Origin of the sequence: Alteromonas sp. KUL17, assembly GCF_006538305.1 — a bacterium.
In the GTDB taxonomy this organism is placed as follows: Bacteria; Pseudomonadota; Gammaproteobacteria; order Enterobacterales; family Alteromonadaceae; genus Alteromonas; species Alteromonas macleodii.
In genome coordinates this window covers 1-115,343 of sequence record NZ_BJKJ01000003.1, presented here as the reverse complement: position 1 = coordinate 115,343, position 115,343 = coordinate 1, and the positions used below count along the sequence as shown (strand labels likewise).

At 44.0% G+C, this 115,343-nt stretch carries 108 protein-coding genes, 6 tRNA genes and 1 pseudogene (1 of these 115 running past the window's edge); 56 read left to right on the top strand and 59 right to left on the bottom strand.

Features of this window, described 5'->3' with window-relative positions; all coding sequences use genetic code 11:
• A protein-coding gene (locus KUL49_RS03855) for an FMN-binding glutamate synthase family protein (protein WP_075177956.1) crosses the window boundary here: on the bottom strand, positions 1 to 60 show its 5' portion. It extends 1,572 nt beyond the left edge of the window; only the first 60 of its 1,632 coding nucleotides appear in the window; it begins with the start codon at positions 58 to 60; the stop codon falls past the left edge of the window.
• Positions 61 to 399: 339 nt separating this feature from the next.
• Between KUL49_RS03855 and KUL49_RS03850 the strand changes: the two genes are divergently transcribed.
• From KUL49_RS03850 to bfr (KUL49_RS03840), 3 genes are all read left to right on the top strand, one after another.
• Complete coding sequence (locus KUL49_RS03850; protein ID WP_039227670.1) at positions 400 to 1,971, top strand: cation:proton antiporter family protein; 1,572 nt, start codon at positions 400 to 402, stop codon at positions 1,969 to 1,971.
• 134 nt (positions 1,972 to 2,105) lie between these two features.
• Positions 2,106 to 2,582: a bacterioferritin gene (gene bfr / locus KUL49_RS03845; protein WP_014949586.1), complete on the top strand. Its 477-nt coding sequence runs from the start codon at positions 2,106 to 2,108 to the stop codon at positions 2,580 to 2,582.
• Positions 2,582 to 3,049: a bacterioferritin gene (bfr, locus tag KUL49_RS03840; RefSeq protein WP_014949587.1), complete on the top strand. Its 468-nt coding sequence runs from the start codon at positions 2,582 to 2,584 to the stop codon at positions 3,047 to 3,049. Before bfr (KUL49_RS03845) ends, bfr (KUL49_RS03840) begins: the two co-directional genes overlap by 1 nt.
• A gap of 120 nt (positions 3,050 to 3,169) precedes the next feature.
• Here the strand turns inward: bfr (KUL49_RS03840) and KUL49_RS03835 are convergent, their stop codons facing one another.
• Complete coding sequence (locus KUL49_RS03835) at positions 3,170 to 3,649, bottom strand: hypothetical protein (RefSeq protein ID WP_039227669.1); 480 nt, start codon at positions 3,647 to 3,649, stop codon at positions 3,170 to 3,172.
• A gap of 229 nt (positions 3,650 to 3,878) precedes the next feature.
• Between KUL49_RS03835 and ccoN the strand changes: the two genes are divergently transcribed.
• The 11 genes from ccoN to KUL49_RS03780 all read left to right on the top strand — a co-directional run bounded on the left by ccoN (position 3,879) and on the right by KUL49_RS03780 (position 15,183).
• Positions 3,879 to 5,312, top strand: coding sequence for a cytochrome-c oxidase, cbb3-type subunit I (ccoN, locus tag KUL49_RS03830; RefSeq protein WP_014949589.1), 1,434 nt, complete (start codon positions 3,879 to 3,881; stop codon positions 5,310 to 5,312).
• A gap of 15 nt (positions 5,313 to 5,327) precedes the next feature.
• The gene (ccoO, locus tag KUL49_RS03825; protein ID WP_014949590.1) at positions 5,328 to 5,933 is read left to right on the top strand and encodes a cytochrome-c oxidase, cbb3-type subunit II; all 606 of its coding nucleotides are present in this window, start codon (positions 5,328 to 5,330) and stop codon (positions 5,931 to 5,933) included.
• A 1-nt stretch (position 5,934) separates the two neighbouring features.
• The gene (ccoP, locus tag KUL49_RS03820) at positions 5,935 to 7,065 is read left to right on the top strand and encodes a cytochrome-c oxidase, cbb3-type subunit III (RefSeq protein WP_131136355.1); all 1,131 of its coding nucleotides are present in this window, start codon (positions 5,935 to 5,937) and stop codon (positions 7,063 to 7,065) included.
• A 216-nt stretch (positions 7,066 to 7,281) separates the two neighbouring features.
• On the top strand, positions 7,282 to 7,761 hold the full coding sequence (locus tag KUL49_RS03815; protein WP_131136354.1) for a FixH family protein: 480 nt from the start codon (positions 7,282 to 7,284) through the stop codon (positions 7,759 to 7,761).
• Positions 7,761 to 10,229 carry a heavy metal translocating P-type ATPase gene (locus KUL49_RS03810; protein ID WP_131136353.1) on the top strand — a complete coding sequence of 823 codons (2,469 nt, stop codon included), beginning with the start codon at positions 7,761 to 7,763 and terminating at the stop codon, positions 10,227 to 10,229. The genes KUL49_RS03815 and KUL49_RS03810 overlap by 1 nt, the downstream gene beginning before the upstream one ends.
• 1 nt (position 10,230) lies before the next feature.
• Positions 10,231 to 10,461, top strand: a complete 231-nt coding sequence (gene ccoS, locus KUL49_RS03805; protein WP_014949594.1) for a cbb3-type cytochrome oxidase assembly protein CcoS — start codon at positions 10,231 to 10,233, stop codon at positions 10,459 to 10,461.
• The gene (locus KUL49_RS03800; RefSeq protein WP_014976623.1) at positions 10,448 to 11,107 is read left to right on the top strand and encodes a sulfite exporter TauE/SafE family protein; all 660 of its coding nucleotides are present in this window, start codon (positions 10,448 to 10,450) and stop codon (positions 11,105 to 11,107) included. Before ccoS ends, KUL49_RS03800 begins: the two co-directional genes overlap by 14 nt.
• 45 nt (positions 11,108 to 11,152) lie before the next feature.
• On the top strand, positions 11,153 to 11,890 hold the full coding sequence (fnr, locus tag KUL49_RS03795; RefSeq protein WP_014949596.1) for a fumarate/nitrate reduction transcriptional regulator Fnr: 738 nt from the start codon (positions 11,153 to 11,155) through the stop codon (positions 11,888 to 11,890).
• Positions 11,891 to 12,134: 244 nt separating this feature from the next.
• Positions 12,135 to 13,058: a universal stress protein UspE gene (gene uspE / locus KUL49_RS03790; RefSeq protein ID WP_014949597.1), complete on the top strand. Its 924-nt coding sequence runs from the start codon at positions 12,135 to 12,137 to the stop codon at positions 13,056 to 13,058.
• A gap of 148 nt (positions 13,059 to 13,206) precedes the next feature.
• Positions 13,207 to 14,160, top strand: a complete 954-nt coding sequence (gene ttcA / locus KUL49_RS03785; RefSeq protein ID WP_014949598.1) for a tRNA 2-thiocytidine(32) synthetase TtcA — start codon at positions 13,207 to 13,209, stop codon at positions 14,158 to 14,160.
• Complete coding sequence (locus KUL49_RS03780; RefSeq protein WP_131136352.1) at positions 14,161 to 15,183, top strand: patatin-like phospholipase family protein; 1,023 nt, start codon at positions 14,161 to 14,163, stop codon at positions 15,181 to 15,183. It abuts the gene before it with no gap.
• A 14-nt stretch (positions 15,184 to 15,197) separates the two neighbouring features.
• Here KUL49_RS03780 and KUL49_RS03775 read toward each other — a convergent pair whose 3' ends face one another.
• From KUL49_RS03775 to ovoA, 17 genes are all read right to left on the bottom strand, one after another.
• Positions 15,198 to 15,845 (bottom strand): DUF2987 domain-containing protein, encoded by a 648-nt coding sequence (locus KUL49_RS03775; RefSeq protein WP_014976627.1) that lies wholly within the window; start codon positions 15,843 to 15,845, stop codon positions 15,198 to 15,200.
• Positions 15,842 to 16,633 carry a glucosaminidase domain-containing protein gene (locus KUL49_RS03770; protein WP_014949601.1) on the bottom strand — a complete coding sequence of 264 codons (792 nt, stop codon included), beginning with the start codon at positions 16,631 to 16,633 and terminating at the stop codon, positions 15,842 to 15,844. The genes KUL49_RS03775 and KUL49_RS03770 overlap by 4 nt, the downstream gene beginning before the upstream one ends.
• Positions 16,626 to 17,357: a stress protein gene (locus tag KUL49_RS03765; RefSeq protein WP_014949602.1), complete on the bottom strand. Its 732-nt coding sequence runs from the start codon at positions 17,355 to 17,357 to the stop codon at positions 16,626 to 16,628. Before KUL49_RS03765 ends, KUL49_RS03770 begins: the two co-directional genes overlap by 8 nt.
• A gap of 82 nt (positions 17,358 to 17,439) precedes the next feature.
• The gene (locus KUL49_RS03760) at positions 17,440 to 18,066 is read right to left on the bottom strand and encodes a LysE family translocator (protein WP_131136351.1); all 627 of its coding nucleotides are present in this window, start codon (positions 18,064 to 18,066) and stop codon (positions 17,440 to 17,442) included.
• 12 nt (positions 18,067 to 18,078) lie between these two features.
• Entirely contained in the window at positions 18,079 to 18,804 is a 726-nt protein-coding gene (cobB, locus tag KUL49_RS03755; protein WP_131136350.1) for a Sir2 family NAD+-dependent deacetylase, read from the bottom strand.
• 82 nt (positions 18,805 to 18,886) lie between these two features.
• A complete protein-coding gene (locus KUL49_RS03750) occupies positions 18,887 to 19,717 on the bottom strand; it encodes a sulfurtransferase (protein ID WP_075177962.1) in 831 nt (276 codons plus the stop codon).
• A gap of 122 nt (positions 19,718 to 19,839) precedes the next feature.
• A complete protein-coding gene (gene tpx / locus KUL49_RS03745) occupies positions 19,840 to 20,337 on the bottom strand; it encodes a thiol peroxidase (RefSeq protein ID WP_039233109.1) in 498 nt (165 codons plus the stop codon).
• A 74-nt stretch (positions 20,338 to 20,411) separates the two neighbouring features.
• Positions 20,412 to 21,104 carry a tRNA-uridine aminocarboxypropyltransferase gene (locus KUL49_RS03740; RefSeq protein WP_131136349.1) on the bottom strand — a complete coding sequence of 231 codons (693 nt, stop codon included), beginning with the start codon at positions 21,102 to 21,104 and terminating at the stop codon, positions 20,412 to 20,414.
• A 128-nt stretch (positions 21,105 to 21,232) separates the two neighbouring features.
• Positions 21,233 to 21,319 (bottom strand) — tRNA-Leu (locus tag KUL49_RS03735).
• Positions 21,320 to 21,378: 59 nt separating this feature from the next.
• Positions 21,379 to 21,452: transfer RNA gene (locus KUL49_RS03730), tRNA-Cys, on the bottom strand.
• 41 nt (positions 21,453 to 21,493) lie between these two features.
• Positions 21,494 to 21,569: transfer RNA gene (locus tag KUL49_RS03725), tRNA-Gly, on the bottom strand.
• 169 nt (positions 21,570 to 21,738) lie between these two features.
• A complete protein-coding gene (gene pgsA / locus KUL49_RS03720) occupies positions 21,739 to 22,311 on the bottom strand; it encodes a CDP-diacylglycerol--glycerol-3-phosphate 3-phosphatidyltransferase (protein ID WP_014949608.1) in 573 nt (190 codons plus the stop codon).
• Positions 22,312 to 22,434: 123 nt separating this feature from the next.
• The gene (gene uvrC / locus KUL49_RS03715; protein ID WP_101564710.1) at positions 22,435 to 24,252 is read right to left on the bottom strand and encodes an excinuclease ABC subunit UvrC; all 1,818 of its coding nucleotides are present in this window, start codon (positions 24,250 to 24,252) and stop codon (positions 22,435 to 22,437) included.
• Positions 24,253 to 24,283: 31 nt separating this feature from the next.
• Complete coding sequence (uvrY, locus tag KUL49_RS03710) at positions 24,284 to 24,928, bottom strand: UvrY/SirA/GacA family response regulator transcription factor (protein ID WP_014949610.1); 645 nt, start codon at positions 24,926 to 24,928, stop codon at positions 24,284 to 24,286.
• A 180-nt stretch (positions 24,929 to 25,108) separates the two neighbouring features.
• The gene (locus KUL49_RS03705; RefSeq protein ID WP_049588228.1) at positions 25,109 to 25,837 is read right to left on the bottom strand and encodes a pirin family protein; all 729 of its coding nucleotides are present in this window, start codon (positions 25,835 to 25,837) and stop codon (positions 25,109 to 25,111) included.
• Between the two features lie 207 nt (positions 25,838 to 26,044).
• Positions 26,045 to 27,508 (bottom strand): aminotransferase class I/II-fold pyridoxal phosphate-dependent enzyme, encoded by a 1,464-nt coding sequence (locus KUL49_RS03700; protein ID WP_131136348.1) that lies wholly within the window; start codon positions 27,506 to 27,508, stop codon positions 26,045 to 26,047.
• 137 nt (positions 27,509 to 27,645) lie between these two features.
• Entirely contained in the window at positions 27,646 to 29,757 is a 2,112-nt protein-coding gene (gene ovoA / locus KUL49_RS03695) for a 5-histidylcysteine sulfoxide synthase (RefSeq protein WP_131136347.1), read from the bottom strand.
• Positions 29,758 to 30,185: 428 nt separating this feature from the next.
• Between ovoA and KUL49_RS03690 the strand changes: the two genes are divergently transcribed.
• Positions 30,186 to 30,587: a hypothetical protein gene (locus KUL49_RS03690; protein WP_014949614.1), complete on the top strand. Its 402-nt coding sequence runs from the start codon at positions 30,186 to 30,188 to the stop codon at positions 30,585 to 30,587.
• 70 nt (positions 30,588 to 30,657) lie between these two features.
• On the opposite strand, the gene KUL49_RS03685 is transcribed toward KUL49_RS03690, so the two are convergent.
• The 4 genes from KUL49_RS03685 to KUL49_RS03670 form a co-directional block, all read right to left on the bottom strand.
• Positions 30,658 to 30,749, bottom strand: a tRNA-Ser gene (locus KUL49_RS03685).
• A 401-nt stretch (positions 30,750 to 31,150) separates the two neighbouring features.
• Positions 31,151 to 31,242, bottom strand: a tRNA-Ser gene (locus KUL49_RS03680).
• Between the two features lie 169 nt (positions 31,243 to 31,411).
• Complete coding sequence (locus KUL49_RS03675; RefSeq protein WP_131136346.1) at positions 31,412 to 32,302, bottom strand: class III extradiol ring-cleavage dioxygenase; 891 nt, start codon at positions 32,300 to 32,302, stop codon at positions 31,412 to 31,414.
• Positions 32,303 to 32,478: 176 nt separating this feature from the next.
• Positions 32,479 to 32,928 carry a DoxX family protein gene (locus tag KUL49_RS03670; RefSeq protein WP_014949616.1) on the bottom strand — a complete coding sequence of 150 codons (450 nt, stop codon included), beginning with the start codon at positions 32,926 to 32,928 and terminating at the stop codon, positions 32,479 to 32,481.
• Positions 32,929 to 33,121: 193 nt separating this feature from the next.
• Between KUL49_RS03670 and KUL49_RS03665 the strand changes: the two genes are divergently transcribed.
• Positions 33,122 to 34,027 (top strand): LysR family transcriptional regulator, encoded by a 906-nt coding sequence (locus KUL49_RS03665; RefSeq protein WP_131136345.1) that lies wholly within the window; start codon positions 33,122 to 33,124, stop codon positions 34,025 to 34,027.
• Positions 34,028 to 34,209: 182 nt separating this feature from the next.
• Here KUL49_RS03665 and KUL49_RS03660 read toward each other — a convergent pair whose 3' ends face one another.
• Both KUL49_RS03660 and KUL49_RS03655 read right to left on the bottom strand, forming a co-directional pair.
• Entirely contained in the window at positions 34,210 to 35,676 is a 1,467-nt protein-coding gene (locus KUL49_RS03660; RefSeq protein WP_014949618.1) for a DUF3360 family protein, read from the bottom strand.
• 142 nt (positions 35,677 to 35,818) lie between these two features.
• A tRNA-Ser gene (locus tag KUL49_RS03655) sits at positions 35,819 to 35,910 on the bottom strand.
• Positions 35,911 to 36,149: 239 nt separating this feature from the next.
• On the opposite strand from KUL49_RS03655, the gene KUL49_RS03650 reads away from it, so the two are divergent.
• The 6 genes from KUL49_RS03650 (at position 36,150) to KUL49_RS03625 (ending at position 39,025) form a co-directional block, all read left to right on the top strand.
• Positions 36,150 to 36,815, top strand: a complete 666-nt coding sequence (locus KUL49_RS03650) for a Bax inhibitor-1/YccA family protein (protein ID WP_014949619.1) — start codon at positions 36,150 to 36,152, stop codon at positions 36,813 to 36,815.
• Positions 36,816 to 36,870: 55 nt separating this feature from the next.
• Positions 36,871 to 37,260, top strand: coding sequence for a sulfurtransferase complex subunit TusD (tusD, locus tag KUL49_RS03645; RefSeq protein WP_014976653.1), 390 nt, complete (start codon positions 36,871 to 36,873; stop codon positions 37,258 to 37,260).
• Positions 37,260 to 37,628, top strand: a complete 369-nt coding sequence (locus tag KUL49_RS03640; protein ID WP_061485928.1) for a DsrE family protein — start codon at positions 37,260 to 37,262, stop codon at positions 37,626 to 37,628. Before tusD ends, KUL49_RS03640 begins: the two co-directional genes overlap by 1 nt.
• A complete protein-coding gene (locus KUL49_RS03635; protein WP_131136344.1) occupies positions 37,628 to 37,972 on the top strand; it encodes a hypothetical protein in 345 nt (114 codons plus the stop codon). Before KUL49_RS03640 ends, KUL49_RS03635 begins: the two co-directional genes overlap by 1 nt.
• On the top strand, positions 37,969 to 38,316 hold the full coding sequence (locus tag KUL49_RS03630; RefSeq protein WP_131136343.1) for a TusE/DsrC/DsvC family sulfur relay protein: 348 nt from the start codon (positions 37,969 to 37,971) through the stop codon (positions 38,314 to 38,316). The genes KUL49_RS03635 and KUL49_RS03630 overlap by 4 nt, the downstream gene beginning before the upstream one ends.
• Before the next feature lie 271 nt (positions 38,317 to 38,587).
• Positions 38,588 to 39,025, top strand: coding sequence for a host attachment protein (locus KUL49_RS03625; RefSeq protein ID WP_131136342.1), 438 nt, complete (start codon positions 38,588 to 38,590; stop codon positions 39,023 to 39,025).
• Between the two features lie 76 nt (positions 39,026 to 39,101).
• Here the strand turns inward: KUL49_RS03625 and KUL49_RS03620 are convergent, their stop codons facing one another.
• The 7 genes and pseudogenes from KUL49_RS03620 to lrp all read right to left on the bottom strand — a co-directional run bounded on the left by KUL49_RS03620 (position 39,102) and on the right by lrp (position 47,551).
• On the bottom strand, positions 39,102 to 39,815 hold the full coding sequence (locus KUL49_RS03620; RefSeq protein WP_131136341.1) for an SOS response-associated peptidase family protein: 714 nt from the start codon (positions 39,813 to 39,815) through the stop codon (positions 39,102 to 39,104).
• Positions 39,816 to 40,089: 274 nt separating this feature from the next.
• Positions 40,090 to 41,384: pseudogene (serS, locus tag KUL49_RS03615) on the bottom strand (serine--tRNA ligase).
• A gap of 10 nt (positions 41,385 to 41,394) precedes the next feature.
• Positions 41,395 to 41,778 (bottom strand): fluoride efflux transporter CrcB, encoded by a 384-nt coding sequence (gene crcB, locus KUL49_RS03610; RefSeq protein WP_014949631.1) that lies wholly within the window; start codon positions 41,776 to 41,778, stop codon positions 41,395 to 41,397.
• Positions 41,779 to 41,850: 72 nt separating this feature from the next.
• Positions 41,851 to 43,158 carry a replication-associated recombination protein A gene (locus KUL49_RS03605; RefSeq protein WP_039234654.1) on the bottom strand — a complete coding sequence of 436 codons (1,308 nt, stop codon included), beginning with the start codon at positions 43,156 to 43,158 and terminating at the stop codon, positions 41,851 to 41,853.
• Positions 43,145 to 43,969 (bottom strand): outer membrane lipoprotein chaperone LolA, encoded by an 825-nt coding sequence (gene lolA / locus KUL49_RS03600; protein WP_131136340.1) that lies wholly within the window; start codon positions 43,967 to 43,969, stop codon positions 43,145 to 43,147. The genes KUL49_RS03605 and lolA overlap by 14 nt, the downstream gene beginning before the upstream one ends.
• A gap of 16 nt (positions 43,970 to 43,985) precedes the next feature.
• A complete protein-coding gene (locus KUL49_RS03595; RefSeq protein WP_131136339.1) occupies positions 43,986 to 46,781 on the bottom strand; it encodes a DNA translocase FtsK in 2,796 nt (931 codons plus the stop codon).
• Between the two features lie 284 nt (positions 46,782 to 47,065).
• On the bottom strand, positions 47,066 to 47,551 hold the full coding sequence (gene lrp, locus KUL49_RS03590) for a leucine-responsive transcriptional regulator Lrp (protein ID WP_014949635.1): 486 nt from the start codon (positions 47,549 to 47,551) through the stop codon (positions 47,066 to 47,068).
• A 185-nt stretch (positions 47,552 to 47,736) separates the two neighbouring features.
• Here lrp and ald point away from each other — a divergent pair, with 185 nt between their 5' ends.
• A complete protein-coding gene (ald, locus tag KUL49_RS03585) occupies positions 47,737 to 48,870 on the top strand; it encodes an alanine dehydrogenase (RefSeq protein ID WP_131136338.1) in 1,134 nt (377 codons plus the stop codon).
• Positions 48,871 to 48,985: 115 nt separating this feature from the next.
• On the opposite strand, the gene pyrF is transcribed toward ald, so the two are convergent.
• From pyrF to gyrA, 10 genes are all read right to left on the bottom strand, one after another.
• The gene (gene pyrF / locus KUL49_RS03580; protein ID WP_131136337.1) at positions 48,986 to 49,684 is read right to left on the bottom strand and encodes an orotidine-5'-phosphate decarboxylase; all 699 of its coding nucleotides are present in this window, start codon (positions 49,682 to 49,684) and stop codon (positions 48,986 to 48,988) included.
• A 6-nt stretch (positions 49,685 to 49,690) separates the two neighbouring features.
• The gene (gene lapB, locus KUL49_RS03575) at positions 49,691 to 50,860 is read right to left on the bottom strand and encodes a lipopolysaccharide assembly protein LapB (RefSeq protein WP_014949638.1); all 1,170 of its coding nucleotides are present in this window, start codon (positions 50,858 to 50,860) and stop codon (positions 49,691 to 49,693) included.
• On the bottom strand, positions 50,860 to 51,117 hold the full coding sequence (locus KUL49_RS03570) for a LapA family protein (RefSeq protein ID WP_014949639.1): 258 nt from the start codon (positions 51,115 to 51,117) through the stop codon (positions 50,860 to 50,862). The genes lapB and KUL49_RS03570 overlap by 1 nt, the downstream gene beginning before the upstream one ends.
• Positions 51,118 to 51,246: 129 nt before the next feature.
• Entirely contained in the window at positions 51,247 to 53,589 is a 2,343-nt protein-coding gene (locus KUL49_RS03565) for a PilZ domain-containing protein (protein ID WP_131136336.1), read from the bottom strand.
• Between the two features lie 205 nt (positions 53,590 to 53,794).
• Positions 53,795 to 54,082 (bottom strand): integration host factor subunit beta, encoded by a 288-nt coding sequence (gene ihfB / locus KUL49_RS03560; protein ID WP_014949641.1) that lies wholly within the window; start codon positions 54,080 to 54,082, stop codon positions 53,795 to 53,797.
• 76 nt (positions 54,083 to 54,158) lie between these two features.
• On the bottom strand, positions 54,159 to 55,829 hold the full coding sequence (rpsA, locus tag KUL49_RS03555) for a 30S ribosomal protein S1 (RefSeq protein ID WP_014949642.1): 1,671 nt from the start codon (positions 55,827 to 55,829) through the stop codon (positions 54,159 to 54,161).
• A 118-nt stretch (positions 55,830 to 55,947) separates the two neighbouring features.
• Positions 55,948 to 56,619 carry a (d)CMP kinase gene (gene cmk / locus KUL49_RS03550; protein ID WP_131136335.1) on the bottom strand — a complete coding sequence of 224 codons (672 nt, stop codon included), beginning with the start codon at positions 56,617 to 56,619 and terminating at the stop codon, positions 55,948 to 55,950.
• A 180-nt stretch (positions 56,620 to 56,799) separates the two neighbouring features.
• Positions 56,800 to 58,083 carry a 3-phosphoshikimate 1-carboxyvinyltransferase gene (aroA, locus tag KUL49_RS03545; protein ID WP_131136334.1) on the bottom strand — a complete coding sequence of 428 codons (1,284 nt, stop codon included), beginning with the start codon at positions 58,081 to 58,083 and terminating at the stop codon, positions 56,800 to 56,802.
• Position 58,084: 1 nt separating this feature from the next.
• Positions 58,085 to 59,170, bottom strand: coding sequence for a 3-phosphoserine/phosphohydroxythreonine transaminase (gene serC, locus KUL49_RS03540; protein ID WP_071814891.1), 1,086 nt, complete (start codon positions 59,168 to 59,170; stop codon positions 58,085 to 58,087).
• Positions 59,171 to 59,315: 145 nt separating this feature from the next.
• The gene (gene gyrA / locus KUL49_RS03535; RefSeq protein ID WP_014949646.1) at positions 59,316 to 62,030 is read right to left on the bottom strand and encodes a DNA topoisomerase (ATP-hydrolyzing) subunit A; all 2,715 of its coding nucleotides are present in this window, start codon (positions 62,028 to 62,030) and stop codon (positions 59,316 to 59,318) included.
• A gap of 302 nt (positions 62,031 to 62,332) precedes the next feature.
• Here gyrA and ubiG point away from each other — a divergent pair, with 302 nt between their 5' ends.
• The 4 genes from ubiG to yfaE all read left to right on the top strand — a co-directional run bounded on the left by ubiG (position 62,333) and on the right by yfaE (position 67,446).
• On the top strand, positions 62,333 to 63,037 hold the full coding sequence (gene ubiG, locus KUL49_RS03530) for a bifunctional 2-polyprenyl-6-hydroxyphenol methylase/3-demethylubiquinol 3-O-methyltransferase UbiG (RefSeq protein WP_014979406.1): 705 nt from the start codon (positions 62,333 to 62,335) through the stop codon (positions 63,035 to 63,037).
• Positions 63,038 to 63,586: 549 nt separating this feature from the next.
• A complete protein-coding gene (gene nrdA, locus KUL49_RS03525; RefSeq protein ID WP_131136333.1) occupies positions 63,587 to 65,908 on the top strand; it encodes a class 1a ribonucleoside-diphosphate reductase subunit alpha in 2,322 nt (773 codons plus the stop codon).
• Positions 65,909 to 66,030: 122 nt separating this feature from the next.
• The gene (nrdB, locus tag KUL49_RS03520; protein ID WP_014949649.1) at positions 66,031 to 67,161 is read left to right on the top strand and encodes a class Ia ribonucleoside-diphosphate reductase subunit beta; all 1,131 of its coding nucleotides are present in this window, start codon (positions 66,031 to 66,033) and stop codon (positions 67,159 to 67,161) included.
• 12 nt (positions 67,162 to 67,173) lie between these two features.
• A complete protein-coding gene (gene yfaE, locus KUL49_RS03515; RefSeq protein WP_131136332.1) occupies positions 67,174 to 67,446 on the top strand; it encodes a class I ribonucleotide reductase maintenance protein YfaE in 273 nt (90 codons plus the stop codon).
• A gap of 77 nt (positions 67,447 to 67,523) precedes the next feature.
• Here yfaE and KUL49_RS03510 read toward each other — a convergent pair whose 3' ends face one another.
• Positions 67,524 to 67,760 (bottom strand): DUF2164 domain-containing protein, encoded by a 237-nt coding sequence (locus tag KUL49_RS03510; RefSeq protein WP_131136331.1) that lies wholly within the window; start codon positions 67,758 to 67,760, stop codon positions 67,524 to 67,526.
• Positions 67,761 to 67,857: 97 nt separating this feature from the next.
• On the opposite strand from KUL49_RS03510, the gene KUL49_RS03505 reads away from it, so the two are divergent.
• On the top strand, positions 67,858 to 68,595 hold the full coding sequence (locus KUL49_RS03505; protein ID WP_131136330.1) for an SDR family oxidoreductase: 738 nt from the start codon (positions 67,858 to 67,860) through the stop codon (positions 68,593 to 68,595).
• 109 nt (positions 68,596 to 68,704) lie between these two features.
• On the opposite strand, the gene KUL49_RS03500 is transcribed toward KUL49_RS03505, so the two are convergent.
• Positions 68,705 to 69,706, bottom strand: coding sequence for an AraC family transcriptional regulator (locus tag KUL49_RS03500; protein ID WP_131136329.1), 1,002 nt, complete (start codon positions 69,704 to 69,706; stop codon positions 68,705 to 68,707).
• Between the two features lie 168 nt (positions 69,707 to 69,874).
• Here KUL49_RS03500 and KUL49_RS03495 point away from each other — a divergent pair, with 168 nt between their 5' ends.
• Positions 69,875 to 70,981, top strand: coding sequence for an alkane 1-monooxygenase (locus KUL49_RS03495; protein WP_242633714.1), 1,107 nt, complete (start codon positions 69,875 to 69,877; stop codon positions 70,979 to 70,981).
• 125 nt (positions 70,982 to 71,106) lie between these two features.
• On the top strand, positions 71,107 to 72,204 hold the full coding sequence (locus KUL49_RS03490; RefSeq protein WP_131136328.1) for an NADH:flavin oxidoreductase: 1,098 nt from the start codon (positions 71,107 to 71,109) through the stop codon (positions 72,202 to 72,204).
• A gap of 37 nt (positions 72,205 to 72,241) precedes the next feature.
• Here the strand turns inward: KUL49_RS03490 and KUL49_RS03485 are convergent, their stop codons facing one another.
• From KUL49_RS03485 to dapA, 6 genes are all read right to left on the bottom strand, one after another.
• Positions 72,242 to 74,575 carry an EAL domain-containing protein gene (locus KUL49_RS03485; RefSeq protein WP_131136327.1) on the bottom strand — a complete coding sequence of 778 codons (2,334 nt, stop codon included), beginning with the start codon at positions 74,573 to 74,575 and terminating at the stop codon, positions 72,242 to 72,244.
• A 65-nt stretch (positions 74,576 to 74,640) separates the two neighbouring features.
• A complete protein-coding gene (locus KUL49_RS03480; RefSeq protein WP_131136326.1) occupies positions 74,641 to 75,825 on the bottom strand; it encodes a diguanylate cyclase in 1,185 nt (394 codons plus the stop codon).
• Between the two features lie 170 nt (positions 75,826 to 75,995).
• Complete coding sequence (locus KUL49_RS03475) at positions 75,996 to 76,871, bottom strand: DMT family transporter (RefSeq protein ID WP_039227637.1); 876 nt, start codon at positions 76,869 to 76,871, stop codon at positions 75,996 to 75,998.
• Positions 76,872 to 77,059: 188 nt separating this feature from the next.
• Positions 77,060 to 77,773, bottom strand: coding sequence for a phosphoribosylaminoimidazolesuccinocarboxamide synthase (gene purC, locus KUL49_RS03470; RefSeq protein ID WP_131136325.1), 714 nt, complete (start codon positions 77,771 to 77,773; stop codon positions 77,060 to 77,062).
• A gap of 12 nt (positions 77,774 to 77,785) precedes the next feature.
• Positions 77,786 to 78,889, bottom strand: a complete 1,104-nt coding sequence (bamC, locus tag KUL49_RS03465) for an outer membrane protein assembly factor BamC (protein ID WP_131136324.1) — start codon at positions 78,887 to 78,889, stop codon at positions 77,786 to 77,788.
• A 12-nt stretch (positions 78,890 to 78,901) separates the two neighbouring features.
• A complete protein-coding gene (gene dapA, locus KUL49_RS03460) occupies positions 78,902 to 79,786 on the bottom strand; it encodes a 4-hydroxy-tetrahydrodipicolinate synthase (protein WP_014949660.1) in 885 nt (294 codons plus the stop codon).
• Positions 79,787 to 79,964: 178 nt separating this feature from the next.
• Here dapA and KUL49_RS03455 point away from each other — a divergent pair, with 178 nt between their 5' ends.
• Both KUL49_RS03455 and bcp read left to right on the top strand, forming a co-directional pair.
• Complete coding sequence (locus tag KUL49_RS03455; RefSeq protein ID WP_014976680.1) at positions 79,965 to 80,528, top strand: glycine cleavage system protein R; 564 nt, start codon at positions 79,965 to 79,967, stop codon at positions 80,526 to 80,528.
• Entirely contained in the window at positions 80,506 to 80,970 is a 465-nt protein-coding gene (gene bcp / locus KUL49_RS03450; RefSeq protein ID WP_014949662.1) for a thioredoxin-dependent thiol peroxidase, read from the top strand. The genes KUL49_RS03455 and bcp overlap by 23 nt, the downstream gene beginning before the upstream one ends.
• A 160-nt stretch (positions 80,971 to 81,130) precedes the next feature.
• On the opposite strand, the gene KUL49_RS03445 is transcribed toward bcp, so the two are convergent.
• Positions 81,131 to 82,204, bottom strand: coding sequence for an AI-2E family transporter (locus tag KUL49_RS03445; RefSeq protein WP_014949663.1), 1,074 nt, complete (start codon positions 82,202 to 82,204; stop codon positions 81,131 to 81,133).
• 343 nt (positions 82,205 to 82,547) lie between these two features.
• Between KUL49_RS03445 and KUL49_RS03440 the strand changes: the two genes are divergently transcribed.
• Entirely contained in the window at positions 82,548 to 84,011 is a 1,464-nt protein-coding gene (locus tag KUL49_RS03440) for a M48 family metalloprotease (RefSeq protein ID WP_014949664.1), read from the top strand.
• A gap of 17 nt (positions 84,012 to 84,028) precedes the next feature.
• Here the strand turns inward: KUL49_RS03440 and KUL49_RS03435 are convergent, their stop codons facing one another.
• Positions 84,029 to 84,541 (bottom strand): TlpA disulfide reductase family protein, encoded by a 513-nt coding sequence (locus KUL49_RS03435; RefSeq protein ID WP_131136323.1) that lies wholly within the window; start codon positions 84,539 to 84,541, stop codon positions 84,029 to 84,031.
• A gap of 218 nt (positions 84,542 to 84,759) precedes the next feature.
• Here KUL49_RS03435 and arsC point away from each other — a divergent pair, with 218 nt between their 5' ends.
• The 4 genes from arsC (at position 84,760) to KUL49_RS03415 (ending at position 88,213) form a co-directional block, all read left to right on the top strand.
• Positions 84,760 to 85,113: an arsenate reductase (glutaredoxin) gene (gene arsC, locus KUL49_RS03430; protein ID WP_131136322.1), complete on the top strand. Its 354-nt coding sequence runs from the start codon at positions 84,760 to 84,762 to the stop codon at positions 85,111 to 85,113.
• A complete protein-coding gene (gene wrbA, locus KUL49_RS03425) occupies positions 85,113 to 85,703 on the top strand; it encodes an NAD(P)H:quinone oxidoreductase (protein WP_131136321.1) in 591 nt (196 codons plus the stop codon). The genes arsC and wrbA overlap by 1 nt, the downstream gene beginning before the upstream one ends.
• A 76-nt stretch (positions 85,704 to 85,779) precedes the next feature.
• Positions 85,780 to 86,202, top strand: a complete 423-nt coding sequence (locus KUL49_RS03420; protein ID WP_039220793.1) for a DUF2069 domain-containing protein — start codon at positions 85,780 to 85,782, stop codon at positions 86,200 to 86,202.
• A 43-nt stretch (positions 86,203 to 86,245) separates the two neighbouring features.
• Complete coding sequence (locus tag KUL49_RS03415) at positions 86,246 to 88,213, top strand: hypothetical protein (protein ID WP_131136320.1); 1,968 nt, start codon at positions 86,246 to 86,248, stop codon at positions 88,211 to 88,213.
• Between the two features lie 50 nt (positions 88,214 to 88,263).
• Here KUL49_RS03415 and hda read toward each other — a convergent pair whose 3' ends face one another.
• Together hda and KUL49_RS03405 are read right to left on the bottom strand one after the other, a co-directional pair.
• On the bottom strand, positions 88,264 to 89,001 hold the full coding sequence (hda, locus tag KUL49_RS03410; RefSeq protein WP_014949670.1) for a DnaA regulatory inactivator Hda: 738 nt from the start codon (positions 88,999 to 89,001) through the stop codon (positions 88,264 to 88,266).
• Between the two features lie 6 nt (positions 89,002 to 89,007).
• Entirely contained in the window at positions 89,008 to 90,459 is a 1,452-nt protein-coding gene (locus tag KUL49_RS03405; protein ID WP_131136319.1) for a DUF2066 domain-containing protein, read from the bottom strand.
• A 304-nt stretch (positions 90,460 to 90,763) separates the two neighbouring features.
• Between KUL49_RS03405 and purM the strand changes: the two genes are divergently transcribed.
• The 5 genes from purM (at position 90,764) to KUL49_RS03380 (ending at position 96,718) form a co-directional block, all read left to right on the top strand.
• Positions 90,764 to 91,804 (top strand): phosphoribosylformylglycinamidine cyclo-ligase, encoded by a 1,041-nt coding sequence (gene purM / locus KUL49_RS03400; protein WP_014976688.1) that lies wholly within the window; start codon positions 90,764 to 90,766, stop codon positions 91,802 to 91,804.
• Positions 91,801 to 92,451, top strand: coding sequence for a phosphoribosylglycinamide formyltransferase (gene purN, locus KUL49_RS03395; protein ID WP_014979424.1), 651 nt, complete (start codon positions 91,801 to 91,803; stop codon positions 92,449 to 92,451). The genes purM and purN overlap by 4 nt, the downstream gene beginning before the upstream one ends.
• The gene (locus KUL49_RS03390; protein WP_242633713.1) at positions 92,411 to 93,172 is read left to right on the top strand and encodes a DUF3108 domain-containing protein; all 762 of its coding nucleotides are present in this window, start codon (positions 92,411 to 92,413) and stop codon (positions 93,170 to 93,172) included. The genes purN and KUL49_RS03390 overlap by 41 nt, the downstream gene beginning before the upstream one ends.
• A 386-nt stretch (positions 93,173 to 93,558) precedes the next feature.
• Positions 93,559 to 96,021 carry an acyl-CoA dehydrogenase FadE gene (gene fadE, locus KUL49_RS03385; protein ID WP_014976690.1) on the top strand — a complete coding sequence of 821 codons (2,463 nt, stop codon included), beginning with the start codon at positions 93,559 to 93,561 and terminating at the stop codon, positions 96,019 to 96,021.
• On the top strand, positions 96,005 to 96,718 hold the full coding sequence (locus tag KUL49_RS03380) for a CAP domain-containing protein (protein ID WP_131136318.1): 714 nt from the start codon (positions 96,005 to 96,007) through the stop codon (positions 96,716 to 96,718). Before fadE ends, KUL49_RS03380 begins: the two co-directional genes overlap by 17 nt.
• Positions 96,719 to 96,753: 35 nt before the next feature.
• On the opposite strand, the gene KUL49_RS03375 is transcribed toward KUL49_RS03380, so the two are convergent.
• Positions 96,754 to 97,389: a response regulator transcription factor gene (locus KUL49_RS03375; protein ID WP_131136317.1), complete on the bottom strand. Its 636-nt coding sequence runs from the start codon at positions 97,387 to 97,389 to the stop codon at positions 96,754 to 96,756.
• Between the two features lie 173 nt (positions 97,390 to 97,562).
• Here KUL49_RS03375 and cmoA point away from each other — a divergent pair, with 173 nt between their 5' ends.
• From cmoA to KUL49_RS03330, 9 genes are all read left to right on the top strand, one after another.
• Complete coding sequence (gene cmoA / locus KUL49_RS03370; RefSeq protein ID WP_039227627.1) at positions 97,563 to 98,294, top strand: carboxy-S-adenosyl-L-methionine synthase CmoA; 732 nt, start codon at positions 97,563 to 97,565, stop codon at positions 98,292 to 98,294.
• Positions 98,295 to 98,347: 53 nt separating this feature from the next.
• Complete coding sequence (cmoB, locus tag KUL49_RS03365; RefSeq protein WP_039234580.1) at positions 98,348 to 99,346, top strand: tRNA 5-methoxyuridine(34)/uridine 5-oxyacetic acid(34) synthase CmoB; 999 nt, start codon at positions 98,348 to 98,350, stop codon at positions 99,344 to 99,346.
• Positions 99,347 to 99,440: 94 nt separating this feature from the next.
• Positions 99,441 to 100,313 carry a kinase gene (locus tag KUL49_RS03360; protein ID WP_014976694.1) on the top strand — a complete coding sequence of 291 codons (873 nt, stop codon included), beginning with the start codon at positions 99,441 to 99,443 and terminating at the stop codon, positions 100,311 to 100,313.
• The gene (locus KUL49_RS03355) at positions 100,310 to 101,119 is read left to right on the top strand and encodes a mannosyl-3-phosphoglycerate phosphatase (protein ID WP_014949681.1); all 810 of its coding nucleotides are present in this window, start codon (positions 100,310 to 100,312) and stop codon (positions 101,117 to 101,119) included. The genes KUL49_RS03360 and KUL49_RS03355 overlap by 4 nt, the downstream gene beginning before the upstream one ends.
• Before the next feature lie 12 nt (positions 101,120 to 101,131).
• The gene (locus tag KUL49_RS03350) at positions 101,132 to 102,355 is read left to right on the top strand and encodes a glycosyl transferase (protein WP_014949682.1); all 1,224 of its coding nucleotides are present in this window, start codon (positions 101,132 to 101,134) and stop codon (positions 102,353 to 102,355) included.
• A gap of 5 nt (positions 102,356 to 102,360) precedes the next feature.
• Positions 102,361 to 104,115, top strand: a complete 1,755-nt coding sequence (locus tag KUL49_RS03345) for a sugar phosphorylase (RefSeq protein WP_131136316.1) — start codon at positions 102,361 to 102,363, stop codon at positions 104,113 to 104,115.
• A gap of 57 nt (positions 104,116 to 104,172) precedes the next feature.
• On the top strand, positions 104,173 to 104,886 hold the full coding sequence (locus KUL49_RS03340) for a phosphoglycolate phosphatase (protein WP_131136315.1): 714 nt from the start codon (positions 104,173 to 104,175) through the stop codon (positions 104,884 to 104,886).
• A gap of 138 nt (positions 104,887 to 105,024) precedes the next feature.
• Positions 105,025 to 106,239: a gephyrin-like molybdotransferase Glp gene (gene glp / locus KUL49_RS03335; RefSeq protein ID WP_131136314.1), complete on the top strand. Its 1,215-nt coding sequence runs from the start codon at positions 105,025 to 105,027 to the stop codon at positions 106,237 to 106,239.
• Positions 106,240 to 106,339: 100 nt separating this feature from the next.
• Entirely contained in the window at positions 106,340 to 107,713 is a 1,374-nt protein-coding gene (locus KUL49_RS03330) for an MATE family efflux transporter (protein WP_131136313.1), read from the top strand.
• A gap of 22 nt (positions 107,714 to 107,735) precedes the next feature.
• On the opposite strand, the gene KUL49_RS03325 is transcribed toward KUL49_RS03330, so the two are convergent.
• From KUL49_RS03325 to KUL49_RS03315, 3 genes are read right to left on the bottom strand one after another with little or no spacing between them, the layout of a single operon-like run.
• Complete coding sequence (locus KUL49_RS03325) at positions 107,736 to 108,455, bottom strand: NTP transferase domain-containing protein (RefSeq protein ID WP_131136312.1); 720 nt, start codon at positions 108,453 to 108,455, stop codon at positions 107,736 to 107,738.
• A 48-nt stretch (positions 108,456 to 108,503) separates the two neighbouring features.
• On the bottom strand, positions 108,504 to 109,685 hold the full coding sequence (locus KUL49_RS03320; RefSeq protein ID WP_131136311.1) for a VWA domain-containing protein: 1,182 nt from the start codon (positions 109,683 to 109,685) through the stop codon (positions 108,504 to 108,506).
• A complete protein-coding gene (locus KUL49_RS03315; protein WP_039220753.1) occupies positions 109,685 to 110,521 on the bottom strand; it encodes a MoxR family ATPase in 837 nt (278 codons plus the stop codon). The genes KUL49_RS03320 and KUL49_RS03315 overlap by 1 nt, the downstream gene beginning before the upstream one ends.
• A 271-nt stretch (positions 110,522 to 110,792) precedes the next feature.
• Here KUL49_RS03315 and cysK point away from each other — a divergent pair, with 271 nt between their 5' ends.
• From cysK to KUL49_RS03285, 5 genes are all read left to right on the top strand, one after another.
• Positions 110,793 to 111,758, top strand: coding sequence for a cysteine synthase A (gene cysK, locus KUL49_RS03310; RefSeq protein WP_014949690.1), 966 nt, complete (start codon positions 110,793 to 110,795; stop codon positions 111,756 to 111,758).
• 244 nt (positions 111,759 to 112,002) lie between these two features.
• Positions 112,003 to 112,461 carry a hypothetical protein gene (locus tag KUL49_RS03300; RefSeq protein WP_014949692.1) on the top strand — a complete coding sequence of 153 codons (459 nt, stop codon included), beginning with the start codon at positions 112,003 to 112,005 and terminating at the stop codon, positions 112,459 to 112,461.
• A gap of 231 nt (positions 112,462 to 112,692) precedes the next feature.
• Positions 112,693 to 113,130: a hypothetical protein gene (locus tag KUL49_RS03295; protein ID WP_131136310.1), complete on the top strand. Its 438-nt coding sequence runs from the start codon at positions 112,693 to 112,695 to the stop codon at positions 113,128 to 113,130.
• Between the two features lie 115 nt (positions 113,131 to 113,245).
• A complete protein-coding gene (locus KUL49_RS03290; RefSeq protein ID WP_131136309.1) occupies positions 113,246 to 113,701 on the top strand; it encodes a hypothetical protein in 456 nt (151 codons plus the stop codon).
• A 124-nt stretch (positions 113,702 to 113,825) separates the two neighbouring features.
• Positions 113,826 to 114,239, top strand: a complete 414-nt coding sequence (locus KUL49_RS03285; RefSeq protein WP_131136308.1) for a hypothetical protein — start codon at positions 113,826 to 113,828, stop codon at positions 114,237 to 114,239.
• A gap of 868 nt (positions 114,240 to 115,107) precedes the next feature.
• On the opposite strand, the gene KUL49_RS20905 is transcribed toward KUL49_RS03285, so the two are convergent.
• Positions 115,108 to 115,343 (bottom strand): hypothetical protein (locus KUL49_RS20905; RefSeq protein ID WP_207308449.1); only part of this gene is annotated, 236 nt, incomplete at its 5' end.

The window sequence follows — 115,343 nt, the reverse complement described above, 5'->3', positions numbered from 1 at the left end:
GCCAATCACCACATTGAAAGCGACCAGCAGGGTTAGCACAGTTAGAATTGTTAAACGCATTCAAAATCCTTCTTTATTTTTGGTCATATCTAAACAAAATAATATGCCTACAACCCTGTTCAATACACCTGAAATCGGGAACTAGATTTACTTTAGCGGTAAATGACTGATTTAGGAGTTAAATATACTGAGCCGGCTTTTAGCTCAATTGGGTTACGCGTTACCAAAGTATGCAATTACAATGCTTTTTTAGCTGCGAAAATAAGTCATTGCATGCTAGTCTAAAACCTTTCAATTAGCGAGTTGAGAGAGCGATTTGTAGCTATCACTGGTTAATAGATGATGTGACCTATACAAAGGTAACGGATTTTACGTTCAACATTTTCTGAAAGGTAATTCATGGAGTATGCATTTCTTCTTTTCGCATTTGTTTGCGGCTTAACGGTTAAACTTATTGGCATTCCTCCTTTAGTTGGCTACTTGGTAGCTGGCTTTTTATTAAATTTTGCAGGCTACACGCTCACTGAAGATTTAACCCAAATAGCCAACTTGGGCATCACCATTATGCTCTTCACCATCGGTCTGAAACTCAACATCCGCGATTTGAGTCGACGAGAAGTTTGGGCGGGAAGCGTTTCACATACCTTAGTATGGGTGGGCGTTATTACCTGTTGCGTCTATGCGATTGGTGCGGCTGCTGCAAATTTCGTTGATGGGCTTACATGGAAAAGCGCTGCGCTTATCGCTTTTGCCCTTAGTTTCAGTAGCACAGTGTGCGTGGTTAAAGTATTAGAAGAAAGTGGCGAAAGTAAAACCCGCCACGGCCGCCTTGCCATTGGCATTTTGGTCATGCAAGACGTTTTTGCTGTTATCTTCCTTGTTGCAGCAACTGGAAAGCTCCCCTCTGTGTGGGCGCTTGCGTTGTTGGCCTTATTCCCAGCAATGCCAATCATAAACAAAATGATTAATAAGTCGGGCCACGGTGAACTGCTTCCGCTTACTGGCTTTATCCTCGCCTTAGGTGGCTATCACCTGTTTGAGCTGGTTAATATTAAAGGCGATCTTGGGGCACTCATCTTTGGAATCATGTTAGCCCAACATGAAAAGGCTTCGGAGCTAGCGAAGTCGCTGCTCAGTTTTAAGGATCTCTTCTTAATCGGCTTCTTCCTTACTATCGGCCTTACCGCCCTTCCCGATCTTAGTATGATTGTCCTCGCCATTGTATTCTGCTTATTTATACCGTTAAAAGCTGCGCTGTTTTTCGGTTTGTTTACCTCACTTCGTCTTAGAGGACGTACTGCGTATTTAAGCAGCCTGGTGCTATCAAATTACAGTGAGTTTGGGCTTATTGTTGGGGCGCTTGCAGTTTCATTAGGTTTATTGGCAAACTCTTGGTTAGTGGTGATTGCTTTAGCCGTATCTATTTCATTCGTTATCACCAGCGTGCTCTATCGCAATTCTCATTCTCAATATCACAATCATAAACACACCATTAAACGTTTTGAGAAAAACGAGCGCTTAAAAGAAGACATTTATCCTACTCTCCACAACGCGGAGTTTTTAGTGTTGGGGATGGGACGAGTTGGTCGCGGTGCCTTCAATGCGTTATCTAAATTAAGTGATGTGAGCGTATGGGGAATGGACGCCGACCGAGTAAAAGTAAAAGAGTTATCAGACGAAGGCTTAAACGTAATATGCGGCGACGGTGAAGACGTCGATTTGTGGGATAATTTAGATATCAAACAGATTCAGCTTGTTTTGCTTGCTCTGCCTTCTATTCAGGACTCAATAAACATCACACGTCAGCTTAAAAACGCGGGCTATGTTGGAAAAGTCGCAGCCATTGCACGCTATGAGGATGAAGTGTCACATCTATTAGAAAATGGTGTAGATAAAGTCTTCAACTTCTTTACCGAAGCAGGGCTTGGTTTTGCTGAAGAAAGTCTTGCTTATGCGCATGCACAACAGTAATGCTGTTCTAAATGCGAACAATGGATGAATTGAGAAACGTTATCGTTTGTAAACAACTGTTTTACAAAGACTTTTTTGACATGCGGTCAAATTTAGACTAAACTTCACGCAAATACGTTAATAGGGTTTACACAATGCAAGGTGATAAACAAGTTGTTGCAAAATTGAACGAAGTACTGACAAGTGAACTTACTTCGATAAATCAATACTTTCTGCACGCTCGTATGTTCAAAAACTGGGGTTTTTCTGAACTTAACGAAAAGAATTATAAAAAGTCTATCAAGGACATGAAGCAAGCGGACGATCTTATCGAGCGCATTTTATTCCTTGAGGGCCTTCCTAATCTTCAAGCGTTAGGCAAACTTTATATCGGTGAAGATACCGTTGAAATGCTGTCATGTGATGCGCGTTTTCAAAAAGAACAGCTTCCACTACTTCGTGAAGCAATCGCGCTATGTGAAGAAAAGCAGGATTATGTTTCTCGTGACTTGCTTGAAGACCTTCTTGAATATGAAGAAGAGCACCTAGACTGGATTGAAACGCAAGAATACCAAATTGATGCTATGGGTATAGAGAACTACCTGCAAGCGCAAGTAATGGGAGATGACTAATGAAAGGTAACCAAGCAATCATCAATGGCTTAAACGAACTACTCTCTTATGAGTTAGCCGCCATGGATCAGTATTTCATTCACTCTCAGATGTATCTTGATTGGGGTTTGAATAAGCTTTACGAACGCATCGACCATGAATTTGATGACGAGCGTGGACATGCAACTAAGCTAATAGAACGCATGCTGTTTTTAGAAGGTACGCCTGACATGACGAAGCGCACAGGCTTCAAAGTGGGTAAAGATGTACCTGAGATGCTAGAAAGCGATTTACGTGTTGAATATGAAGTTGATGCAAAGTTACGTGAAGTTATTGCGCTTTGTGAAACCGAGAAAGACTATGTTACTCGTGACATGCTTATTGTACTACTAGACGATACAGAGATGGATCACGCACACTGGCTAGAGCAGCAGCTTGGCCTTATTAAGCGACTAGGTATTCAAAACTACCTTCAGTCTCAAATGTAAGAATTAGCGTTCACGCTACAATTTACAGGTAATTAATAAGGTCGCTCTTAAATAAAGAGCGGCCTTTTTTGCTTGTTTACTCCCCTTTCTTTAGGGAGAGTCTTATTGCTTTTAATACAGTTACTGCTGTGTAACAAAATATAAATAGCTGGGGCTTTCTTTATCTTTAATATTTAGACGTAGCTGCCATTTCATCACTGGCTCACTACAGCTACCTAACATAAACCAACCTGACCACTTTCCTTGACCATCGTTATCTAACAGCACGGGAATTTTGCCCATATACATGTTTACCCCTTCAATCCATGCGCTCTCTATTTCCTCTCCCTCAGGAACTAGGAGCTTAACCGTTACTGACTCTTCGGCTTCAGGCATGGCTGAGAAAGTGGCAATTGCTAACCTGTCATCAATTAAGAATTCGCAAGTTTCATTGACAAAGTTGCAGCTGTTTCCTATTCCATTAACTACGCTCGTGTCTTTTAACACCGATGACTGGAATTTATGTGCAAGGTATACACACACGGCTACAACAATAATAGCCACTAATGGAAGCTGGGAATGTAAAATTTTTGATCGTTTATTGTTATCGTTATTTAGCATTTCTTAAATTTTGTGTATTTCTTCATTGACGGAGATCAAGCTTAGGTAGTTTATGGTATCTTTTTGTAATTAAAAACCTTATCATCCGCGTACCAACTGGCTTGGAGACAATAATTATTACTCTTTCCGAGCTCGGTGTGAAGCGTTATTCCTTAGCTGATACACGTCTCGACCGTACTATTCCGGCAGTTGGAGACCATAGTTCATTTGAAGTGGAAGATTCATTAAAATGAGTGAAATAAGCCAAGCACAACCTGACTACAATTATAAAGTAGTTAGGCAATTTACCATCATGACCATAGTCTGGGGTATCATTGGTATGGGCCTAGGGGTATTTATTGCCGCGCAGTTATTTGCACCTATGCTTAACTTTGACACACCATGGCTAACATTCTCACGTTTGCGTCCGTTGCACACTAACGCCGTTATTTTTGCCTTCGGCGGCTGTGCGCTATTTGCAACGTCGTACTACATCGTTCAGCGTACCTGCCAGGTAAGACTGTTCAGTGACAAACTTGCCGCATTTACCTTTTGGGGTTGGCAAGCCGTTATCGTTTTAGCTGTTATCACCCTGCCTATGGGTTTAACCAGCTCAAAAGAATACGCTGAACTAGAATGGCCAATTGATATCCTTTTGGCACTGGTTTGGGTCGCTTATATCATTAACTTCTTCGGAACCCTAGTAATCCGTAAAGTTTCGCACATTTATGTTGCAAACTGGTTCTTAGGCGCGTTCATGTTAACTGTTGCAATTCTTCATATTGGTAACAGCATGGCTATTCCGGTATCTTTCACTAAATCGTATTCACTGTATGCAGGCGCAGTAGACGCTATGATGCAGTGGTGGTACGGCCATAACGCGGTAGGCTTTTTCCTAACTGCGGGCTTCCTTGGTATGATGTACTACTTCGTACCTAAGCAAGCTGGTCGCCCGGTTTATTCATACAGACTTTCAATTGTTCACTTCTGGGCACTTATCTCTCTGTATATCTGGGCTGGTCCTCACCACCTTCACTACACTGCCCTACCAGACTGGACTCAGTCACTAGGTATGGTGATGTCTATTATCCTATTCGTTCCATCTTGGGGTGGTATGATTAACGGTATTATGACGCTATCTGGCGCGTGGCATAAACTTCGCACCGACCCAGTATTGCGTTTCCTTATTGTTTCATTGTCTTTCTACGGTATGTCTACCTTCGAAGGCCCAATGATGGCAATCAAGACCGTTAATGCACTGTCTCACTACACTGACTGGACAATTGGTCACGTACACTCGGGTGCTCTAGGTTGGGTTGCAATGGTTTCAATTGGTTCAATTTACCACTTAATTCCAGTGCTATTCGGTCAGCGCGCTATGTATAGCACCAAGCTAGTTAACGTACACTTCTGGTTCGCAACTATCGGTGTTGTTCTATACATCGTAGCAATGTGGATGTCTGGTGTACTACAGGGTCTAATGTGGCGTGCAGTAAATGCTGACGGTACGTTAACCTATAGCTTTGTTGAGTCATTAGAAGCGTCTAAGCCTTTCTATGTGGTTCGTTTCATTGGTGGTTGTTTCGTGGTAGCAGGTATGCTTGTTATGGCATACAACACATGGAAAACCGTTCGTGCACCTAAAGGCAGTATCGCTGCAGACCCAGCGACTCAGCCGGCGTAGTAAAGGAGACGAATAATGAAAAACGCACATGAGTTAATTGAAAAGAACGTCGGTCTGTTAACGGTATTAATCCTTATCGCTATCAGCTTCGGTGCCATGGTTCAAATTACGCCGTTGATGTTTCAACAGCAAACCATGGAACCGGTAACAGGCTTACGTCCATATACCGCGCTTGAGCTTGAAGGCCGTGATATCTACATCCGTGAAGGTTGTGTAGGTTGTCACAGCCAGATGATCCGTCCATTCCGCGCTGAAACAGAGCGTTATGGTCACTACAGCGTTGCTGGCGAATCAGTATGGGAGCACCCTTTCCTTTGGGGTTCTAAGCGTACTGGTCCTGACCTAGCACGTGTTGGTGGTCGTTACAGCGACGAATGGCACCGAGTTCACCTGCTTAATCCTCGTAACGTGGTACCAGAGTCGAATATGCCAGGTTTCCCTTGGCTTGCGGAAAACACGCTTAATGGCGAGTTAACAGCTGAAAAAATGGAAGTATTCCGTGGATTTGGCGTTCCGTATACCGACGAAGATATCGCGGGTGCGAAAGCGGCAGTACAGGGCAAAACGGAAATGCAGGCCCTTATTGCTTATCTACAATCTCTTGGCACACATTTGAAATAATATGGACCAGGGAATTGTAGGCAGCATTTTTACTGTCATCGTCTTTGTAAGCTTCATCGGTGTTGTATGGTGGGCGTTCAGCAGCCGCAACAAGAAAAAATTCGATGAAGCTGCGAACCTAGTGTTTGCAGATGAAGAAAAGAAAAATCAAAAGAAGATTAGCAGGAGTCTCGAACTCATGAGTATGTTTTGGACAATTTGGATTTCAGTGATAACCCTAGGGTTAATCATTGGTTGCTACTTCCTTCTTCGCTGGTGCCTTTCTAACAAGACTGGCGTAGCTGAAGGTGAGTCAATGGGCCACGAATTTGATGGTATTGAGGAGTTGAACAACCAACTTCCTCGCTGGTGGACAATTATGTTCTACATGACCATCGTTTGGGGCTTTTTATACCTAGCGCTTTATCCTGGCCTAGGTGCGTATGAAGGTATTTTGGGTTGGAAGAGCTCTAACCAAAATATTCAATCGCTAGAAGAGTCAGCTCAGGCGCGTATTGATGCTAAAGAGCAAGGCTACCTAGTAGAATATGATCGTGAACTAGATTTCGCTGCCGAGAAGTTCGATCCGATCTTCGAAGCATATGCACAAGTTCCTGTTGAAGAACTGGCTAAAGACCCAGAAGCAAATAAAGTAGGTCAGCGTTTGTTCCTACAAAATTGCTCTCAGTGTCACGGTTCTGATGCACGTGGTCAAAATGGCGGCTTCCCTAACCTAACGGACAACGACTGGTTGTACGGTGGTTCAGGTGCGAAAATCGTTGAAACTCTTACGCTTGGTCGTAAAGCAGCTATGCCAGCATGGCTAGATGCTATGGGTGAAGACGGTATCGAAGAAGTGGTTAACTACGTACTTAGTTTAAGCGGTCGCGATGTGGACCCTCAGCTTGCAGAAGCAGGTAAAGCTCGTTTCGCAGCGTGTGCGGCTTGTCACGGTATGGACGGTAAAGGTAACCAAGCACTTGGTGCACCAAACCTTACTGACAATATCTGGCTATACGGCGGCAGCCACAGAGCGGTAACAGAAACGCTTACTTACGGTCGTAACGGTGTAATGCCTTCATTCAAGAAAACCTTGGGTGATGACAAAATTCACGTTGTTGCAGCGTATGTATACAGCCTTTCAAATGATTAATGATTTAAATCATTAAATATCTTAAAAAGCCTCGTTACTACGGGGCTTTTTTTATGAGAAAATACAGCGGTATAGAGAGTGCCATGCGAACATTCTTTGTACACTTTTAACATGTCTCGCCAACACTATATTTATCATTATTTGCCGGCTTTACGTGTAGTTGGGGAAGTAAAAATAAATATGTTGTTAGTGAAGTAAATACGAGAAAAGATTTCGATGAATAGACCCTGGTATAAAGAGTTCTGGCCCTGGTTTTTAATTGCCGTTCCTATCATTACCCTCATCATGGGTGGCGTGTTATTAAACCTTGCTATTTCTACCGAAGATAGCTTGGTGGTAGACGACTACTACAAAGAAGGAAAAGCAATTAATGCCCGTCTGGACAAAGAAGCCATAGCCCGCCGCATGAATATCACCACTGATTTAACCATTGAAGATGGAAGCATAGCGCTGCAATTTCATTCGGGGATTCCTCAAGAAGGTAACGCGGTTAAATTAAGTTTCTATCACGTAACGCTAGAAGAGCGCGATGTTAGCGTTTTATTGACTCGCGACGCTAACGGTATTTATCGCGGCTTTATTGAAGAAAACCTTGACGGTAAATGGCGCATATCGCTGACGCCGATTGATGATAGCTGGAAAATTCAAAACACGGTCTATCTGCCCCACACTGGCAAAATGAAATTCAATCCATAATGACGAAGCACGACTGTTACCATTGCGGCTTGGCTATAGCGAGTCCAGACAATGGGAAATTTACTACTGTCATTTTAGGGCAACAACGAGACATGTGTTGCCCTGGCTGCTTAGCGGTAGCTGAAGCGATCGTTAACAACGGCCTTGAAGACTATTACCAGTTTAGAACCGAACCGGCGCAAAAATCTGACGACAGTATTTTAGAAACGTTAGATAAGCTAAAAGTCTATGACGACCCTTCCCTTCAAGAAGAGTTCGTGTTTGAAGAAGGTCAGGACAAACAGATTCAGTTGACCCTTGAAGGTATTACATGCGCTGCGTGTGGCTGGCTTATCGAAAAGCAGTTGTCAAAAGTTGAAGGAATAAAGCAAGTCGCGGTGAATGTACAAGAGCGCCGCGCTTTAGTCACTTGGTCACCGTTTCAAATTAAGCTTAGCCAAATTCTATCTACGCTAAAACGCATTGGTTATGTTGGGTCACCATTTCACCCCGACGAACACGAAGCCAGTTATAAACGCGAACAGAAGACCTTTCTAAAAAAGCTTGGCCTAGCAGGCATTATGACCATGCAGGTTATGATGCTGATGACTGGGCTTTATTTTGATTGGTTCGGCGCCATTGAGTTAGAGACCCGCCAATATTTTTATTGGGTTGCCCTTACGCTTACAACACCTGTGGTGCTGTATTCAGGCAGCACCTTTTATGTGGGCGCCGCTAAAGCGCTAAGCGCCAAAACGGTTAATATGGACGTACCCGTTACGCTCGCCATATTCGGTACTTACATTGCTGGAATTCGCTCTACAGTATTAGAGCAAGGTGAAGTGTATTTCGAATCCATCTGTATGTTTATTTTTCTGCTGTTACTTAGCCGATTCTTAGAACATCGCAGTCGTCATCGCGCCGCACAGATCTCTGCCAATATGATGCAGTATGTGCCCGTATCAGCGACCAAACTAAATCCGGATGGCAGCCTAACCGAGTGTCTGGCTAAGCAGCTAAAAATTGATGACGTAGTACTGGTGAAGCCTGGTGAAACAGTCCCCATTGATGGAGTGGTAACCGACGGCAACGCAGCGGTTGACGAATCAATGCTTACCGGCGAGTTTAACCCCGTGCGTAAGTCGAACAGTAGCCTGGTTTACGGCGGCACGGTTTGTCAAGATGGTACGCTAACCATTACGGTTACGCAGACCCTTAAAAATGCGCTGGTAAATCAAATTGTACGACTGCAAGCAAGTGCCATGGCGAGTAAGCCTAAAGCAGCGCAGATAGCCGATAATTTTTCTCGCTATTTCGTTACCGCGGTATTGCTGGTTTCGGCGTTAACCTATAGCTTTTGGGCGTATCAGGGTAGCGACGAGGCATTTTGGATCACCATATCGGTGCTGGTTGCAACCTGCCCTTGCGCACTAGGGTTGGCTACGCCATCAGCGTTAACCTGCGCTATGGCAAAGTTAAACCGACAAGGTATTTTACTAAAACGCGCCGATGCGCTAGAACAAATTACTGACATTGACACCATCGCTTTAGACAAAACCGGCACGCTCACAAAAGGCAAATTTACTATTTCAAATGCCTGGTACGCTGACGGCGTGGATAGTAATAGTGCGCTATCAATTGCGCGCGCTTTGGAGTCACGCTCTGAACATCCGATTGCCAAAGCCTTTAGCGACGGTATAGCCTTTAGCGACGGTGTAGCCCTAAGCGAGATTTCTGCCTCTAGCGGTAGTGCTGACGCCATCGATAACACGGTACACAAAGTGACTAATTTTACCGTTACGCCAGGAGGTGGTATCAGCGGTGAGATCAATGACACGTTGTTTTCTATGGGATCTGCAGCATTCAGCGTTCACGAATCACAGCTAAAACTCATTGAAGTGTTCCCTTCAGCTAACGTGTTTCTCACGGTTAAGGGGCGTATTATGGCTGCGTATGAAGTAAAAGATTCACTAAGAGAAGATACGCAAGAAACTCTCGATATATTAGCTGCAAGCCATACTCTCGCCGTTTTAAGTGGTGATACACAGCAAAACGTTAATGCGCTTACCGCACCATTGCCAATTTCGACCGCTAAAGGTGGCCTAACACCTGAGCAAAAGTACGAAGCCGTTCAAGCTATGCAGCAATCTGGCGCGAAAGTGATGATGATGGGTGACGGTATTAACGACGCTCCAGTTCTTGCCAGCGCTGATGTGGCAATTGCAGTGGGTAATGCCACAGACGTGGCTAAAACTGCCGCCGACGTGATACTGCTTGGCGATCAGCTGCTTTCTGTACCAGAACTTATTCGAACTGCGCACCAAGTGAAGCAAAAAATAAGGCAAAATATTGGCTGGTCGGTAGGTTACAACGTTTTGATCTTACCTTTCGCCGTATCAGGCCTACTTTCACCGTGGATGGCTGTTGTTGGTATGTCGTTAAGCAGTATCATTGTGGTCACAAACTCAACGCGACTTTTGAGCAAATAGCATGAGTATTATTTACGTATTAATTCCAATCGCCATCATCATTGTTGCCGTCGCTATTGTGATATTCTTTTGGGCGGTGAAAACCAATCAATTTGAAGATTTAGATCGCCAAGGTTATAGCATACTGTTTGACGATGATCTTCCGCCAGAAGAAAAAAAGCTAGCTGAGCAACGCAAACAACTTCAAGACAGTAAAGTAGACAAAAGCCAAGCGCCACATGGAAGGGATTAACTACTTCTCTGCCTTTCTTATCGGCTTAGCCGGCGGAGTTCACTGTGTGGGAATGTGCGGTGGAATTGTCGCTGCGCTAAGGATGGTATCGCCTAAAGGCGCTTCAGCACTACCCTATACCCTTGCCTATAACATGGGACGTATAGTGAGCTACACCATCGCCGGAGCAATAACCGGGGCACTTGGAAAAATTGCAGCAGATTATATACCTCTTGCCAACTATGCCCTTTCCCTACTTAGCGGAATCATGTTGCTTCTACTGGCGTGTTATTTGGGTAAGTGGTGGACTGGTTTAACGGTGCTGGAAAATGCGGGTAAAGGCCTATTTTCCAAAGTCCAGCCGCTTTCAAAACGCTTTTTGCCATTTAAGACCCCTTTAAGTGCGTTGCCTTATGGTTTTATTTGGGGTTGGCTTCCTTGCGGTTTGGTGTATTCCACACTTACCTGGTCTCTCGCGGCGGGTAACGCGCTAGAAGGCGCTGCTATTATGTTCTTCTTCGGTTTGGGTACATTACCCACCTTGCTCGCTGCAAGCGCTGGTAGCCAATATATTGTTCGAAGTTTTCAACATAACCATTTTAGACAAATTATTGCAGTAATAATGGCAATATATGCAGCTTATCTTATTCATGGCGCAATCGTTTAAAAATGGGTGTATTATTGTCGGGTATTCTTTTAGAGAGCGTGCATTATGAGCAAAGGAAGCCAATTTTCTATTCACTGTCAAAACTGTAGTTTCAGTCACCTGTGTTTACCGGTGGCGTTGAACAAAACAGAAATCGAGTCTCTTGACGATATTATTGAACGCAAGAAGCCGCTTCATAAAGGTGACACGCTGATTCAAACTGGTGATAAATTCCGTTCTCTATTTGCAGTGAGAACCGGTTCATTCAAATCATTTGTGACTAATACCGAAGGTGAAGAACAGATTACCGGCTTCCACTTTCCTGGTGACATTATCGGTTTCGATGCATTAAGAGAGAACAAACACCAAAGCTATACCTCTGCGTTAGAAACTGCCATGGTGTGTGAGCTTCCCTACGAGACCCTCGACGAAATGTCAGTGCAATTTCCAAAGCTGCGCCACCAGATCATGAGCTTCATGAGCGCTGAAATAAAACAAGATCACGACATGATCATGCTTTTAAACAAGCGAACCGCAGAAGAGCGCTTACTGTATTTCATCTCACACCTGTCGCAACGCTTTGAAGAGCGTGGCTTTTCCCATAGAGAATTCCACTTAACCATGACGCGCAACGAAATTGGAAACTATTTAGGATTAACGATTGAAACGATTAGTCGTCTGTTAAGCCGTTTTCAAAAAGACAACATCATAAAAGTAGACGGCAAGCTTATTACTATTTTGGATTTCGATAGGCTAAACACCAAACTAGCGGCGCTTAACGGCCCTAGCGTTGTCTGCGGTTAGTCCTTTTTAAGTGTTAAATAAGGCGCGCACTAAGCGCGCTTTTTTGTAACCTGTGTTAGCCACCTACCTGCCCTTTCAGCGCCACGCCGGTTGCTCCATATTCAATTAGGTAGGTTCACTCATGGTCGCCTCGTAAAATTCTTGATCTAAAACAACTTACGTTTTTCCCAATGTCGTTTATAGTTAGTATTAGAAAGCTTCGATTTCGACAGCCGCTACTAAGTTTCGTAGTTAGGGGGACGTTATGATTGAGTGTAAACGAATTCTGGCCGTGGTAGATGCCGAGCGCGATAACCAACCTGCACTAAGCCGTGCTTATGAACTCGCTTCAAAAACAGGCGCTTCAGTTACCGCCATGATGGTGGTATACGACTTATCTTATGATATGACGACCATGCTTAGCCCGGATGAGCGCGAGTCAATGCGCGATGCAGTTACAAAGGAGCATGCAAAATGGCTTGCCACCCACTTAAGAGAACAAGGATTCACTGAAACTGATATCGTTGTTGAATGGAATAATCGCGCGTATGAATCGATTATTTACTACACCCTAAACAATCAGATAGATTTAGTGGTAAAGGCAACCAAAAAGCACGACGATCTTGCTTCTGTTATTTTCACCCCCACCGACTGGCATTTAATGCGTAAATGCCCTCGCCCAGTATTGCTCGTTAAAGAGCACGACTGGCCAGAAGGAGGAGAGATTATTGCTGCAGTAAACGTAGGCAGTGAAGACGATGAGCACGCCGCACTTAACGATAAGCTCACCCTCATTGCTAACGACTACGCCTCTTTATTGAAAGGGAGCGTAAATTTGGTCAACAGTTACCCTTCTACACCACTTAATATCGCCATAGAAGTGCCTGAGTTCGACCCCGATACCTATCACGACGCGGTAAAAAATCATCATTTAAAGGAAATGCGTAGTCACGCGTTAAAGTACGGTATTCCTGAGAACAAATGCGTAGTAAGAGAAGGCCTTCCGGAAAAAGTTATCCCGCAAGTGGCAAAAACACTAGATGCAGAGCTGGTTGTTATTGGTACCGTTGGCCGTGTGGGCATTTCAGCGGCCCTAATTGGTAACACTGCAGAACACGTGATCGACGAACTCAATTGCGATGTGCTTGCTATTAAGCCAGATGGATTTGTGTCGCCGTTGTCGGTGTAGTCTTTTTATCAGTACCACATAGCCCGTGTTTGCCGTTACTTAGCGGCCAACGCGGTATGTCACCAACAAATTTAACTTCACAAGCATGGTCTCGAAAAGCCGCTTTAATGTATAATGGTGGCTTTATCACAAACCAAGCTAGTTAATTATGAGTTTAGGCACAAACAGTGCTGACGCGTCGCCATTAAATGCTGCGCAAAGTAAGCAAAAGTACAACTTCAACAAACTTCAGAAACGACTTCGCCGCAATGTGGGTAAAGCCATTGGCGATTTCGGTATGATTGAAAACAACGACAAAGTAATGGTGTGTTTATCTGGCGGTAAAGACAGCTACACCATGCTAGATATTTTATTGTTTTTAAAGAAGATTGCGCCTATTCATTTTGATATCGTTGCGGTTAATCTTGACCAAAAGCAGCCTGGTTTCCCCGAACATATCTTGCCTGAATATCTAGAAAGCATTGGCGTTGACTACAAAATTGTAGAAGAAGACACCTACTCTATTGTTAAAGACAAAATTCCAGAGGGAAAGACGACTTGCTCTCTCTGTTCTCGCTTGCGCCGTGGTATTCTGTACCGCACGGCAAAAGAGTTAGGTGCGACTAAAATTGCATTAGGTCATCACCGCGACGACATGCTAGAAACGTTTTTCCTCAATATGTTTCATGGTGGCAAGCTTAAGTCTATGCCGCCAAAGCTAGTCAGCGATAACGGTGAACACATCGTTATTCGTCCATTGGCCTACTGCACAGAAAAAGACATCGAGAAATATTCTCAGGCCGCTGAATTTCCGATTATTCCGTGTAACCTTTGTGGCTCACAAGAAAACCTACAGCGCCAAAACATAAAGGCTATGCTTCAAGACTGGAACCGTCGCTTCCCAGGTCGTATAGAGTCGATGTTCCGTGCGCTTCAAAACGTAGCGCCTTCACACTTAATCGACAGCAACCTTTATGATTTTAAAGCTATAGCTACACAAGAAGGCCCGGTAGAAGACGGTGATATCGGGTTCGATGAACCTTCTTTCACTACAGAAAATAGTACGGACTTCAGTGATGAAGATAATACTATTGAAGTAATAAACATTATGGAACCTAAGTAAATGAAAATTGGACTTGCGCTAGGTGCCGGTGCCGCAAGGGGCTGGACTCACATTGGCATAATTGAAGCATTAGAAAAACTCGGCGTAAAAATTGACGTTGTAGCGGGATGTTCTATTGGTGCTTATGTTGGTGCTGCCTACGCAAGTGGCAAGCTGGAAGGCTTGAAAGAGTGGGCCTGTTCCCTTAGCGACTGGCAGGTACTTGCTCTTATGGGCGTAGGACTTAGACGCGGCGGCATTGCAAGCGGACAGAAGGTTTTCGACAAACTAGCAAGCGAGTTTTGTGAATCGACTTATGAAGACATGCTTAAGCCGTTTGCGGCTGTGGCTACCGACCTTTATACAGGCCGTGAAGTGGTGTTTAACTCTGGTCCTATCGGAGACACCATTCAAGCATCCTGCGCTATTCCCGCACTTTTTGCGCCCGTAGCACACGGTGATCGTTGGTTGGTAGACGGTGCCGTTGTAAACCCTGTACCGGTGAACTTATGTCGCCAATTAGGGGCCGATTTTGTGATCGCGGTTAACCTTAACGCCGATTTTCGACCACTTCGTCTTGAAAAGTTGAGACAAGATCATGAAGAAAACCAGCGCAAAACCGAGGACTTTTTTACAAAGAGTCAAAACGTACTACGCCAATGGTTCTCTCCTGACAACAAAGAAGAAAAAGCCCTAGAGAAAAAAGATGAAAAAGACAGCGTCTCGGCTGGCAATGTAAAGACTGAAGAAGGCATTGCTTCTGATGTGATTGAAAAAGTGGAAGAAGAGTTGACCGAAGTCCCCGCTAAAGTGAACAAGCGAAACCCGCCGGGAATTATGAGCGTGATGAGCAGTTCACTTGAGATACTTCAAGCTCGCGTCACACGCTCACGTTTGGCTGGCGATCCGCCTGACATTCTTATTGAGCCTCAGCTTACCGACGTGGGTATTATGGAATTCCACAGAGCCGAAGAGCTATGCGCGAAGGGCGAAGAGACCATCTCGCGTTTAGCAGAGCAAATTAGGTATCAGCTTCTTACCTAACCCCAAATATGCATTTAGCTTGACGCCATAGCGGTAACACGTAGCGGCGCATGAGGCAGTGTTAAGCCTTTTGCGTCGTTGATCCAATCTTGTTCTAGATGCAACACGCCGTTATTGATTTGCACACCTTGTGGTGTAATGAAATCTAAATTCTTGTCATCAAACTGAATCATCAAGCCCTTTACCGAAGGCATCATGAAAGACAAAAAGCTTCCCATTTCATTAAAGAAAGCTTCGTACTGACCATACAAAAAAGTAAGGTCGTCTTTTGTGTAATACTGCTTAAGATATTCCGGCTTGGTTTCAAGTTGTACCGACATATCACACACGTTCGCGCGTTCGTTTAAATCGATGCGAACCAGTGCGTTGGCAAGTTTCAGGGCCTTTTCAGTAGGCACCGTGAATCGCCCTTCACCACTCACTTCTAAGGGCATTGTTTTCTTATCGGTTACGATAGACGCTCCGTTAACTTCACATAAACGCCCTTCGCCAACACGAACAAACCCGAATGCAAACTGAAGTGCTTGGGTATCTTCATTATCCAGCTTTTTAACATGGCTATAGAAACGGCTGTACTCAACATCTATCGTTTCAGCAGCAACGGAAGAACTGCCTACACCAATAAACAGAGATGAAGCAAAAAATAAAGCAGCGCGTATCATTCGGATAAAAACTCCTCGTTAAATAGGATCATAGTTTGAAGCTCTTCAACATAAGCGGCTCCTCGCTCAGAATAGTTCATTAGCCCTTCAGCTAACGCAACACCAGTAATAGGAATTTGGTTTGCACGCAGTCGACTGCGGATCTCTCTTAAATCCGCATACGCGTCGTGGCGGTTTAAATTTCGCATGTAGGTGTACGTTGCACGCGACAAACTGTCGAATTTGGCAACTTCATGAGATGCCCCATCGTTTCGACGGTTAGGAACAAAACCACACCCCTTAGAGAAACACCATAAGCCAAAGAAGTTATAGCCCTTTCTTGCGAACCGGCTGGTGCCCCAAGCTGACTCATTCGCGGCTTGCACGAGCACGAGTTCGGCTGGTAGAACATCAATCTTTTGTAGTAAAGCTAGCAATTTTGATTTTAGCGGCTGCGTTGGCTTAACTCGATATTCCTCTTCTAACCATTCAAGCCTTGCCATATCTTCTTCAGAGAGCGTTTCGTTAGCTAACGCCTTTCTATATAAGGTTTGTACGTAATGTCTAAGCGTGAGTAGATACGCATTCTGCTTCTCTATTTCGGGGCGTAAATAGTTAAAAAACGCCTCTTTCTTCTCTTTTACATCTGTATAGGCAGAGAAGTTAGGCACCGGCTTTTTAGCTTCAACCGTTTGCGGTATATCTAAAATATCCGGTTCGTCCTCAGTAAAAATTATGGCGTTAATGACGATTACCGCCAATACGCCTAACGTAATAAGGACAATTTTAAAGGTTTCACGCTTATGCATCAAAGCTAGACTCATTCACATCGTTTTCAGATGCTTCCGTGCTTACTCCCTGCTCGCCAATCAGTTCCTGATAGAGCAAGCCCATCATACTAAAATAAAAAGGTAATACCCAAATAAGTGAAAAGCCCAGCGTTAATGGCACCGACACAAACAGTAAAAAGAACACACCAAATATGCTGGCAATTTGAGCCCAGTATGCATTAAATACGCGACACGACAGGATGATCGCACTAATTGGCGTTAACTTTCTGTCAGCAACCAACATAAGTGAAAAGGACGATGCTAAATAAAAATAAACGCCGGGTATAATAAGCAACATCATACCTAGTTGAACAAGAATACTGTTTACTAGCTGAGTGAGTGCCAGCAAAAATATCAAGGGGAAAAACTGGAATACGGTAAATACTGAAGTTTTAGTGCCGCGGGCAACAAAAACGCCCATCATATACAACCCCGTCAACAGCGGGGCAACGATGCAGATTGCAACAATTTCTATGATAGACTGATGCTCGAATACATAGGTCCCATCGTCATTTATTGTGATGTACTGCTGAGCAAATACACCTAACACGACAAACGTCAAAAATAGAACAACACTTCCCTGCAGCAATGATGAAAAGTTTGCCTTTGTTAAACCGGCAGCGCGGCGCAATAGACCTTTGGTATCAAATTGATACTGTTTAGACAACGTATTGTTCAGGCGGTCTTGGTTTACGTCTTTCACACAACTCTCTTATCTTTTTGAAAAATCGGCGGGATTATACCAATTCACAAAAACAAATGCCTGTTTGTAAGGTAAACAAACGTTAACCTAGTACTAATTTCGCAGCTAAACCGACGAGTAGCACCCCCATCGCACGGTCTAACCAATACCCTTTTTTACCAATAAGCTCAGCTACTTTACTGGTGCTCAAAAGGTATGAAAGAAAACAGAACCACAGTCCAGTAGCTATAGCTAAATAGATACCGTAGCCAAGTTTCACAGTAAATGGAGTATCAATACTAATAATTGCAGTAAACAATGAGAGGAAAAATAGCGTTGCTTTTGGGTTTAGTCCATTAGTGAGAAAGCCCATCCAAACTGCGCGCTTTGCAGATATGTGGGATGTTTTCTTTTCAGCGTTAACTGCCTGGTCCTGCTTTACAGGCCCGCTTCTAAGCGCACCAAACGCAAGGTACAGTAAATAAGCTGCGGCGGCATAGCTAAATGTGGTGAATAACCATGGAGTAGTTGCAATAACCACACTAAGCCCCACTAACGAGTAAGCCACATGCAGTAATATAGCTAAGCCAATCCCTATACTGGTGTACATGGCGATACGTCTGCCATAGGCCACGCTGTTTCGAACAACCACCGCGAAATCTGGACCTGGGCTAGCAACAGCCACAAGGTGTACCAACGCAATGGTAAGAAACTCATTCAAATACTGCATGTTATGCGCCTCCTACAGCGCGTACTTTGATATTAATTGATCAACCCATTGTGGAACGATGTGAGAAGCAGGGCCTGTTAGCGATTCATCGAACAATGCATTAGTTACGCCCGGCTCCAAATTTGCCTCTATGGTATGTGCGCCACTTTCTTTAGCGATCTGAACAAAACCCGCGGCAGGATAAACATTCCCTGATGTGCCAATAGCAATAAACACATCAGCCTTTGAAAGCGCATCATAAATCTCTTCCATGTACATTGGCATTTCACCAAACCACACGATATCCGGTCGTAAGGTTACTCTGTTGCAACACGGGCATTTAGTGGTGTGATCAAAACTATCACTCCAGTCAAAAGTTTGCTGGCTTATAGCGCAGCGCGCCGATAGCAGCTTGCCATGCATATGGTAAACAGACTGGCTTCCACCGCGCTCATGCAAGTCATCCACATTTTGAGTAACCAACATCAGGTTGCTACCGAACGCTTTCTCAAGTTTGGCCAGCGCCTCATGCGCTGCATTAGGATTCACGTCGTCTTGCTGTAACTGCGCACGTCGAGCGTTGTAAAAGCGATAAACTAAGCTAGGATTTTGTTCAAAAGCCTCTGGGGTGGCCACCTCTTCTACGCGATGATTTTCCCAAAGGCCGTCATTATCCCGAAATGTCTTTAATCCAGATTCAGCGGAAATACCCGCACCGGTAAGAATAACAATATTGGGTAGAGGTTGATCAGATGGCATCAGGTTGTTCTTACTCTGTAGTTATAGCGCTAATTATACGATTAGCATGTTGTATATTTACTTAGTTAAAAGCCGCGACTCTTTACATATCTTTGACCACAGGATATTGAGTATCAGCGCCCCACTCTGACCAAGAGCCATCGTATACTGAAACCTGAGTAGCGCCGCACAATAATGCCGCCACACCAATTATGCAGGCGGTAACGCCAGAACCACACGTACAAATAATAGGTTTGCGTAAATCGATATTAGCGCGGTCAAAAATAGCCTTAAGATGATCAACTGGCAAAAAATGCCCGCTTTTGAGTAAGGTGTCAAAAGGAATATTAAACGCTCCAGGCATATGACCTGAACGTACTCCTTCACGAGGCTCTGACACTTCTCCTTTGAATCGCGGCGCGCTACGCGCATCAACAAGTTGTGCTTCAGTATTTATTGCCTGAAGTACTGCACCGGAATTTGCGAACCAACCAGGCCTAGGTGTAGCTTGATAGGTTAATTTTCCGTATTGTTGTTGTTCTGAAACCGGCAGCGCTGCTTTTTCCCATGCAGGCTGTCCGCCATTTAATATATAAACATCTTGGTGGCCCAACGCTTTTAACATCCACCACACTCTTGGCGCAGAATATATTCCACGGGTATCGTATACCGTAATAGGTGTATTCGCTGTTATACCCTGATTACCAAGATAAATTGCAAGGTCATTTGCAGAAGGCATACTGTGAGGGAGACCTGTAGTGTGATCGCTACCTTCACTATCTAAGTCAAAGTCGACTGACGCAGGTAAAACCATTGCCGTGCGCGTATCTGGTGTTTTTGAAACGGGGTCGTCCATTAACGCTCGTACAAGCGTTACCGGCTTTTGTTGCATTACATTGGCTAATTCACCAACTGAGAGCAATACCGATGCCATTACATTCTCCTAAAAGGCACCCACATCAGTGAGTGCCCTGTAATACCCCGATAAAACAAATCGGTACGTATTCAAACACATTACATAGTTAGCTAACCAACTAACCTATGTTGCGGATCTACTTAGCTAAGAGCTGCGATAGCCGCGTCGTAATTCGGCTCTTCTGTTGTTTCTGCAACTTGCTCTGTGTAAACCACTTTGCCTTCGGCATCGATAACCACTACTGAACGAGACAGCAGCCCAGTAAGCGGCGCTGATTCAAAGGTAACACCATAGTCAACACCAAAGCTTGAGCGGAAAGTCGAGCCTGTAAGTACATTTTCAATACCTTCAGCACCACAGAAACGACCCGCTGCAAACGGAAGATCTGCCGATACACAGATAACTGTAGTGTTATCCAATTTTGCCGCTTCTTCGTTGAATTTACGGACAGACATTGCACATGTTCCCGTGTCGATAGAAGGGAAAATGTTTAATACCACATTTTTTCCTGCAAGCTCAGACAGTGTTACTTCACCCAAATCTGCTTTCACTAATGTAAAGTCTGGTGCAGATGTGCCTACTTCAGGAAGCTGACCCTTTGTCGTAACTGTATTGCCTTGAAAAGTAACTGATGCCATTCGCTTTCTCCGTGTTTTGTTAATATGAAATAGTGGATGTAAAACAATACTTTCGCAAATAAAAGTGACGCTTTTTAAATGTTACTTTTAACCTGCGACTCTGCAAACGCAAGCTTATGCTGTAAATGCGGCTTACCTTTTAAATATTCCCGTCTAAACACACTGAAATAATGCGCTAAGGTTTGCGCCCCTTGCTTCTGCTGCGCAAGGTCTAAAACGCTAATACCAACTTCAGCAGTACAGTGTTGGAAATCATGGGTAGATTCGCGTAGTAAATAATCTGACGCTACGTCCATACCCACGCCCAACACAGGAAAGTCATGCAAGTAAGGACTCTTCACGAACATTTTTTTTGCTTCACGCCACGTTCCATCCAAGAAAATAAATAGTAACGTTTTCCCAGTATTCAATGGTGGCGTATCAATACAACGTTCAGCTGCAGCATATTCGTGTGGAAATACCACGATAGGAAAATATTTTTCGTTGCGAAGTAACGCCAATAGCGCCTCTTCTGGCTCGGTGCGCTTCCACAAAAATGCGTGGTTATCTTTAACCACGTCCGCAATTAAACGACCGGTATTAGTAGGCTTATAATATTCGCCTTTGTACATCAAGAACAAAACCGCCACATCAGTGCCAGCCTCAGGCTTAAATTCACAAATACAGTTTTGCGTTGGAAGCAGACATGCGTCGCAGCGAACTACTTTACTCCCACGAGCGTGGAATGGACGTTCAGCACGAGATAACTCGTCTAAACGAAGTGACATAACAGAATTCAAGATAGTACGTCTTTGCCAAAATTTTTATGGATTTTACCATAGTAATTTGTGATAAAAGAGCGCAAATATCTTTTCAATTTTTTGATTAAAATTTGGAATGTTTGGGAGTAGATAAATGGTGCCCGGGGCCGGACTTGAACCGGCACGCTGTTACCAGCGAGGGATTTTAAATCCCTTGTGTCTACCAATTTCACCACCCGGGCATCGGGTTGCTTTTCAGCAAAGGTGTCAGGCGTAGAACCTGATGCTGCGTTGCAGCGTTTGGAGGCGGAACCCGGAGTCGAACCGAGATAGACGGATTTGCAATCCGCTGCATAGCCATTCTGCCATTCCGCCAGATGCGTCTGGCGCGTGATTAAAACTCATCTCTAAGAGATTGGAGCGGGAAACGAGATTCGAACTCGCGACCCCGACCTTGGCAAGGTCGTGCTCTACCAACTGAGCTATTCCCGCATGTCTTAATCGACCATTTCGTTTGGTTGATGTCCTCTCGAAATGTGGGGTGCATTCTACCTACCCATTCAAAACTGTCAACACAAAAAAGCGTTTAAATTGAGATAAATGCGGTTTTTTATGATCGTTTGCTATTTTTTTATTCACTTTGATTAATGTACGATCAATTTCACTTTACTGCGCCACTTCGAAGGTGTGGCCAGGCCGCTTTTGTATAAACAAACATTGACCAAATTGACAGCACTGCTGAGAAATATAAAAGAATATAACCTAAAGAAACCCAATAAATAGTTATGCCCATAAAGGTTTCTAATCCCGACAACAAGCCAATTAAGGCTAACATTTGCGCAGTGGTTTTTGCTTTACCTATAAAAGACACTTTAACCGCATCCCTTACACCATTCGAACCCATCCATTCACGTAACGCCGACACATAAATTTCACGAACCAATAGCGCAATAGATGGCAACGTGATCCACAGGTTTGCATAACTATGAGTAATCATAAGAAGAGCAGCGCCCACAATGAGCTTGTCTGCTACAGGATCTAAGAATGCACCAAAGGGTGTAGACTGCTGTAGTTTTCTTGCTAGATAGCCGTCAAACCAGTCCGTTATTGCGGCAAGCCAAAAAATAAATGCGCCTGCCTCGTGCGCCCAGCGCCAATCAAGAAAATAAACAACTACAAATACAGGAATAAGGATTACTCGGAATAAAGTAATACAGTTTGGAACAGTCCACATAAAAAGTACGTCTCGGTGTTATGCCTCTATGGGCGTTTTAGCGCGGTAGCGTATAAGCTCTGCATCTTTCATTTTTGTAACACATTACCTTAATTTGTAATGCATTGCTTGTTACTCATTCATTTATTGATGAAGGTGGTCGTAAATAGTTTCCGCCAGTTCAGGGCTTATACCAGGTACATTTGAAATTTCATCTTTGCTGGCTTTCTTAAGACCCTGCAAGCCCCCCATGAATTTAAGCAGTGTTTGTCTGCGTTTAGCACCAATACCAGGTATGCTTTCCAAACTCGACGTGGTTTTAACTTTCTGGCGTCGGTTGCGGTGCCCAGTAATGGCAAATCGGTGAGATTCATCGCGAATATGCTGAATAAGGTGAAGCCCTGGCGAATGGCTGTCCATCGGCAGAACCTGATGGCTACCTGCCAGTATTAGTGTTTCTAAGCCAGGCTTACGGGTGGTGCCTTTTGCCACGCCTAACAGCATAGGCTTTTTATCATGGGGCCAATCTTCAAAAAACGCTTCTGCTTGGGCAAGCTGTCCTTTACCACCGTCTATTAATAGAAGGTCAGGTATTTTTTGCACTTCTTTCACTGACTTGTAGCGACGTTTTAACGCCTGTGCCATGGCCGCGTAGTCATCACCTGGGGTGATGCCTTCTATATTATATCGGCGATAGTCACTTTTGTGCGGACCTTCACGATTAAATACCACACACGAAGCCACCGTTTGCTGGCCAGACGTGTGTGATATATCAAAACACTCCATGCGTTGAATAGGCGTATCAACTTCCAGTGCCGCTTCTAAGTCGAGATAGCGTGCAAACACAGACTTTTGCTGACTGTATTGAGCTTCTAACGCAGTTTGCGCATTTGACTGCGCCAGCTGCAGGTACTTGCGTTTCTCTTCCCTCGCCCCTTTAAAGAACTGGACCTTGTGTCCCGCTTCACTGGCTAGTACATCTGCTATCGCGTCTTCGTCAGTTAATGTATTGCTAAGTACTATCTGCTTGGGAATAACTTTGTTACCCGCCAGATAGAACTGTAGGAAGAAAGATTCAAAAACTTCTTGTTCATCGGCAGTGTTGGGTACTTTGGGAAAATAGGCCTTGCTGCCTAACAACTGCCCTTCACGAATAAACATTACCTGAATACACGCCATATTGCCTTTGAACGCAAACCCAAACACATCCATTTCGTCTTGAGTACCGGCAACCCACTGTCGTTCTTGAACTTTTCTTAGTGCATTAATCTGATCGCGGTAACGGGCAGCAGCTTCAAAGTTGAGTGCCTCGCTGGCTGCTTCCATCTTTTCCACCAGCCCACCAATGACCTGCTGGTTTTTACCTTTCAAGAACAAGCGTGCAAAATTGACCTGCTCTTTATATTCTTCATCGCTCACATAGCCTTCTACACACGGCGCACTACAGCGCTGCATCTGATACTGAAGACAAGGTCTGCTGCGTGCTCGGTAATAGCTATCTTCGCACTGACGTACGGGGAAAATTCGCTGCATTGAACGCAAGCTTTCTCGCACCGACCACGCACTGGGGTATGGGCCAAAGTATTCGCCCTTTTTCTTTTGAGGGCCGCGATGGAAAGAAAGCCTTGGATGTTCGTGGTCGGATAAGAAGATAAAGGGATAAGACTTGTCGTCACGCATGACCACGTTGTAACGCGGTTTGTATTTCTTGATGAAGTTGTTCTCAAGCAAGAACGCTTCGGTTTCGCTGTTTACAACCGTGACATCCATGTTCGCAATCTGACTAACTAGCGAACGCGTTTTGGCGTTATCAAGATTACTACGAAAATAGCTTGATACACGCTTTTTAAGGTTTTTGGCTTTTCCTACGTAAATAACCTCTTCCTGACTATTGTACATGCGGTACACGCCAGGTTGAGAGGTTAGATTCTTAAGAAATGCTGCTGAATCAAATGCAGACATAATCACTTTGACGTTGCGCGTCTAGTGACGCTTAAAAGGTGTTAGGATTGATAAGCTTATGACGATAGGCCAAGTGCGTTAGCTCTACATCAGAATTTACGCCTAACTTTTGAAACATTCGATAACGGTAAGTATTAACCGTTTTTGAGTTAATACTGAGTTCTCGGGCTATATCCGGCACTTTGTGACCTTCGGTTAATCGCATTGCTATTGTAAGTTCTCTACTCGATAGCTCGTCAAACGGATTATCCGAACTAGGCAATAACTTACCGATGGCGATGCTATTGGCCACTTCTTGATCAACATACTTTTGTCCTGCCGCAACTTTATGGATAGCGCGTATTACTTCGTCTGGCTCTGCATCTTTTGTCAGAAAACCGTATGCGCCTGCGTCCATAACTTGCATTGGAATAGGACTTTCCTTGTGCATTGAAACACAAATAACACGCGTATTTTCAGACATACGAACAATTTTCTTTGTCGCCTCCAGTCCACCAATACCGGGCATATTCACGTCCATGAGTACCACATCTGGCGCGTTTTTTCGGCACAAAAGTACCGCGTCTTCACCGTTCTTCGCTTCTGCGAGAATAGTAAAATCGTCTACGTCTTCCAGAATCCGGCGTATCCCTGTTCTGACCAAATCATGGTCATCTGCTAGGATTATTTTTATCACTCTAGTATCTCACTGACTTCAGTTTTACATACAACTGGAATAAAGACTGATAATGCTCATTAATGAGAAGTATTACCAGCCTTTAACCTTATCCAAGTCATCATACCACGAGATAAGAATTCGTGAAGTAGAGATACACAATTTGAAACTAAATTATTGATCTAGATTACTTTTAGGCAGCTATTTAGGTAATTCAAACCACAAGGCCACACTTTCCTCTGAGGCTTTCAGACGAATGATGTCTTGCTCGTAAATACCCAAAGCATCGCCTGCCTCTATTTCAACTGCATTCGTTTCACTGTCTACCACAGCCTGTACATTACCGCTAATCATATGAAGGTAACCCTTTTGGTCTTCAGTGCCATGCTCCCATGTTTCGCCAGCTTTCAAAGTTAAACGGCTGATTGCCGCATTTTGCTTAATGCGTAATGACCCTTCCCTACCGTTATCACTTACTAATAATTCAAGCTTTGAATCATGGTTATTTCCACCCGCCTGTGTGCCAAAGGTTTTTTGCGCATAGCTGGGCGTACCGCCTTTTTCATTGGGCACAATCCAAATTTGGAGAAAGTTAACAGGCTCTTCAGTAGAAGGGTTAAACTCTGAATGCATAATACCCTTACCTGCACTCATTACTTGCACGTCACCCGCAGGCACTACGTACTCATTACCGGTATTATCTTTGTGCTTTAAAGCACCGCTCACAACATATGAAATTATCTCCATATCTCTGTGACCGTGGGTTTCAAAACCTCTGCCGGCCTGAACAACATCGTCATTGATAACCCGTAGCGCTGAAAACCCCATATGTTTTGCATCATAATAATGTCCAAACGAAAAGCTATGTTGGCTTTTTAGCCAGCCAAAGTTCACTTTTCCTCTTTCATTCGCTTTTCTCAAATACATCATCTTGCATTCCTTATAACCGTAAGCCGCCACTGACTCTTCTGCCCAGCAGGAGTAACGCTGGGCGATAGAACATGTGTTAAGGGCTAATTATTTAATAAGGCCATTTTAATCCTCTTTAATAGAAATAAAATGTCATATATTTGAGCATATTATTCTAATATTTAGAATTAAACTAACTATCGGTCAACAGATGCGGGTTAAGCTACGCTAAGAAATAAAGCACAGTCTTTGCAGCGCGGTTTCTACAACCGCAGGGTGACAGGCTAAATTTAGCCTAATATGGTGTGGAGAACCAAAGGTCGCGCCGTCGTTACCTATCACGCCGCGCTCAATACATCCTTCCACAGTGGTCACGGGTGAATATTTGAGAGGTTGACGAGAAGCGTCACCTAAAGGAGCTCCATCCACAGAAGCGATACTGTTCGGCTGTGTTAAATGCGAAGGGAATGTTGAAAGGTCTAGCCACAAGAAATAACCAGCGCTGCCCATTGTATAATTAACAGATAAACCATAGTGCTCAAAGAAGCGCACAACAAGCTTTCGGTTAAAGCTCAACGCACTTTTTACGCTGTCTAACCAAGTACTTCCCTTCTCATAGGCGGCAATCAACGCAACTTTTCCTAAGTTACTTGCGTTCAGGTGCCTGCTATTAATAGCTTGGGCAAACGTCTCTCTGATCGTTTTATCCTTAATGACCGCATACGATGCACCTGGAATACTCGCTAGGTTAAACGCTTTGGACACGCTATTAATGTGGATAATGCGTGGCAGTTGATGAGTATGGATGTTACCACCGTTTAGACTTTCTTGGCGCCCCTTGCTCTTATTGCTTACCTCTGCACCAAACATGGGGATTAGCGTTGGTTCATTTGACGAGTTAAATGCAAACTCGCTGTGCACCTCATCAGTGATCATTAAAATATCGTTCTTGGCGCAGAAGCTCATAATAACACGCTGCTCTTCTGCACTTAACACTGTACCCGTAGGGTTATTAGGATGGCAAATCACGAATGCAGCCGCAGCACTGTCGAAGGCTGAAGTATCTATAGTTGAGTAAGAACCTTCGACGTCTTCCTGACGACTCTTGTCGCTACCCTTTGTCGCGGCAACTTCAGAAAGCTTAGTCTGAATTTGACGCGCGTTTTGAATGACTGGAATAGATACTGGCGTTAAGCCGTTATTTTTAATAGCCTCTGTTAAAGGGGAATAAGTTGGTGTTAATACCATGACTTTTTGACCAGGTTGGCAAAAAGTGTGAAGCGCAACGTCTATTGCTCCTATTGCGCTCGCAACATCCACAACATCGCCACTTTCTACTTTAAAGCGACTACTTTTTTGTGTGGTACGCTCAAAACGTTTTGCTACCGCGTCACCGATATCAAGGGACTGATATCCATAAGTAGAGCGAAGGTTCTGTGTAATCGCGCTGAGAATTTCATCACAAGGCGGGATGTCCATATCCGCTATCCACATTGGAATAGGGTCTTGCTGAGACGCGACAACGTTCGCTTGAGATGAAGACGCGCCCTGAAAGCGGCGAAATATCGCTGAATATTTAAGACGGGTTTGATCGAGTTTCAGGTGAGAAGGTGCCTGCCATACATCCTTGTAAGGCACAAACTCGCTTTGCATAGCGTTGAACACGGGGAGATGGCTTAGCGCGTTGCTCACCTTCACATTATCCTATTTATATAGCCTTACGCATTTACTATTGGCTAAAGGCCTTCTGAAATCTATTATACTTATAAGCACGTTACACGCGTACCGCGCTCACTTTATACTTCACACACGCTTTAATAGACACCGTGTTATTCTATCTTTTCAAACACGTTAAATTCAGAAAGCGTATGTTGGTATTTCCGCTTTGTTTCTCGAATGACAAATGGAATGTCTTTAGGTTCAGCAATTCGTTTAAAGCTCTGACCTAATGCATCTTCAAGCGCCTGAGTAGAACTAAGCGTTTCACCATTTTCATCTTTATAGCCGCCCAACCATTCACTTCTTTCGGTATACTCCTCCAACCATGTAAAGGGGCTGGCGACAACAAGCAATCCACCTTTATTTAGCCGCGTGGCCATGTCCGTTAATACCTTTCTTGGACTATACACTCTATCAATAAGGTTGCCTAAGAAGATCAAGTCGTAGCCTGTAAATTGCGGCTTCAAATTACACGCATCACCTTGTGCGAAAGCAACGTTGTCTACACTGTCATCTAAACCGAGCGCGGAGAGCTTGCGCGCCTTAAACGACGTAAGTTCACCTTCTTCTATAAGGTTATAGCGTATTTCACCACGCTCTTGCATCTCAAACGCTGTTTTTATAAAGCGTGCAGAAAAATCGATGCCATCGACATGATCGAAGTATTTTGCAAGTTCAAAGGTAGACCGACCAACGGCACACCCTAAATCTAACGCTTTAGCGTGTTGACGCCCTTGCATAGCGTCAATACAAAACTGCGCACTGGCTTTAGCAAAATTAGGGACGCCGTAGTACTCGTCGCCGTAATGGAATTCACTGTACTGCGAAACCTGTGTATCACTTTCATAATCAAAATCGTTCACTGCTATAACTCGCTTTCCTTGAACATACCGAAACCCCGCGTGCTGAAAGAAGTGACGCCTAAAAGCGTAACGACTATCTTTCATTGCTTCGTTACCTGTAGATACCCAACTACCGCCTTTAATGAGGTTATGCTTATTGTCGAATGTTGGTGTTGTAAAGTCGTCATATAAAGGATGAACGTTAAAGCCCTCAAACGGATAGATGGGTGTTTCTGTCCATTGCCATACGTTGCCAACAACATCATAAAATTCGCCGGACTTATTAACATTAACAGGTTCACTCGACGCATACTTTTGCAGCGCTATGTTGAATCCTTCGCTGTATACGGTTTGCGTTACACCAGCCTGCTGTCGTAACGCTTGCCATTCATTTTCAGTCGGCAGACGAATAAGATCACCCGTTTTTTCACTCAAGTAGTTACAAAACGCTTTCGCTTCATGATAATTCACATCCACAGGCCAATCTAAAGGTAGTGGATGCTCTTCAAGCATGCTGCGATATAAATAATCATCACCCTTTTTAATCCAAAATACAGGGTGCTGAGCTTTATTGTATTCACGCCACTTATTGCCTTCAGCCTCCCAGTATTTTGCGTTGTTATAGCCGCCGTCTTGCACAAACGATAAATACTCACCATTACTTACAAGAAATTTAGACGCACTAAACTCGCTAACGGATTCTTGCTGAGAACCATATTCATTGTCCCAGCCGTAATAAGCACTGTCCCACGCTTTGTCATTTATGACTTTCTGTGCCGGAACGGTCATTAAAACATTAGCCTCTAACGCTTCAGCATTAGTTTGCATAGTGCTACATGCAGGCCATTCTGGGCTGGGGCGTACCGATGCAATAGGTAGCTGTCTGATTAGAACAGATGAGGTTTCTAAATGAATACGTTCATGCTCTATTCCCATTACAACGGGCCACATTGGGCTTTCCCAGTCAATAGGCATGCTGAAAGACATGGTATCTATTAAATCGCATACCAATGTGCGCACTTGATTACGATATTGACGCACCTCTTCCACCTTCGGCCAGTCGTAATTTTCATCGTTAAGATCATCCCAACTCATTTCATCAACACCAATGGCAAATAACGATTCAAATTTTGGGTTAATGCGCTCGTTTATTGCCTTAGACAGTACTAATTTATTGATAAAGAAAGTAGCAGTATGACCAAAATAGAAAATTAACGGATGGCGCAACTTTTCAGGTCGTTGATAAAATACGTCATCATTGGCAAGACAAGAGAAAAGCGATTCGTAGGTATCAAAGGAATCGAGGAAATAAGCCTTTATTTCCTGTCTTTTTTGCTCAACTGTTCCGTCCCGTAAATTAAGTGTGGGCATTGCCTGCATAATGTCCTCTCGATTTTTGTTATTACTACCAACTGCGTAGGACCAGCGCCATAAGACTAAAAGAAGAGCGCTTTAAAATGCCGTAATGATTTCAGTTGATTGCTAACCCTTTATGTATACCAAGCTTTTATGAATAAAGCGCGACATAACTAGGTTTTTATGGAATGTCCTGTAATTACAAGATACAGACAGGATGAGATCAGAAAATATTTCATAACAAACTTATGCCTGCGATGATGCTGTGAAACACCGTTCAACTTAAAGCTCGTGATCATAAAAAGCATGGAGATACCGTTGGTTATCATGTTACGTTTACCTAGCTTACTAAATGCCCGATTCAACGTTGGCTAATAAGCTGCGTCGGTAAACAGCATACTTATACGCTTATACCTTCACACCTTCAGAAACGAAAAAGGATTTTTCTTAACATGAAATCAGTAATTTACATAGCAGTAACGCTGCTCTCGTTGTACGGTTCACCCGCGACTGCAGCTGACAACTATACTAATGCGCTTCTCAATGAAGCCGTTCGCAAAGGCAATAAGAGTACCCCTTTAATTGTAAACCCAACACTCACTATGGAGCGCCTATCAACCAGTGACGGAGAGATCACTTATCACTATCGCTCTATGACGTTGACTCAAAACAAAGGCGTTAATCAATTTGTAGAGGAACAACAAAAGAAGCTCTATCCGTATGTGTGCACTTCACCCTCGCAAGAAATTTTTAGGCGACATGGAATTACAGTTAATTATTTGTACAACGATAAGAATAATGATTTTTATGCGGTGATAAGTATCGACACTACAACGTGTAACGAGGTTGGTTGAAAACGTTCTAGCAGCACGTTTTTATTTGACCCATAAAAAAACCCGCAACAATGTGCGGGTTTTTCGTATTTGGCGGAGAGTGAGGGATTCGAACCCCCGGTGGGTTTGACCCCACGTCTGATTTCAAGTCAGGTGCATTAAACCGGGCTCTGCCAACTCTCCTGAAGTGACGCTTATCTTAATGATTTACGTGACGCTGTAAAGCACTAATTTCAATTAAATCAATCAACTGGTGAAATATTCACCTTTTCGCAAGAATAATAACCATCTTGGTAGAAAATGACCTGCGTTCTCATTATTTAAAAACACTATTAGCGTTAACCTACTATAAATGCACGTAAAACTTAAAACGAAGTTTTTTAAAAGCGATTGAAGTTCTCACTCAAAAATTCTCATTAGGTATTCTATACACGTCGACAGTTCATGATGCCAAAATGATAATGTTCGTTTAGCTTTGAACAATATAGTTTTGCGTAGGTTTCACTCTTGGCTATAGCCATATACTAAAGCGCGTAAATTTAGCCCATAAAAAAACCCGCAACAATGTGCGGGTTTTCATAATATGGCGGAGAGTGAGGGATTCGAACCCCCGGTGGGTTTGACCCCACGTCTGATTTCAAGTCAGGTGCATTAAACCGGGCTCTGCCAACTCTCCTGAAGTGCTGCGTATCTTAATGATTTATGTGGGACTGTAAAGCACTAATTTTAACATTTTTACTCAAACGACCAATTGATAATCAAAGTGTTCAAAATTTAATTGCTCTCGTTTAACGCAGCCGGTATCCCATCAGGTGTTGCACTGACGCGGCAATGTGAAGCACTGGTCAATCACACCACATAAACATGCTTGCAGGTTTGGTTAGAAGCGTTAAAGACAGAGCTTTATCAGCTGCTCTATTATTAACACCATAACAAACATGGAGAGGGAGAAGGTGCTCTTCTCTAGGATGGGCGTATCGCGCATCCGGCGCGCTGTACCATTCAACAAGACGAGCTTTTCGTTCATTCTCGCTGTAGGCACTGGTCTGCATAGTTGTCTGAAGCCAGTTATTAAAGCGCGTTGCTTTTCGCATTGCATCATCGGAGCTATCAAAAAAGCCCTGCATATTGTGAAAAGAAGACCCCGAGCCCAATACTAAAATATTCACTTCGTTCTTTGCTTCACTATTTACAGGCTCTACCCCGAGTTCAACAGCTTTCCTAATTGCTTCCCCCAATAGCACATGCTTTTTAGAATCCAAATCAGACGTAATGGATAGTTGAATGCAGGGTACATCGGCACCGGGATACATAATACTTAGGGGAATGAACATTCCATGATCGAAACCACGTGCCCTATCCTCCCGTACAGCAATGCCTTGCCCTGCTAAACGCTCTAGTAATATAGTTGCAAGTGCTACTTCTCCTTTGGCCGAATATTCAAAGGAATACGCCTCTTTAGGGAAGCCATAATAGTCATAAATCAAGGAAGGTTCTGGGTGAGTAGTTACACAGACTTCAGTATCTTCCCAATGGGCACTAATCACTATGACTGCATCAGGTTTGGGTAAATCTGTTGATAATGCTTTGAGCGCTTCAATCATTTCAATGTGATAGGCAGGCATTCTCGCCTCTCCTACTGACTGCATTTCAAGAAGTGGAAGCGGCCCTCCACCATGAGAAATATAAGCGGTGCTAATTCTCACAGACGGGCGAGTTTGCGTTCGCTGTTGCATAAAACCATACCTTGTTAGATGTAGAGAATACCATTCCTGCACTCCCACGCTTCGCTAGGAAACTTGCCAGCGTCTTCTGAGTGGGCAATTATCTATGCGGATTGATATAAGGGCTCTATAGCCATTGAAACCGGCGCATTTGGGCCGGTTTCGTTAGTCGTCGAATCTCACAGCCGCTATTTATTAAGCTTGTGACTAATAAGAGAGTCGATTGAAAGTTTACCGCCACCTTGAATAGCTAGCGCACCTGTTGCAGCAAGTAACGTTAGTGCAAACTCGTAACCGTTGTTAGTCATAAATAAACCGTTTGCTGCATGTACACTAAAAATCGCAATCACCATTGTGAATGCACTTACTAAAGCGGCTGGGCGTGTTAGAAAACCTATAATAAGCGCTAGCCCGCCAAAAAACTCAGCGCTGCCGGCCAGCAATGCCATTAAAAAGCCTGGCGCTAAACCAATGCTTTCCATCCACTGACCTGTGCCTTCTAGTCCATAACCACCAAACCACGCAAAAAGCTTTTGTGCGCCGTGTGCGGTAAGAATAATGCCCACAGGCACACGTAAAACCAAACTAGAAATACTGCTGTTAGAAGTAAAAATGTTTTTCAGAAATTGCTTGTTCATTGTTGAATCCTCAAAGTCTCTCGTAATTGAAAATGTCATATCTAAAAGTGATGAACGCTCCGCCTGACTTCATTGAGTTGGCACAGCGCTAACCTGATGCATATAGAATAGTTACCAACACCTATTGAATAAAGCGGTTAAATAGTGAATGATTACCAACAATTTGTTGTTTATAGAGACGAATGGCTAAACGATGGATAAATTATCGCTACTGAAAACCTTCTGCGTTGTTGCGAATGAAGGGAGTTTTACAAAAGCTGCAGAAAAGCTAGACACGTCAAATCAACTCGTAAGCAAGTATGTTGCCGAATTAGAGAAGCAACTTGATACGCGTTTATTCAATCGCACTACAAGAAAAATTCACCTAACCGAGGCTGGTCAACAGTGTTTGCAACATGCAAATCATATTCTTGAAAGCGTAACCGATATGGAAAGTCAGCTTGGGTTGCTCAATACAGAAGCAAAGGGAGTTCTGCACGTAAGTACCCCTGTCTCTTTCTCAACATTACATTTAGCGAGTGCACTCAGTGCGTTTCAACAAGCACACCCTCACGTATCGATAAACTTGCAGCTAAACGATAGAAAGATTGATGTGATAGACGAAGGGTTTGATGTAGCAATACGTGCAGGTCACCTAGCTAACTCGTCGCTGGTGGCCAAGAAAATCACAACGATAAAGCTGGCCCTGTGCGCTTCACCAGCCTACCTGGAAAAATATGGCACACCGCAACATCCAGCCGAATTAAAACCAGAACACTATCTTGAGTACTCCTACGTCAACTACGATAACGATAAATCAGCGCTTATTGCGGCGCTCAAAGCAAATGCCCAGACTGTGACGCCTAAGCTAACCGCCAATAATGGAGAAGTCCTAACCAATGTAGCAAAGCAGGGTGAAGGTTATGTACTTCAACCTACCTTCATTGCCGGTGAAGCGCTCAAAAACGGGGAACTCGTGTCCATACTGGACGATTTCGTACCGCAAGCTATCTCTTTGTATGCGGTCTATCCTCATCGTAAGCTCATTTCTAATAAGCTAAGGGTTTTCATTGACTTTTTATCAAGCTATTTTGAAAGTACGCCCTACTGGGACAAGTAAATCGCGGTACGCGTAACGCTTAATTTATGTGGTAAAAACGTAACTTCAGTGGATGAGTGATATCAGCATAATAAATTAAATAAAAACGGCGTGGAGAAACACCTCCGACGCCGTTCGCGTAATAGCATATCTGGTTTCAGTAACTTAAACTCTAAAAGAGTAACCTTACCCTAAAGCCCTCATCACATTCTGAAGGTTTCCATAATCGCGGGCACCCCCGGGAACATACCAATTAGTGCCATAACGGTACATAGCACCAAAAACGTAATTCCTGGAATTAGCCAACGCCCTGCTTTGCCGAGTTCTCCAGCTCTATCTTTACACCCAACGAGCCCCAAATTATCCAAAAGCATGGTAAAAGACCATCCGAATACTGGATTAACTAACACAGAGGAGATCACCACCAATGCGGCAGACTGGGTCGTTTTACCTTCACGCGTCATTTGCATACCGGCTTCCATTAGCGGCAGAAAGACCCCAACAATAAGCGCTACGCAAAGCACTGGCGGCCAAATTGCTAGATCCATGGGGTAACCCCAAAGTGCCGCTACAACGCATAAAAAGCCAGTAACTAATGCCCCCCCGGGTATGGGTCTGCGCGCGATTGAAGCCGGAATAATGTAGGTCCCCCACGAAGATGAGATATTCCCCCCTCCCAGTAGGCTTCCCACTGCCTGACGACTAGATGCAGCAATCATGGTGTCATCTATATTCATGTGCGCTCGCTCACTTTTTTTAGGGTAGCTAAGCTTTTGAAAGACTTGATGACCTAAGAAATCTGGCGACCACATAGACACAGCCAGCACAGCAAAAGGCAGCACAGCAATGAAATGTGACCAGTCTGGCAGGCCTAGTTTCCAACCTGTGTCTTCCCCCCACCAATAAGCAGGGTTCAAGTTAGGCATACCCGGCGACGTTGTGAACTCAAATGGCGCACCGAAGGAAAACGCAATGACGGCCGCCATCACCGCACCAAGCGGAATAGCTAGCCAGCGCTTTTGAATATGCTCTAGCCATGCATACATTAAGATAGTGGCAATGATCACCACGAAGGCTAAGTAAGCCATATCGAAGCTTTCTGCCCACGCAAAGAGTTTCTTCACCTGGCCTGTAATGCCAATAAACCCTAAGTACAACAGTAACCCACCGCATACACCGTTACTGGTTAGCCTAGCAAGCACACTGCCGCCCTTCGTTATTCCTAAAATAAAACCAAAGAGTCCAATGAGCAGACCGAGCGCCATGGGATGGCCGCCAGATGCAACAATAAGGGGTACCAAGGGCAGTAAGGGGCCGTGTGTACCTGCTAAATTAGCTGACGGGTTTAGGAAACCGGAAATCAGAACAACGAACAAGACTGCTGCAATGAGTAATTCAAAGCGCACGTTTTCAATAACAAACTCAGGAGATAGCCCTAGCGGTGCTGCGAATGCACCTACTACGGCGGCAACCATAACGATTTTTCCTATGGTCGCCGCCATGCCTGGCACAAAGTCTTCCCACTCAACGCGGTAGTCTTTACCAGGCAGGTTCAACCGCCAACGTTTTGGAGAAAGTATTTGAAGTTCGTGATTTAAATATTCGTCTCTTGATTTAAAACTACTGCTCGGTTTGTGAAGATTTTGATAAGAAGAACTTTCTTGTGACACATAACACCTTTAGATTGCGCGAAGAAAAGCGCAAGCCTAAACATGTGAACGGAATGTAACAATGCGACTGTGGTCTTATACGAAAGTCTAACGAGGTAGACGGGCATAAAAAACCCGCAACAATGTGCGGGTTTTCATAATATGGCGGAGAGTGAGGGATTCGAACCCCCGGTGGGTTTGACCCCACGTCTGATTTCAAGTCAGGTGCATTAAACCGGGCTCTGCCAACTCTCCTGAAGTGCTGCGTATCTTAATGATATTTTTATGACTGTAAAGCGAAAAGTTAAAAAAGTTGTCTAAGTGCCGAGATTTCAATCAAATAGACTGTTTGGCACGTATAAGAGATGTTTTTATATTCACCTGACACCATTTTCATCTGAAACTACTTGAAAATGGAAACTAAAACCCATACAACATACACTAAATAATTGTGTACCATTTTGGTCATATCATAAGTCCTGTTGGAGGAAACAATGGATCAACGTTCGATGTATTCAAGTGCATCTCAACCATCGGTATTGCAGACGAACAAGGTTCTACGCAACACCTATATGCTGCTTGCGATGACACTGGCGTTTAGTGCGGTTTGTGCTGGTATAGCAATGGCAGTAGGCATTTCTCCTATGATGTCTCTTGTTATGACTATCGGCGCTTTTATTACGTTATTTGTAGTTCAGAAAAAAGCTGATTCAGCATCTGGTATCTACTGGGTGTTTGCATTCACAGGTTTAATGGGTGCATCACTAGGTTACACGCTTAATTTCTATCTAGGCGTTGCGGGCCCAGGCTTGATCATGGAAGCGCTAGGTGCAACAGCCCTTGTGTTCTTCGCGCTTTCTGGCTACGCACTTACCACTAAGAAAGACTTCTCGTTTATGGGCGGATTCTTGGTAGTAGGCCTAGTTGTAGTGCTTGTAGCTGCTATTGCGAACATCTTTTTCGCAGTTCCAGCGGTAAGCTTAGCAATCAGTGCAGCGATTGTGTTTATTATGTCAGGTTTCATCTTGTTTGATACAAGTCGTATCATCCACGGTGGTGAAACAAACTACATTCGTGCAACAGTTTCGCTATACTTGAACATATACAACTTGTTCACGTCTATCCTTCACCTTCTAGGTGCGTTTGGTGGCGACGATTAAAACAGCGTTAAAGGTTTAAAGAGAAACACCCCTTAACCGGGGTGTTTTTATTTGTATGGCAGAATATTCAGTACTTATCACATCATCACCGTTTCAAGGCGATACAGCGTTACGCGCCCTCTCCTTTGCACAAGGTGTAATCGATAATGGTGATGTAATAAACAACGTTTTCTTTTATAGCGAAGGTGTACACCACACTAATAACTTAATGCTAAAGACGGGTGACGAGCTGTTCGTACTTGATAGCTGGAAGACTCTAGCGACTGAACACAACGTGAAATTACTAGTATGCATTACCGCCGCCGTTAAGCGAGGTATTGTTAGTGAGTTAGAGGCGAAAGAGAATGGGTTGTCTCAGGCCAACTTAACCGCGCCTTTCGAGCAAGCTGGCTTGGGCGAATTCTTCACTGCGCTCCATGATTGCAATAGGTTGGTACAATTCTAATGGCGCAACTACTTATTAGGTTTACGCAAAGCCCTTTTTCCAATGCTAAAAGCCAAGACGGTTTAGATTTTGCGCTTGCTGCGACAAACTATGGGCACGATGTTAAAGTGCTTTTTGAAAGCCAAGGTGTACTGCAGCTTGTTAAGGCAGCGTCTACCAAAGGACTAAAAAATCACACCAAACGTTTAGCTAGCATGCCGTTTTTCGATATCGAAGAATGCTTTGTGTGTAAAGCAAGTGCAGATACCTACGACATTGAGCAGGTTCTTTCAAATAACAATTTAGTTGATGAGTTAGACTGTGAGTGGGTAACCCCAAAAGAAAAAGTCACGCTTATCCAAAGCGTAGATCATGTGGTGACATTCTAATGCTTATTACTATTTCAACGCCAATTTTGAGCACTGAATACAAACAGCTTATTGAAGCCACTTATGAGCAATCGACTTCTACTTACGTTGTATTTGTTGGTGATGGCGTTTATGCCCCTGCATTAAACACCGCGTTTTTTGAGCGGCTGGCCAATACGGTAAAAAGCACGGTAGAGAGTACGACAAAAGGCACGGCAAAAGACAAACCAACGCTAAACCTGTCGTTCTTGAGTACAGATGCGGATACAAGGGGCGCAAATCTTCCCGAACATTTTAATCCAATTTCCCACAAAGAACTTGCTGCAATATCAGCAAAAAATCAGCACTGGATACCCCTTTCATGACACAAGAAACCTATAGCTTCAATTATAAAGGGCAAGCGATCCCTACAGACAAAGCCGGGTATTTACTCGACTATACCCTCTGGGAAGAAGATATGGTTGAGTTGCTGGCGCAAGAAGAGAACATTGAATTAACAGAAGCCCACTGGGAAGTGGTGCGCTTCGTACGCGCATTCTATGAAGAGTACGAAACCAGCCCAGCAATTCGTGCTTTGGTGAAAGCTATAGCCAATAAGTTTGGGCCAGAAAAAGGTAATAGCCGCTACCTGCAGCGACTCTTTAAAAAAGGCCCGGCAAAGCAAGCCACTAAACTAGCAGGATTACCTAAACCTGCGAAATGCTTGTAAAGGCGATTACACATTATATTTAAAGTGCTAGCGTCCTTCGGCTAGCCTTCTGCTAAAAGCACTTGTTGACTTGCTTCTCGGGTTGAAACCCGATGTAAGGAAGCTATCAAAAGAGCCACCCTATTGTTAATTGTTTTAGCCTTGGTGTTGATATTGCAACTCCCCTCTTACATTAGCGTTTTATCTCGGGTTTCAGGCATATTTTTCATACTTGCCTTTTAACGAACACCATAAACGTGAATGTTTTACATAAATGGACATAGGAGGCTGTATGACAGTTCAAAAACACTACGTAATTGTGGCCAACCACGACGACGCCACAGCTTACACCTATACCAACCACGGAAGTGCACTTGTTGAAGTAAAAAAGTGGCACAACGAGTTTAGTGGCGCGAGTGACCAAGACATTTATACAGATAAACCCGGCAGACAATCGGCTCCCGCTTCGCAAGTACCAGGCGTTGATAGCATGAATCGAAAAGATGCTGCCGAACTCGAAGATGAACGATTTGCTAGTGACATTGCTGACTGGCTAGATGGTGAGCGTAAACGAGGTGCGTTGGGCTCGATAGATATTATTAGTGGGCCTGGATTTCTTGGTAAATTGAGAAGCGGAATGTCATCTCAATGTTCAGACGTCGTCCACAAAGAAGTGAAAAAGAATGTTTTAGGCGCGGACGAAGAAACCTTGCTTTCCTACCTTAAATAAAACGTTATTTAGTAGTTAGATTGTCACAGGCGGCTGTTGTCATTGCCGCCTTCTCTTACTCGCTTATAAGTAAAAGCTAGCGGTTTTCGTCAGCTTTTAACACATTAACCTCACCGATTGCCTCGGCGCTTTTAAACGTCTTTACTCGCGTGACTTCAAGATCGGTATAAACACGAGGATTATTCAAAATATATTCTACCTCATTGTTCAATGAGCCTTGTGTGTCAGCCGATAACCACGCATTTATCGCATGTGCATTATGTGGAAGAAAGCAAGGAATGGATTTTTCATGATACTGACTAAAGCCCTCTACGGGTGGGCGCGTCACTACTGCACAGGAAAATAGGCCATTACTAAACCGCCGGTATACCGCGCCAATGAGCAATGCACCAGTAGCCGGTTTCATTAAATAGTGCGCTTTTCCTTTACCAAGCGGGTTTGACTCCCCTACTGAAGTTGCGACAACCACAGCGCGTCGTTCACGAATGAACTTGCTCCAATAAGGGCTATCGAGATTTCGAGCGTTAAATGTTGTTCTATCACCTACGGTAAGCGTGTTTCCATTAGGTTTTGCGTCAAACCACCACGTTGCATCGATGGTGCTATCACCAGATACAATTAAATTGGTAATTTGTCGTTCTGGCACTTTTCCAAATGCAGGATAAAAGTTAATAACATTGCTTGTGGAAGATTCATTGACAAAAAGCGGAATGGTTTGTGTAAGCCCGACTTCTTCAAGTAGCGCAATAACGTCAGGTGAGTCAGTAATACGCTGTATAAATCCGCACATGTAAGAAAGCCTATGAGTTTGTACTCGCTTCAAGGTACAGAAATTATAAGGGAAGTAACACAAAAAAGAGCCACCACGTTCACGTGGTAGCTCATCGTTTTAGTTCACGCTTATTCGAAGCGAACAGTAATACCTGCATTCAACCTGCGACTTTACACAGGGTGGAGAATGAAAAAATCCGACACTGAATGCAATGTCGGATTTTGTATGTTTTAGCTTATAAAAGGCTCTGTTTTGAGGCGGGGCTCAGTTCATGTGCCCAAAAAATAGCTCGCTAAGAAGCCTTAATCACTTCTTGCCCTGCCATGTAAGGCACAAGCGCTTTCGGAATAGTTACGCTTCCATCTGCCTGCTGATTGTTCTCTAAAATAGCAACAAGCGTACGCCCTACCGCTAAACCAGAACCATTCAATGTGTGAAGAAGTTCAGTTTTATTCGTTTCTGGGTTACGGAATCTAGCCTGCATGCGTCGTGCTTGGAAGTCCAACATGTTTGAACATGAAGAAATTTCACGATAGGTATTTTGCGCAGGTAGCCATACTTCAAGATCGTAGGTTTTACATGCACCAAAGCCCATATCACCAGTACAAAGCAACACTTTGCGGTACGGTAATTCTAGCTTTTGAAGAATAACTTCTGCGTGTCCTGTAAGTGCTTCTAGCGCGTCAAAGCTATCTTCCGGCTTAACTAACTGTACAAGTTCTACCTTATCGAACTGATGCTGACGAATAAGGCCCCGGGTATCACGACCGTACGAACCAGCTTCTGAGCGGAAGCAAGGCGTATGTGCTGTCATTTTCACAGGCAGCGTTTTCGCATCTAATATTTCATCGCGTGCAATATTAGTTAGCGGAACTTCCGCCGTTGGAATTAGGCTCAGCCCCTGTCCTTCTTCAGTTGCTGGCTTGGTGTGAAATAGATCCTCACCAAATTTAGGCAGCTGACCTGTGCCATAAAGGCTGTCAGCATTAACCAAGTAAGGCACGTACATCTCTTGGTAGCCATGCTCTTGTGTATGGGTATCTAGCATGAACTGAGCAATTGCACGATTTAGGCGAGCAATATCGCCGCGCATCACTACAAAGCGGCTTCCCGTAAGCTTACTTGCGGTGGCGAAATCTAAGCCGTTGTTTAAGCCTTCAGCCACATCAACATGATCTTTAACTTCAAAATCAAACGTGCGTGGTTCGCCCCATCGAGAAATCTCAACATTGTCATCTTCGTCTTTACCCGCTGGTACAGACTCGTGCGGCAAATTAGGAATGCCTTGCGTAAGGGTGTTAATTTCTTCCAACAGTTCGCTAAGTTCCGCTTTAGCGGCGTCAAGCTCGTCACCAAGCTTACCCACTTCAGCCAATAGCGGTGCAATATCTTCGCCCTGCGCTTTTGCTTTACCAATGGATTTACTTCGTACGTTACGCTCGTTTTGCAGATCCTGTGTTCTGGACTGAAGTGTTTTTCTTTTTCTTCAAGCGAACTGAAAGCTGCTACATCGAGGTTAAAACCACGGGCAGCTAATCGCTTAGCTGTTTGTTCTATATCGCTTCGCAAACACTTTGGATCTAACATGTGTTTCTAATTATCCTTTCATCAATTGAATGGCTAGCCAACCTGCTATTAGGCAAGCGCCAACGTTAAGAAATACATTTGCTGCGGCTTTAAGCCACAACCCGTTTTCTAATAAAGTTAAGGTTTCAACGGAAAATGTTGAGAATGTAGTAAAGGCACCTAATAGCCCTACACCGATAAGCGCTCGGTAAGGAGAGTCGCTTAAATCATGACGTTCGATAAAACCGTACAGTAATGCGAGTGCAAACGACCCGACCACATTCACCGTTAGTGTACCAAACGGCATGTGTTTTCCAAATAAGGAATCAACACTTGTGGTAACAAAATAGCGTAAACAGGCGCCGGTCGCACCGCCAGCGGCAATAAAACAATACAAAGCTAACCCTTGAGGCACGAAAACTCCCTAGCGCATTTTTTATTAACTAATTCATATAATCTGAACTAGTTGAGTTACTTGTCTGCAACTTTACCTTTTATTGTTACTTCTCGCATTAAGTGAATCGAGAAATTCACGCTTGGCTTTCAAAGCTTTCTCTAAACCGCGTTCATTAGGGTTGTACAAGCGAGTTCCGGTAAGGCTTTCCGGAAAGTAAGACTCACCCGCGGCAAACGCGTTCGGCTCGTTGTGAGCATAGCGGTAACCATCGCCATGACCGAGCTCTTTCATTAGCGACGTAGGCGCATTGCGTAAATGCATGGGAACAGGTGCATCAGAGGTTTTACGCGCCAATGCTTTTGCTTCGTTAAACGCCATATATACCGCGTTACTTTTTGCAGCTAACGCACAATATACCGCAGCTTGAGCAATAGCGCGCTCGCCCTCTGCGGGCCCTACTCGGTGAAACGTGTCCCAGGCATTAATACAGAGCTGCATTGCTCTTGGGTCTGCATTACCAATGTCTTCAGACGCGATAGCAAGTAGACGTCTTCCTACATACAGCGCGTCTCCCCCGCCATCAAGAATTCTTGCGTACCAGTAAAGGGCTGCGTCTGGATCTGAGCCTCTAACAGATTTATGAAACGCGGAGATTAGGTCGTAGAAGGTGTCGCCTTTATTGTCGTAACTAGCAACTTTTTCGCCTACCGCATGCTCAACATCGCTTACGGTTATTTCGTTTGCTCCGGTGAAGTCGGCAGCAAGCTCTAAATAGGTGAGAAGACGACGTGCGTCGCCGCCACTTAAATCGATAAGCGCGTTTCTGGCTGTTTCTTCAATACCAAGGGCTCTATCACCCAGACCCTTTTCGGTATCGCTTAGCGCTCTATCAATCAATTCAGACAGTGCTTCGTGTTCGAGTGTCTTTAGCACATAAACACGTACACGAGATAAAAGCGCTTTATTTAATTCGAACGAGGGATTCTCTGTCGTTGCGCCAATAAAGGTAACAACGCCAGATTCAACAAATGGAAGAAACGCGTCCTGCTGACTTTTGTTGAATCGGTGTACTTCGTCAACAAACAACAAGGTTCGCTGGTTATAACGGGCGTTTTCTTCAGCCGTATCCATGGCGGCTCTGATGTCTTTTACCCCAGAGGTAACCGCAGAAATACGCAATACAGATGCGTTGGTGTATTGAGCAATGAGTTCAGCAAGGGTAGTTTTACCGGTACCGGGCGGCCCCCACAAAATCATAGAATGGCAGTGACCCGCCTCTAACATTTTACGTAGAGGCTTACCTTCGCCAAGTAAGTGTTCTTGACCGCTGTACTGCTCTATGGTGACTGGGCGCATTCGCGCCGCGAGGGGCGCGAAATCTTGATTAACGCTGGTCATCAATTATGAAGCTGTCTGGAATATCAACTGAGAACGTATCAGCGGGCACTGGAAAACGCGTTTCAATATTACTGAACACCAAAGTGCTGATTTGCTGTTGCGCATCGAGCATATTAAGCGAAGCGAGTTCACTGTCTTGGTTAAAGGTTAATGTAAGCGTTGCGATTTGGCCGCCTTGTTCTTTAGGCGTGATTTGGTAGCTTTTTGTTGCGCTAACACCATTGATGTTGTCTGCCGCGCCCTTTTCAGGTTTTAAAGCCGATGAACCGCTATTTAATTGACTGATAGAGAACTTTGACCACGTTGCTTCATCTGTCGACGTAAGCAAAACAATAGGGTTATCCTTAATCGCATTGTCTTGAGAAAGGACTGTCACCTGCTCTACAAAGGTATCCACATTCCAAACCGCTTCGCCATCGGCAACCAAAAGGGTTTCATCAGGGAACGTTGTTTCCCAGCGAAGTTTATTGGGGCGGGTCATGGTCAGTGTGCCTTGTGCTTCGTGAACGACATTTTGCTGTGCATCGACTACTGTTTGCGCAAAGCTTGCACGAAACTGCTTCATATTGCTTAACAACGCCTGCAGTGACGTACTCGCAGAATCATTGATAAGCGATGAAGTTTTGGGCTGACTTGTGTTTACTGTGGCATTAGCCTGATTATCGTCATGATCACTGACAACCTCTTGAGCATTGTTGTTGCCAATAGTTGAACCTGTTGTATCTAATTCTACCGCAGCGTTAGCAGCAGTCATTGCTGTACCTGCCGTTACCAATGCACTCACAAAATAAACCGAAACTGCTTTATTCATTTATTCAATCCATTCGTTATTCTTTGTGGGGCGGCGGTGCAAGAACCTCACGGTTCCCGTTATGCCCCTGTGCACTTACGACACCACTCATTTCCATTTGTTCAACCAAGCGCGCAGCCCGATTGTAACCAATTCTAAACTTACGCTGCACACTCGACACACTAGCTCGACGTGTTTCAGTAACAAACGCCACGGCTTCATCATAGAAGGCATCAAATTCTTGATCCTCACCCTCAGGCTGTTCGCCTGGCAGTAAGACTTCAGCCGTCGCTTCGCCATTCAGGATCTCATCAATGTACTCAGGCTCACCACGTTTCTGCCAGTCTGCAACTACAGCATGTACTTCGTGATCATCCACAAATGCACCGTGAACACGGGTTGGCACAGGGCTACCAGGAGGCAGATAAAGCATGTCACCCATCCCTAGCAAAGTTTCTGCGCCTTGTTGGTCTAGAATGGTTCTTGAGTCTATTTTACTAGAAACTTGGAATGCACAACGGGTTGGAATGTTGGCCTTGATCAGACCCGTAATAACATCTACAGACGGACGCTGCGTGGCAAGGATAAGATGGATGCCCGCAGCACGTGCTTTCTGCGCGATACGTGCAATAAGCTCTTCTACTTTTTTGCCCACTATCATCATCATGTCGGCAAATTCATCGACCACTACCACGATAGCAGGAAGTTTGGCTAAGTCAGGCGCTTCAGCATCCATACTTTCTTCATTCTTCCACAGTGGGTCCTTTATTGGTGTGCCATTAGCAATAGCTTCTTCTACTTTCGCGTTATAGCCTTTTAGGTTACGCACGCCAAGAGCGCTCATTAGACGATAACGACGCTCCATCTCACCCACGCACCAACGAAGGGCATTGGCGGCTTCTTTCATGTCGGTAACCACTTCAGCAAGCAAGTGAGGTATGCCTTCATAAACGGAAAGCTCAAGCATTTTCGGGTCAATCATGATCATGCGAACATCTTCTGGCGTGCTCTTATAAAGCAAACTAAGAATCATAACGTTCACACCTACAGATTTACCTGAACCTGTAGTACCCGCAACCAAAAGGTGAGGCATTTTGGCTAAATCGACCACCACTGGCTGACCTGAAATATCAGCGCCCAACACCATGGTTAATGGTGATTTATTAGACTGAAAAGTATCGCAGCTAATAACTTCGCTCAGCCGCACCATTTCACGTTTTTTATTCGGCAGTTCTAAGCCAATTACTGATTTACCCGGAATAACTTCCACTACACGAACCGAGATAGCTGACATAGCGCGGGCTAGGTCTTTCGACAGTCCCGAGATCTTGCTCACTTTTACCCCAGGTGCTAAATCAAGCTCAAACCGGGTAATAACAGGGCCAGGGAACACGCCAACCACCGTCGCTTCAATGTTAAAGTCAGCCAGTTTTTCCTCTACCAAACGAGAAATACCTTCAATTTCTTCTGGGGTAAGCGGGTTTTCATGTTTGTCGGCACGTTCAAGTAAATCAAAGGACGGCATAGGTGGTAAATCAGGATCTAGTTCACCTGCCCTCGCCTTCACGGGTTTGGCACCTAGTGCAGCAGGCGTAAATGCTTGGTTAGCACCTTGACTCGCTCCCTGAGTTTCAACAGTTTGCGACTGTAGCGTTTCCGTATTTGGTTCGCTACCTTCAACTGATGGCGCGCTGTTATTCGCAGAAGTTATTGGCTTGCTTCCAGTTTCGTAAGGCAAGTCTTCATCAAACTCTTCTAAGTCGTCGAAGTTAATATGCGGACTTTGCTGCGCTTGGTGTTTATGCTCATGTTGACTGCTATCATCTTCTGACTGAACTGAGTCATCTTGGCTCGATTTACCCAAACCCACTTTGTCTTTAAAGCTACCCGTAACCGCACTACGCATACCTGACAATGAGAACGACGACTTTTTCGTCTCAGCTGCATCTACATCTGAACTTGATGTCGCATCGTCTTCCTCGGCGTTGACAGTATCGTTGGGATTAGATTGAACAGACTTGTCTCCGTCATAGGTATAAAACGGCGGTTCATCATCTACATCGTCAATGCCAAAGGTAGGCTCACTGCGTGATGGCGTAGTTTTCTGTGTCTGTGATGGTTTTGTCTGTGCAGTAGAAGCCAAAGGTTCAGCGCGCATACTGGTAATATCTAGCTCCGCACCTTCGTCGCCACTTTGATTAGACGATTTGTTAGCTAGGGCTAGTCGCGGCATTTCAAATGCTAAAAAACTCTGAGGTGCTGAAAGAGTCTTACGTCCTAACCACAGCGTACCTTCACCTAACCTGTCGATAATAGTGAGCCAGCTAATACCCGTTAGTAAGGTAAAGCCCGTACAGAAGAAACAAAGAAGTAGCAAAATTGTGCCAGCGGTATTGAAGTAAGGCACTAGCGCTGAACTAATTACGTCGCCAACAAATCCGCCGGCTGAAAAGTTGTAAATGTCGTCAAAATTTATACTGGCGATGCCCGTTGCACCGAGGGCCATTAACAGCCCACCGATAATTCTTAATCCAATAGTAAGGTAATCGAATTCATCGAGTTCTTTAATGTGTTGGAATAGAAACCACCCTAAGAAGGCGGAGCCGAAAGGCAGCAAATACGCTAAAAAACCAAATGAGAATAGCAGAAGATCAGCGACCCATGCCCCTGTTGCTCCAACCCAGTTGTGAACGTCGAGTTGTAATCCAGCCTGACTCCAACCTGGGTCTCCTGGATGAAAAGATGCTAGTGCCAGCAATAAGAAGAAGGCGAAAACACAGGCGATAATCATACCTGCTTCCCACACTCGCTGAACCCCTGTTAATCGCGCCATAACCCTAAAAAACCTTCAATTTCCATCGCATGTATTACCGCAGATAGCTTTTTACGCTATGCGGTAACCGCAGTACTAACCGCAACAAAGAGCTTAGCGAACTCTTTGCTATTCCTACATAATTATTATTGATTTACTTTTTGGTAAGTTACTGAGCGCACAACTGAATTAATACACCCATCCCCTACCCTGTGCTTTAGCGTGCTGTTAATCCTTTGGTAAAACACAAACACTGTATTTTTGCACAGCCTACCACAAAACCACGCTATTGAGCCACGCTTTCATTACTTCAAATTAATGCGCAGCGACGATGTACTTTTTACTTCTTCCATCACAACGTACGTCCGCGACTCACTTACTCCGGGCAAGCGCAATAAAGTATCACCTAATAATTTCCTATAACTTCCCATATCTGCAACGCGTGCTTTAAGAAGGAAGTCAAAATCTCCGGACACCAGGTGACATTCTTGTATATCGTCATGCAGTTTTACCGCAGCAGAAAATTCTGCAAAGATATCTACCGATGTTTTCGTTAACGTAATCTCTACGAACACAAGCATAGCTGCGCCGAGCTTTTCTGGGTCAACGACAGCATGATATCCCTTTATGTAACCCTGAGCCTCCAGCCTCTTAACTCTCTCAAGACAAGGGCTGGGGCTTAATCCCACTTCTTTAGCAAGTTCGACGTTTGATATACGCCCGTTTTTCTGTAACTGTACCAGGATATTCCTGTCTATTCGGTCTAGGTGTTTTGGTGTCTTTACCAGCATATAAAATATCTTAAAAGCATCTTTTAGGAGAATTATATGCTACAAACGCCCATTCTTCAGCAGATAGTTCGTTTTTTTATCACGTATACTCCGCAAATATGTTCACGTGCTTCAAAGCCGAACACTATTTATCAAAAGTTCAACCAGAGCCGCTTAGAAGCTCACTATAAGATTGAGGACTATACATGTTAGTTGGTGTACCAAAAGAAATTAAGAACCACGAATACCGTGTTGGCTTGACGCCAGCAGCTGTAAAAGAGTTTGTTAGCCACGGTCACAGCGTTTTAGTAGAAACGAACGCAGGTGAAGCAATAGGTTTCACTAACGAAATGTATGTCGAAGCAGGCGCAGCCATTGCATCAACGGCTGAGCAAGTGTTTGCTGAAGCAGAAATGATCGTAAAAGTTAAAGAGCCTCAGCCTAACGAGTGCAAAATGCTTCGTAAAGGCCAGACACTATACACCTACCTACATTTAGCGCCTGATCCTACGCAAACAAAGCTGCTTGTTGAATCTGGTGCAACGTGTATCGCATATGAAACAGTGACTGACGACCGCGGTGGGCTCCCACTACTCGCACCAATGAGTGAAGTAGCTGGCCGTATGTCGGTTCAAGCTGGCGCGCACTACCTTGAAAAAGCACACGGCGGTAGCGGTACACTTCTTGGTGGCGTTCCGGGTGTAGCACCAGGTAAAGTATTGGTTATCGGCGGTGGTGTTGTTGGTACTAACGCAGCAAAAATGGCACTAGGCCTTGGTGCTGACGTTACTATTCTTGACCGCTCGCTTCCTCGCCTTCGTCAAATCGATGATATCTTTAACGGACAAGTAAAAACGGTTTACTCAACCGTTGACGCTATCGAGCACTACTCTTCAAAAGCTGACCTTGTTGTTGGTGCGGTACTAATTCCTGGTGCAGCAGCTCCGAAGCTTCTTACTCGCGAACAAATTAAGGCAATGAAACTTGGTTCAGTGCTTGTCGATGTTGCTATCGACCAAGGTGGATGCTTTGAAACATCGAAAGCGACCACACACCAAGACCCTGTTTATGTTGTTGACGATGTAGTTCACTACTGTGTTGCAAACATGCCTGGTGGCGTTGCGCGCACTTCTACAATGGCACTTAACAATGCCACATTGCCATTTGGTCTAGCCCTAGCTAACAAAGGCCCAGCGAAAGCAATGTTAGAAGACAAGCATTTGCTTAACGGCCTAAACGTGCACGAAGGTAAGGTAACGTACAAAGCTGTAGTTGACGCGCTAGGTGAAGAGCTGGGTCTAACCTATACACCAGCTGAAGTAGCGCTTAAAGGCGAATAACTTCTAAAGATTAGTCTCGGGTGGGCCTGTGGCCATGCCCTTGAATAAGAAAATCGGAATAAAAAAGCTCGGTATGTGAACATCACATCCGAGCTTTTTTGTATTCGAAATAAGTCTAACCGTTTATTGATGCGTTTACTGCTTTCAGTACGGCAATAGGGTCTTCCGCTTTAGTGATAGGTCTTCCCATAACTAAATAGCTCACGCCAGCTTTCATAGCATCGGGAGGTGTCATGACGCGTTTTTGATCACCGGCGTCTGCGCCTACTGGGCGAATGCCTGGTGTAACTAGCAGAAAATCGTCGCTGTGTTTTTCGCGTAATGCGCTGGCTTCCTGCGCTGAGCAGACAATGCCGTCTAATCCTGCTCTTTCTGTTAGTGCCGCCAGACGCAGCACTTGTTGCTCTGGTGTCACACCGCTTACTACATCCGCCAACTGCGCTTCATCCATGCTGGTAAGAACGGTAACCGCAATAAGTTTAGTTTGAGGGTTGCTGCTTGTTGCAATCGCCTCTTTAGCTGCTTGCATCATAGGTAGGCCGCCCGATGCATGTACGTTTACCATCCATACACCAAGCTCCGCTGCTGCTCTACACGCTTTCGCTACAGTATTTGGAATGTCATGGAATTTGAGATCTAAGAAAACGTCAAAGCCTTTAGCGATTAGCGCTTTTACGAATTCCGGTCCAAATAAGGTGAACATCTCCTTGCCCACTTTTAGCTTGCACAAGCTTGAATCTAATTTATCAACAAACGCCAATGCAGTGTCTTTATTGTCATAGTCTAATGCAACAATAACGCGTGGGTCATGCATGTTCTTTTATTCTCCGTCTAGCCCTTTGATAGGTTTTACTACGCCCCACTTTTTACAGCTAGGGCATAACCAATATAATTTTCGACCGGAAAAGCCACAGCTGCCACAGCGGTATTTAGGGCGCTGCAACATTTGCTTTTCCACCAATTCTTTAAGTAAGCGTAAGCTATCAGCCGTGGTTTTATCTGAAAGCTGGTCAATGTAAAGCCCCATAAGGGTTTTAAAGCCGCGCATAGTCGGGCGTTTGCGAAGTTGCTCAAGTAAGTACTCAGCCGCCTGTGCCGTTTCACCGCGCTTCATAAGCACGTCAACCATGGCTAAATAGGACGTAGCACACTCTTGCCAGTGTGCTTCTAAGTTCTTCTGAAAACTTTCCCAGTCGTCAGTTTCTTCAGCAATTTTTTCCAAACTAGGTACGGCTTCGCTGAACCAGTTGATATCGCGTTCGGCCACTTGCGTAAAGTACGCGTTGGCATCAGTAAAGCGTTTTTGATCAAGCGCTATATCACCTAACATAAGCCACGGCCTAACCGCATGTTCGTCGGCGTTTACCGCTTTTTGTAATAAGGTCAATGCCGCCCCTTGGCTATCGTTCTTCAACTCAACCGATGCTTGTTCACAATAAAAGTGTGCAAGGCGTTCGCACAAATCATCATTGTCACCATGACACTGCACCATACGTTCGGCTAATTCTATGGCTCTTTCCCACTCTTTCGTGGTCTGGTAGATACTGAAAAGTTGCTGTTGAGCTACAAGGTAGTGTTTATCGCTGTTAAGCAGTTGAAGAAAAGCATTTTCAGCACGCTCTAGAAAGCCTGCTTGTGTGTAGTCGTGACCAAGCTCCCTCAGTGCATTTTCTCGTTGAGCCGGCTGGAGCTCATCACGGCTAACTAAATTCTGGTGGACTTTAATTGCGCGGTCTATTTCACCTCGGTGACGGAAAAAACTCCCCATCGCGATATGCGTCTCTACTGTATCGCTATTCACGTTAATCATTTTGATTAGCGTATCGACTGCTTTATCAGGTTGGTCTGAGAGAAGGAAGTTTAGCCCCTTGTAATAATGCTTAGATAGAATGCTAGACTGCTTTCGCTGCGCTTGACGGACACTATTTCGGCCCATTATCCAGCCGTAACCTGCCGCAACAGGCAAAAGGAGAAACAGCAGTTCGAGCATTAGTGTTCTTGTTCCAGACTCTGTATTTTAGACTGCGCAGACATCAGCTGAACACGTAATTTTAGCCAGCTCATTAGCATTACCAAAATTCCGATACCAACGCCAATTGAAAGTGTTATCGCTATTAACGTCGATAAGCGAAGATTCGCCTGAGCAATTAAATAATTAACTGTTACTTGTGCTTCATTTTGAGAGCCAATGACAAACGCGATCGCGAGCAGAACCAAAATGATAAGAAACGTTAGGATCCCTTTCAACACTCAACCCTTTTTTGTTGATTTATTTACAAGAATAGCAAAATGCGAAAAGAGATAACACTAAAAGCGTAAGTGAAATGATGTTATACCAATCTGCATCGATAATTGCCCATTCAGAAGGCTCTGGCATTAAGCCGCACCTTCGCTTTCTAGATCCTGTCGTTGGGGTTTGGCAATAAGATTGTCTACCACTAAATCGTGGTGAAGGGCTGACATATTAGTAATAAAAATACAGTGTGTATAACCCGCCTGCATCGTTTCGAGCTTGTCATACATGGCTTTGTCTAGCTTTGATAGCTGGGCAAGACGCTTCTTAGTTAACGGTGTTATCGCACCTTGACACCGGATAGCAGTGACATCTGTGGCACTGAGATGTATTTTTTCTTCATCTAACTGAGTTTTTATCTGTGTTCGCAACTTAGAAAAAAGGAAGTCGCGTTCTTTTATATACACTAAACGGCTGTCACTCTTTCTAACACAGTGAACCACTAACGCTTGTTCAGATGTTTCTTTGAACATCGCCTCTAGAATTTGTGACTTGGGCTTAGCCTGCCCTTTGTCTGCAAAAAAGCCGTGCAGTGGAATAATATTTTGAGTGCGCGAAAAAGGATAAAGGTCGTCAGATGCGTCACTTTGATACACCGTTTTGAGCCTGTCTAACGTAAAACGGTTCATCACACATAGTACCGATAAAGACGGCATATGTCTAACCGCCAATTCCCAGATATAACGGTGAGTTGAGCGTTGAATTCGCGCAATATCTCTTACTTTGAAATACGCGGTATTTTCTTCAACCATATGATCGACGCTCGAGCTCACTTTAGCCTTACGTGTATCTTCAACAAGGCACAACCTCACCACGCCCGTTTCCGCTTGGTAGTGCACAACCTTATATTTTTCACCTTTAATTTTCAGTTCCGGTACTGAAACACGAATTTCCTTTTGTAGCTCACTTTTCGGTGCAACGATTAACTTCATCCCGCTTGCACTCAGATCAGCAACCCGCGCATCAATCGATGTCAGCAGTCCAACTTTAATAGAGGCAGGTTTATCAATAACGTAACGTGTCTCACTACGTCTATCTAAATCCTCTTCCATAACATAATCAATTCGCCAATTATTGCCGCTAGCCCTCAAGGTTTTTGACAAGGGTTTGAAATCGCATTTTGCTGAAAGGGTCAGATTAGTAAGATAAGCAGACACGTCTTTACAATAAAGAACATGTGAAATCTGCGCTAGTTGCTCAAATTCTTTACTGGCAATATCGTGAATAGCAAACGCTTTTTGTTTATCTTCTCGCGTCACGCTATCAAGTCGACAATGGGTACAGATGAATTCGCCACTTTTGGCAAGAAGATAAACCAACGCGTTAAGCTGTTTTAATGCTAGCAGTTGTCTATGCGTCGCTGTTATTTGAACGTTACCATTTTTGGTTTTGATGTTGCCATGAAAGATATAAGCTTCATTATACTTGCGCAGCTCGTCAACTAACGTCGCGAAGATAGGCTTATCTTGTAGGCTAGCCAAGAGTTTTTCGGCGTCGTTATGCTCGACATTGGCTTTGGTAAACAGGGCTATAATGGGCTTAAGCGACTTCTTCTCTGGCGCGAGAAACACGGGCAACCACGGGCTATTTTCAAGTATTCGGTCGCGTTCTAGTTCTTGCATGGCGCGTTCTATTTCTAAATCACGCTGCAAAGGCTGTTTATACGCGGTAATCGCTACATATCGTTTAAGGGTTGCAAGAAAGCCTTTATCCACGTCGTCTTGAAAAACAAACGATGTCTCATACTTCCCTAGGTGCTTGTTGTATTTTACCGACTCTAGTTCAAGCGTTATTTCAGTCGGTTCTTTAGTAAGTCCTTTAACTTCAGGAATAGTGAACGTAATAATGTCACCAGTAGAAGCGTTCGGTGGCCTTTTCGTTTCAAGAGCAATGCCTTTGTGTGACATCGAACTGATTGAACAATGACGGCCTTTCTCAAAATCGGGGGAAGAAATAGTAAAATTTGGGCGAATAGCGATGTCATCGCCGAAATCTATATCAGTAAACGATTGGCTTTCAACATTAAAAGCATCGACAATTTTTTTGAACTGTTCTTTTTTTATTTGGTTTTGGTAGAAGTCTGAGTTCATTACTGACTCAAACACGCCTACCGTATATCTGTCTTGATAAAGTGATGTTTCGTTTTTGAGTATCTGCGCGCCGACTTTATCAAGGCGCATTTGAACCCCGAAGTGCTTGAATTTCATGACGGGGAATTGAGCAAAGGCAGAGTTATCAGCAGGAGCGTCGGTTAACGACGTTAATCGAACAACCTCCTCTTTTACTACTTTTCGAACACTACTAGGTAGACGCTTCGAAAACTTGTTAATTCCTTCTAACAGCTTGTTTTGTTGTTCATAAGGGATTAACGCGCGAATGAGCGGCTGGTATTGTTTTATTATTGCTTGTTCGTCGCCGGCTGACATTACTTCTATGAATACCGTTTATTATTATTTGAACAATATATAACCCTATTCGAGTTGGGGTCAATAGGTATCAAAAATTAAACGAAAGTATATCAGCAATAACGAGCGCCTTATTTTAGCTAAGGCAAATAGACTATTGAATTTTGCTAAATAACAATAAGGCAGCAGACAAAAAAAGCCGCTTTTCAGCGGCTTTTAAAATGCATTATGCGATTGAGGCGTCTACCCTTTCGCGAAGCTCTTTACCAGGCTTAAAGTGCGGTACATATTTACCGTCAAGTTTCACTGTTTCACCCGTTTTTGGGTTTCTACCTACGCGTGGAGCGCGGTAGTGAAGAGAGAAACTGCCAAAACCTCTAATTTCAATACGCTCACCCTTTTGGAGAGTTTGCGCCATTTGCTCTAGAAGTTCTTTTATCGCCAGCTCAAGTTCCTTCGCCGGAATATGACGCGCTTGATCCGCGAGCCGTTCAATTAATTCAGACTTGGTCATGCTTAACCTCATTGTCAATATTATTGTTTAAACAGCTATCGCGAATTGGGTGTGCATCTGCACACCCACAAAAGCATTATTCGCCTTTAGCAGCTTTAAATGCTTCTGCCATCGCGTTAGCGAAACCAACATCTTCTTGCTGGTTAACTTTATCGATAGCTTCTTTTTCGTCAGCCTGATCTTTCGCTTTAACAGATAGGTTAACAGTGCGGTTCTTACGGTCAACGCCCATGAACTTCGCTTCGATGCTATCACCAACGCTTGCTACTTCTGTTGCGTCTTCAACACGCTCTACAGCAAGATCTGCAACGCGGATGTAGCCGTCAACTTCTTCAGCTAGGTTTACAGTAACGCCTTTCGCATCAACTGCTGTTACTGTACCAGTAACGATAGCACCTTTCTTGTTATCTGTCAGATACTTGTTGAAAGGATCTTCTTCGATTTGCTTAACGCCAAGAGAGATACGCTCACGCTCTGGGTCGACTTGAAGTACAACTGCAGAGATTTCGTCGCCTTTCTTGTAGTCGCGAACCGCGTCTTCACCAGACTTGTTCCAGCTGATGTCAGAAAGGTGAACTAGACCGTCGATGCCGCCGTCAAGACCGATGAAGATACCGAAGTCAGTGATTGACTTGATCTTACCAGACACTTTGTCACCTTTTTCGTGTGACTCAGCAAATGTTTCCCAAGGGTTAGCAATGCACTGCTTAAGACCTAGAGAAATACGACGACGCTCTTCGTCAATTTCAAGAACCATTACATCTACAGTGTCACCTAGGTTAACAACTTTAGATGGGTGGATGTTCTTGTTAGTCCAATCCATTTCAGAAACGTGAACAAGACCTTCGACGCCGTCTTCGATTTCAACGAAGCAGCCGTAGTCAGTAAGGTTAGTAACCTGACCGTTGATCTTAGTACCTTCTGGGTAACGAGACGCAATTTCTTGCCATGGATCGTTGCCCATTTGCTTCATGCCAAGAGAAACACGCTGCTTCTCTTTGTCGAACTTAAGTACTTTAACGTTGATTTCGTCACCAACATTCACGATTTCACTTGGGTGCTTAACGCGCTTCCAAGCCATATCAGTGATGTGTAGAAGACCGTCTACGCCACCAAGGTCAACGAACGCACCGTAATCGGTAAGGTTCTTAACGATACCCTTGATTTCATGACCTTCTTCAAGGTTAGCAAGAAGCGTTTCGCGCTCTGCGCTGCTTTCTGCTTCGATAACTGCACGACGAGAAACAACAACGTTGTTACGCTTAGCGTCAAGCTTGATAACTTTAAATTCAAGCTCTTTGCCTTCAAGGTGCGTAGTGTCACGTACTGGACGTACGTCAACAAGAGAACCAGGAAGGAACGCGCGTACACTGTTAACTTCAACAGTGAAACCGCCTTTAACTTTACCGTTGATAACGCCTTTAATTGTAGCTTTATCTTCGTAAGCTTTTTCCAGCTCAACCCACGCTTCGTGACGCTTCGCTTTTTCGCGAGAAAGGATAGTTTCACCGAAACCATCTTCAACTGCATCTAGTGCTACATCTACTTGGTCACCGATAGCGATTTCTAGTTCGCCTTCAGCGTTCTTAAATTGGTCAGCTGGGATAGCACTTTCTGATTTCAAGCCTGCATCAACAAGAACGATGTCTTTGTCGATAGAAACAACAGTACCTTTTACAATTGAACCAGGACGTGTTTCTAGTTCTTGTAAGCTTTCTTCAAAAAGTTGTGCAAAATTTTCAGTCATAAGTCTCAAATAACTTTTAAGTTGATATCCACGCTTCTTATCCGGATAACGCGGGGTTATTAAAATTAGTCGCCACTTCCTGTAGCAACACTGCTTTGGATGCGATCAGCTCTCGTCATTAAAGGCGTGAGGAAATAATATCCATCGCTTTTTCAAAGACTTGGTCAATATCCAAGTCCGTTGAATCTATAATTACTGCATCTTGTGCCGGTACCAAAGGAGCCACTGCACGTTGTGTATCGCGCTCGTCTCTTGCCTTGATATCGGTTAAAAGGCGCGCAATATTAACATCCATGCCTTTTGCTTTCAACTGGCTATAGCGGCGTTCAGCACGGGCTTCTGCGCTCGCTGTAAGGAAGATCTTTACAGGCGCATCAGGAAATACCACCGTCCCCATGTCACGACCATCAGCGACAAGGCCTGGATCTTGTTGAAAAGCGCGCTGTCTGCGAAGTAGTGCTTCGCGAACCCGGGGTAATGCCGCAACTTTTGACGCCACGGCGCCAACTTCTTCGGTGCGAATATCGTCAGTGACGTCTTCGCCTTCTAAAATAATGCGAGTGTTTTCGCCATTCGTCTCGAAACTAACATCAAGTCCGGTTGCTAGAGGAACAACACATTCTTCATCATCACACGGTAGGTCGTGGTGTAGTGCAGCAACGGCTAATACGCGGTAAATTGCGCCGCTATCTAGAAAGTGCCACCCTAATTTCTTTGCCAGCAAGCTACTCAATGTACCTTTGCCAGCACCACTAGGACCGTCAACCGTGACTACGGGTGTGGAATGCATACCTGCTCCATCATTTAAATTACTAAAAATCGCGCGCAATTATACGCTTTAGTGAGAGATAAGCAATGCCGCCTCTTAGTGGCGGCATTGGACATTAGAATAAATCGCTTAGAATAATTGGGCTACAGAGGCTATAGCTCTTTCGCCTACCGCGATTTTTTAAGAGGCATTTACCAAACTTTATGCACTATACAGCGTTTTGAAGCGAGTAAAGTAGTCAGGGAAGGTTTTGCGCGTGCAACCCGGGTCGTTTATTGTTACCGGCGTATCGCTTAGTGCAACAAGCGAGAAACACATGGCAATACGATGGTCGTTATACGTGTCTATTTCAGCGTGCTTCAACGAATCAGTTGGCCACACTTTTATGTAGTCGTGCCCTTCTTCCACTTTCGCACCCAACTTTTGAAGCTCAGTGGCCATAGCCGCAAGACGGTCTGTTTCCTTCACGCGCCAATTATAAATATTGGTCATCGTAGTTGGACCTTCAGCAAATAACGCTGTTGTGGCAATGGTCATAGCCGCATCTGGAATATGGTTCATATCCATATTCACACCTTTAAGCGGCGCCCCCGTTATTTCAACATACTCATCGTTCCAAACCACCTTTGCGCCCATGGCTTCAAGCACATCGGCAAAACGAATGTCACCTTGAATGCTGTTTTGGCCAATTCCGGTTACGCGTACCGTTCCACCTTTAATGGCACCGGCTGCAAGGAAGTAAGAGGCCGATGATGCATCGCCTTCAACCATAAATTTACCCGGCGCAATGTACTTGGCGTCACCAGAAACCGTAAATGTTTGGTAGTTGTCGTTCTCTACAGTAACGCCAAACTTTTCCATGGTATCTAACGTGATATCGATATAGGGTTTAGAGACCAACTCACCTTTTATACGAATAGTCACATCACCTGAAAATAATGGCGCAGCCATTAAAAGCGCAGTCAAGAATTGGCTAGATACACTGCCGTCTACCGACATTTCGCCACCGCTTAATGTCTTTCCCTTAATTTGAAGCGGCGGGTAGCCTTCGTTTTTAAGATAGGTGACGTCAGCATCAGCTTCTAAAAGCGCATCGACTAAGTCGCCAATTGGGCGCTCTTCCATACGCGGCTCACCAGTAAGTACGGTGTCAACGTTACTTGCAGCAAGTGCTGCGCATAAAGGACGCATTGCGGTACCGGCGTTACCTAGGAACAGCTCTAGTGGTTCAGCTACGTTAAAGGCCCCACCGTTACCTTGTACAACACATTGGGTTTTGTCTTCGCTTAAGCGATAGCTAATGCCTAACTTTGTTAGTGCATTAAGCATATGCTCAATGTCTTCGCTATCTAACAAGTTCGTTAGTTCAGTTTCGCCTTCAGCTAACGCAGCAAGCAGTAGCGCTCGGTTAGACAGACTTTTTGAGCCAGGTACATTGACCTCTCCCGATACTTTTGCAATCGGGTCTAATGTTAACTGCTCCATTTTATCCATTCACTCTTTCAAATTCGCGCATAAATTCAACTAGCGCAACAATACCCTCTACTGGCATTGCATTGTAAATACTGGCACGCATGCCCCCTACTGAACGATGCCCTTTAAGTGCAAGTAACCCTGCTTCTTGTGACTGCTTAAGGAACAGCCCATCAAGTTCGGTATTGGCTAAATGAAACGGCACGTTCATTTTTGAACGGTTGTCAGGGTGAACTTTACTTGAATAGAAGTCAGAGCTGTCGATGGCTGAATATAATAACGCTGCCTTTTCAGCATTGCGTTTAGCCATAGCGTCTACGCCGCCCATATCTTTAAGCCATTCAAATACAAGCCCCGCTAGGTACCACGAGAACGTTGGCGGTGTGTTGTACATAGAGTCAGACTTTGCCGCTAATGCATAATCAAAAATTGACGGCGTTTCTTTACGTGCTTTGCCAACCAGGTCTTCGCGAACAATAACAACTGATAAGCCGCTTGGGCCGATATTCTTTTGTGCGCCAGCGTATATTACGCCATGCTTTGCTACATCTAACGGCTGAGACAATATTGTCGAAGACATATCAGAAACCAGTGGCACCTTGCCCGACTCTGGTAGCCAATCGAAAGCAATTCCGTCAACGGTTTCATTTGGACAGAAATGGTAATACGCGGCTGACTGATCTATGTCGCTCAACTGAGGTGGCGCAATATAATGTAGGCCATCTTTTTCAGATACTTCACCTACAACAACGGCACGATTATATTTATTCGCTTCGTCTACAGCACCCTTTGACCAAGAGCCACTGACTAAATGCAGACTAGTGTCATTGACAGTAGATAAGTTAAGAGGAACAGCTGCAAATTGCCCTCGCCCACCACCGTGCGTGAACAGCACATGATAGTTTGACGGAATAGATAGTAGGTCGCGTAAGTCCTGTTCTGCTTTTGCGGCTATCTCAATGAAGTCTTTGCCACGGTGGCTCACTTCCATTACAGAGCAGCCTAGGTCGCGCCAATTTGTAAATTCTGATTGTGCTTTTTCCATAACTTCTTTTGGAAGCATGGCGGGGCCAGCACTAAAGTTAAAAACCTCTTTCATCGCGTTTTTCAACACCTGTAGATAATTACCGTTTAACTCGCTTTGTTTTGAACGTTTTGCGGGTCTATTAGGTAAACAAGCGGCTTAAGCCGCTTGTTTGAAAGAACACTGATAATACGCAAGTATGAATACCTGCGCCCTATCCCTACTCTTCTGTCGTTGAGCCGTCACCGTCTTCTGCGGTGTTCTCTTGCTCTTGAACAGCAGTTTCTGCTTGTTCTGGCGCATCGTCTGAAATGATTAGGTTACCGTCTTCGTCGAATTCTTGTAACTCTTCCACTTCTTCAATGCGTTGTAACCCTACAACGTGCTCACCTTCTACTGTACGTATTAAGCGAACGCCTTGTGTGTTACGGCCTACTACTGACACTTCGCCTACACGGGTACGAACCAGTGTGCCTTGGTCACTAATAAGCATAATTTCATTGGTTTCGTCTACTTGAACCGCGCCAACCACTTTACCATTACGCTCAGACACCTTAATTGATACAACACCTTGTGTCGCACGGCTCTTAGCAGGGTAATCTTCAAGCGGAGTACGCTTACCGAAACCATTCTCTGTTGCTGTCAGGATTGGGCCGTCGCCTTTAGGAACAATAAGTGATACCACTTTTTGACCATCTTGCAGACGTATACCGCGAACACCTGTGGCTGTTCTTCCCATAGGACGAAGTGCCAGAAGCTCTTCACCTGTTTCTGGGTCGCGCTTAACTTCACCGGTTTCGCTGTCGCGAAGCTTCTCGTTAAAGCGAACTACTTTACCTGCATCAGAGAACAACATGATGTCGTCATCACCGTGGGTAATATCAACACCAATCAATTCATCGCCCTCATTAAGGTTCACGGCGATAATACCGCTTGAACGTGGACGTGAATATAGGCTTAGGTCAGTCTTTTTCACTGTACCGTTAGCCGTTGCCATCAGTACGAACTTGCCTTCTTCAAATTCTTTGATAGGAAGAATAGCAGTAATACGTTCGTTTTCTTCTAGCGGTAGAATGTTAACAATTGGGCGTCCGCGCGCATTACGGCTAGCAAACGGCAACTGATATACTTTCAACCAATATAAGCGACCACGGGTAGAGAAACACAAAATGTGATCGTGGGTATTCGCTACCAGTAACCTTTCGATGAAATCTTCATCTTTCATCTTGGTTGCTGATTTACCACGGCCACCACGACGCTGTGCTTCGTAGTCTGTAAGTTTTTGATATTTCACATAACCTTCGCGAGAAAGCGTTACTACAACATCTTCTTGCTCTATAAGATCTTCAATATCAATATCGTGACTTGCTGCCGTAATTTCAGTACGACGCTCATCACCAAATTCATCACGTACTTTTTCAAGTTCTTCTTGAATCACTTCCATCAAACGCTCTGGGCTGTTTAGGATGTGAAGAAGTTCTGCGATGATCTCTAGAAGTTGCTTATACTCTTCTAGAATTTTCTCGTGCTCAAGACCTGTTAGCTTGTGTAAGCGAAGGTCAAGAATAGCTTGCGCTTGCTGTTCTGTCAGGTAGTACTTGCCGTCGCGAATACCAAATTCTGGCATTAGCCAATCAGGGCGTGCAGCGTCATCGCCTGCGCGCTCAAGCATTTGCGCTACATCACCTAAGTCCCAACCTTGTGCTACAAGCGATTTCTTGGCATCTGCTGGGCTTTGCGATGCTTTAATCAACTCGATAATTGGGTCGATATTCGCAAGCGCTATCGCCAAACCTTCAAGGATATGAGCACGGTCACGGGCTTTACGTAATTCAAAAACAGTACGACGTGTTACTACTTCACGACGGTGAAGGATAAAGCATTCTAGCGTTTCTTTAAGGTTGAATACCTTAGGCTGACCGTTATCAAGCGCAACCATGTTAATACCGAATACCGTTTGAAGCTGGGTATTCGCGTATAAATGATTAAGTAGGACTTCGGCAGATTCGTTGCGTTTAACTTCGATAACAATGCGCATACCGTCTTTATCAGACTCGTCTCGCAGTGCAGAAACGCCTTCGATGCGCTTTTCTTTTACCAGTTCAGCAATCTTTTCAATAAGACGCGCTTTGTTAACCTGGTAAGGGATCTCGTTAACAACAATGGTTTCTTTACCGTTGCTGTCAGTTTCAATTTCCGCCTTAGCACGAAGATAAATTTTACCGCGACCTGTGCGATACGCATCTTCAATTCCCTTGCGCCCACTGATCATAGCTGCCGTTGGGAAATCTGGACCTGGAATGTGTGTCATCAAGTCATCGATGGTAATAGACGGGTCTTGAATTAACGCTACGCAGCCGTTGATCACTTCGGTGAGGTTATGTGGCGGAATATTCGTCGCCATACCAACCGCAATACCCGATGAGCCGTTAACAAGAAGGTTAGGAACCTTCGTTGGTAATACTTCAGGAATATGCTCTGTACCATCGTAGTTAGGTACGAAATCTACGGTCTCTTTATCTAAATCGGCAAGTAACTCGTGCGCAATTTTAGCCATGCGAACTTCGGTATAACGCATCGCAGCAGCAGAGTCGCCGTCTACCGATCCGAAGTTACCTTGACCGTCTACTAGCATATAGCGAAGTGAGAACGGTTGGGCCATACGAACAATAGTGTCGTAAACTGCAGAGTCACCGTGAGGGTGATATTTACCAATTACGTCACCTACCACACGGGCAGATTTTTTGTATGGCTTGTTAAAGTCGTTTTTCAGTTCGTTCATTGCGAACAGCACACGACGGTGCACTGGCTTCAAGCCATCTCTTACGTCAGGCAAGGCTCGCCCGACAATAACGCTCATCGCGTAATCAAGGTAAGAGTTCTTTAACTCTTCCTCAATATTAACGGGGAGGATTTCTTTAGCGTTATCAGACATAAACTGCTTAATCCCTTTATCTTGGTTTGTTCTGCGTTATCCAGCACTTCGCTTCACATCATTGTGAAAACAAGGCGTGGGAGCGCACTGTTATTATTATGTGGGTCATAATCGTGCTTCGAGTGTACCACTTGATGACAGAATTATGTAGCGCTTAATTACGCTTATTAATCAACTAAAAGGCAAGCGATTATTTTTCGTTCGACCCTTCTTATAATTTGTCTATTTCTGTTTAAAAACAGTGAAACACAACCTCGATTTACGATATCTTAAAAAGAGATAGATTAAGGATTGTTTTACTCATGACGAACGTCGATCAACAAGAAATCAATAAGTTCTCTGAACTCGCTTCACGCTGGTGGGATCCAGAAGGCGAATTTAAGCCATTGCACCTTATTAACCCACTTCGCTTAGACTTCATTAATCAACACAGTGAAGGCCTGTTTGACAAAAAGGTCGTCGATATTGGCTGTGGTGGCGGTATTCTAGCAGAGTCTATGGCGCGTGCAGGCGCGACGGTAACAGGTTTAGATATGGCAGAAGCGTCGTTAGAAGTAGCGAAGCTGCACGGTTTAGAATCAGGTGTAAAAGTTGACTACGTATGTTCAACTGCCGAAGCATTCGCAGAAGCAAATGCGGGACAGTTCGACGTGGTGACCTGTATGGAAATGTTAGAACATGTCCCCGACCCTGCTTCGGTTGTAATGGCCTGTGCTAAGTTGGTTAAGCCTGGTGGCCATGTTTTCTTTTCTACGCTTAACCGAAACCTAAAGTCGTATCTGATGGGGATCGTAGGAGCGGAATATATCCTTAAACTGGTTCCAAAGGGCACCCACGATCACAGTAAGTTCATCAAACCATCTGAACTTATGGCGATGACCGATCATGCTGGTTTGCTGCCTCGAGATATGACAGGTCTACACATGGACCCAATTTCTCAAGGCTTTTATCTCTCTGCGAATAATGTCGACGTTAACTACTTACTATATACAGTAGCGCAAAATTAATTTAACACTATATATTGGGTTGCGGCGATATTTTAAACACCATATATCGTGTTTATATAAAAACTATTTTCTAAGAATAAATTAATTTTTATGTCGAAGAAATTATTAAAAATGCTTGCAATCCAGATATTTTACGCTTGTAGAACGCTAAAAAGTTAGTTGTTACTAACATAAATTTCATGCCAGATTGAGTGCTTGAAATACCACCAGATATTGGGTTGCATTAAGACTAAAACCTCACTATCTTGTGTTTAATTCAGCACGTGATCCCAATGCAGATTTTCTGGGATCGCACAGATCGCTAACGAGATTATGGCAATGCCATATGCAGTGTGTGACATCAACCTCGCTGAAAATATAAATGCAGTGAAAAAATTAAATGAGCAGTCTCTACTTTGTACTTTCGGTATTGGTTTAGGCCGCTTTCGTGTGTGTTGTTATCTGGCGTGAGCCAATGGTGATAATCTCACTCACACTCAATAAATTAAAAATGAAAATGGGCATAACATAGCCCACGCATCAAGCGCTAACAGACAAACGGCCAGTAACATGAACAACAACTTATTAGTCACCAAACGCAACGGTGAAAAAGAGTCCATCGACTTAGAGAAAATCCACAAAGTCGTGACATGGGCAGCCAAAGGACTTAAAAACGTTTCAGTTTCACAAGTTGAAATCAAGGCACAAATCCAGTTTTATGACGGTATCAATACTAGCGAGATCCATGAAACCCTGATCAAATCAGCGGCAGATCTTATTTCTACCGATGCGCCAGATTATCAATACCTAGCTGCGCGCTTGGCCATTTTCCACCTTCGCAAAAAAGCCTATGGTCAATTTGAGCCGCCTGCCCTACTTGAGCATGTAGGTAAAATGGTTGATATGGGCAAATACGATAAGCACCTGCTTGAAGACTACACGCCTGAAGAATTCGCTGAAATGGACTCGTATATCGACCATTGGCGAGACATGAACTTCAGCTACGCTGCAGTTAAACAGCTCGAAGGTAAATACCTGGTTCAAAATCGAGTTACAGGTGAAATCTACGAAAGTGCACAGTTCCTATATATCTTAGTGGCGGCATGCCTTTTCGCAAATTACGATAAAGCGACGCGTATGGACTACATCCGCCGCTTCTATGATGCCGCTTCAACATTCAAGCTGTCATTGCCTACACCTATTATGGCTGGCGTACGTACGCCTACTCGCCAGTTTAGCTCATGTGTACTTATCGAAACCGGCGACAGCTTAGACTCAATCAATGCAACGGCAAGTGCCATTGTTAAATACGTAAGCCAGCGTGCTGGTATCGGTGTAAATGCAGGCCGTATTCGCGCACTAGGTAGCCCTATTCGCGGCGGTGAAGCATTCCATACGGGTTGTATTCCGTTCTACAAATACTTCCAAACAGCCGTTAAAAGCTGTTCACAGGGTGGTGTTCGTGGTGGCGCTGCTACGCTGTTCTACCCTATCTGGCATATGGAAGTTGAATCACTGTTAGTGCTTAAGAACAACCGTGGTGTTGAAGAAAACCGTGTACGTCACCTAGATTACGGCGTTCAGTTCAACAAACTAATGTACCAGCGCATGATGAAAGACGGCTATATCTCACTATTTAGCCCGTCTGACGTTCCAGGTCTTTACGATGCCTTCTTCGCTGACCAAGAGAAGTTTGAAGAGCTATACGTTAAATACGAAAACGACGACAGCATCCGTAAGAAGCAAATTAAAGCGATGGAGCTATTCAGCTTGTTCATGCAAGAGCGTGCAAGCACAGGTCGTATTTACCTACAAAACGTTGACCACTGTAATACGCACAGCCCGTTTAACCCAGAAGTTGCGCCAGTTCGTCAGAGCAACCTGTGCCTTGAAATTGCGCTACCTACTAAGCCGCTTCAGCACGTTAATGATGAGAATGGTGAAATTGCACTATGTACGCTTTCAGCGTTTAACTTAGGTGCAATTAAGTCACTGGACGAGTTTGAAGAGTTGTCTGACCTTGCAGTACGTGCGCTAGATAACCTGCTTGACTACCAGGACTACCCAGTTCCTGCTGCATATAACGCAACGATGGGACGTCGTACGCTGGGTGTTGGTGTTATCAACTTTGCATACTACCTTGCTAAAAATGGCGTTAAATATTCTGATCACAGCGCGAACGGTCTAGTTCACCGCACGTTCGAAGCAATGCAGTATTACCTATTAAAAGCGTCGAACAATCTTGCTAAAGAAAAAGGTGCGTGTCCTAAGTTTAACGAAACCACCTATTCTCAAGGCATCATGCCAATTGATAGCTACAAGAAAGATCTTGATAGCGTATGTAATGAACCACTTCATTACGACTGGGATGCACTTCGTGAAGAAATCAAAACTCACGGTTTGCGTAACTCTACGCTGTCAGCATTAATGCCGTCAGAGACGTCTTCTCAGATTTCAAACGCGACAAACGGCATTGAGCCACCGCGTGGTTTTATCAGCATTAAGTCGAGCAAAGATGGTGTTCTTAAGCAAGTTGTACCTGAGTACGAAACGCTAAGAAACCAATACGAGCTACTTTGGGATATTCCTTCAAACGATGGTTACCTACAACTTGTTGGTATCATGCAGAAGTTTATCGACCAAACTATTTCAGCGAATACCAACTACGATCCAAGCCGTTACGAAGGTAACAAGGTACCAATGAAGCTTCTTCTTAAGGACCTTCTTACTACGTATAAACTGGGTGTTAAAACACTTTACTATCATAACACTCGCGACGGCGCGTCAGACACATCTGCTCTCGATGCTAAAGCGAGCGAGCCTATGCCACGTCAAGAAGAAGTGGTTGTAGAGGAAGATGATGATTGTGCAGGTGGTGCGTGTAAGATTTAGAACACGCCCCCTGTTTAAATGGCAAATGCATAAAAGGAGTTAACTGCATTTGCCATTAACGTTTCGCAGCAAGAACACAAACAATAATACGCGTTAATCATTAAGTTTTTAGTTAGGCCATCATGAAATACACTACGTTTAATCAGCAAAGTACTAATCCATTGATCGAGCCGATGTTTTTCGGTAACCCCGTAAACGTTGCACGCTACGACCAGCAAAAGCATGCCATATTCGAAAAGCTTATTGAGAAGCAAATTAGCTTTTTTTGGCGCCCTGAAGAAGTTGACGTTTCTCGAGACCGAGTTGATTTCCAAAAATTGACCGACCCAGAAAAGCACATCTTTATTTCAAACCTTAAGTACCAAACCCTGTTAGATTCGGTGCAAGGCCGTAGCCCGAACATCGCGTTCTTGCCTATTATTTCACTACCAGAGTTAGAAACTTGGGTTGAAACATGGTCTTTCTTCGAGACTATTCACTCACGTTCGTATACCCATATTTTGAGAAACTTGTTCTCAGACCCAAGCGAAATATTCGAAGATATCGTAGTGAATGACGAAATTAAGCGACGTGCTGCTGATATTTCTAAATATTACGATGATCTCATTTTCGCCACTCAGCTTTGGCAGACACAGGGTGAAGGCGTACATACAGTGAATGGTGTTGCACACACTATCAACATGTATGAGCTTAAGAAGAAGCTTTACCTATGCATGAACTCGGTGAACGCACTGGAAGCAATCCGTTTCTACGTGTCTTTTGCCTGCACATTCGCTTTCGCTGAGCGGAAGCTGATGGAAGGTAATTCTAAGATTATTCGTTTGATTGCCCGTGACGAGAATCTGCACTTATCTTCAACACAGCATATCCTTAATTTGTGGGCTAAGGGTAAAGATGACCCTGAAATGGCGCAAATTGCAGAAGAATGTAAAGAAGAAGCGCGTGCTATCTTCATGAACGCTGTCGAGCAAGAAAAGCAGTGGGCTGACTACTTGTTCCAAAACGGCTCAATGATTGGTTTGAATAAAGAAATTCTTTGCCAGTACGTTGAGTACATTGCGAATCAGCGTATGTCTGCTATTGGTCTAGACACCCCGTTCGAAATAAGCAGTAATCCACTTCCATGGATGAATAACTATTTGAATTCAGACAACGTGCAAGTGGCACCTCAAGAGTCTGAAATCAGCTCTTATCTTGTTGGTCAAATCGACTCTGCCGTGAGCGAAGACGACTTTGCTGATTTTGAGCTGTAACGCCGCAGCTTAATGAGCAATAATGACAAACCCCTCCGCATCGACGTTGTCGATGTGGGGGCGGTTGTTGCCCCTTCCGATACAACCATTTTAAACGCCCTCGAATCAGCCGGCGTTCATATTCACTACCATTGCCGTGAAGGTTTTTGTGGTGCTTGCCGTACGAAACTTATTGAAGGCGAAGTTGAGTACACTACTGATCCCCTTGCCTTCATTGACGACGATGAAATTCTTCCTTGTTGTTGTATTGCCAAGTCTGCGCTGAAAATAAAAGTATCACTTTAGCGCTTAAACCGAGTGGAAAATTGCCCTCTCTCGTATAGCCCTTACGTATAAGCACTGTGCCTCCTTTAAAGTACAGATTATTTTTCTATTGCGTACAGGTCTTCATCAATCGACTGAATTCGTCTTTCTAGCACGGCTCGTGCGTCGGCTATTCCTTGGTTATAAACCGCAGGGCCGACTTTCTCAACTATAAAATCAAGTAGAAACTCTCCATCAAACTGACCCAACTCTACATTTAACTCAGAGTCAAAATAGTTTTGAAGCTCTCTGACAATGGTTTCTTTAATCGTTTTTTCTAACGTAATGTTACTCAAATCAATCTTCCCTATTTATCATTTTTGCGAAATTAAATAATCCAGTTACGCATTTGCACGTAGCAATTTAACATCAATCAAACGTAAGGATAATGTTATGAGTGAAATTTCAGGAAAAGTCGTCATTGTTACAGGTGCAAGCAGCGGTCTTGGCGAAGCTACCGCAAAGATGCTGGCCAACAAAGGCGCTAAACTTGTTTTGGGTGCGCGAAGAGACGAACGCTTGAAGAAGCTAGTTGATGATATTGAAAGTAGCGGGGGCTCTGCCATTTACAAAACTGTCGATGTTACAAACAAAGATGAAGTGAAGCAACTTGCTGACGCTGCAGTTGATGCATTTGGCCGCATTGATGTGCTGGTCAATAACGCTGGTTTGATGCCTCTAGCGCCCCTTGACGAATTAAAAGTTGATGAGTGGGACCAAATGATCGACGTCAATATAAAAGGTGTGATGTATGGCGTTGCGGCAGTGCTTAAAACAATGCGAGAGCAGAAAAGCGGTCACATTATTAATTTATCGTCCGTTGCAGGTCATGTAGTGTTCCCCGGCGCGACCGTATACTGTGCTACAAAGTTCGCCGTTAAAGCTATCAGCGAAGGCATTCGAAAAGAGTCAAATGGAGAAATTAGGGCCACAAATATTTCCCCAGGTGCTGTAGCAACAGAGCTTACCGACCATATTTCTCACAAAGACTCAAAGCAAATGGCAGATGATATGTATGATGATGCTATCGATGCTGATGCTATTGCTCGCGCTATAACGTTTGCCATTGAGCAACCTGGCGATGTAGACATAAATGAAATGGTTATCAGACCTACCAGTCAAGAGTTATAGTTTAATATTGACTAATCCCACCCCCTAAAAGACCTGGCCTGTTTTCTAAACAATACAGGCTAGGTTGTTACTAAATGCAAACAGAGCATGAACCACAATGGGGTTTGCACTATTTGTATTTAGAGGGTGGTTCGTTATACCAACTTACAAAAGCTCGCCGAAAATTCGAAGGGTCGGCATATCCAAGCTCTTCAGCGGTTTGCTGAACGCTCAACTGTTTTACGTGCAGCAGTTCGTAAGCCCTTAACTTAAGGAAAGCATCCCTTTCGTTTTTAAAGTTTGTCCCCTCTTTCAATAGCCTACGGTGCAACGTCCGCTTACTCATATTTAGCGCATAGGCAGCATCACTTAGCGACAAAAGTGTCTTGTCACTTTGTTCAAAAATAAAGCGCAATTTGTTTTTAAGCGCTTCATGAGGCGCTCGTTCTCTTTCTTTTTCACAAATTGCTAGCGCATACTCATAGCTAACTGGGTCGCCACCTTTTAACAGAGATGTTGCGTTTTCTTTATTAAGTACAACGCCGCACATTGGTTGACTGAATCTGCATGTTATGTCGGCAAAAATGTTTTCTATAAGCGCGTTGTCACACGGTGAATAATCAAAAGAAAACGCTGTAATAATGGGGTTGTTTCCCGCTTCAATAATACTGCGCTGCAGATTTGCAAACGCCGACGTTAACACATCGACAAAAAACCGATGAGATTCTGGCGTCCAATATTCATCTAACAAGGTGGCTACAATGCTTTGGCTTTCTTCACTCACCTTCAACGTGATGCCGGGTACAAATAAAGTGATAAAACGTTGAACCAGTAAAAGGCTATCTAACCCCGTTGGACTATTCATTATTGCAAGACCAAAAGAGCCATGATGAATGGGTTTCAATGCGTTTCCTAGCAGCAAACCCGGTGAAACGATCCCTTTATCGGAGACAAGGTCAGATATCAATGCATCAAATTTATTGGCAGGTATTACTGCGTTCGGTGCAGAGAGTGTCTGAATGTCTGTTCCAATTGCATGCAGACAATCACTAAGAGAAAGCCCATGAGCTGCCAACACATTGCTAAACTGCATAATGTAAAACGTTGGTACGTTGTAAATTTGCCTGCTCATATTGCTAACTCTGTGAAAAATGTCTTTTTCAAAAGAGTAATGTAATGACCTAGTCCTGGCAATAAATGACCGAACAATGACCTTTTTTACGCTCTTAAATTTTAAAAGCTTCAGTCACACTTATCCCTTGTAACCCTTATATCCCTTTATAATTAAGAGGGCAAAACAGTGTGGCATTATCTAAAATTTTTTAACTTTTATATCGCCGTATTGCTGGGCTTGTCATCAATATGGCTCGGTAACTATTTTATTGTGTATGGATACGCACTCTACCTTGCGCTCTACATATTGGGCGATGCACTATTAGGTGACGATATTTCAGAGCCGCCCTTACTCAATCAACGCCTGCTCAGATATATGTTATATGGCGCTATGCCGATAGCTATAATGATTTATTTGTCAGCATTGTGGCTGGTATTGCCGTTTCAAAGCACAACCGGTCAATGGATTATGTCTAACCTCCCCCTATACTTTGTGAATGCAAAACTAGATACATCGTGGTGGCAACTCGTCATTGCGGTTCCTTTCCTGGGGTTGATGTTAGGTGGAGTCGCTACTGTTGTAGCTCATGAACTTGTGCACAAGATCGGCAATCCTATAGCTGTTGCGGTAGGAAGATGGCTTCTTGCTTTTAGTTTTGACGCAAACTTTTCAATTGAGCATGTGTACAACCACCATATCAAAGTAGCCACACCTGAAGACCCTGCTACTGCGCCGAGAGGCCGCAATGTTTATGTTCATTTTGTGAAGGCGTTTACTGGTACACAAAAAGCAGGATGGCAAATAGAAAAAAAACGCCTTGAGCGAAAAAGCATCTCCATTTACAGCTGGCATAACGCCTTTCTTCGCGGTTGGGCTATGAGTATTATCTTGCTTACATTAGCGTATATTCTGTCGGGTGTCTTTGGCGCACTTATGTTTGTTGCAGTAGGCTTAAGCGCAAAATTTACGTTAGAGATTGTCAATTATATGGAGCATTACGGTCTTGTGCGCCACCCAAAGCAACCTGTGCGACCACGCCATTCATGGAACTCAAACCGCCGCGTAAGTTGTTGGACTATGTTCAATTTACCACGCCACAGCCATCATCACGCACAAGGCGCAGTACCATTCGAAAAGCTTAAGGCCATGCCCGACTCCCCAGAAATGATCGGTGGTTATATCTCAACAATGGCAATAGCACTGATCCCGCCTTTATGGTTTAAAGTTATGGAAAAAAAACCTGGCACATTGGGATGCGAATTTTGCCAACAAAGAGGAATTAGAAATAATTAAACAGTTATAGTATTAAGAGACCTCAAGATGTTTCATTTATAACAATCCATCAATAAAGGTCAATTGACTGACTTAGTACATCTAATACACTCGTTTATATCTTAAAATAAAGAAATGAAACGTTAATGAATAAAACTACTCTTTTTTCCGATTTTAAATGCAAAAGCCTTTCATTAGACAACCGCATCGTTATGGCGCCAATGACTCGCCAGTTTTCTCCCAACGGAATTCCAACGCTTGACGTCGCAGGTTACTACAAACGACGCGCCGAAGGTGGAACTGGCCTCATCATTACTGAAGGTACAACAGTTAATGACAAGGTCGCTACTATGGATGCTAACATTCCACAATTTCACGGTGAGCAAGCGCTAGCCGGTTGGAAAAATGTGGTAGATGAAGTTCACAGTGTCGGTGGGAAAATTATGCCTCAACTATGGCACGTGGGTATGGCGAGGGTAGCGGAAAAAGCGCCTTATCCTGAACTTCCAAGTGCAGGGCCTTCAGGTTTATTCAAACCAGGAAAACAGGGCGCTGAACCTATGACCGTTGAACACATTGAATCCGTGATTACTGCCTTTGCACAAGCAGCAGCAGATGCCAAAACTATTGGTATGGATGGAATTGAGATTCACGGTGCTCATGGTTATCTAATCGACCAGTTCTTCTGGGAAGGCACAAACCAGCGAACTGACAGTTGGGGCGGTAACATGGAAAATCGTGGACGATTTGCAGTTGAAATAATTAAAGCCATACGTGATGCAACCGGTCCCGATTTTCCGATCGTACTGCGCTATTCGCAGTGGAAACAACAAGATTACACCGCTCGTTTAGCGCACACGCCCCAAGAACTAGAACAGTTTCTTCTGCCGCTAAGTGAAGCTGGAGTAGATGTTTTTCATTGTTCTCAGCGCCGCTATTGGGAAAACGAATTTGAAGGCAGTGATTTAAACCTTGCAGGCTGGACGAAAAAATTAACTGGCAAGCCCACCATAACGGTAGGGTCAGTTGGGCTCAATGACGACTTCTTCGGCGCATTCAAAGGGCAAGATTCCAGCACTCGCTCAGTCGATGATTTACTTGAACGTTTAGACGCTGGCGAATTTGATCTGGTTGCTGTAGGAAGAGCGCTACTACAAGATCCGAACTGGGCAAACAAAATAAAAGAAAACCGCACCAACGAACTAGAGCAATACTCTGGTAAAGCGTTAGCAACGCTGTCTTAAGCCCTATTAAATTAAGCACTAGCGCGGCAAAGTTGCGCTAGTGCCTCTCCCAAAAGGACTCAAAGTCTGATTTGCTGAGCGGTTTTGCAATGAAATAACCCTGCGCATAATCACAGCCCATGCTTTTTAGAATATCGTATTGTTCTTGTGTCTCGACACCTTCCGCTACTACCTTTATTCCGAGTTTATTCGCCATCACAATAATGGCTTCGCACAGCACCTTATCATTGCTAACGTCAGTCATCGACTTCACAAAGCTCCTGTCAATCTTGATAAAGTCTGTAGGAAAGCGCTTTAAATAAGAAATAGAGCTGTAACCTGTACCAAAATCATCCAACGCGATATCAACGCCTGCTTGCCTAAACTGGAAAAGCTTCTTGGACACCATCTCGTTGGCTTCCATTAATAAGTTTTCCGTGACTTCAAGAAGTATAGAACGCGCAGAGATATTCTGGTCTAAAAGCAGGTTTAACCATTGAGTTATATTAGATTCTAAATTGAAGTAGTGGCTAGGTGACGTATTAATACTCACCTGCAGTTCTTGACGGTTTTGGGCTTTCCATTGTTTGATATTTGCACAGACTTCATTAAATACCCAATTACTGATATCAATGATGAGTCCAGATTCTTCAGCAAGTGGAATAAATTCATCAGGTGTAATTCTCCCCTTCGTGGGATGCTGCCATCGAAGTAACGCTTCAGCTTTCATCACTTTCTGGCTACTGAAACATGCAATTGGCTGGTACTCAATAAACAATTCTTTGTTCTTAACTGCATAGCGCAAATCATTCAACAAGGTCATTCTCTTGATTGCTGCAGTTTGCATGTCGTGAGTATAATACTGATAGTTGTTTTTACCGAGATCTTTAGCACCGTACATCGCTTGGTCGGCATTCTTTAACAGGCCTTTGACATCTTTTGCGTCGTCCGGGTATAAGGTGACACCTAGGCTCGCGCTAGTATGCACACGTTCCAGCTCTAAACTATAAGGTTTTACGATCTCGCCAAGTAGCTTTTGTACGACCAGTTCTATAGAACTTAGGCCTTTAATGCCGTTTAGGATAATGACAAATTCGTCACCGCCTAATCGGGAAACGGTGTCATCTGAACGCAAACACTGCTTTATTCTTCTGGCGCACTCAATTAAAAGCTTATCACCTATATCGTGACCAAGCGTGTCATTAATATCTTTGAAATTATCAAGGTCCAAGAATATCACCGCTACCTTATCGCTCTCTCTATCGGCAGCCTTAATGGCTAACTGTAAGTGATCCAACATAAGGTTTCGGTTAGGAAGTCCTGTCAAAGAATCAAAGTTGGCTTGCTTCCATATAAGTTGATTCGCCAGCTCTCTTTCAATAGCGATGCTAGCGATATGCGCGAACTGCTCGATTAAGCGCATTTCTTCCGCTGTCGGTACTGCTTTTTCTCTATGATAAATTGCAAAAGTACCAATAGCGTCACCATTAGCTCCTTGTATTGGTTGTGACCAACAAGAGCATACACCAGCGCGCAATGCTAAATCTTTCCAATCGGTCCAAAAGGGGTGCGTACTGATATCTTCAACAATGGTCGGTAAGTTCGTCGCGGCTGTATTTCCACATGCTCCCCTGCCTACACCAAACTCAACGCCATCGATAGCGTCGTTATAAAAGTCGGGTAAAGAAGGCGCAGCACCCTTTTTCAGCTTGCCATCTTCTAATAGCAGGATACTGCAAATTTGATCTGTGTATTCGGCCTCTATAGCATTCACAATGTCGTGGAGCACGGTATGCAATGACTCTGCATTTACCACTTTCTCTAAAATAGCGCTCCTCACACGGGTGATTTTTTGTGTTTGAGCTAGCTTAAATTGGTACTCTTCCAACTGAGTTGAGAGAGCATTGAATTCTTGTCGCTGTAGTTCCGACTCTACAAGTTTTGCAAGCTGCTCTAATTGCTGTATTTGAACGCAATTGAATATTTTTGGATTATTATCCGACACACATAGCGTTCCCACCGCAAACCCTTCTATCATCAGCCTAACACCCGCGTAAAAACGAATGCGAGGATGACCAACCACAAAAGGATTGCTTTTGAAGCGAGGGTCCTCTTGAGTATCTGGAACGACTAAGGTTTTGTCCTGCGCTATAGCATGGGCACAAAAGGCGACATCCCTTTCTGTTTCAGTCATATCGAGATTAATAGCCGACTTAAACCACTGCCTACTGTCATCGACAAATGTGATGGATGCGAATCTACAATCAAAAATGCTACTTGCTAGTCGAGTAATACGGTCAAAGCGCTCTTCTGGTGGGGTATCGAGCACTCTCAGTTTGTTGAGTGCGGCTAGCCTCTCATGTTCATTTACAATAGTCGGGGGTGTGCGCACAACTCACTCCTAAATCCAACACGGTCGAATTGCGCACATTGTGCAACACGCTTTCAATAGCGTGGTTAAGCCAGTTGGACATTATTTCTGCCGCTCTCTTTGGCTTTATATAATGCGTCATCGGCTTCCGATAGTGCTGACTCAATAGTGTCATGATGTTCTTTTACATAAGATACACCCGCACTAACAGTGATATCAATAAACTTCCCATTCACATCTAGAGGGTTTTTACTTATTCGATCTCTTAACTTTTCAGCTAACTTGAAGGCGCCTGCGCGGTCGGTATCAGGCAATAAAAGTACGAATTCCTCACCGCCAATGCGCGCTACGCAATCTGCATTACGCGAAGACATTTTTAAAATTTTTGCTACGTGTTTAATCGCTTTATCACCCATGTCGTGGCCGTGAGTGTCGTTGATACGTTTAAAAAAATCGATATCGATCATCACCACTGACAGCGATCGCTTGTAGCGGTGACTAGCCGCTATTGCTTGTTGGGAAACAATCTGAAATGCCCGTCGATTTAGTAAACCAGATAGGTAATCAAAATTAGCGTCTCGCTGGAGCTTAGTGGCAAAACGACTTACCTTTGCCACCATTGGACGAAATATGAAAAACGCTTCAACTAATATGGTGAGAATAATGATGCCCAACACTACGTTTTGTGCATTTCTAAGGTCGTTTACTTTTTCCAAACTCTCTTTTTCATATTGCCCAACAATGTTGTGTAACGGTGTTAGCAGGTCGCTTTCTGCGAGTTGTAAAAACATCAAACTTCCGTTAGAAAACTGGACAGCGCCAACATTACCATTTTCTGAAAGTGCGGCCCTTATCTCGCCTTCAAATAACTTTATTTTCTTATTTACATCAGAGGGAGGCATAAAATAGAGGTTATACAGTTCTTCAGAAAGTGGGCTGGGTTGACCTTTTGATAATGCTTCAAAATGTGGTGCTAGCAGAAACTGATGGTTTTGCTTCATTTTCTCAATCGCAGCTATAGAGAGTCTTTTTGATTTTTGAGCGCCAGTTTGCAAGTAATCGACCGCAAACATACTGGCTCTTTGCGAAAGCATGCGTTGCTGACCACTTACGTTAACAATTTTGCCAGTATTGTTCTGCTCTGAAATGACTTCATCTAACATGAAGTGAACAACCAGAGACAGTACCGCAATCACTGAAAGCGAAATAACATAAGTTAGCGTTAACAATCTGCCTGGATTTCTTATCGTTATTGGATCTTCTGCGTTCATAACTGCGTTCCCATTATTTAGTGATCTACTACGTTAGCACTGTTGGAAAATTCAAATATTGCTCTTTAGTCTAGAAATATGCGTTAACGCTCCCCCATTAAACTTTATAGAACTATTTCGCCACGGCGGAAAATAACGCTTTTTCTGTTTTAAACGTAGCGTATAAAACGCTATTTTTTTATAACCAAGTAGATGCCACCCAACGTAGCTATTGAAGCAACCAGGATCTGCATTGTGAGTGGCTCACCAAGCGCTATCCACCCCATCAGCGATGCTATGACAGGCACGCTCAGTTGCACTGTCGCGGCGGTGGTTGATTTGATAAGGGGAAGCGCGCTGTACCAAATAGCGTATCCGCAACCCGATGCAAACACCCCTGATGCAAGCGCGTAATAAACACCCTCGCTATCTAAGACAAAATTATCTGCGCCCACGAAGCAAACCACACCAACCAAAGGAACACAGAAAAACGCGGCATAGACAAAATTACCCGATGTAGATAAAAGGGCTGAGCTACTTTTTTTACCCAAAAGCGAATAGACGCCCCAAGCCATACCCGCCAAAACCATAACCGCGCCTGCTAAAAGAGGCGGTGCTGCCGCGCTAGGCAACAGTAAGATAACAAGGCCTAAAAATGCCAACACAAACCCCAACCACTGCCATTTTTTAAATCGCTCGCCATTGAACAACCCTACGGAAATCATAGTGAGTTGCACGGCACCAAATAATAAAAGTGCCCCCGTTCCCGTGGACATTGAAATATAGGCATATGAAAAGCAGATAGCGTAAACGAACAACGAAATGCCACCGAGTACGCTGGCGTTGGTTTTTAGGCCATGAAAAAGGCCTTGAGAAGGCACGCTCTCACTTTTGCGACGTAGGAAATAAGAAGACAAAAGTAACAACGCTATCGCCCCGCTCGCTAAGCGTAAGATAGTAAAACTAGCAGGGTCTATATCGGTGTTAGCAAGAGCCATGCGGCAAAGTAGCGAATTAGCAGCAAATGCAATCATGGCAATAGCGACCAATACAAAGGTTTTCAACAAACCGAATCTCCCTAGTTTTAAACGCAAAAATGCTTAGCAGTACACTAACTTATCCCGTAATGCATCGAAAAGTAAATGCTTAAACGCAAGAGACAATATTTTACAACGACGTAGACAGGTCAAACTGCCTAAAACGAAAAAGAGGACCGAAAGGTCCTCTTTAAATTAGTTATTACTTGATGAGAGTTTTAAAGCGATACGCCTAAGCGCTCAGCCACTTCAATATAGGTCTCGACTACAGAGCCCAAACCTTGTCTAAAGCGGTCTTTGTCCATCTTTTTACGGGTTTCTTTATCCCACAAGCGACAGCCATCTGGTGTGAACTCATCACCTAGTACGATATTGCCATCTTTGTCGACACCAAACTCTAGTTTATAGTCTACAAGCAACATACCCGCGTCATCAAAGAGTGCTTTCAAAACACTGTTAACCTTGAAGGTCAATGCTTTCATTTCAGCAATTTGCGCTTCGGTTGCCCAACCAAATGATAAAATATGGTAGTCATTTACCATTGGGTCGTGAAGTGCATCATTCTTTAAGAAAAACTCGAAAATAGGTGGGTTAAGCTCTTTGCCCTCTTCCACACCCAGTCTGCGAACTAAAGAGCCAGCAGACAAGTTTCTCACCACACACTCAACAGGGATCATGTCGAGCTTCTTAACCAAAGACTCAGTGTCAGAAACCAGCGCCTCAACTTGCGTTGCAATGCCTGCTTCTTCAAGCTTTGTCATAATAAAGTGATTAAACTTGTTGTTTACTTCACCTTTGCGTTCTAGCTGTTCAATCTTCTCACCATCAAACGCCGAAGTATCGTTTCTAAAGTGAAGAATAAGTTTATCGCTATCATCAGTGTAATAAACAGTTTTTGCTTTACCGCGGTAAAGCTCGTCGCGTTTTTCCATTCTCAGTCTCAGTTATATATCAAGGTTATCTTCTGACATGACCTCAGCAAATGCACTGTAAAGGTCGGAAACCTGATTTGCTTCAAACGGTACACTTTCATTATTCATGAAGGTAACTGACGTGCGATCTGCACCCGCTCTTGCAACTTTCAAACGATAGTCACCTTTCTTTAGCAACTCTTTATCGCTTGAGAATAAACCATCCCACCAACTACCTTGATCACCATTGTAAGTGACAAATAATAGGCCGTTTGATTTATCTAAATCTTTAACGTCAAAACCAAGCTTACGCAGTACTAACAGCATTCTTGGCCACGCTACATCATACTTAGCTTCTACGATATACGCCGCATCACCATCGGCATTAAAGCCCATCTCGGTATTGATACCCTGACGGATACGAGCAATTCTTCGTGTCTCTGCTAGCTGAATTTGGTACTCATAGTGACCAACAACTTGATTCAACACCTCAACTTCTTCGCGACGTTCTTCCATTGAAGAGACTTCTGCAACCACGTCGTTGCCCAATGTTTGCATATAGTCCTTTAATTCAACAGTAAGCGCAGCACTACGGCCGTGAGGTTTAACTTCTAAGCTGAATTCAAAACGTCGACCGATTTCGCTTTCTTCATCTATAAAGCTATACCAAGGACCTTCGACTTCTCTAGTTATCACCATCCAGTCAGTAACCAGCACTTTCTCTTCTGGACTAAAGCTATCTACACCAATACCTTGTTCATCTAAGAAACTTAAAAGCGAGTTCCAAATTGCTTGGCTTAGCGGCTGACTATCGTCAACCTGGTCAAACCAAATGGTTGCTGAACTCTTACCTTCCTGAATGTGAGAACCCGTAACTAACGGTAAAACTAATGCTGGCGAGCGAACCATCAACGACTTGCCCACCAAATTTGAATCGGCCTCTTGACCTAACTCAGGTAATACAAAATCACGAGAAAAAGCAGGTGCATCTAAGTCAGAAGGTACTTTTAGCGATTCTTGTTCTTTAGTTTTTAAGTATTCGTAGCTGCCAGACGCGGTCTTTCTATCTATTTGGCTTGAACAACCTGCAAGTGCAACCATCGCTACTGAACTTGCTATAGCCAGCGTTCTTTTCATCTGTGTTCCTTATTAACCAGAAATCAATGCGTATTTTTTTAGTAGTTCTTCGATACGTTTTTGGCTTGATAGTTCCGGTAAAACCATAGGTAATCGCATAACTGCGCTTTCCATCATGCCCATTTTATACAATGCCCACTTCGGCATTACAGGATTTGGTTCAATAAATAGTTCGCTGTGAAGCAACTTAATGGTTTCATCGATATCGCGACATTTATCAAAATTATTTTCTAGCGCAGCTTCACACATTTGTGCGATTGCTTTAGGCACTATGTTAGCCGTTACGGAGATAACGCCATGACCGCCTTCACACATAAACTCGCAGCTTGAACCGTCATCGCCGCTAAGTAAAACGAAGTCATCGGGAACCAAAGGCTGAGTAGCCTTAAGGCGTGCAATATTGCCAGTCGCGTCTTTAAGACCAACGATATTTTTGTGCGTTGCTAATTTAGCCACCGTTTCAGGCAGCATGTCGGCTACGGTGCGGCCTGGCACATTGTAAAGAATAACAGGTAAGTCACTAGCGTCTGCAATTGCATTAAAGTGCGCGACCATACCCGCCTGTTGAGGCTTATTGTAATAAGGTACTACGCTTAGGAAACCGTCTATACCTGTAGAGCCTAATTGCTCTGTAAGAAAAATAGCCTCTGCCGTAGAGTTTGCGCCACTGCCGGCAATAACCGGAATTGCTCCCGATGCCATAGCAACGGTTTCTTTAACCACATTGATGTGTTCATCAAAAGGTAGCGTTGCTGACTCACCAGTAGTTCCAACCGACACTATACCGTGGGTGCCCTGCTCTACATGAAACTTCACAAGTTTCTCTAAAGACTTGTAATCAATATCGCCGTTTTCGAACATCGGCGTGACGAGTGCTACGTAACTACCAGTAAACATAATCTCTCCGAAAAATGTGAGCGCACATGGTAAATATGTCGGTGCTTAAACACAAGTAATAGCGCAAGTAAAATGACAAGAATTTGACAATATCTTATTCAAAGGCAAGAAAAAGGCGCTGACTTATAAAAAAACTCTGTGCTAACATCCCGACATTATTAACATTGAAGTGAAGTAGATGTCGAAACACCAACTTATCGTCACCATCTTGGGGACAGACAAAAGTGGCATTTTAAGCGAAATTGCAACGACGGTATCAGAAGCTCAGTGCAATATTCTAGATAGCAGGCAAGCCATTTACGGCAAAGAGTTCTCGTTGACCATGATCATAGAAGGAACGCAAAGCGCTATCACAAAAGCTGAATGTATTTTACCTTCGCTATTTCAGCGTCTTGACCTGCTTTCTATGATGAAGCGCACTAGCCATCACGAAAAGCAAAACCTTGCCCATCTTTTTAATGTCGAGTTTAGTGGCGAAGATGCAGCTGGCTTGATTAAAGCGGTGACCGGCTTTTTTGCCGAGCGTCATGCAATGATAAGCGCATTTAGACAACGCACATTTAAAGACAAAACATCGGGTAAAGACAACATGCGCTGCAAATTTGTTGTTTCTCTTCCCTCTAATGAAAATGTAGACGCACTAGAATCTGATCTAATGTCCCTGTTCACTTCGTTAAATGTGACAGGCAAAGTTGTAGACAAACAAAAAAAGGATCCCAATGAAAACGTTACAAGCTGGTGATAAAGCCCCACAATTCTCATTGCAGAACCAAAATGATGAAACCGTATCTTTAGCTGATTTCGCAGGTAAAAAAGTACTGGTTTATTTTTACCCTAAAGCGATGACGCCAGGTTGCACAGTACAAGCCCAGGGCTTACGCGACGTAAACGAAGAACTAACGGCGAAAAATGTGGTTGTGCTAGGAATTAGCCCAGATGCAGTTAAACGCCTGCCTAAATTCATCGAAAAAGAAAACCTAAACTTTACGTTGCTTTCTGATGAAGACCACGCCGTTGCCGACGCTTTTGGTGTGTGGGGACCTAAAAAGTTTATGGGTAAAGAGTATGATGGCATTCATCGCCAAACATTCCTCGTGGATGAAAACGGTGTTATTGAGCACGTTTTCAACAAGTTCAAAACAAAAGAACACCACACCGTAGTACTTGATTATCTAAACAGCTAAACCGGTATAGAATTTAAAAAGCCCCGATAACATTATGTTTTCGGGGCTTTTTTATACTTGTTCAATTCGTATCAGTGTTTACCTATAACGCCTATTTGAATCAGTACTCGTTTTGAATCTCGTACTGGATGGCGCTGACTGGTTCGCCAAATGGGAATAACTACTTTGCCTCTTCGGGTACAATAACGGGGTTACTAGACCACGCTGTAATTACCGCCTTCACGAGGGTAGCGAGAGGAATAGCGAAAAATACGCCCCAGAAACCCCAAAGACCTCCAAACACTAATACTGCAACGATTATATAAAGCGGATGCAAGCTAACCGCCTCCGAGAATAGCAGCGGTACCAACAAGTTACCGTCTAACGCCTGAATAATACCGTACGCTATCATTAAATACCAAAATTCTGGTGAAATACCCCACTGAAACATAGCGACAACGGCCACGGGTATAGTAACCACTGCTGCACCAATGTACGGAATAAGTACTGAAAATCCCACCAATACGCCAAGCAAAATAGCATAACGTAAGTCCATCAATACAAACGTTACGCAGCTCACCGCGCCCACAATTATAATCTCGATCACTTTGCCGCGAATATAGTTGGCAATTTGAGAGTTCATTTCGTGACCAACTTGCGTAATTAAGCGTCGCTCCTTAGGCAGCAAGCGAGATATGCTGTCTAAAAAGAAAAGCTTATCTTTTAGCATGAAAAACACCATAAGCGGTACGAGGATAACGTAAACGAGCAACGCAGCTAAGTTGGCGATATTACTAAACGAAGCAGAAATAAGGGTTTCGCCCACCTCAACCAATTTGTCATTTAAACCTTCCATCATTTGATGGATTTGATATACCTGAACGTAATCTGGATATTTGTCCGGAAGCGTTAATATCCATTCTTGTGCTTTCTGCCATATTAGCGGCGTTTCTTGAATCAAGTTAACGCTTTGCTTTGATATAATTGGAACAAGGCCAATTAAGGTTAATATGGTTATAGTGATAAAGCCGAGCATTACAACGACGCAGGCGAGCGTTCTACTTACGCCGACATTTACCAAGCGACAGACTGGCCAATCGAGTAAATACGCAATCACTGCTGCGACCAACACAGGCATAATTAGCCCGCCCCACAATAGCAACACTGCCGTGGTCAAAAGGATCAAGATAAGCAACATTGCTGCATCAGGATCAGAAAATTTGCGTCGGTACCAACGACCAAAAACGCTAATCATATAAACGCCTAGAAATTACTAAGAATAGGACACGCATCATAGTTGATAGCGCTAGCACTTAGCAATAAGTAGCACTTAAGAATCTTTCAAAATCAAACTGGTATGATGTTTTTACAGTATAAGCATTAATGTGTAGAGTGGTTGTTACAACAGTAAAAGAATAAACTGGATGCGTTTGTGTCGCATTGGTATAACTGACGTGTCATAAACGAGATGGCATAGGCGATATTGCCTTGTGTCTTCGAAAATGATGCATATAAGAAAAAATAAAATTTGAAACTGTTTAGCAACTTAGCGCTCTAAGGATTAAGCAGTATTAACCGTATACAATGATTGTAGGTTCATGAGAAAAAAGTTTTCAGCATCTTTGGTTGCCCTTTCCTTCGTGCTCACATCGAGCCTCACGGCTGTTGCACAAGATGCCAATTACAGCAATAAAAATGCGTTACCTGAAATAGGTGTTGTTGCGTCAGACGCCATATCGCTTGATAAAGAGATGATCGTAGGCGATGCCGTAATGCGGCAAATGCGCGGTCAAAGTCCTGTAATCTCAGATCCGGTGCTGGATGAATATTTACAGGATGTAGGCAACCGATTGGTTGTCCATGCTGACAACGCCAAATTTCCTTTTGAATTTTTCTGGGTAAATAATGATGCCATTAACGCATTTGCGTTTTTTGGCGGTCACATTGGTGTTCACACCGGTTTAATGCGTCGTGCTGAAAATGAAAGTGAACTGGCTTCGGTGCTAGCGCACGAAATTTCTCACGTAACTCAACGCCACATAGCGCGACGTATGCAGGCGCAGCAGCGCTCATCTCCCCTAGCCTTGGCGTCACTTATCGGCGGGGTGCTAATTGCTATGGCCAACCCAGAAGCGGGAATTGCGGCCATGCAGGCGGGAACCGCAGCCTCTGCACAATTGCAAATCGACTATACCCGTTCAAATGAACAAGAAGCCGATAGAATTGGTATCGCAATGCTTGCTCGTGCGGGCTTCGATCCGAGTGCGGCTGCTTCATTCTTTTCTACCATGGCGGAAGAGTACCGCATGGTTTCTCGTCCACCCGCAAGGCTGCTCACTCACCCTTTAACCGAAACCCGTATTGCTGATGCGAGAAATCGCGCTGGTGACTACCCTAGACGCTACTTACCCATTAACAAGCAATTCGAGTTGGCAAAAGCACGTATAAAGGCACGCTACTCGTTTAAAGCTGATTACGCTGTAGAATATTTCGAAGCGGCCGTGGCTCAAGACGTACAGCGCAGTAAAGAAGCGTCATTATATGGTTTAGCGCTTGCTTATATGCGCGCCGAAAAAATCGAAAAAGCCAAAGACATTATGGATGAGTTAATAGCAAAAGATAGAGGTAACCTCTTTTATCTCGACGCTATGACAGATATCTATATTTCGCAAGGTGAGCCTTTAAAAGCCGTTGAAATGCTAAGACCTCACGTTACGCATAACCCTAGAAATCAAGTATTGGCACTAAACCAGGCCAATGCTTACATAAGCGCAAACAAATATGAAGAAGCGGTGTCTCTACTTAAGGATTTCCTGCTGGTTAAAAAAGATTATCAATTGGCACATCAGTTGATGAGTGAGGCGTATCAAAAGTCGAAACGTTTCTCGCAAATGCATCAGAGCAAAGCGGAAGTATATGCATTGTATGGTGCTTATAACCGCGCGGTTGACGAACTTCAATATGCGTATAATTTCGCAGGCGATGATCACCTTGAAAAACAAAGAATCAGAGCGAGAATAAAACAATTTCGCGACCAAGAAGAGCGTTTACAACGACTCTAGACCATCGCACTTCCCTGCTATTCGTCAGCGCCTTTCAATTCAGCTAGGCGCTGACGCAGATGCGCTGCCGTAATTTCTCCCATTATCGTATCCTTTATTTTCCCATCAGGTCCAAGAATAAACGTTGCTGGTAAATAAGGGGGTTTTTGCATGGGCAGTTTAGTGTCTGGCGAACTTATAATAACAGGCAAATCAATATCAAACTTCTCAGCCATGGCTTTGAGTTCAGGCTTCGTTTTAAGGTCGTAGTTAATAGCAAAAAGACGGGTATCGTCAGGAAGCGAATGATTAAATGTGACGAGCTCAGGCATTTCTCGTAGACATGGTGCACACCATGGCGCAAAGTAATTTACCACAACCCACTTCCCCTCAAGATCTTGCCAAAGGTAAGCAGTTCCATCTAATGTTTCAAAGTCATGTTGAAGACGCTGATACGTATATGCACCGGCAAACGCAACAAGCGCTAACAGCACTAGAAAGAGTATAGGCTTTATTTTTCCTGCATTGCTTTTTAGCTGTGACAACAACATATAACCTTCTAATTTTGACTATTTTTTCATAGTGCCAGATTCTTACTTCGCGCACTAACATAAATTCAACCACGCTGTTTAAACACCGTTTTCCAGAAACGATGCTGTAAACAAAGAATAGTACGAATTTATTACCCGTTATCGGTAAACTGCTTGATATTCTATGGCAAAAACGCAATAGTTCGCGCCAATTCATATAATCATGAACAAGAGTATTTATGACAGACATTACCATTATTCACAATCCTCGCTGTTCAAAGAGCAGACAAACCCTAGCACTACTTAAAGAGCAAGGTGTAGCGCCTGTTATTGTTGAGTACCTAAAGCACCCTCTTGACGCAAAAGAACTGAAAGAGATATTTAAAAAACTTAACCTTGGATCGGTTAGAGATATGATGCGTACTAAAGAAGCAGAATATAAAGATGCTAACTTAGGTGACAGCGCACTGTCTGATAATGCGCTTTTTGAAGCTATGGCTCACACGCCCAAGTTGATAGAGCGTCCCATTGTTATAAATGGCGAGAAAGCCAGAATTGGTCGTCCGCCAGAATCTGTTTTGGAAATTGTATAGTGCAACCTGTTCTCGTACTTTATTACAGCCGCAACGGCAGCACAAAGCGATTAGCTGATGCCATCGCCCAAGGAGTATCGTCATTAGATGTTCCTGTGATAGTACGTACAGTCAAGAGTATCAGCGATGCAGCTAATGACGCGGCATCTAGTGCTGTACCCGAGGTCTCCCTTCAGGAACTCGAACAGTGCAGTGCCCTGGCGTTAGGTAGTCCTACGCGTTTCGGCAATATGGCAGCGCCAGTAAAACACTTTTTGGATTCTACAAGCAGTCAATGGTTAAAAGGCGCGTTGATTGACAAGCCTGCGTGTGTATTTACATCTTCTTCTTCCATGCACGGCGGCCAGGAATCCACATTACTTTCCATGATGGTTCCGCTTATCCATCACGGCATGGTGATTTGCGGGCTACCTTACAGTGAGCCTGCGCTACACAACACCACAATGGGTGGCAGCCCTTACGGTGTAACACACGTCGCTCATCACAGTTTAAGTGCACCAGAGCAATTGAGTGTAGATGAAAAAGCGCTATGCATTGCTCAGGGTAAGCGACTTGCAATGTTCGCTAAAAAACTAGCAGACAACGCCTAACAGTTACGTTATTTGGCGCATAAAACGTAGACCTTATAAAGAACATTAAAAAACAAATTGTTTCGGAGACATTACCATGGCACCAGATACGCGTTTTTATCGCTATCTCGCACTTATAAGCCACACCGGGTTAATCGTATGGATAACACTGTGGCAATTTACATTTACTAAAGAGCATACTTACTCTCCTTTGTTTATTGCCTTGTTTTATATTTTACCTTTATTGTTACCTTACTGGGGTATATTAAAAGGCAAGCCATATACTCACGCATGGGCCAATTTTGTCGTTTTGTTTTACCTCATTCACGGATGCACTGTGGCATACGCTGTACCTGATGAACGTTGGTATGCAGTGGTAGAGATTATTCTATGCACGGGTATGTTTGTCGGCTGTAGTGCGTTTGCTAGAAAACGTGGTCGTGAATTGGGTTTGGGCCTTAAAAAGCTTAAAGAAGAGATGCAAGAAGAAAAAGCACGCTTTGAGCAAGGTCAACAATGATCATGTAATACACAGCGAAAACACATGCTGCCAAGGGGTTAATATGACACGCCATTTGCCTGAATTTACATTAGTAATCGCATCATTATCGTTACTTGCAGCATGTGGAGGTTCTGGTTCAGGCGATAGTTCAGCCCCAAGCACTCCTTCCATTCCTCCAACCATTAGCATTTCAGGCCCTACAAACGCCGTTGTAGGCGATGCGGTCGACTTTGCTGTCGCCTCGCCTACTGGCCACGCTATTGTAGATATCGATTGGCAAGTCTCAGGCGTATCACAGCAGCCTCTCAGTGCTCACACGCAGGCTATCGGCTTTGATGTTACCTCTTCAGGTAGCTTTGATATCGCCGTAAACGTTAGCTTAGAAAATGGCACAACGCTTACAGACACCATAACGTTACAAACGAACGAAAGTACCGCGCCGATTGCCGCATTACGATTGGGTCATGAGGCATCCGAAGGCGGCAGAGTTTCTCTTCGCGTTGACACCGTTAACTCGCAAGGGTTAACAATCTCAAATATCACGTGGCAACAAACGTCTGGACCAATCGTCAATAACTTCAACTTTGATGATGGTGATTATTCTCATTCGATATATTTTCAAGCGCCTCGAGTCAGCAACGACACAATCATTGAAATAGAAAGTACCGTTACACTCTCAAATGGCGAGGTGTTAACCGATAGCGCGCAAGTTCTAGTGAAAAACATCGACATTAACAATAGCGGCTTTTTTGTAGATGACGAGACAAGTATTCCCGAAACGGTAAGCGCGCATATGCAGCCCTATAGAGCCGACAGCCCTTACGCGTCGGCACTTGTTGATTGTGTTTATAACAATCAGGTTTCAAACAGCTGTACGTTCTCTCAGCTACCACTGATTGGCCAAGTCACCGAAAGCCCCACTATCGATGATATTTTAGATAGAACATACGTCTCGCATCCGTGGATGGGCGATGCATTTAGAACGTATTTAGAAACTTCAGCAACCCGTGATGACATGCTTAAGTTACTACGCGCAACTAACGCGATTGTGATTTCTTACGATATCCGCCCGTCATTTTATTGGGTTGCCACTGGTGCCATTTACTTAGATGCCAACAACTTTTGGCGCACACCGCAAGAGCGAGACACGCTAAATACTCGCCCAGATTATAGAAGTGGTTTTGGTAGTGAGCTCGATTTTACGACGTCATGGCGCTACGTGAAAAACGGGGCCTATTATTTCCCTAATATCAGCACAGCGAACGTAGCAGATAGACTTCCACGTGACGTGAGCGACGTAGAAGCAGCATTAAGCTATTTGCTATACCACGAGCTAGCTCACGCCAATGACTTTTTCGACTACACCGAATGGCAACAACTCAGCAATAGCGCGAGCCCACTGTCGTCTTATGATGACAGCTCTCCCATTTCTACGGGGCTAACAACTTCATTGCCTCTTACGTCGTCACAACTCCATGCTTTGGCCGAAGTTCGATACGGCGGCGCAACCGCTTCAAGCGCGCAGCGAAATTATACCGCGCTACAAGTGGCAAATTGGTTTGAGGATGATGGTGCGGTTGCTTTCTATTCTTACTTTACGGAACGAGAAGATCTCGCCATGTTATTCGAGCGCTTCATGATGCTTTACCGGCTTGAGGCAGAAGCGGATGTAGGCGTATTTACAAGAGAGACACTGGAAGACGGCAGTTTCATTCCCACTTGGGCTCAGAGAAACCGTGTAAATGATGATAACGTTACTATGCGCGTAGATTACGTATTAAGTAGAATTTTACCCGAACTCGAAATACCTGCTATTCAAGCGTCACTTCCAAGCCCTTATCTGCTTCCGAACGATATTACCTGGCGGGACTCTGCGTCTAGTACAAATCCAAACGTACAGTCTGCGAGCGATAAGTTAATGCTACAGAACGGCGGAAACAATTCGGTTACTTCTGATGGAACTCTAATGACGGTAGCAGAAGAATTTAGAACCACATCAAGCGCTCATAGTTTAAGAAAAGAACAATAAACGGCAACACAGCAGCGATTTGACTAATTTAGGTTAAGCTCGCGCTTAGACTATCTTAGGTTAAGCTCCCGCTTAACCATGCCCACCGATAAGCGTTTTTGTTCTTGGAGTGAGCGTGTGTCTAAACGGGCTAATAGTGACATGAGGCTTTTTAGGTCTCGTTCACTATGGTGCAAAAGAAACTGTAGTGCTTGGTTTGATAGCTTTAACCCACGTTCCGCTGCACGTAAGCGCACGGCTTCTTCACGACCATTGTCATCCAGTTGGTTTACGTGATAAATAACCCCCCACGCCAAGCGAGAACGCAAGTCAGGTAATACAAAAGCCGGGTTAGATGGGCCTAGGTGACTAGAACAAAGTACCATGGTTTGTTTAGTCTCAATCACTCGGTTTAACAAATCGAACAACGCTTCTTCCCAACGTAAATCGCCCGCTATCGCGTGAATGTTGTCTAATGCAATTAACGAAAGATTCTCTAGGCCTTCGAAAATATCGAGCGACCACGCTTCGTAATTATTAAGATTTAAATAAAGGTGACTAACCGATTTTTCGGCTAGTTGATGACAAGTGGCAAACAATAAGTGACTTTTACCGATAGCGGTACTGCCTAGTAAAGTAAGCAAAGGCAGCTGAAGCGATGCTAAAGGCCCCAATTCAGGAGCCTCGCGCCAGTGTGGCAGCGCATCTGCAATCTGCTCAAGGACTGAAACTACTTCTTCGTTACCCGTATTGACAAAACTATCGAAGTTTTCGTCAACAGGTAGCGTGACAGGCAAAGGCAGCTGCATGCTAAATTAATTGCTCCAATAGAAACTATGTCCTTTCACGGATTGTCCGTACGAATCGGTTACGGGACGTAATTTGCTTTCTAGTTTAATACTGTTAAGTAAATCGTCCACCGTTCCAATTAATGTAAGTGAGTACGTGGCAACAGAACCAGATTGCTCTACTAGTGTAGCGTTTTCAATCACACTTAAACTATTTAAATAGTCAGTAGCGCTGGCGTAACTTTTTACCGAGCCAATATTGGCAATCGATACCTTGATAACTTCTCGCTCAGACGCTTCGATTCCTACGATTGCATAAAGCGACGATAAATAATTTGAGTAGGCATCGATTAACTGATTGCCAAGAGCTTCGGGCGAATCACCGTATATGCTGCCATAGCTAACCTTACCGCCACCAACGAACACCCAGTCTAGTGCATAGTCACCTTCATCGGCACGCTTCGCATAGTTGGCAAACTCGTTCATGGTGAACGGCATCGTTGTGCTCTCTTCCTGCGCCAGCTCCTTCGCCGAGGTTCCGTCAGCATTATTTAAGTTTTGGTTTGTAGCGTCATAACCGTCGTTTAACTGAGCATCAACACCGTTATTAATCGCACCAGACTCAACGTTATCTGAAAAGGTACGCTGTGCGTCTGTATTATCTACACGCGGATTTCGCTCATCGAAACTTTGTTCATCAGCTTGTGCTCTAAACTGTGCTTCTTCATCTAGCACGCTATCAAGAGATTCTACTGTGCCAGAAGGCACAACATTTTCCGGCAAATCAGGAATTGCACTCGCGTCGTTACGATAAACTCTGGCACCAATAATGTTGTCGACGCTATAGCGTGTAGATGCTTTGCGCAAAGGCTCAACAAATCGTCCCCACACATCATAAGTAGAAATATTTACATTGTCGGTAAGGTCCATTAAAGGCAAGCTTAATGGAACGCCTCGTTCTTTCGCCGTTTGTTTGAGCGTATGTTGTAATTCTGTATTGAGAGATTCGTCTAAGATGATGCGAGTTTCGTTTTCGTCTTCCTGCGCAAGCCACACTATCGTTTCAGGGCGTCTATCACCCCAGAGCGGAAGCATTTCACGCTGAAGAAGTTCATTGAGTTTTGCTTGATCGAACTCCGCAACGTAATACGTTCTGCCTTTGTCAAAAGCAAATCGATAGGAACGAAGCAGCGATTGAGGCGACGATAAGGCTGCTCTAACACCGGCATTATCGAGCACACTTGTGCTGCCCGACATTTTCACAAAAACCTGCCTTAATGCTTTTTTAAGCGCGTTTTGTTGGGTGCGCTGAGTTTGATCTTCAACTTGAATCTGCGCTTCGTTGACCACCACGCGTTGAGCCGCATTTATAAAGGGGGCGTAAGTCAGCGCAGCAAGAAATGAAATGCCCAGAATGCCTTTCAAGCTAACTCTCGTTAAATTAGTTCCATTGGTGTTACGCTTTACTGCCGTTAACATTGACACTCCATACTCTCTTAAAATCAATTCCTTACCTATCGAATCGTCAGTTAATCTCGCTTACCTATATACGGTAAACTCGGACTAACCTGCGCGCAATTCACTCAACTTTTTAGAGCGAGACATTTTATCAAGCAAGATGTTCACCAAAAGATAGCCTTCTATTGTCTTTTATATTGGGTTTAATTTCACCCCTAAAATAAAAAAGATCAAAAAGCGCATAAAATAGCCTTCACAAATTGGACTTGTGACGACTTGCTGGTAGAATCCGCGGTTTTCTACCTCTTAGTTTCAGGGCCCAACCGTGAGCGAAAATAAAACCTCTTTAAGTTACAAAGATGCAGGCGTAGATATCGATGCAGGTAATCAACTTGTTGAACGCATTAAATCTGTTACCAAGAAAACCCATAGACCAGAAGTAAAAGGTAATCTGGGTGGTTTTGGTGCACTTTGTGAACTGCCTACTAAATATAAAAAGCCGCTACTTGTTTCAGGTACTGACGGCGTGGGTACAAAACTAAGAGTTGCTATGGATGCTAACCGTCATGACGGTGTTGGTATCGACTTAGTAGCAATGTGCGTAAACGACCTTATTGTTCAAGGTGCTGAGCCCCTATTCTTTCTAGATTACTACGCAACTGGCAAGCTTGACGTTGATGTAGCCGCGTCGGTCGTTACCGGCATTGGCGCCGGCTGTGAGCAAGCAGGTTGTGCATTAATTGGTGGTGAAACAGCCGAAATGCCTGGAATGTATCACGATGGCGACTACGATATTGCAGGCTTCTGCGTCGGCGTGGTTGAAGCTGATAAGGTTATTGACGGCACTAACGTTAAACCAGGTCAAAAACTAATTGCACTTGGTTCATCGGGCCCTCACTCAAACGGTTACTCATTAGTTAGAAAGATTATTGAAGTTAGTGGTGCAGATGTAAACGCCGACCTAAACGGCAAGCCTATCATCGACCAACTTCTCGAGCCTACTCGCATCTATGTTAAATCGGTATTGGCATTGCTTGAAGAAGTGCAAGTAAGCGCTATTTCTCACATCACGGGCGGTGGTTTTTGGGAGAACATCCCTCGCGTGCTACCTGAAGATGCGAAAGTGGTTATTGATGAAAGCACCTGGGAATGGCCTGCAATCTTCTCTTGGTTACAAGAAAACGGTAACGTGACTCGCCACGAAATGTACCGCACGTTTAACTGTGGTGTTGGCCTTGTAATCGTTGTTGACGAAAGCGATACCGATGCTGCACTGAATATTCTTAAACAACACGGTGAAAATGCTTGGGTTATTGGTGATATCGCAGCAAAAGATGGCGAAGAGCAAGTAGAGATCAACGCGTGAGTAACAGTGTAACCAAACTATGCGTACTTATTTCAGGTAATGGCAGCAATTTACAAGCCATTATCGATGAAATAAAAGCAGGCCGTCTGAATGCGGAAATCAGCGGCGTGATCAGTAATCGCCCTACTGCTTATGGTCTGGAACGCGCTAAAGAAGCCGGGATCAATGCGGTTTGCTTAGATCATACAGGCTTCGATTCACGAGAGTCTTATGACGGGGCGCTCAAAGCACAAATTGAGGCTTTTGGCGCAGACTGTGTTGTTCTTGCAGGCTTTATGCGTATCTTAACACCGGAGTTCGTCGACAGCTTTGCTGGAAAATTAGTGAACATTCATCCATCTTTGTTGCCGAAGTACAAAGGTTTGAATACGCATCAGCGAGCTATCGACAATGGAGACAAGGAGCACGGCGTTAGCGTGCACTTTGTTACACCAGAGCTCGACGGCGGCCCTGTTATCATTCAAAGCCGCGTACCTGTGTTTGAAGATGACACAGCAAGCGACTTGGCCGAGCGTGTTCAAGAACAAGAACGTCGTATCTATCCGCTTGTGCTATCTTGGTTTAGTGCAGGTCGATTATCGATGCGAAACAATAAGGCAGTTTTAGATGAGCAAGAATTACCAGAATCTGGTTATGCAAGCGACTAAGCCTTTTGCTTTAGGCGCACTGTTAGCAGCATCGCTTTCAGTGGCGGCGCAAGCAAACCCTAGTACAGAAAATACGGATAGTGCAGAGCTACCGCTTCATCCCTACAAGGCAACCTATACCGCATACAAATGGGGTGACGACGTAGGCGAAGCGAATATTGAGCTCTCGAAATTAGGTGACCAACAGTATTCTCTAATTTACACGTCAAAAGTGTCTAAGTTTTTCTTGTCTGACAAACGCAGTGAACATTCTATTTTTACTGTTAATGATAATACCGTCGTACCTTCTGAGTACTACTATAATCGTTCTGGCACAGGGCCTGATAAAGAGCTTAAGGTAACGTTTAGTCATCAGGGACAAGGCAAAATTGCAGTCGAGAATGGCGAAACATTTGATTGGAACGGTGAATTTGATAACCAAATTTATCGTATTGACCTTGCAAAGCAGTTAGCGGAAGGTAAGACATCTTTAGAATACCACTTCGTAAATTATCGTGGCGAACTTCGTCACTACGGCGTTCAAGTGGTGGATGAAGAGGTATTGTCTTTACCTTTCGGTAAAATTGAAACTGTAAAAGTTAAGCTTATTCGCGACTCAAATAAGCGTGAGACGTTTGCTTGGTTTGCGCCATCACTTAACTACACGTTAGTTCGTCTGCAACAGTTCAAAGAAGGCGATGAACAGGGCGATATCAAACTGAAATCGTTTGAGACGCAGTAAAGCGTAAAGATAAACCGTTTTTTGTCTCAACAACTTTTTCACAATTGTTGAATAAAGCACGTTATGAACTAGCATTCAGACGTGCTTTTTTATTTACACTGTTGCTGTCTTATCCTCACGTAACCTCTTCTCGTTTCGCAACACAATTCACATTCTAAATCAGTATTTATAAGCAACGACTATACTTATAGAGCGGATAACGCACTACCCTATTATTTATGTCGTTGTTAATAGAATATTCATGTAAAAATCTTGATCTTTGCCCTATTAAATAATAGGTTTACAGCATGCTGGTCTGACCTCGATCTGTGACTGCTTTTCATAAAGCAACTCACTATGCTCCAGATAAGACTAGCGTAACGTTTAACGCCTTTCAGGAGTGAAGTATGGCAGATTTTATATGGTTTTTACTGGTCGTTCTGACACTAGCGGTAGCTAGTTATCAGCGAACCAGCTTGGTAACAGCGGTTGCCATGGGCGCAGGTGTTATGATTTTAGGCACCCTTTTCGGTGACATCGGCCTGCTTGGTTGGGTAGTGTTCCTTGCTTTAACACTGCCGTTCACGCTTGCAAATATCAGACAGCAGCACATCTCTAAGAAGCTGCTAGCCTTCTACCGCAAAGTTATGCCTGAAATGTCGAGCACTGAGCAAGAAGCTATCGACGCAGGTACGGTATGGTGGGACGGTGATATTTTCAGCGGCAAGCCAGACTGGGATAAATTACACCGCATTCCGAAAGGTCGACTCACTGCTGAAGAGCAAGCATTCTTAGACGGTCCTTGTGACAAAGTGTGCTCAATGGTCGATGAATGGCAAATAAACCATAAAGATGCTGATCTTTCACCTGAAATTTGGCAGTTCCTTAAGGAACACAAATTCTTCGCTATGATCATCAAGAAAGAGTATGGCGGTTTAGAGTTTTCGGCATATGCCCAGTCTCGCGTTCTTCAAAAACTTGCAGGCGTAAGCGCGGTGCTATCAAGCACAGTCGGTGTACCAAACTCATTGGGCCCGGGCGAATTACTTCAGCACTATGGTACAAAAGAGCAACAAGATCATTATCTTCCCCGTCTTGCTGCCGGTGAAGAAATCCCTTGTTTTGCATTAACCGGCCCAGAAGCTGGCTCTGATGCAGGTGCGATCCCTGATGTTGGCGTTGTATGTAAAGGCGAGTGGAATGGCGAAGAAGTGTTGGGTATGCGCCTAACGTTTAACAAACGCTACATCACCCTTGCGCCTGTTGCTACGGTTATTGGTCTTGCCTTTAAACTTCAAGATCCTGAAGGTCTTCTAGGTGATAACAAAGAGCCGGGCATAACATGTGCCCTTATTCCTCGCGACACTAAAGGTTTAGAGATTGGTCGCCGTCACTTCCCACTCAATACGCCATTCCAAAATGGCCCTATTAAGGGTGAAGATATTTTCGTTCCAATCGATTACATCATTGGTGGTCCGAAAATGGCAGGTCGCGGCTGGCGCATGCTGGTTGAATGTTTGTCGGTAGGTCGCTGTATTACCCTTCCTTCATCTGCTGCTGGTGGTGCTAAATCAGTATCTCTTGCAACGGGTGCATATGCACGTATTCGTCGCCAGTTCCGTATGCCTGTAGGTCATATGGAAGGTGTTGAAGAAATGCTTGCGCGCATTGGTGGTAATGCATATTTGATGGATGGCGTAACACGCTTCTCAACGGTGGGTGTAGACCTTGGTGAGAAACCTTCTGTTATCTCGGCTATCTGTAAGTACCACTTGACCGAGAAGATGCGTCAAATCATTAATGATTCGATGGATGTTCACGGCGGTAAAGGCGTTATGCTTGGGCCAAACAATTACCTTGGTCGCGGCTATCAAGGTGTACCAGTATCAATTACGGTTGAAGGCGCAAACATTCTAACCCGTAACATGATGATCTTTGGTCAAGGTGCAATGCGTTGTCACCCTTACGTGCTTAAGGAAATAGAAGCTGCGTCTATCGAAGACAAGAAAGAAGCGTTGAAAGCGTTTGATAAAGCGGTATTCGGTCATATTGGCTTTGCGGTAGCTAATACTGTTCGCAGTATTTGGTTCTCGTTAACCAATGGCGCATTCAGCAGCGCACCGTTCACTGACGAAACGGCGCGTTACTACAAGCTACTTCAAGGCTACAGTGCAAACTTAGCACTACTAACCGATGTCTCTATGGGTGTGCTTGGTGGTGATCTTAAGCGTCGCGAGCGTTTATCAGCGCGTTTAGGTGACATCCTAAGTGGCCTTTACATGGGTAGTACAACGCTTAAACGCTTCGACGAAGAAGGTCGTCTAAAAGAAGATTTACCGCTTTTACATTGGGCAATGCAAACTACATTGCACGATATCGAGACAGCAATTGATGACTTCTTGGCTAACTTCCCTAACCGCGCAATCGCTGCAGCGCTTCGCGTTATGGTGATTCCGTTTGGCCGACGTATTGGTAAGCCTTCAGACAAGACAGAACATGCTATTGCACAAATGCTTCAAACGCCTTCAACTGCACGTAGCCGTTTAGGTTATGGTCAGTACCTCACCCGTGAGGAAGGAAGCTTGTTTGGCGATCTTGAGCAAACTCTTGATGATGTACTAGCAAGTGAGCCTATCTTCGAACGTATTTGTAAGCACAAAAAAGCTAAACTACCGTTTACCCGTTTAGATGTGCTTGCTGACGAAGCGCTAGCAGAAGGAATTATTAACGAAGAAGAAGCGAATCTACTTCGTAAGACTGAAGCTGGAAGACTTCGCACTATCAACGTCGATGATTTCGACCACGAAGAATTAGTAGCGAAGGTTAATTCCAACACCACTGCTAAGAAACGAGGTGGCAAAGCTGCTTAATTTCATACCCAAACAAAAGGGCCGCTCTCGCGGCCTTTTTCGTCAACGATTCATTCTATTAACATCACTCACCTACGTATTTTCTAGCCTTTGCTTGGCCGATCAAACAACCTGCGGAAATACCGAACAGGCGAGAGAACTCTCTTTATTAATTGCTAACGACAAAGGTCAACAACGTTCGGTACTAAAATGTAATCCTACGCTTGTTATGCTGGCTGAAACAAAAGCGAAAGACATGGCTGAGAGAGGCTTGGTGTCTCACTTTTTGGGCGGCAGTCCGAACACTCGCATTCGCAATGCTGGTTTAACGTTACCAGAATATTATGGCGATGCGATGAGCAATCAAGTGGAGGCCCTTGCTGGTGGTTATATAACAGCTGATGACGTGTGGTACGCACTTAAAACATCGACTTCACACCGTCAACACTTGTTAGCAGAGTTACCTTTTTATCAAGAACAAGATCAAATAGGTATTGCCTTTTACAAAGATTACTCAACGCCTCACGTTGAATACTGGGCTATATACTTGACCAAACTGATTGACACAGAAACGTCTAACAATGACTTAAAGGATGACACAACAACTACGCTTCTAATAAAGCGTCAAAAGAAGTTTGAACATGTACCTGACAAAGGCTTAGGAATAGTTACTAAAAGTGGCGAGGTTACGCTAAAAACAAAAAAACCGGATAAATAATCCGGTTTTTTATTAGCGCTAGATAAATACTTAGTTTAGCTAAGTTGAAGTTTATCCATCAACAATACGGCTTGCGTACGCGTGTTGATCTCTAGCTTGCGAAGAATGGCGCTAATGTGTGCTTTAATGGTTGCTTCCGTAACGTTCATCTCGTGAGCGATTTGCTTGTTCATTAAGCCTGCGCGTAAGTAAGAAAGCACTTGAATCTGTTTAGGTGTAAGTTCACGGAAACGCTGAAGTAGAACTTTAAGCTCATCGTCAACTTTCTCTAGTTCTTCTTCCATACCTTCTGGAAGCCACTTTTTGCCACCAATAATGTCTACAATAGCCTGAGCAATTTCTCGTGTTTGCGACACTTTGGGGATGAAGCCCTGAGCACCTAGGCTCATTACTTGAGCGACAACCTCAACAGTATCGCTGCCCGAAACAACACCAATAGGGATATTCGGGTATTGTTCACGCAGGGTGATAAGGCCGTTAAAATATTCACCGCCAGGCATATTAAGGTCAAGAAGGATCAGCTCAACACCGTCGAATTCGTTTAGCTTCGCCATCACATCATCCAAGCTTCCTGCTTGAATTATCTGTGCGTTTTCAAAGTAAGGTTCCAACGCGCCGCTCAAAGCTTCGCGAAACAATGGGTGATCGTCTGCTACTAGAATTCTTGTCATTAGCGTTACTGCTTCCTTATTGTATTATGAGTATAGATTAATACTTTAGATCATTAACGAAAAGCCCTAAACCAGAAAAATCACGCAAAATATAACAAATTTGGTGTTTTCCATTGGCATTTACGTATCAAACGGTAAAATTGCGCCCCAAATTAGTTAATTGAAGACCCACTGTGAAGAAACACGACAATATATACGCAAAGGCACTCAATAAAGTAGATGACTTTAAATTTGACGAGTCTGTCGTTGATGTGTTTCCCGATATGATTCAGCGCTCAGTGCCTGGATACGAAACCATTGTTCACACCATAGGCGAATTGGCTAAAATTGCCGTTACGCCCAATACCGTCGTTTATGATCTTGGCTGTAGCTTAGGTGCTGCAAGTTTATCTGTGGCAAGAGCTGTACCTAACGATACATGTGAAATTATTGGTGTGGATGCTTCAGAAGCAATGGTAGAACGCTGCAAACGCGTCGTACAGACCTTCACACTGCCAAACCCAATTGTTATTCAGCATGGGTTTGCACAAAGTGTAGAAATTAAGAATGCCTCTTTGGTTGTGATGAATTTCACTTTGCAATTTATCCCACCCGCTGACCGCGAAGCGTTATTAAAGCGCATTTACGACGGGCTTAACCCCGGCGGTATGTTGGTGCTATCAGAAAAAATACGCCACCCTACCCTTACTGGCAATGAACTGCTGGTAGATTTACATCATCAATTTAAGCGCGACAACGGTTATAGTGAACTAGAAGTGAGCCAAAAGCGCGCCGCGTTAGAAAAAGTTATGCTAACCGATACATTTAACGAGCATGATACTCGCTTGAGAAAAGTCGGGTTTACCGATGTTGTGATGTGGTACAAATGTTATAACTTCACGTCTATGGTTGCCATTAAAGGCTAAACAAATCTCGCTACGTCCGTCTTTCCGCAACGCCAACACATATTAAGAACAGTATGAGCAAATTAGAACAAACTTGGTTTACCGATTGCTACAAATCGTTAATAGACAGCCCGCTATCACATTGGCTTCAAACGCTACCGGCACAAATGGACACCTGGCAGCGAACTGCTAAACACGGTGAGTTTGATAAATGGTGCCGTTTACTTTCGAAGCTGCCGACTACGTCGCCGAGTTGTGTTGATTTAGCCTCAAGCGTTTCCATTGGCACCGAAAATGACGTAGATGAATATGTCCAAAAACAAATTGAAGGATTGTTAAAGCAGTTTATGCCCTGGAGAAAAGGGCCATTTAATCTTCATGGAATTCATATTGATACAGAGTGGCGTTCGGACTGGAAATGGGACCGCGTAGCACCTCATATTAGTTCGCTGAAAGACCGAAACGTTTTAGACGTAGGTTGTGGTAGTGGTTATCACATGTGGCGCATGCTGGGTGAAGGTGCCAATAACGTAATAGGTATAGATCCTACCCAGCTGTTTCTTATTCAGTTTCACGCCATTAAACAATTTATTAGTAAAAGTAGTGCGCCTTCCGACAATATCCATTTTCTACCGATGGGCATTGAAGACATGCAGCCACTGAGAGCTTTCGACACTGTGTTTTCTATGGGTGTACTTTACCACCGTAAAGACCCAATGGCGTTTCTGCAGCAACTTAAAGACCAGCTAAGAAAAGGTGGCGAACTGGTTCTTGAAACCCTTGTCGTGGACGGTGATGAAAACACAGTATTGATGGCGGGTGAACGCTATGCACAAATGCGAAATGTCTGGTTCTTACCGAGCACTGCAGCCCTATCTGTTTGGTTAGGCCGCTTAGGCTTTGAAAATATTCGCGTTGTAGATATCAACCACACAACCCTAGATGAGCAGCGCGCAACGCCTTGGATGGAAACGCAATCTTTGAAAGATTTTCTCGATCCGGAAGATATTACTCGCACTATCGAAGGTTACCCTGCACCACAAAGGGCCGTTATTGTCGCTAACAAGAAGTAAGTCGTAAGACCACGCCTCTGTTACCCTATTGGCACAAATGTTGTTATCTTAATCAAGAAGAACGTGCGAATTCTGCATTGATTAAGGTGACAACATGGATATACATGGCTTTCTAACGACGCATCAATTGCCAAGTACCTATGCAGAAACTGCACAAAAATGGTTCACCCCATTATGTGAGCAACTGCTTAAGCACCAAGACGGTGCAACACAACCATTTATCGTGGGCATAAATGGCAGTCAGGGTTCAGGTAAATCAACTCTGACCAGTTTTATCGAGTCCTTCCTTACCTCGGTCCACAACAAAAAAGTGGTATCACTCTCAATTGACGATTTTTACTACGACCAATCGCAGCGAAATGCGCTAGCAATAAAAGTTCACCCGCTTCTAGCAACTCGTGGTGTACCGGGTACTCATGACATTCCTCTAGCGTTAAATACGTTTCGCAGTTTAGAAAAAGGCACGCGTACATCGCTGCCCCGCTTTAACAAAGCTACAGATAACCCGTTCCCCAAAGAACAGTGGCCTGTAATCGAATCTTCACCCGATTTCATCATACTTGAAGGATGGTGTGTGGGCGCTATTGCGCAAACATCTAGCGAACTTAAACGGCCAGTAAACCACCTTGAAGAAGTAGAGGACCCATTGGGCATTTGGCGCTCTTTTGTAAACACTGAACTAGCAGGCGATTATCAGACGTTGTTCGACAAAATAGACTACCGCATTATGCTAAAAGCACCGAGTTTCGACTGTGTGTATCAATGGCGGTTAGAACAAGAACATAAACTCGCTCAAAAAGCGTTAAAAGATAGCGATGGAGTGATGTCTGATGAAGAAGTGGCAAACTTTGTGCAACACTACCAACGCATCACTGAACACGCATTAAGTCACTTGCCTGAAAAGTGCGACACCGTGTTTTATCTAGATGAAACAAGAACGATAACTAAACAGGACGTAAAACGATGACGAAAACGCTTGTTTTCACCGATATGGACGGCACGCTGTTAGACCACCATACCTACTCTTTCGAGGCGGCGAAACCGGCTTTAACGGCATTAGAAAAAAAGGACATTCCCGTTATTCCCACTACCAGCAAAACCTTTGCTGAATTACAACCGCTGCGCGAGAGTATTGGTTTAGACGGGCCTTTTATTATTGAAAATGGCGCCGCTATTTTCATCCCTCATGGCTTTTTCAAACAAAAACCCAGCGGTACAGTTTGGATAGATGGCTACTGGTGTAAGGCGTTTATCTCAAACAAAAATTACTGGATTAAGCTACTTGAAAAAATAGGTAGCGAATTTGACGGCAAGTATAAACAATTCTCAAAAATGTCGATTCAAGAAATTCAGGAATGTACTGGGCTTGACGAAAGGTCAGCGTCACTTGCTGCCAAACGCCAGTTTGGCGAGCCGGTTTTGTGGCTTGGCACTGACGAAGAAAAACAACGCTTTTTAAAGGTAGTAAAAGATCGCGGTGCTTTCCCTCTGGAAGGCGGCCGCTTCATTCATATTTCAGGTAATTGCGATAAAGGCCAGGCTCTCAAGTGGCTGGCCAATGAATATCAAAAGCAACATACCACCAAAGTTAACACTATTGCCCTTGGCGATGGTAAGAACGACGTTGCAATGCTTGAAGCGGCGCACGTCCCCATTCGCATTTTATCCCCGGTAAATCCTCCACCAGCAGTAAAAAAAGAAGAGGTCTATACCAGCACCCTAACCGGCCCTGAAGGCTGGAACGAAATGCTTACTCAATTGCTATCCCTATGATCAGGAGGACACATGGCTGATTTTTATCAAAATGGTGTGGTTACTACGTTACATAACTTAGCTCGTCGTCCTACCGAAGAGCTTGAAGCAGAGCTTCTACAGTTTTCACAGAAGCGCCCTATGGCACTTATTTTACCGTCGCTTTTTTCTGAATTAGAAGGCGACGCACTTCCACATATCGTCAACGAATTAACAGACGTGCCCTACTTATCAGAAATTGTCATCGGTCTAGACCGAGCCAATGAAGAGCAGTACAAACACGCACTAAAATTCTTCGGCAAACTTCCTCAGCATCACAGAGTGCTATGGAACGACGGTCCTCGTCTTAAAGCACTTGATGAAGAGCTTCAGGCTCAAGGCTTGGCGCCAAAGGAGTTAGGTAAAGGCCGAAACGTTTGGTACTGCATGGGCTACGTACTAGCATCGAATCGTGCTGAGTCTGTTGCACTACACGATTGCGATATTGTTACCTATAACAAAGATTTGCTCGCAAAGCTTATCTACCCTGTAGCCAACCCAATGTTTAACTACGAGTTTTGTAAGGGTTACTATGCGCGTGTGGCTAACGGCAAAATTAATGGCCGTGTTTCTCGACTTCTCGTTACGCCATTACTTCGTGCATTAAAACGCATTATGGGAGACAACGAATACTTGGAGTTTATGGACAGCTTTCGCTATCCATTAGCGGGAGAGTTTTCGTTTAGACGCGACGTACTAAACGATATTCGCATTCCAAGTGACTGGGGCTTAGAAATTGGTGTGCTGTCTGAAATGCACCGCAACTATTCGCACAACCGCCTGTGTCAGGCAGATATATGTGATATTTACGACCATAAACATCAGGATTTATCGCTTAATAACGACCAAGGTGGTTTGTCTAAAATGTCTATCGACATTACCAAAGCCATTTTCAGAAAACTTGCCACGCAAGGCTATACGTTTAGCAACGAAATGTTCCGCTCAATTAAAGCCACCTATTTCCGTATTGCGCTAGACTTTATAGAAACCTACCACAATGACGCGGTAATGAATGGCTTGAACTTAGACATTCACAGCGAAGAGAAAGCAGTAGAAATGTTTGCCAGCAACATCATGAAAGCGGGACAAAACTTTTTAGAAAACCCTATGGAAACACCGTTTATACCAAGCTGGAACCGCGTGACCAGCGCGGTACCCGATATTTTAGAACGACTATTAGAAGCGGTTGAAGCCGATACTGCAGAATATATGGAGTAAGTAATATGGCATGGGACCATCTCCATGACAAAGTAAAACACCATTTAGAAAGCATTTATGCCGATGTATCGCTGGACGTCTCGTATGAGACGCTAGCGACTGAGTTAATGAACACTATAGGCATTCAGCAGCAAACGGATATTGCTTCACCTCAGTCTCATCACAATTATTGGGATGAAGATGACATTATCATGATTACCTACGGTGATAGTGTCATTGACGAAGGGGAGCGCCCGCTGGTTACGTTAAATAAGTTTTTGCACCGCTACTGCAAGAACACCGTTAATAACGTTCACATCCTGCCCTTCTTTCCGTACAGCTCAGACGATGGGTTTTCGGTTATCGACTACTCTACGGTGAATGAAGCACTGGGGTCATGGGACGATATTGAAGTCATTGCTGAGGATTATGGCTTGATGACCGACCTAGTTATCAATCACTGCTCTGCAAGAAGCGTGTGGTTTGATAACTTTGTGAAGGGTGAAGGACCGGGATCTGACTTTTTCTTCACAGCAGATCCATCCGATGACCTCTCCATGGTAACTCGACCTCGTGTGTCGCCCTTGCTGCGAGAAACGGAAACCGCCAACGGTACAAAGCATGTATGGTGCACGTTTAGTCACGACCAAGTTGACTTTGACTTTAGAAACCCCAAAGTATTGCTAGCGTTTATTGATATTATAAAATTGTATATTGATAAAGGCGCTAAGCTATTTCGCTTAGACGCTGTAGCTTTCCTTTGGAAAATTGTTGGCACTAACTGCATCAACTTGTTCCAAACCCATGAAGTCATACGTTTGATCCGAACGCTGATTGAACATGTCGATCCATCAATCATAATCATTACCGAAACCAATATTCCCAACAGGGAAAACCTAACGTATTTTGGTAATGCTAACGAAGCCCATGCTATCTACAACTTTTCGCTTCCGCCGTTACTTGTAAATACATTAGTAACGGGTGATTGTACGTATTTAAAAAGCTGGATGATGAGTATGCCACCGGCGCAAAACGGCACAGCCTACTTTAACTTTATCGCCTCGCACGATGGTATTGGTTTACGCCCAGCTGAAGGCCTACTGTCAGATGAAGAAATTTCAGAGCTTGTGCATACAATGCAGCACTTTGGCGGCAAAGTGTCGTGGCGCGCTTCTGATCACGGTCAACAAAAGCCCTACGAGATAAACATCACCCTGTTCGACGCGCTGCAAGGAACCACCAAGGGCCCTGACAAGTATCAGGTGGATCGATTTATTTGTGCTCACGCCATTATGTTAGGTATGGAAGGTATCCCAGGAATTTACATTCACAGTTTACTCGGCACATCTAACGATTACGAAAAAGTCGCTAATACAGGACAAAATCGTTCAATCAACAGAAAACGTTGGGACTTTAACGAGTTAGAGGCTCTGTTAGACTCGCCCTTTTCACAGCACCATAAAGTACTCACTCGAATCTCGCAGCTTATACGCATACGTAAAGCGCAGCCCGCATTTCACCCCAATGCAACGCAGTTTACATTGCAGCTTGGTAATCAATTATTTGGCTACTGGCGACAAAGTCTCGATAGAAAGCAAAGTATTTTCTGTATTAGTAATATTTCAGACGAAGAACAAACAATTTTGCTGTCTGACATAAATCTTATTGGCACAGATAATTGGATTGATCTCATCACCCGTGACGAGATAGCCCTTTCTAGTGGTTTCTTACAAATGAAGCCTTATCAAGTGCTTTGGATCAGCAACCAAGATTTTGAATAAATCTTTGAGCTTATAACGCCAGTCGACCAATAAATCTGCCGCGGTAAGGATACTGCGGTGTTATGCTTGTCACACGAGTTAGCAAATCAAAAGTTTGTAATGCAAGAAATTAATACCCTTTTTTTCGATTTAGACGGAACCTTGGTGGACTCTGTTCCTGATTTGGCAACAGCGTTAAACCAAACATTAAACGACTACCAATTACCAACGTTTAACGAGCAGACAATTAGACACTGGGTTGGAAATGGTGCCCGTGTTCTGGTGGAACGCGGATTGAGCGGTAACGCAGAGATCAGACACCATTACACATCAAACGAGATTGATGCCGCTTTAGAAAAATTTCTTTTCTATTACCGAACGCTAGATACTAAGAGTACAGTGCTGTACGACGGCGTGTTCTCAACACTTCACGCGCTAAAAGAACAAGGGTTCACGCTAGCATTAATCACTAATAAACCTTCGGAATTTATTGAGCCTATTCTTTCATCGTTCTCAATATTTTCGTTGTTTTCGCTTACCATTGGCGGTGATAGTTTACCGGAAAAAAAGCCTTCTTCCCTTCCCCTTCTGCACGCCTGTGAAAAGCTTGGTGTTTCGCCCTCACAGTGTGTAATGGTTGGAGATTCTAAAAATGACATTGTTGCCGCAAAAGCCGCGAACATTAAAAGTATAGGGCTTACCTACGGGTATAACTATGGTGAGAACATCGCAAAATATAAACCTAACTGGGTTTTCGACGACTTTGAAGAGATATTAACGTTCGCTTCTTAATTCATCTGACATAGCCGTTGATGAAACTTCAATTGCGTCGTTTACGCATACTTTCTTTTATTTCACGCTTTAACCTTTGGTATAAGGCCGCTTTTTCTGTAATATCCGCGTGTTAAATTATTTCATGGAGTTGTTGGTATGTCATCTAAATGGCTTTCACTAGAAGAAGCCCTCACTAAAGCATTAGACGCTGCAAAAGCGATAAACGACGTTGAGCAAGTGAGCATTTTTGACGCCAACAACCGCATCTTGGCCCAAGATGTAACTGCCCACGTTGATGTCCCGCCATGGGATAATTCAGCAATGGATGGCTATGCCGTAAATGCGGAAGATCTCAAACACAGTGATAAACTCGAAGTACAGGGTGTAATTACAGCTGGCATGAGTGCTGATGAGCCGCTTGAAAAAGGCAAAGCATTTAAAATAATGACGGGGGCCCCGGTGCCTGCCAATGCTAACGCCGTTGTAATGGTAGAGAATACCGAAAGTCATGATGGCGCGGTTTTGATCAATAAAATTCCATCGGCGCAAGAGAATATACGTAAAAAGGCCAATGATATCGCCAGTGGCGATACACTAATAAGCAAGGGCACGCGCCTTCACGCCGAACACCTTATGCTGCTTTCTTCCCAAGGAAACAGTAAGGTGGCAGTATTCAGAAAACTTCGCGTTGGTGTAGTCGCGACTGGTTCTGAACTTGCTGCACCTGGCGAACCCTGTAAATCGACACAAATTTTCGAGTCTAATCGCGTTGGTGTAAGCAGCATTTTAAGCAATGAAAACGTAGAGCTTGTTGATTTCGGCATTGTAGAAGACGACGAAGCTTCTTTGCGTAAACTCTTCATTGAGGCGAGCGAGCGTGTAGATGTAATGGTAAGTAGCGGTGGTGTATCTGTGGGCGATGCCGACTATGTAAAAGATATCATCGCTGAATTGGGCACTATCGACTTTTGGAAAGTCGCAGTTAAACCGGGTAAACCCTTTGCACTGGGCAAAATAAACAACACGTTGTTTTGCGGTTTGCCGGGAAACCCTGTGTCTTCGTTTGTTACCGCAAAATTATTGGTTGTGCCTGTTATCAAAAAAATGCAAGGACAAGTAAAACCGCACGAGCCGTTCTTTGTTAACGCTAGCATTACGACACTTCTTAAGCGACGTGCAGGCCGCCGAGACTTTCAGCGTGCAACCATGGTAAGAAATAACCAAGGTGAATGGGAAGTCACACCATTTAAGTCACAAAGCTCTGGCGTTATGACTTCAATCACTTCTGCTAACTGCCTAATGGTAGTACATGAAGATATAAGTGAGTTAAAAGTTGGCGATACGGTTCCGGTTATACCGCTACATTTTTAACAAGTTCGTTGTTGAAACGCTACTTCGTTAAGGCTTTTAAGCTCGTTTTTATTTTCTGCATTTTTATCGCCCTAGGCGACCCATATAGAGACACATTACCGTGAATAAAAAACGCTTTCTTTTAGAAGGAAGAGACATTTTAAAACTAGCATGGCCATTGTTGGTTGCGCAGATTACTCAAATGCTAATGGGCGTTAGCGATACTATTATGGCTGGGCGTTACAGTGCAACCGACATGGCTGCGGTAGCACTTGGATTTAGCATCACTGTGCCACTGCTTTGCTTTATACAGGGTATAGCGCTGGCACTTCCCCCAATCATTTCACGGCTGCAGGGAAACAAAAATTTAAGTGGTATTGCCGACGCAAGTCAGCAAGCTGGTTATCTGGTTTTCTTTGTGGGATTAGCGGTAGCAGGCTTAATTCCATTTACTGAAAGCATAGTCGCGCTGTTCCCAATGGCGCCCGAGCTATTTAGCATTACCGTAGACTACGTACTTTATGTGCTGTTCGCTATGCCTGGATTTGCACTTTACCAATGGCTTAGAAACTATTGTGAAGGCTTGGGTAAAACCAAACCCACTATGATTATTACGGTTATCGGGCTGATGGCGAACATTGTAGGAAACTACCTGTTTATCTATGGTGTAGGCCCATTACCAGCTATGGGCGGTGCGGGTTGTGGTATTGCAACGGCCATTGTGATTTACACTATGCTTGTAGCAACCGTTATCTATGTTCGTTTTGCCCCTGCCCTGCAAAAGTACAATTTGTTCGGACAGTTGTATAAACCTAACATGGTAACCATAAATCGGACCTTCAAAATGGGCTTACCCATTGCTATGACTATCCTATTTGAAGTGACGCTGTTTTCACTGGTTGCATTGTTATTAGCCCCTTTTGGTGCCACAACGGTAGCAGCCCACCAAGTCGCACTGAATTTCTCGGCCCTGATGTTCATGTTTCCTATGAGCATTGGTATGGCAGCAGCAATTCGCATTGGCTATCGCATAGGGCAAAATAACCCACGACAAGCAAAAATTGCAGCTCGAACCGCTATTCTGATCGGGTTTTTCACCGCTGCGTGTACGGCTAGCTTCACCCTGCTAGCAAAGGGATTCATCATTGGCCTGTACACCAGCGACGAAGCCGTATATACCTTGGCAAATGCGCTATTGATTTATGCGGCGTTATTCCAATTGTCTGATGCGGTTCAGGTGATTTCAGCTAATGCATTACGCGGCTATAAAGACACAACAGCGATGTTTATTATTACCTTTGTGTCCTACTGGTTAATAGGTCTACCTACAGGCGTTATTTTAGGTAGAACAAACTGGATAACGGCAGAACCAATGGCCGCAGCAGGGTTTTGGATTGGCTTCATTGTAGGATTGAGTGCTGCAGCTGTTATGCTAGGTGCACGCCTTCTTTACATCCAAAGGCCCAGTGCTGTGCATCGTATCGCGAGTGCATAACCGTTCAATTGAACCAAAGCAGTTACCCCCTGCTTTTTAGTTTGTCCCAGTCTTGTGGCGTGTCTATATCAAATTGTGCGTTAGGTATAGACACAGCCGTTACCCTACCTAATTTCGCATACTTCCTAATAACCGGCTTAGCCCCCATGTCGCCACTTAGCGCTAGCAGTTCACTAAATACCGCTTCAGGAAAGATAGCAGGCACCGTTAATCGACTATTGTTCTCTCCCTGCATTTGCCATTCACTGCATACTATGTGATTAGGGTTCGCATAAGAAGTGTTGATAAGGCGAGCGAAGTCTTGTGCATTAAGACTCGGCAAATCGGCCAACGTGAATAGCACATGAGTAGGGTTTGTACACAAGCCCTTTGCTGTCGGGGATACTGATTTCGACAGTGATGAAAGGCTTAAAAGATGGGTGAGTCCAGTGCGAATACTTGATGCAAGGCCTTCATCCCAATTAGCGTTGTGAACGATACTGATGGGTAGTTCAAAAACCTTACATTGAGAGTGTTTTAGCTGCGTATTTACGGAATCATGCCATTTACCCGTAACAACAGTAATGGGTAATTCACTGGTTAACGCTAAGTCATTGCGCGCACTAACTACCTCCCCCACACTGTGTTGTATAAGAGAAAGCGCAGAAATTGGGTGTTCCGATAAAAGCTTATTACCCTTGTAGCGAGCGCTCTTTCCGCCCGCCAACACCACCAGAGCTACGGCATAATTTTCCGACTTCAATTCAACATCCGTTATATCAAAGAAATAAAACGTGACACGTCAAAGGGCTTAGCGGCTTCTGCTAAGCCCTTTAATAGCAGCCGTTAACCCTTCAAGCGTAAGCCCATACATTCTGTCTTCCATAATTTCACGAATAATTTTGATAGACGAATAATACGGCCAGTAATTCTCAGCTTGCGGATTAAGCCACACTGCGTTGTTAAAGTGGTTCAATAAACGCTGCATCCACACACTGCCCGGTTCTTCATTCCAATGCTCTACACTGCCACCTGGATACGTTATTTCATACGGCCCCATGGTAGCGTCACCTACGAAAATAACCTTGTAGTCTTTTCCGTAGCGATGAATGATATCCCAAATAGGAATGCGTTCTTTATTGCGACGAAGGTTATCTTTCCACACCTCCTCATACACGCAGTTGTGGAAATAAAAGTACTCTAAGTATTTAAACTCGCTTTGCACCGCAGAAAAAAGCTCTTGAGTACTTTTTACGTGTGGGTCCATAGAGCCTCCCACATCAAAAAACATCAACACTTTTACCGCATTGTGACGCTCTGGTGCCATGTGGATATCGAGTAAGCCGCCTTTTTTAGCTGTCTCACCTATGGTCGTTGGCACATCTAGCTGCTCACTGGCGCCGGTGCGAGCAAACTTGCGTAGCTTCCTAAGAGCCACTTTTATGTTACGCGTACCCAGTTCTACATCAGAGCTTAGGTTTTTAAACTCGCGTTTATCCCACACTTTTACTGCCGAAAACTTTCTATTGCCCTTTTGCCCTATTCGCACACCTTCGGGATTATCGCCATAAGCGCCAAACGGGGAAGTTCCGCCGGTTCCCACCCATTTATTTCCGCCTTGGTGACGCTTTTCTTGTTCTTCTAAGCGCTTTTTCAACGTATCCATCAGTTCTTCAAGGCCACCGGCTTTACGCAGCGCCTCACGCTCTTCAGGGCTTAAATTTCTCTCAATTTCCTTACGCAGCCATTCTTCAGGGATATCTTTACCGAATAGATCGACAGATTCGACACCTTCAAAATATTCAGCAAACGCCCTGTCGAACTTATCGTACTGCGTTTCGTCCTTCACCATTATGGTACGCGACAAACTGTAGAACGCTTCGATATCGGCATACACCACGTGCTTTTCAAGCGCACTAAGCAAATCCAGCAACTCGCGAAGCGTGGTTTTAACCTGATATTTTCGCAGTGTATAAAAAAACTGAATAAGCATTAGCGACGCGCCATAAAGACCAGTTTTTCAAACAAATGTATGTCTTGTTCGTTTTTAAGTAGTGCCCCGTAAAGTGGTGGAATAGCAGCTTTTCCGTCTTTTGAGTGAAGCGCTTCTGGTGGAATATCTTCAGCAACTAAAAGCTTCAACCAGTCGATAAGTTCAGAGGTAGAAGGTTTTTTCTTAAGCCCTGGTACATCGCGAATTTCAAAGAAGGCCTTTAACGCTTCATCAAGCAGCTTTTTCTTTAAATCTGGGAAATGTACGTTAACGATTTCTTGCATTTCCTCTGGATTCGGGAACTGAATGTAGTGGAAGAAACAACGGCGCAAGAAAGCATCTGGCAGCTCTTTTTCGTTGTTCGATGTAATAATAACAATAGGACGCTGCTTCGCGACTACACGTTCCTGCGTTTCATAAACGAAGAACTCCATCTTATCGAGCTCTAGCAGCAAGTCGTTGGGAAACTCAATGTCAGCTTTATCAATTTCATCAATTAATAGTACCGGGCGCTTTTCTGCGCTAAAGGCTTCCCATAATTTACCTTTTACGATGTAGTTGCTGATATCGTGAACGCGATCATCACCAAGTTGAGAGTCACGAAGACGTGACACTGCGTCGTATTCGTACAAACCTTGCTGTGCTTTAGTGGTTGATTTAATGTGCCACTGAATTAGTTCGGTGCCTAAACTCTCGGCCAATTCTTCAGCAAGCATGGTTTTACCTGTGCCCGGCTCGCCTTTAATTAAAAGCGGACGCTCTAGCGTAATAGCTGCGTTAACCGCCAGCTGTAAGTCTTTGGTTGCGATATAATTAGACGTGCCACTAAAAGCCATTATTGTTGTACTCCGTATAATTTTTCGTCTTTGCAATTTTAACTATAATATCAAGGCCTTCTCATGATTGCCCATAGATATAACATATAGCTAAAAAGCACTTTGCATTTTACTGATTGGGACCAATGATATAGGGGTATGACGAAATCCCCTAATTCAGGCTGTGAATTATTAACTATCACACGCGTTGAATTATTAACTATTAAAAAGGTCGTACAGATCACGACAGACGGGGTTTCCTATAAAATAAGGAACGAGGTAAGGATTTATAATGAACGTATTTGACGACAACTCCCTATCTATTGGCCGCACGCCACTAGTTAAGCTAAATCGCGTAACATCAGGTAATGTATACGCCAAAATTGAATCGCGTAACCCAAGCTTCAGCGTTAAGTGCCGCATTGGCGCAAACATGATCTGGGATGCTGAAAAGCGCGGTGTCCTTACCGAAGGTAAAGAAATTGTAGAGCCTACCAGTGGTAACACTGGTATCGCTTTGGCGTTTGTTGCAGCGTCTCGCGGTTATAAGCTAACGCTGACCATGCCTAGCAGCATGAGTCTTGAGCGTCGCAAACTTCTAAAAGCATTGGGCGCAAACCTTGTCCTTACTGAAGCGCCTAAGGGCATGAAAGGTGCCGTTGCCGCTGCACAAGAAATTGTGGCATCAGATCCAGACAAATACGTATTGCTTCAACAGTTCGACAACCCGGCTAACCCGGCTATTCACGAAAAAACCACTGGCCCTGAAATTTGGGAAGATACAGACGGTAAAGTAGATGCATTCGTAGCTGGTGTAGGTACGGGCGGTACTATCACGGGTGTAAGTCGCTACCTTAAAAATACGAAAGGTAAAGCGATCACTTCAATTGCTGTTGAGCCAACAGACTCTCCAGTAATTACCCAAGCGCTTGCGGGCGAAGAATTAACCCCTGGCCCACACAAAATTCAAGGTATTGGCGCAGGTTTCATTCCAGGTAACCTAGACCTAGACCTAATTGATGAAGTTGAGCAAGTTACCAACGAAGAATGTATGGACATGGCGCGCAAGCTAATGACCGACGAAGGTATTCTTGCAGGTATTTCTTCTGGTGCAGCCGTTGTTGCCGCTAAGCGTTTTGCTGAACGTCCAGAAAACAAAGACAAAGTGGTTGTAGTACTTCTAGCAAGCGGCACAGAACGTTACCTAAGTAGCCCTCTGTTTGCTGGTGCGTTCGACGAACAAGAAGAAGTTCAATAACCACCAAAATGTTTCAATTATTTAAAAACGAGGCCTAGTGCCTCGTTTTTTATGCCTACTCTCTTCTGTTTCCCCTGAAGTTTCATGAACACAAACACCTGAGTTTTACGCTCTATTACTTTGCTTTTGTGCACAATATTGTGAATAATCAAAGCATAGATTAGCGAAGCGGCGAGCACATTGACTTCGTTGAGATATCAAACTATCAATAAGAAACGGACCTCTTTACATTAAGGTAATCCAAATGAAAACGCGTATGTGGTACGCCCTTTTCGGGCTTTTTACAGTGTTGATTTTATCCGCTTGCGGTAAAAAGGAAGAAGGCATCGGGCGATACGGCATGCTTGATGAAAGTACCCCTGAGTACACCACCGTAGCGTTTCTCAAAAGTGTTTATGAAGATGACAACCTTGATACAGCAATTCGCCTATCAAGCGAAAAACTGTCTCGTATATTAACGAGATACCACACTAACAGTAACGTTCAGCGCCACCTCTTAAACCTTAAATATGACACCGTCACCATCACGCCTCAAAGTGCAGGCCGAGTTGGCCGCAACGAATTCGCAGAAAAATCGACAATCACCGTATTTTTAAGTGGAACATACAACGACGATAAAATTGAAGACTTGCGTAGCCTAGACTTGATTAAAGAAGACGGTGAATGGAAGGTTAATAAAATTCATCCAGATGCCTATTTATAACGTGTAGATAAACGCTGTTTTTATGGCCAGCAACGTAGCTTTTTACAAATGAAGAAAATAAAAAGGATGCTTTCCGGCTTTTATGCTTAAAAGCGTTTATTTTTTGTTTAATGGGTTGTTTTAGGGTAATAATATCAAAACGCTTATAAGTGATATACGGATAGTTTCCACCTTGCATAAAGGATTTTTTCTGTACATTAAATTGTTATACGCTACTGGAATTCTTAATTAATGAGCACTAAACAAGGAATAGTTCTGTTATTAATAGCTGCATCAATAGCTGTATTAACCGCTTTCGCTCACCTTTCCTGTATCTTTTTGGGGCCTCACTGCTTTGAGTCTCAAATGGCTCCAGTCAGCGTAATTGAATCGGCTAAAGCAGGAACACTTTTGGCACCGCTGGGTACGATCGTGGTTTCGGCAATATTTATCGTTTTTGGCTGTTACGCTCTGTCGGGCGCTACACTCATTCGTAGGCTTCCGTTACTCAGCTTTGGCATATATGCAATTGCTGCTGCGTGTATTATACGTGGCATTTTGCCAATTCAACTTTGGATGAGGGACCCAAACAAGGTAACTGACACGGTTTTGATTGTGGGTGTTGTATGGCTACTTGTTGGGCTATGCTATCTCTTTGGGTACAAGGCAGTTAATGGCAAACGCGTATAACAACCCAATCAACACACTCACTTCGTTCGCTGGGACGCATACACGCGGGGCGGCTGCGCCATTATGCCCCACATGTCTGCGCCCGTTATTGGAAAGTTAGAAGCCAAGGAGAATCATGGCTCGTCGTTCAGAGTTCAAAAGAATCGTAAGAAACTTTGCTCACATGCTAAATAACCGCAATAACGATCATCTTGGTTACTGGGCTACAGGACAACTATGCTTGCTCGCACAGAAACAGAACATCTCTTCTATATCAATCAATCTGTTAGAAATAGAGCATAACAGCGTAATAAACCACCTCGAACCTTTTGCTAAAAGCATTCGGAAATCACTCATTAATATGCTGAACTCTCATAAAATCCCCTTATCATGGCTTACGTCAGCTACTGTTACTTTTAGCTTTAATGAACAATATCAAAAGCAGTATCACTATTGGCGTTCGGCGCTGGGCTCACCCTATCTGGTAACGTTGGAAATCACGTCAGACTTAGGCAAGGTGTATAAACAAACATTTGGTGGTAACGTAAATCCACACGATCCTCTTAAGGAACAACGGCGTGCAGGCTTCTAACAAAAAAATTAAGTCACTCACTTCGTTCGCTGGGACGCATACACGCGGGGCGGCTTCGCCATTATGCCCCACATGTCTGCGCCCCTTATTTAAAAGTTATACGCTATGAGCATCAAGGATAGAAATGCAGCTCAAAAAGCCTAAGTACCTTCTCATTACTCAAAAATTAGGACTTAAGTTACCACTAATTTGGTGTGCCTCAGCGCTTTTAATCGGCGTGGTTACTCAAGAAATAGCAGCTGCAATCTTCATTTCATTCTCATCTTTTTTCTTAACTTGGATTATTTGTAAACTTTCAGGATTTTTCTTCAGCTTCCAAGAACACAGCGGCATTCTAAATAACCATATTTACGATAACGTTTTAAAAGCAATTTGGTTTATAGCCCTGTTTTGCCTCGTAGTGAATTTCTTTAAATCTCTACTCTTAAAAACAGGAAGTGAAGCATTCTTGGGCTGTATATTTTCAATCGTTTATTTTGCCTTTATGCTTTCTGCATCAAACCGCTGGGGTATGCACTTCGTTGAAAAACGCGTATAACAAAAAAATTAAGTCACTCACTTCGTTCGCTGGGACGCATACACGCAGGGCGGCTTCGCCATTATGCCCTACGCGTTATCGCCCCTTATTTAAAAGTTAGACACTTGCCATGGATATCACATTAACAGATCCCGCTATACCCCTCTTTCATTTTGAGGTCATCAGAAATGTCTCCATTGCAGCGGCATTTTTAAGTGTTGTTGTGGGCCTAATTTATAAGGTTAAATACGATACAGCTTTGAGCTTATATAGAATCATTTTGTTTTCTCCTGTGGTACCAATATTGTGTACATACTATGGTTACAAACAATATCTTGACGTTTTTTACGCCCTAGATAACAAAGGGAGTGGGACTATCGAATTACACTATGTATACCCTGCAAAAAAGCACATAGTATTGAATAATCCAAAATCAACTTTCGACCCGGATGGCAGAAGCCAAAGCTGTAGGCTAGTTTTCAGAAAAAATGGAAAAAAATATAGTAGTGCTAGGGCTAATGACGTATCTATATGCAAACAAATTTCGAGATCGCTTTAAGTACGTGTCTAACAAACAACTGTTGCCACTCACTGCGTTCGCTGGGACAAAAATACGTAGGCTCCCGTCGCTTCGCTCCTTATTTTAGCCTACGTACTTTTGCCCCAAAGTTGGGTGTTATAAGGCGTCAGCCTAAACTGCGTTTGGCTTTATAAAAATCCCCGTACAACTACCCTCACCTGTTTTTATAAGCATCGCTCTGGCTTGTGGTAGGTTTAAATCCGCCGCTTTCAATTCAAAGGTTGCGCATTAGGCGCTTTATCGCCAAGTTATTATTCAACGTCAACAAGCGCCAATGCGTTCGACAGTTCAAATGGCGGCTAGCTTCTGTCAAATCAAAAACATCAATGCACAGTCGTTTTTCTTGTCTGCGTTAACAATCAATCGTATGCTGGCTTCATTAGTTTTTAAAAAGACCAAAGGAACTGGCTTCTGCTCTAACAAAGCGCTAAAGACCACTCCCTTCGGTCGCTCGGACGCATTTACGCGGGGCGGCTTCGCCATTGTGCCCCACGTAACTGCGCCACTTAGCTTAATGTTATAAGGCGTCAGCCTAATCTGCGTTC

Excerpts from the sequence above, each read along its gene's own strand:
- KUL49_RS03375 (WP_131136317.1), bottom strand. The coding sequence starts at position 97,389 with ATGACAAGAATTCTAGTAGCAGACGATCACCCATTGTTTCGCGAAGCT.
- KUL49_RS03705 (WP_049588228.1), bottom strand. The coding sequence starts at position 25,837 with ATGATGTATTTGAGAAAAGCGAATGAAAGAGGAAAAGTGAACTTTGGC.
- ccoP (WP_131136355.1), top strand. The coding sequence starts at position 5,935 with ATGGACCAGGGAATTGTAGGCAGCATTTTTACTGTCATCGTCTTTGTA.
- KUL49_RS03605 (WP_039234654.1), bottom strand. The coding sequence starts at position 43,158 with ATGACCAGCGTTAATCAAGATTTCGCGCCCCTCGCGGCGCGAATGCGC.
- KUL49_RS03420 (WP_039220793.1), top strand. The coding sequence starts at position 85,780 with ATGGCACCAGATACGCGTTTTTATCGCTATCTCGCACTTATAAGCCAC.
- rpsA (WP_014949642.1), bottom strand. The coding sequence starts at position 55,829 with ATGACTGAAAATTTTGCACAACTTTTTGAAGAAAGCTTACAAGAACTA.
- cobB (WP_131136350.1), bottom strand. The coding sequence starts at position 18,804 with ATGCCATCTGATCAACCTCTACCCAATATTGTTATTCTTACCGGTGCG.
- serC (WP_071814891.1), bottom strand. The coding sequence starts at position 59,170 with ATGAAAGAGGTTTTTAACTTTAGTGCTGGCCCCGCCATGCTTCCAAAA.
- KUL49_RS03320 (WP_131136311.1), bottom strand. The coding sequence starts at position 109,685 with ATGCTTATTCAGTTTTTTTATACACTGCGAAAATATCAGGTTAAAACC.
- ttcA (WP_014949598.1), top strand. The coding sequence starts at position 13,207 with ATGAGTTTAGGCACAAACAGTGCTGACGCGTCGCCATTAAATGCTGCG.
- KUL49_RS03360 (WP_014976694.1), top strand. The coding sequence starts at position 99,441 with ATGGATATACATGGCTTTCTAACGACGCATCAATTGCCAAGTACCTAT.
- KUL49_RS03620 (WP_131136341.1), bottom strand. The coding sequence starts at position 39,815 with ATGTGCGGATTTATACAGCGTATTACTGACTCACCTGACGTTATTGCG.
- KUL49_RS03815 (WP_131136354.1), top strand. The coding sequence starts at position 7,282 with ATGAATAGACCCTGGTATAAAGAGTTCTGGCCCTGGTTTTTAATTGCC.
- KUL49_RS03690 (WP_014949614.1), top strand. The coding sequence starts at position 30,186 with ATGAAATCAGTAATTTACATAGCAGTAACGCTGCTCTCGTTGTACGGT.
- ccoO (WP_014949590.1), top strand. The coding sequence starts at position 5,328 with ATGAAAAACGCACATGAGTTAATTGAAAAGAACGTCGGTCTGTTAACG.
- bfr (WP_014949587.1), top strand. The coding sequence starts at position 2,582 with ATGAAAGGTAACCAAGCAATCATCAATGGCTTAAACGAACTACTCTCT.
- fadE (WP_014976690.1), top strand. The coding sequence starts at position 93,559 with ATGGCAGATTTTATATGGTTTTTACTGGTCGTTCTGACACTAGCGGTA.
- tpx (WP_039233109.1), bottom strand. The coding sequence starts at position 20,337 with ATGGCATCAGTTACTTTTCAAGGCAATACAGTTACGACAAAGGGTCAG.
- KUL49_RS03775 (WP_014976627.1), bottom strand. The coding sequence starts at position 15,845 with ATGATACGCGCTGCTTTATTTTTTGCTTCATCTCTGTTTATTGGTGTA.
- bcp (WP_014949662.1), top strand. The coding sequence starts at position 80,506 with ATGAAAACGTTACAAGCTGGTGATAAAGCCCCACAATTCTCATTGCAG.
- KUL49_RS03455 (WP_014976680.1), top strand. The coding sequence starts at position 79,965 with ATGTCGAAACACCAACTTATCGTCACCATCTTGGGGACAGACAAAAGT.
- fnr (WP_014949596.1), top strand. The coding sequence starts at position 11,153 with ATGAGCAAAGGAAGCCAATTTTCTATTCACTGTCAAAACTGTAGTTTC.
- KUL49_RS03835 (WP_039227669.1), bottom strand. The coding sequence starts at position 3,649 with ATGCTAAATAACGATAACAATAAACGATCAAAAATTTTACATTCCCAG.
- nrdA (WP_131136333.1), top strand. The coding sequence starts at position 63,587 with ATGAACAACAACTTATTAGTCACCAAACGCAACGGTGAAAAAGAGTCC.
- lapB (WP_014949638.1), bottom strand. The coding sequence starts at position 50,860 with ATGCTCGAACTGCTGTTTCTCCTTTTGCCTGTTGCGGCAGGTTACGGC.
- pyrF (WP_131136337.1), bottom strand. The coding sequence starts at position 49,684 with ATGCATGACCCACGCGTTATTGTTGCATTAGACTATGACAATAAAGAC.
- KUL49_RS03445 (WP_014949663.1), bottom strand. The coding sequence starts at position 82,204 with ATGATTAGCGTTTTTGGTCGTTGGTACCGACGCAAATTTTCTGATCCT.
- KUL49_RS03490 (WP_131136328.1), top strand. The coding sequence starts at position 71,107 with ATGAATAAAACTACTCTTTTTTCCGATTTTAAATGCAAAAGCCTTTCA.
- purC (WP_131136325.1), bottom strand. The coding sequence starts at position 77,773 with ATGGAAAAACGCGACGAGCTTTACCGCGGTAAAGCAAAAACTGTTTAT.
- KUL49_RS03290 (WP_131136309.1), top strand. The coding sequence starts at position 113,246 with ATGGCTCGTCGTTCAGAGTTCAAAAGAATCGTAAGAAACTTTGCTCAC.
- KUL49_RS03405 (WP_131136319.1), bottom strand. The coding sequence starts at position 90,459 with ATGTTAACGGCAGTAAAGCGTAACACCAATGGAACTAATTTAACGAGA.
- KUL49_RS03435 (WP_131136323.1), bottom strand. The coding sequence starts at position 84,541 with ATGTTGTTGTCACAGCTAAAAAGCAATGCAGGAAAAATAAAGCCTATA.
- cmk (WP_131136335.1), bottom strand. The coding sequence starts at position 56,619 with ATGCATTCCACACCCGTAGTCACGGTTGACGGTCCTAGTGGTGCTGGC.
- lolA (WP_131136340.1), bottom strand. The coding sequence starts at position 43,969 with ATGAATAAAGCAGTTTCGGTTTATTTTGTGAGTGCATTGGTAACGGCA.
- KUL49_RS03300 (WP_014949692.1), top strand. The coding sequence starts at position 112,003 with ATGAAAACGCGTATGTGGTACGCCCTTTTCGGGCTTTTTACAGTGTTG.
- KUL49_RS03650 (WP_014949619.1), top strand. The coding sequence starts at position 36,150 with ATGGATCAACGTTCGATGTATTCAAGTGCATCTCAACCATCGGTATTG.
- KUL49_RS03505 (WP_131136330.1), top strand. The coding sequence starts at position 67,858 with ATGAGTGAAATTTCAGGAAAAGTCGTCATTGTTACAGGTGCAAGCAGC.
- tusD (WP_014976653.1), top strand. The coding sequence starts at position 36,871 with ATGGCAGAATATTCAGTACTTATCACATCATCACCGTTTCAAGGCGAT.
- KUL49_RS03675 (WP_131136346.1), bottom strand. The coding sequence starts at position 32,302 with ATGCAACAGCGAACGCAAACTCGCCCGTCTGTGAGAATTAGCACCGCT.
- KUL49_RS03625 (WP_131136342.1), top strand. The coding sequence starts at position 38,588 with ATGACAGTTCAAAAACACTACGTAATTGTGGCCAACCACGACGACGCC.
- KUL49_RS03760 (WP_131136351.1), bottom strand. The coding sequence starts at position 18,066 with ATGCAGTATTTGAATGAGTTTCTTACCATTGCGTTGGTACACCTTGTG.
- dapA (WP_014949660.1), bottom strand. The coding sequence starts at position 79,786 with ATGTTTACTGGTAGTTACGTAGCACTCGTCACGCCGATGTTCGAAAAC.
- uspE (WP_014949597.1), top strand. The coding sequence starts at position 12,135 with ATGATTGAGTGTAAACGAATTCTGGCCGTGGTAGATGCCGAGCGCGAT.
- KUL49_RS03750 (WP_075177962.1), bottom strand. The coding sequence starts at position 19,717 with ATGGCATCGGTATTGCTCTCAGTTGGTGAATTAGCCAATGTAATGCAA.
- uvrC (WP_101564710.1), bottom strand. The coding sequence starts at position 24,252 with ATGTCTGCATTTGATTCAGCAGCATTTCTTAAGAATCTAACCTCTCAA.
- arsC (WP_131136322.1), top strand. The coding sequence starts at position 84,760 with ATGACAGACATTACCATTATTCACAATCCTCGCTGTTCAAAGAGCAGA.
- glp (WP_131136314.1), top strand. The coding sequence starts at position 105,025 with ATGTCATCTAAATGGCTTTCACTAGAAGAAGCCCTCACTAAAGCATTA.
- bamC (WP_131136324.1), bottom strand. The coding sequence starts at position 78,889 with ATGAAAAGAACGCTGGCTATAGCAAGTTCAGTAGCGATGGTTGCACTT.
- KUL49_RS03480 (WP_131136326.1), bottom strand. The coding sequence starts at position 75,825 with ATGAACGCAGAAGATCCAATAACGATAAGAAATCCAGGCAGATTGTTA.
- KUL49_RS03770 (WP_014949601.1), bottom strand. The coding sequence starts at position 16,633 with ATGCATAAGCGTGAAACCTTTAAAATTGTCCTTATTACGTTAGGCGTA.
- cmoB (WP_039234580.1), top strand. The coding sequence starts at position 98,348 with ATGAGCAAATTAGAACAAACTTGGTTTACCGATTGCTACAAATCGTTA.
- aroA (WP_131136334.1), bottom strand. The coding sequence starts at position 58,083 with ATGGAGCAGTTAACATTAGACCCGATTGCAAAAGTATCGGGAGAGGTC.
- KUL49_RS03640 (WP_061485928.1), top strand. The coding sequence starts at position 37,260 with ATGGCGCAACTACTTATTAGGTTTACGCAAAGCCCTTTTTCCAATGCT.
- KUL49_RS03500 (WP_131136329.1), bottom strand. The coding sequence starts at position 69,706 with ATGAGCAGGCAAATTTACAACGTACCAACGTTTTACATTATGCAGTTT.
- KUL49_RS03630 (WP_131136343.1), top strand. The coding sequence starts at position 37,969 with ATGACACAAGAAACCTATAGCTTCAATTATAAAGGGCAAGCGATCCCT.
- KUL49_RS03415 (WP_131136320.1), top strand. The coding sequence starts at position 86,246 with ATGACACGCCATTTGCCTGAATTTACATTAGTAATCGCATCATTATCG.
- KUL49_RS03740 (WP_131136349.1), bottom strand. The coding sequence starts at position 21,104 with ATGTCACTTCGTTTAGACGAGTTATCTCGTGCTGAACGTCCATTCCAC.
- gyrA (WP_014949646.1), bottom strand. The coding sequence starts at position 62,030 with ATGTCTGATAACGCTAAAGAAATCCTCCCCGTTAATATTGAGGAAGAG.
- KUL49_RS03315 (WP_039220753.1), bottom strand. The coding sequence starts at position 110,521 with ATGGCTTTTAGTGGCACGTCTAATTATATCGCAACCAAAGACTTACAG.
- KUL49_RS03285 (WP_131136308.1), top strand. The coding sequence starts at position 113,826 with ATGCAGCTCAAAAAGCCTAAGTACCTTCTCATTACTCAAAAATTAGGA.
- pgsA (WP_014949608.1), bottom strand. The coding sequence starts at position 22,311 with ATGTGGACTGTTCCAAACTGTATTACTTTATTCCGAGTAATCCTTATT.
- KUL49_RS03390 (WP_242633713.1), top strand. The coding sequence starts at position 92,411 with ATGAGCAAGAATTACCAGAATCTGGTTATGCAAGCGACTAAGCCTTTT.
- nrdB (WP_014949649.1), top strand. The coding sequence starts at position 66,031 with ATGAAATACACTACGTTTAATCAGCAAAGTACTAATCCATTGATCGAG.
- ccoN (WP_014949589.1), top strand. The coding sequence starts at position 3,879 with ATGAGTGAAATAAGCCAAGCACAACCTGACTACAATTATAAAGTAGTT.
- ovoA (WP_131136347.1), bottom strand. The coding sequence starts at position 29,757 with ATGCAGGCAATGCCCACACTTAATTTACGGGACGGAACAGTTGAGCAA.
- KUL49_RS03850 (WP_039227670.1), top strand. The coding sequence starts at position 400 with ATGGAGTATGCATTTCTTCTTTTCGCATTTGTTTGCGGCTTAACGGTT.
- KUL49_RS03565 (WP_131136336.1), bottom strand. The coding sequence starts at position 53,589 with ATGTCAGCCGGCGACGAACAAGCAATAATAAAACAATACCAGCCGCTC.
- hda (WP_014949670.1), bottom strand. The coding sequence starts at position 89,001 with ATGCAGCTGCCTTTGCCTGTCACGCTACCTGTTGACGAAAACTTCGAT.
- ihfB (WP_014949641.1), bottom strand. The coding sequence starts at position 54,082 with ATGACCAAGTCTGAATTAATTGAACGGCTCGCGGATCAAGCGCGTCAT.
- KUL49_RS03345 (WP_131136316.1), top strand. The coding sequence starts at position 102,361 with ATGGCATGGGACCATCTCCATGACAAAGTAAAACACCATTTAGAAAGC.
- KUL49_RS03350 (WP_014949682.1), top strand. The coding sequence starts at position 101,132 with ATGGCTGATTTTTATCAAAATGGTGTGGTTACTACGTTACATAACTTA.
- KUL49_RS03635 (WP_131136344.1), top strand. The coding sequence starts at position 37,628 with ATGCTTATTACTATTTCAACGCCAATTTTGAGCACTGAATACAAACAG.
- ald (WP_131136338.1), top strand. The coding sequence starts at position 47,737 with ATGTTAGTTGGTGTACCAAAAGAAATTAAGAACCACGAATACCGTGTT.
- yfaE (WP_131136332.1), top strand. The coding sequence starts at position 67,174 with ATGAGCAATAATGACAAACCCCTCCGCATCGACGTTGTCGATGTGGGG.
- bfr (WP_014949586.1), top strand. The coding sequence starts at position 2,106 with ATGCAAGGTGATAAACAAGTTGTTGCAAAATTGAACGAAGTACTGACA.
- KUL49_RS03440 (WP_014949664.1), top strand. The coding sequence starts at position 82,548 with ATGAGAAAAAAGTTTTCAGCATCTTTGGTTGCCCTTTCCTTCGTGCTC.
- lrp (WP_014949635.1), bottom strand. The coding sequence starts at position 47,551 with ATGCTGGTAAAGACACCAAAACACCTAGACCGAATAGACAGGAATATC.
- KUL49_RS03810 (WP_131136353.1), top strand. The coding sequence starts at position 7,761 with ATGACGAAGCACGACTGTTACCATTGCGGCTTGGCTATAGCGAGTCCA.
- KUL49_RS03665 (WP_131136345.1), top strand. The coding sequence starts at position 33,122 with ATGGATAAATTATCGCTACTGAAAACCTTCTGCGTTGTTGCGAATGAA.
- KUL49_RS03295 (WP_131136310.1), top strand. The coding sequence starts at position 112,693 with ATGAGCACTAAACAAGGAATAGTTCTGTTATTAATAGCTGCATCAATA.
- KUL49_RS03670 (WP_014949616.1), bottom strand. The coding sequence starts at position 32,928 with ATGAACAAGCAATTTCTGAAAAACATTTTTACTTCTAACAGCAGTATT.
- KUL49_RS03780 (WP_131136352.1), top strand. The coding sequence starts at position 14,161 with ATGAAAATTGGACTTGCGCTAGGTGCCGGTGCCGCAAGGGGCTGGACT.
- KUL49_RS03800 (WP_014976623.1), top strand. The coding sequence starts at position 10,448 with ATGGAAGGGATTAACTACTTCTCTGCCTTTCTTATCGGCTTAGCCGGC.
- KUL49_RS03595 (WP_131136339.1), bottom strand. The coding sequence starts at position 46,781 with ATGGCGCGATTAACAGGGGTTCAGCGAGTGTGGGAAGCAGGTATGATT.
- KUL49_RS03355 (WP_014949681.1), top strand. The coding sequence starts at position 100,310 with ATGACGAAAACGCTTGTTTTCACCGATATGGACGGCACGCTGTTAGAC.
- ubiG (WP_014979406.1), top strand. The coding sequence starts at position 62,333 with ATGACGAACGTCGATCAACAAGAAATCAATAAGTTCTCTGAACTCGCT.
- ccoS (WP_014949594.1), top strand. The coding sequence starts at position 10,231 with ATGAGTATTATTTACGTATTAATTCCAATCGCCATCATCATTGTTGCC.
- cysK (WP_014949690.1), top strand. The coding sequence starts at position 110,793 with ATGAACGTATTTGACGACAACTCCCTATCTATTGGCCGCACGCCACTA.